Consider the following 113,520-nt stretch of genomic DNA (forward strand, 5'->3'; position numbering starts at 1 on the left):
GGAGCGGGACCGCCCGCAGGCGGGTTCACGACGACAGCCCCGGAAACGAAGAAGACGCCCCCCGAGGGGGCGTCTTCTTCGTAGCAGGAGCGGGGCTTGAACCCGCGACCTCACGATTATGAGTCGTGCGCTCTCACCAGCTGAGCTACCCTGCCGCGACGCGTCCGGAGCCGAGACTCCTTCTGCTGCGAGCCCCGAGTCAGGATTGAACTGACGACCCCTTCCTTACCATGGAAGTGCTCTGCCACTGAGCTATCGGGGCGTATCGCCCGCATACGGGCAACTAGACGAGGATACCAGAGCCGCGGCATCCCGCTGAATCGAGGGAAGCGCTCAGCCGAGCGAATCGCGCCCGGCGTTGGCGCGGAACCATGCGATCGGGTCGATCGGAGTCGTGCCGTTCTTGAGGATCTCGACGTGCGTGTGCGCACCGAACGAGCGACCCGTGTTGCCGGTCCGGCCGAGGAACGTTCCGACCGTCACGTGCTGGCCGACCGACACCTGACGGGAGCCGACCTGCATGTGGGCGTAGCGGCTCGAGATGAGCTGACCGTCGATGATGTGGTCGATGACGACCGTGACGCCGAATGCGCCGCCGCTGTCGGTCGAGATGCGCACGACGCCGTCGGCGATCGCCTGCACGTGCGATCCGTTGCCCGGCACGAAGTCGGCGCCCTGGTGCATCTGGCCGTCGCGCATGCCGAAGCCGAACGTGATGCCGACACCCACCGCGAAGGGCCACTGGATCGCCGCGTTCGGGTCGTTGACGTAGAAGTTCGACGGGTTCGAGATGCCGAGCTCTGAGGCGACCTCCGCGACCGACACCGTCGCGTAGTTCTCGGTCCGGTCGAGAGTCGCGTTCTGGATCTCGGCCGGCGCGACGTACACCTGCATCTCGTCGGGATCGATCTCGACCCCGCTCGCCGCCGTGATGACCCCCGCGGATCGAGCCGTGATGTCGGACGTCACGCCGTTGACGGCCGCGACCGCCTGGGCAGGCGTCGTCATCCCGACCGCCAAGAGGCCGACGATTCCTACGACGCCGATCGAGAAGGATGTCGTGGCGACACGCTTGAGCGCGCCGACGCGACCGGCTCGCGACCGACGGGGGGCGACGTGCGCGGCAGCGACGGGCTCGGGACCCTCGGCGTCGACGGCGTCTTCGGATGCCTCCGCCTCGGCCGCCTCGGCCTGAACAGGCGTCTCGCCCGTGAAGGAGAAGAGCCGGGCTGCGGCCTCGAACGCATCGACATCGGATGCCGCGGCCGGCGTCTGCTCCCTCGCCGCGCCCTCGACGAGCTGTTCGGCCTCGTCGATCGCGAGCTCGGAGTCTGCGGGCTCGATCAGCTCGAAGTCCTCGGCGGAGTCCCGCACGGGGTCCATCGCGGGCGCGACCACGACGGGCGCTGAGGTCTCCGCGGCGGGTGCGACCGCGGGGATGACGTCGATGACCGGGTTCGGCTCGTCCACGACGTCGTCCAGGAGAGGAGGCGCCTCTACGACGGGCATGTCCGCGACGGGCGCATGCGACTCGGTGGGCGACGCAGCCATGACGGGTGCGTGCGCGGCGACCGGGGCATCCGCGACGACCGGGGCTTGCGCGGCGACCGGGGCATCCGCGACGACCGGGGCTTGCGCGGCGACCGGGGCATCCGCGATGACCGGCTGCTGCCCCGTCGCGGCACGCTGCGCACGGGCGGCTCGGCGGCTCGGTCGCGGAGCGGCGGGGGTCACGGCGGAGGTCACCGCGGGCCGAGCATCCGCCGACGCGGCAGGACCGGACGTCGAGGTCGGGACCCCACCCTGGTCTCTCACCGCTGCCGCCTGCGCCGCGAGGATCACGACGTCCTGCGCGATCGGCGGCACGGCGGCCGGCGGGCTGTGCCGAGCCTCGGTGGACTCATCCGCACCAGGCATACGAGCCCCGGCGAGCGCCGAGGTCGCGGCATCCGGAGCCGGAGCCGGACGTCCCCAGACGACGGCAGGACGTGCCGGAGCACCCTCGCTCGACCGTCGGCGCAGCTCCGCGCGCGAGCCCGTCGGCTCCGTCGACGCCGCGCTGTGCGCGGCGGAGGAGCGGCTCGACCGGCGCGTGGGCGCACCGTCAGCCTGGGGGGCATCAAACGTCAAGACGCAGGGGGGCTCTCAGTCGTGTCGCGTCGGGTCGCGACGGTCGGGCATGAATCTATGATCACCCGCGCCTTTCGGGCGGCGAAGGTAACGAACGGGTAAACACTACCCCCGGATTCCTGAGAGTTCTCGCAGACGCGGGATCCTTCCCCGATATATCAGCCGGGTCATGCCACGGCCGCCGCGAGCAGCTCGTCGAACAGCCCGTGCCCGGCGGCGACCGTCATGGCATTGCCTGGCCGTCCGCCTGGGAGGCCCCCCACCAGTCCGCCTGCCTCGCGGACGAGAAGGGCGCCGGCCGCGTGATCCCACGGCTGCAGCCCCCGCTCGAAGTAGCCGTCGAGGCGCCCGGCCGCGACGAAGGCGAGGTCGAGGGATGCCGCGCCGATCCGGCGGATGTCGCGCGCCATCGGCATGACCCGCGCGATGCGCGCGAGGTCTCCTGCGTGCGTCGCGGGGTCGTATCCGAAGCCCGTCGCGAGCAGCGCGCCCGCGGCCGTCGGCTCCGGGTTGACGGCGAGCGCGCGGTCTCCGAGCCATGCCCCGCCGCCCTTCGCCGCGTGGAAGAGCTCGCCGATCGCAGCGTTGAAGACGACGCCGGCGACGGCATCCCATTCCTGCGGATCGGCCCCGCCGACGACGGCTGCGATGCTGACGGCGTACGTAGGGATGCCGTACGCGTAGTTGACGGTGCCGTCGATGGGGTCGACGACCCACGTGACACCGCTCGTGCCGAGCTCTGCGCCGGACTCCTCTCCGAGGAACCCGTCGTCGGGGCGTGCCGCCGCGAGCCGTGCGCGGATGAGCGCTTCGACCTCGCGATCGGCCTGCGTCACGATGTCCGCGATGGCGGACTTCGTCGCCGCGATCTCGACGCCCTCCGTCCGTCGACGTCGGGCCAGCTCGCCCGCCTCCTGCGCGATCTCGATTGCCAGAGCCTTCAGTTCCTGTGCGAGCGCCACGCGTCCACGCTATCGCCCGTCGCGCCGGTCCCGCCCGGGTTAGCGTGGGCGTGTGAGCTCCGGCATCCCCTCCCCCGTGTACGACGTCGCCATCGTGGGCGGCGGGCACAACGCGCTCGTCGCCGCGGCCTACCTCGCGAAGGCGGGAAGGCGCGTCGTCGTGCTCGAGCGCCTTCCCCATCTCGGCGGCGCGGCGGTCTCGGAGAAGCCGTGGGCCGGCGTCGACGCGCGACTCTCGCGGTACTCCTACCTCGTGAGCCTCCTCCCCCGCACGATCATCGACGACCTGGGCCTGCGCATCCGGCTCACCCGCCGCCGGTACTCCTCCTACACCCCCGATCCGGCCGATCCCGCGCGCGGAATCCTCGTCGACACGCGGGATGCCGCAGCCACCGCGGCATCCTTCCTCCGCGCGACGGGCGACCCGCTCGAGGCCGCGCGATTCGCGGCGTTCTACGACCGCATCTCACCCGTCGCGCGGCTCCTCTTCCCCACGACGACCGAGCCGCTGCGCCGACGGTCGGACGTGCGCGCGAGGCTCGACGACGATGCGCTGTGGGACGAGCTCGTCGAGCGTCCCCTCGGCGGCATGCTGCGGTCCGCACTCGCGACCGACCTCGCTCGCGGCATCGCCTTGACGGACGGGCTCATCGGCACGTTCGCGTCGTCCGACGACGAGAGCCTCCGGCAGAACCGCTGCTTCCTGTACCACGTGATCGGCGGCGGCACAGGCGACTGGGACGTCCCGGTCGGCGGCATGGGTCGCGTGTCGGCGGAGCTCGAACGCGCGGCACGGGATGCCGGCGCCCACATGCGCACCGACGCAGACGTGACGGCGATCAGCCCCGACGGCGAGCTCACGGTCGACGGCGCGACGCTCGGCGCGCGACTCGTGCTGAGCGGGGTCGGTCCTGCCGTGCTGGACGCGCTCCTCGATGCGGGCGGGGCGGGCGAGGCCGTCGCAGCTCGCCCCGAGGGCGCGCAGCTGAAGGTCAACATGCTCCTTCGGCGTCTCCCGCGTCTGCGCGACGCGACGGTCGAGCCCGACGCGGCGTTCGCGGGGACGTTCCACATCAACGAGACGCTGACCCAGCTCGACGCGGGCTTCGCCCGCGCCGCGGGCGGCGACCTCCCCGATCCGCTTCCCGCCGAGATCTACTGCCATTCGCTCACGGATCCCACGATCCTCGGGCCGGAGCTGCGCGCATCGGGTGCGCAGACGCTCACCCTGTTCGGTCTGCATGTGCCGCATCGGCTCGTGAAGGACAGGGATCAGGATGCCGCGCGCTCCGCGCTGCTCGCAGCCGCCGAGCGCTCGCTCGACTCGGTGCTCGCCGAGCCGATCGCCGACGTCCTCTTCGAAGCGCCGGACGGCACGCCGTGCGTCGAGGCGCGCACGACCGCCGACCTCGAGGAGTCGCTCGGGATGGTCGGCGGGGACATCTTCCACGGCCCGCTGTCCTGGCCGTGGGCGGGGGACGACGAACCCCTCGAGACGCCCGCGGAACGGTGGGGCGTGGCGACCCGGCACGAGCGAGTCCTCATGTGCGGATCGGGCTCGCGCCGCGGTGGCGCCGTGAGCGGTCTCGGCGGCCACAGTGCCGCGATGGCCGCCCTCGAGCTGCTCGGCTGAGCGTCGTTCCGGGCGTGCACCGGCAGAAACGCCGAGAGGCCGCGTGCGGCGGCCTCTCGGGATGTGTCGCGTGCTACTGCTGCGGAGGCAGCGGCGGGGGCGGCGGATACCCCGCGTAACCGGGCGGGACGGGAGGAGCCGGCGGAGCGGCGGGGTCATTCCATGCCGACGGGTCTCCCCAGGGCCGCGGGGTCGCGGCATCCGCCCACTGCTGCGAGGGATCTTCCCACGACTGCGGGGACGGGTCGCCCCACGGCTGCTGCGGAGCCTGCCATCCCTGCTGAGCGGGGTCGACCCACGGCTGCTGCGCCGGATCGGCCGTTCCGTACGGCTGGGTGGGCGCCGGCCACGACTGCGGGTCGGAGCCGGCCCAGCCGGCGTGGTCGGACTGCTCGCCCCACGGCTGCTGTGCGGGGTGCCCCCAGCCCGCGGGCGGCGCCCCGGGGATCGCGACGGGCGCGACGGGTGCGATCGCCTGCGACGTCGACGACGGATACCCCGTGTAGTACGCATTCCAGTCGGGGCTGCCGTCGCCCAGCACGGGAAGAGGCGTCACGCCGTCGGCGTACGTCGGCCACCCCTGAGGTGCTGAGCCGTATGCCGCGCCATATGCGGCGACGGCCTCGCGAGGCCTCCTCGGCGCGAAGAGGGCGTTCACGAGCGGGACGAGCGCCGTGCCGACCGCCGCGAGGATCGCGATCGCCACGACCCAGCGCCAGTACGTGTCGGTGAAGCTGAAGAACTCGTTGAACGCGAGCGGCACCACGAGCATGAACGCGAGAACCACGACCAGCACCGCCGTCGTCACGGTGACGGCGGTCGTGAAGGGCGTGACGTGCCGCTGATAGGCCCGCACGTAGAGGCGGATGTGAAGGAGCGCGAGCTGCAGGATGAGCACGATCATGAGGAACGCCATGAACCGGCCGAACCCGTAGCCGAACCAGCGCTCGGGCATCCAGATCAGGAACGCGCCGATGAGGAGGATGACGACCCAGGTGACCATGCTCGACAGGGCGAACCACGGCGGGCGCCGGGCCGCGAGGTGCGCGTCGAGCAGCGCGACTCCCGCGAACCCGGCCAGGAGCAGGATCGTGAGGAAGGCCCGCCCGATGATGCCGTTCTGCGAGCCGGCCAGCACCCAGACGACGCAGACGATCGCCGCGGCGATGAGCGCGCCGATCGCGACCCAGATCGCGACGCGCAGGAGTCTCGACTCGGATGCCGGCGCCGGCTGCTGGTGATATTGCGCCTCAGTCATGGGCGTTCCTCTCTCGTGGCACGCCCATCCTGACACGCTCCGCCCCGCACGGCGCGAGGGCGCCCGCAGGAGGCGAGGATGCAGCATCCTGCGGCCCTGTGGAGGAGGGGATGCCGCGCCCGCGCCGATCGGCGTACGACCCCGCTGCGTGGCGGCCGCGCTCGACCCGCGGTCCGCGGCGAACGAGGAAGGGCACCCTCGCGGGTGCCCTTCCTCGTTCGGTGGCGAGTGAGGGATTCGAACCCCCGAAGGCTACGCCGGCTGATTTACAGTCAGATCCCTTTGGCCGCTTGGGTAACTCGCCTAATGCGCACCCGCCCGGCTTTTCCAGTCGACCAGAGGCGCGATCAGCAATCCTACCGTCTTGGCGCGGTCATCGAAAAATCGTGCCGCGAGGGCGCTCCGATCACGTCCCGAGCCTGTCGAGATCCATCCCCTCGACCGCAGACGGCAGGCGCAGGAGCGCCCCTTCGAAGCGGCACGTCGCGGCCGCGACGTCCATCGCCCGCTGCAGCACGGCACCCCACGCATCGGCGTCTCGCGGCAGACCCTGCAGAAGCTCGGCGACCGTCGCGGCGAGCGCGGCGTCGCCTGCTCCCATCGTGTCGACGATGCGCCCGGGCAGATCCGAGACGGGTCGTGTCACGACGTCGTCCCCGGTCTCTATCGTCGCGCCGTCGGCGCCCTGCGTCGCGAGGACGGCTCCCGCGCCGAGGTCGATGAGCCGCGCGCGCAGGGCGTCCAGCGGCTCGCCGTAGAGGAGCCGCGCGTCATCCTCGCCGACCTTCACGAGGGCCGCCCCGCCCGCGAGCTCCTCGAACCCGCGCACGAACTCGGCGCGATCGGCGAGCATCCCGGTTCGGGGGTTGGGATCGACGACGAGGGGAGCACGCACCGCCTCGACAGCCTCGGCGAGCTCCCGGGTCTGGGCGATGTCGTCGAAGGGGAAGCAGCTCACGACGACCATCGCGGCATCCGTCATCGCGGTGTGCTCCGCCGCTCCGAACCGGATCCGGCGCGCCTTCGCCGCCTCGTTGAACTCGTACACGGGCTCGCCCCCTCCCGAACGCGTGCTGACCGCTCGCGACGATCCGTACGGGGCCGACGTCGCCACGAGCTCGACGCCGAAGTCGGAGAGGTACTCGCGGATGTGCGCTCCCGCCTCGTCGTCGCCCACCATGGCGATGAGCGTCGCAGGCACGCCCAGACGCGCGAGCCCGACGGCGACGTTGAGCGCGGCTCCGCCGACGAACTCCCTCACGCCCCTGCCGTCGCGCACCTCGTCGATGAGGGCGTCTCCTATGACGACGACCTGCGGCGTCACGCCCTGCCGCCTCTCGCGTCCGCTGCGTCGAGCACGCGTGCGACGAACGTCTCCGTGCGACGGCGCGTTCCATCGATGCGGCGATCCACGCTCGCGCGCACCTCGCTCGGCGCGAGCGGCGCCGCGAGCCGGACGTTCTCGTGGCACGACAGATCGGCGCAGATGTACGTGCCGACGCTGTCGCCGTGGCTGCCCGCGATGCCCGCCTTTCGCGCCGTGAACAGCGCGACCTGGTCCGCGGGCTGCATCGTGTGGCACAGGTTGCACATCGCGGAACGCGCGCGGGACGTGCCCTCGGCGGCGCGCAGCACGATGCCCGTGGCCCGCCCGCCCACTTCGGCGATGAGATACGCGCGGCCTCGGGAGCGCGGATCCCGCCATGCGAGGAAGTCCAGGTGGTCCCAGTCGGTCAGCATGAAATCGGCCGGAAGTGCGACGAGCCGCACGTCATCGTCTCCGGCGTTCACGAATGATGCGCGGACATCGTCCTCGGTCAACGGGCGCATGCGACCTCCTCGCCGTCTGCAGGCCAGTCTACGAACCGTGCGCCGACCGGCACAGGCCCATCCGCCGTCCGCGGGGCGGAGGCGTGAGCCCGAGGGACGGGCCGGATGCCGCGGCATCCGTCGGCTCGTGCGACGCACGCGCCCGCGCCCTCACACGGCAGGAGCCGGGATCGCGACCCCCGGCAGCGTCCACACGGCGAACGCGGGACCCTCGGCCGAGAGGACGGCGGCGCCGTCGGGGGCGGTCGCGAGCATGGCGTCGCCGAAGACGTCGACCCCCTCGGCCGCACGGGGCAGCGACCCTGGGGGCAGCTCGACGTCGGCGTCTCCGCGCGTCGCGAGCACGAGCACGCTCTCGTCCGCGCTCTCGCGCACGAACACGACGGTCTCGTCGTCGACGTGCAGCCAGCGCAGACCTCCCGTGGCGAGGGCGGGATGCGCGCGGCGAAGGCCCACGAGGTCCCGGTACAGCGCGAGGCGCTCGGCCGTCGCAGGCTCGTCCTCCGTGCCCCACGGCATGGGCGTGCGGCTCGACTCGCCGTCGGCCCCCGTGAGCCCGAACTCGTCGCCCGCGAAGACGACGGGAAGGCCCGGGAGCGTCATCGACAGCCCCACGGCGACGGGGATCGTCCCGGGCGCCGCGTTGGTCGCGAAGCGCGCCGTGTCGTGCGTGTCGAGCGGCTGCATGTTGCCCAGCCGCACACGCCACGGGATGCCGGCCGTGAACCGCACGACGGCGTCCACGAACTGCCGCGCCGTGTACCGCGGGATGCCGCCGATCGGCTGCGTGAAGAACCACGGCTCCGTCTCGGTCTCGCCGTCGTACGTCAGATACGGCGTTCCTTCGGGCTCGCTCAGCCATCCCCACACGGGCCGCGTGAACGACGGGTACGTCATGGCGCCGTGCCAGCCGTCCCCCTGCAGGTCGCTCACGGCGTCGTTCGTCGACTCGCCCAGCAGGATCGTGTCGGGGTTGATCTCGAGCATCGTCCGGCGCAGCAGCCGGCGCACGTCGGCGTTGAGGTCGACCGCTCCGAGGCGTCCCGTCATGTTCGCGACGTCGATGCGCCATCCGTCGGTCGAGTACGGCGGCTCGAGCCACTTCGCGACGACGGAGCCGGCGCCTTCGATGAACCGGCGGCGCAGCTCGTGCGAGGCCCAGTTGAACTTGGGCAGGCTCTCGTAGCCGAGCCACGACTCGTACTCCGTGTTGCCGTCGTCGGTGAAGTAGTAGAACTCCTCCTCCGGCGCGCCGGGGTGGCCGTAGGCCGCGAGGAACCACTCGTGCGTGTCGCCGGAGTGATTGCTCGTGAGGTCTCCGATGACCCGGATGCCGCGCTCGTGCGCCGCCTCGACGAGCCGGACGAACGCGTCGTCGCCACCGAGGAGCGGGTCGACGTCGTGGAAGCTCGTCGCGTTGTAGCGGTGGTTGGACTCGGCGGGGAAGACGGGGGTCAGATACAGCAGGTTCACCCCGAGGTCGATCAGGTGGTCGAGCCTCTCACGCACTCCGTCGAGGTCGCCGCCGTAGAACTGCTGCGAGCGGCCCGGGTTGACGGGATCGACGGGGTCGGTCCATTCGGCCGCGATGGCCCAGCCCGGCGTCGGATGCGCATCCGCCTGCGCCGATCGGGCGAAGCGGTCGGGGAAGACCTGGTACATGACGGCGTCGTACAGCCATGCCGGCGGTGCGGGATGCGCGACGAGGGCGAAGTCCTCGGCGTCCAGCGTCTCGATCGTGTGGATGCCGGACTGGTTGAGCCACTCGACGCGGCCGTCGGCATGCTGCAGCACCCAACGGTACCCGTGGCGGGGGTTGTGCACCGTGACGGGCGCCTCCCACCACTCCCAGCCGTCCGCGACGCCGAGGGACGCGGCATCCGTCCACTCGGGCTCGTGGTCGGGGTTCGAGCGCGTGCGCACGGCGACGAGCGGGCCGTACCTCTCGGGCACGCGCAGCCGCACGCGCACCGTCTCGCCCAGCTGCGGAGCGAGATTCGAGACGTACAGAGTCGAGCCGTCGTGATGCGGGAGGAGTGCGCTCATGGTGGAAGTCTCCCAGTCGGGGTCGGGGTCAGGGCAAGCGGGCGAGCGAATGGATCGCGGAGGTCTGCCCGGGGGCGAGGGCGAAGGATGCCGATCCCCCCGCGACCTCGACGGTCTCGTCGTCGGCGCAGCCCGGCGCGGTGTCGGCGACGACGGGCCCGGCCCGCACGACGTCGCAGTACCTGCCGTCCGGGAGGGTCGTCGGCACCGCGAGCCTCTCCTCGTCGGCTCCGGGGTTGACGGCCACGACCGCGCGGCCCTCGCGCTCGAAGCCGTACGCGTCGCCGTCGTCGACGCCGGGGAGCCGGGGGGCGGATGCCGCCACCCGCCGCCACTCGAGCATCCCGCGGATCGCGGTCCACGCGTGGACGCAGGTGCGGTCGCCGTCGGCGAGCGCCGAGACCTCGGCATCCCCGGCCGCGCACACCGGAGCGACGACGCGGCCGTCCGCATCGACGGGGGCTCCCGCGTCGCGGTCGGTGAAGGCATAGCCCGAGTACACGACGGGCGTGCCGAAGTCGTCGGCGAGCATGAGCGCGTTCGCCATGGCGTAGAGGTCGCCGTCGCGGTACGTGACGCCGGCCTCCCCGCGCTCGGTGTCGTGGTTGTCGACGAACACGACGGCACGGTCGGACGGCACGTGCAGGGGACGCTCGCCGGAGAGGTCGGGATCCGTGAGCACCCCCGCGCGCAGCTGCGGCGCGAGGTCGCGCGCGTACGTGAACTCGAACACCTCGCCGAAGGACGTGTACTCCTCGGGTTGGACGGGCTCGCCGCCCCCGCGGATCACCTCGCTCAGGATGCGTGTGCCCGCCGGCAGGCCGCCGACGATCGCGGCGACGTCGGCCGCGGCGATGTGCTTCGCCGCATCGATGCGCACGCCCGCGACGCCGAGCGAGAGCAGATCGTCGAGGTACGCGCCGATGCGCTCGCGCACGGCGGGGCTCGACGTGTCGAGGTCGGCGAGGTTCACGAGCTCGCACGTCTGCACCTGCTCGCGCGAGCCGTAGTCGGCGATGTCGTCGTTCGGCGTGAGCCCGCAGTGGTGGAAGTCCTCGGGGGCGTAGAGGCCCGGGTACGAGTAGTGGTCGTATGCGCTGCCCGCCCAGCCGGTGCCCGCGGCATCCTGACCCGTCATGTGGTTGACGACGGCGTCGGCGATGACGGCGACGCCCGCCTCACGGCAGCGCGCCGTCATGTCGGCGAACTCCGCGCGGGTGCCGAGGCGCGACTCGACGCGGTAGCTGACCGGCTGGTACGACGTCCACCACTCGTCGCCCGTGACGCTCTCCTGCGCGGGAGACACGAGCACCCAGGCGAACCCCGCAGGCCCCAGGTTCTGCTCGCACTCCTGCGCCACCGTCGTCCACGGCAGCTGGAACAGCTGCACTCCTACGTCGGGCGGCCCGACCTCCACCGTGCCGATCGTCGCGCTGCATCCGCCGAGCGCGAGGGATGCCGCGAGCGCACCCGCGGCCGCGAGGGCGAGGCGGCGGATCGGGCGCGGCATCCGGCTACTTGACGGCACCCGCCGTCAGCCCGCCGGCGATGTACCGCTGGATGCTGAGGAACAGCGCCATCGGCAGGATCGCCGCGAGCACGGCGCCGGCGCTGAACACGCTCCAGTTCTGCTGCGTCTGGCTCGAGACGAACTGGTAGAGGCCCACCGCGAGAGTCTGACGCGAGGGGTCGATCAGCAGCACGCTCGCGATGACGAACTCGCCGAAGGTCGCGAGGAAGGAGAGCAGGCCGACGACCGCGAGGATGGGGGCGACCAGGCGCAGGATGATCGTGAAGAAGATCCGCGCGTGCCCCGCGCCGTCGATCTTTGCCGCCTCGTCGATCGAGGCGGGCACCGTGTTGAAGAACCCGTACATGAGATACGTGTTCACACCGAGGGCGCCGCCCAGATAGACCATGATCAGGCCGATCTGCGTGTTGATGCCGAGCGCGGGGAAGATGTCGGCGATGGCCGACATGAGGAGGAAGATCGCGACGAAGGCCAGCAGCTGCGGGAACATCTGAACGAGCAGCAGCGTGAGCAGCCCGAACCTGCGCCCCGTGAACCTCATGCGCGAGAAGGAGTACGCCGCGAGTGCGCCGAGGAACACGGTGCCGAGCGCCGTGGCAACCCCGATCACGAGAGAGTTCACCCACCACGCGGCATACGGCTGGCTCGGATTCTGGAACAGCTCGACGTAGCTGTCGAGGCTCAGCGTGCGGAACAGTCCGTTCGCCGTGAGGAGCGTGCCGCCGGGATTGAGCGACGCCGACAGCACGTACAGCAGCGGGAACCCGGCGAAGACCAGCATGACGATGCCGACGAGGTGGCGCCATCCGGTCTCGCGGAAGTACTTGCGGAAGGGACGGCGTGGTGCCGGCGCGCCGGGGTCTCCCCCGCTCACGTGCGTGCTCGCGTCGAATCCGTCGACCGTCGCCTCGCCGAACATCACGGCGCTCCCGCGGGTGTCTCGGCTCCGGGCGTCCTCCGGGACGCCGCCGGGGACGATGGGCTCTTGAAGGCTCATGTCAGTTCAGCTCCTCGAGGACCTTGGTCTGGCGGAAGGCGATGTACGAGATCGTCGCCACGAGCAGGAAGATGATGATCGAGAACGCGCTCGCAAGACCGAAGTCGCGCTGGCCGCCGATGAAGGCCACCTTGTACACCATCGAGATCAGGATGTCGGTCTGCCCGACGTTGATCGGCGCATCCGTGAAGCGCGGGCCGCCGCCGGTCAGCATGTAGATCAGGTTGAAGTTGTTGAAGTTGAACGCGAACGACGAGATCAGCAGCGGTGCGACGGCCACCAGCAGCAGCGGGAACTTGATGAGGCGGAACTGCTGCCAGATGCTGGCCCCGTCGACGCGCGACGCCTCCATGATGTCGTCGGGGATCGACTGGAGCGCGCCGGTCGTCACGAGGAACATGTAGGGGAAGCCGAGCCACAGGTTGACCAGCAGGATCGCGATCTTCGCGAGGAAGGGATCCTGCAGCCACGGGATCGACGCCCCGCCGAGCAGCACCTCGTTGATGAAGCCGAAGTCCTGGTTGAACATGCCCGCCCACACGAGTGCCGAGAGGAACCCGGGGAACGCGTACGGCAGGATCATGATCACGCGGTAGTACTTCCTGCTTCTCATGCGCGGATCGTTGAACACGATCGCGAGGAACAGGCCGAGGATGAACGTGGTCGCGACGGACAGGACCGCGAAGGCGAAGGTCCACACCGTCACGTACAGGAACGGACCGCGGATGTCGGGGTTCGTGAACGCCCGCACGAAGTTGTCGAAGCCGACGGGGACGACCCAGCCGGGAAGCAGCTGAGTGCCGTCGTCGGCGGTGAAGGCGCCTGTGCCGAGGTCGCGGTACACGACGCCCGTCGCGGTGTCGGTCATCGTGTCGGCGCCCGGGTCCCACTCGAGGGTCGAGGTGAACAGGTAGGCGTTGGAGCCGTCCGTCGTGCGCAGCGTTCCGTCGTTGAGGTCGTCCGAGATCGGCACGGTCAGCGACGAGATGGCGGACTGGTTCGCGACGATCTGGCCGAAGTCCAGCGTCGTGAAGCCGGGAGCGCCGGTCGCCGTGGCGCCGTCGACCGGCTCGAGCGGCTGCTCCTGGCCGCCCACGACGAAGTCGCCCGTCTCGGGATCGGTCGTGAGGAGGAAGAACTCGCCGTTCTGCTCCAGGATCGAGACGGGGTACGCGGGCGAGTCCGGCACGCGCGTCTGCGCCTGGAGGAGCAGCGCGCTGACGGCGTCGTCCTTGTCGGAGTTGTGCCCCGAGCCGTAGTTCGTGAACGCGATGTAGATCGTGTAGAGGACGACGAAGATCTGGAAGATCAGGAGGAAGACGATTCCCGGGGTCAGATACTTCGCCGGCAGGAGCCCCGGCTTGAGGTACACGACGTTGACGGCGATGACGCCGACCGCGATCAGGAGCGGCACGAGCCACTGGCCGTCCTGGACGAGCAGGAGGATGGCGAAGATCGCGGCGGCGTCGATGACCGCGAGCGAGACGATCTTGACGAGCCAGACCTTCCAACCCGCGGAGGCGGCCTCGGCGTAGGCGAGCGCGCGTCTGCCGCGTCGTGACTGGGCGATCGTCTCCGGCGCGGACCTCTCGGTCTCGAGCGTGGGTCCCGTCATCGTTGACGCTCCTGTCTAGGGGTCTCGTCGTGAGTGAGGCTAGTAGGGAAGAGGGGCGCCGGATAGGCGCCGGTCGCGAAGGGGCGACGCCGCAGCGGCGCCGCCCCTTCGCGGATGGATCAGCCGTCGATCTTGGCCTGGATGTCGGCCGCCATCTTCGTCCAGGTGGCGACCGGGTCGGCGCCCTTGATGATCGCGGCCTCCGCGACGCCCCAGAACTCCCACACGCTGCCCATCTCAGGGATGCTCGGCTGCGGCACGCCGTTGGTGCCGACCTCGCCGAAGCCCTGGATGATCGGGTCGGACGACGCCTTCTCGTACGCCTCCGTGTTGGCCGGGGGACGGTCGCCTGCCTCGTACAGCGCGTACTGCACGTCGGGGGTGGCGAGGTAGTTCACGAGGAACTCGTTGGCCAGGAGCGTGTTCGTCGACTTGGCGCTGAGGTAGAAGCCCTGCACGCCCACGAACGGCGCGGCCGTCTCGCCGCCGGCCGAAGGGATCGGGTCGATCGCGATGTTGATCCCCTTGGCCTCGGCGTCGGCGACGTTCCAGGGACCCGTCAGGATGAAGGGCGACTCACCCGAGTTGAACGCCTCCTTGGAGAGGTCCTGCGTCAGGTTGAGGTTGATCGTGCCTGCCGCGCCCTGCGCGCCCAGCCACGTGGCGAAGTTCTGGCCCGCCTCGTCGCCGATCGTGAGCTGCGTTCCGTCGAACGAGCCGTCCGCGTTCTGCGCGAAGACCGAGTTGCCGAACGACGTCTGGAACGGATACAGGTGGTAGGGGTCGGCGTTGGCCGGGTCGAGGCCGACGACGAAGGGGTACTTCGTGCCGGCGGCCGTGCCCTTGGCGATCATGTCGTCGAAGGATGTCGGCGCCTCGGACACGAGGTCGGCGTTGCGCATGAGCGCGATGTTCTCCGTCGCGTACGGCAGGCCGTAGACCTGGCCGTTGAGCGTGAACGCCTGTACGGCGACGTCGCGGAAGTCCGCGGCCTTGTCGCCGAGCTCGATCGGGGCGACGAGGCCGTCCTGCACGAAGGCGCCGAGCCAGTCGTGCGCGCCGATCGTGATGTCGGGGCCCTTGCCGGTGGGGACCTGTGCGGTGAAGTCGTCGCGGATCTTCGCGTTGTCCTTGATGACGAGGTTGACGTCGACGCCCTTCTCCTCCTCGAACTGCGCGACGACGTCCTTGAGCGCCTTGGCACGGTTGTCGTCGACCCAGACCGTGAGCGTGCCGGCGGATCCCGTATCGGTCGGGGTGCTCGAACCGCCGCCTGCGCAGCCCGCGAGCGCGAGCATGCTGCCCGCGATGAGCGCGGTCAGGCCGACGGCGCCCTTCTTGTTCACCTTCATCGGTGTGCCTCTCTCAAGTGCGATGTGGAGGGTCCGACCTTCGGGGCCGGTGAGTCACCGTGAAGGCCGTTCTTCCGCTCACAGAATCCTGCAAGCGCTTACATTGTTACCACGCATCACCACGGATGCAATACCTGGCGCCGAAGATCGAGACATTTCCGTGACCTGGACGCACGTGAGCACGGGGAGCGTCGGGGTGAGATCTGCAAGCGCTTGCAGGCGCGGTCGGATGCGGCATCCCGCGTCTCCCGTGGAACGTCGCAGCGGCGCGGCTAGACTCGCGGTCATGGCAGATTCCTCCTTCGACATCGTCAGCAAGGTCGACCACCAGGAGGCCGACAACGCGCTCAACCAGGCCCGCAAGGAGGTCGAGCAGCGCTACGACTTCAAGGGGACGGGCGCCTCCATCGAGTGGAGCGGCGAGCAGATCCTCATCAAGGCGAACAGCGAGGAGCGCGCGAAGGCCGTCCTCGACGTGTTCCAGACCAAGCTCATCAAGCGCGGCATCTCGCTCAAGAGCCTCGAGACAGGAGAGCCCGCCGCGAGCGGCAAGGAGTTCCGCCTCGTCTCGTCGATCAAGGACGGCATCTCACAGGAGAACGCGAAGAAGATCGGCAAGATCATCCGCGACGAGGCGCCGAAGTCGGTCAAGTCGCAGATCCAGGGCGACGAGCTGCGCGTGCAGTCCAAGAGCCGCGACGACCTGCAGGAGGTCATCCGCATCCTGAAGGCCGCCGATCTCGACGTCGACCTGCAGTTCGTCAACTACCGGTAGCGGGGCTCTTCGCGGTCGGCGTCGGAATCCGCGAGGGCCGGCACCGGGTCTTCATGATCGGGCCCGTCGACGACGAGGGAGACGACCGTCGGCTCGCCCTCGACCTGTTCGACGCCTCCGGCTCCGCGGAGAAGACGCTGCGCGCCGACAGGGGCGGGTACACGGGCATCCCGGCCGCATGCGGGCGAGAACGCCGCGCGCTTCTTCGTGCGTCACCTCTGCCGGCCGTCGACGATCGAATCGGACCGGGATGATCGGGTGGAGCCTGCCGCCGTCGGCGAGCCTTGATGTCGAAGGGAGCACCGTGATCGCGACACTGAACCAGATCGTCGACGTCGTAGAGGACCATCTCACCGCCGACATCGACATCGCCGCCCTCGCTCGAGGTGCCGGGACGACCGAGTACCACGTGCGCCGGATGTTCTCGGCGCTGGCGGGGATGCCGCTGTCGGAGTACGTCCGGCGGCGGCGCATGACCGTCGCGGCATCCGACGTGCTCGGAGAAGAAGCCCTTCTCGACATCGCGGTGCGCTACGGGTACGGCTCGACAGAGGCGTTCGGCCGTGCGTTCCGGGCCGTGCACGGCGTGAGCCCGGGTGACGTTCGCCGGCACGGCGGCCCCCTTCGCACTCAACCGCAGCTCAGGTTCCGCCTGACCGTCGAAGGGAACACGACCATGGACACCCGCATCGCAGAGCGACCGGCATTCCGACTCATCGGCCACGCCGCCCGCGTGCCGCTCCTCCACGAAGGGGTCAACCCGCACATCCAGGCGCACATCGCCTCTCTGCCTGCGGCAGAGCACGCCCGGCTGAAGGCGCTCAGCGACACGGAGCCGGGAGGCATCCTCCAGGTCATGGACGACGGCGACCCCGACTACACGGAAGGGAGCGAGCTGACGTACCTGCACGGCGTCGCCGTCGGCGAGCGCACGCCGGTGCCCGACGACTTCGATGCGATCGAGGTCTCGGCCGGCTCCTGGGCCGTGTTCCGCACGAGCGGCGCCCACCCCGCGGCGCTGCAGTCGACCTGGGCCGCGACGGCGAGCGACTGGTTCCCGTCGAATCCCTGGCGGCTGCGGCCCGGTCCCTCGATCGTGGCCGTGCTCGACCGCTCGCCCGACTTCGGCACGGCGACCTGCGAGCTGTGGCTGCCCGTCGAACGCGCCTGACGAGGAGACGGACGCGTCGCGTGACCGCCGTCGAGCCACGGGGAACCCGCCCGGAGAGCTCGGGGGTCAGCACGCGTTCGCCGCGACTGCCTCGACCCAGGCGCGCTTGCGGGGTCAGCACGCGTTCGCCGCGACTGCCTCGATCCCGGCGCCCTCGCGGGGTCAGCGCGCGTTCGCCGCGACTGCCTCGATCCAGGCGCGCAGCACGTCGTAGGCCTCGGCCCGCGGCTCGGGGCGAGAGAGGAAGACGTCGTGGATCGCGCCGTCGATCCGGGCGACGGTCACGAGCCGGCCGATGCGGGTCGCGGCGCGCGCGATGTCGTCGACGGCGAGCACCGAGTCGGACGAGGTCATGTCGTCCGACCAGGTCACGGGCATCGTCGAGCGCGTCGACAGGAGCACGAGCGCAGGGCATCCGACGTCGATGCCGGCCGAGACGCGGCGGTGGCCCGCGAGGATCGCGGCGAGCCAGCCGGGGTGGGTCGGGAAGCCGCGCTCGGGCCGCCACTGGTCGTGATACCCCGGCACGGGCAGCGAGCCGATCTCGACCTGCGCGCGGGTGTAGAACCCGAGGTCGACCGCCGGGTGCGGCCCGAGCGGATCGAACCGCGCCCTCATCCCGACGAGGGGCGCGAGCGCCTGCCGCCCGATCGCACCGAGCTGCAGCTCGAGCCACGGGCTGTTCAGCACGAGCGCCGACGCGACGCCGGGATGCCGCGCCGCCCACAGCGCGAGCGTGAGCCCGCCCGTCGAGTGGCCGAGGAGCACGAGCCGGCGAGAGGATGCGGCATCCGGGGCGTGTCCCATGACCGCGAGCGCCACGGCGATGTCGTCGTCGTAGTCGTCGAGGCTCCCGACGTATCCGGGCGTCTGGCCCTCGCGAAGGCTCCGGCCGTACTTGCGCAGATCGAGCGCGTAGAAGTCCGCGCCGAGGCCGTTCCAGAACCTCGCGAGCCCGGTCTGGAAGAAGTAGTCCGACCAGCCGTGAACGTACAGCACGTCGACGTCGGGGAGCGGCCGCGCGAGGCGGCCGATCCACGACGGGATGCTGCGCACGAGCGTCGCGACGACCTCGCCCTCGGCATCCGGTGCCAGCTCGAGCGTCTGCTGCTCGAACGGCTCTCCCAGCAGATCGGGGGTCCAGCCGTCGCTCATCCGCCCGCACCGGGCCGGCCGGCGATGTCCTGCCTGCGCGCGCAGCTCATGCGCTCAGCCTAGATGCGGGCGCGGGGTCACTCGCCGCGCGAGATCCTCACCATCTCGTCGCGAGGCACGACCTTGACACGGGCGCGGCCGTGCGGCTCTCCGAGGGAGATCTCGTGCTCGTCGAGACGGTGCCAGCCCTCGAGATCGGTCCAGGCGACGCCGCGCGACGCGAGGAGCGCGGGGATCGCCTCGGCCGAAGGGTCTGCCGGCTCCCACCACGACCCCTGGTCGTTGATGACGTGGCTGATCGTCTCCATCGCGTCGGACTTCGTGTGGCCGATGAGGCCGACGGGGCCGCGCTTGATCCATCCCGTCGCGTAGATGCCGGGCACGCGCTCGTTCGACTCGCGCCTGATGACCTGACCCTCGTGATTGGGGATGACGCCGTGGTGCTCGTCGAAGGGCACGCCGGGAAGCGGCGAGCCGAAGTACCCGACGGCGCGATAGAGCGCCTGGATGGGCAGTTCGCGGATCTCGCCCGTGCCGAGCACGCCGCCCTGGCCGTCGGGGCGCGTGCGCTCCCAGCGCAGCGCCGCGACGCGGCCTTCGGCGTCCTTCACGACCTCGAGGGGCTTCGCGTAGAAGTGCAGGTGCAGGCGGCGGGACGCCTCGCCCCCCGCGTTGTTGGCGGAGGGGCGCTTGCGCCACGACTGCAGGATGCGGTCGATCACCATGACCTGCTTGTTGCTCGCGATGGCGTCCTTCGACGCCTCGTCGTAGTCGAAGTCCTCGTCGTACACGACCATGTCGACGTCGCGCAGCTCGCCGAGCTCGCGCAGCTCGAGCGGCGTGAACTTGACCTGCGCGGGACCGCGGCGGCCGAACACGTGCACGTCCGTGACCGGGGACGCCTTGAGCCCTTCGTAGACGTTCGCGGGGATCTCGGTCGGCAGGAGGTCGTCCGCGTGCTTCGCGAGCATGCGGGTGATGTCGAGCGCGACGTTGCCGTTGCCGATCACGGCGACCGACTCGGCCTCCAGCGGCCACTCGCGCGGTACGTCGGGGTGCCCGTCGAACCAGCTCACGAAGTCCGCCGCGCCGTAGCTGCCAACGGCGTCGATGCCGGGGATGTCGAGCCCCGAGTCGCGGATCGCCCCCGTCGAGAAGATGACGGCGTGATAGTGGTGCTTGAGGTCGTCGAGCGTGATGTCGCGGCCGAATCGGACGTTGCCGAAGATGCGGATGTCGCCGCGGTCGAGCACTTCGCGCAGAGCCGTGATGATGCCCTTGATGCGCGGGTGGTCGGGCGCGACGCCATACCGGACGAGGCCGTACGGCGCGGGAAGCTGCTCGAACAGGTCGATCGAGACGTCGAACTTGCGCTCGGCCTTCAGCAGGATGTCGGCCGCGTAGATGCCTGCGGGCCCCGCTCCGACGATGGCGAGTCTGAGCTTGGTCATGGATGGTCCTTTCGAGGCGCAGGCCAGTCGCGTCACGACCGCGCCGTGGTGCGAACAGTCAGCTGGAGCGGTCGGCGACCGCTTGTGCGAAGCGCGTGAGGGCCTCGCGGACGGGTCCGTCCGGAAGCGGGGCGAGCGCCGCGATGGCATCGCTGGACCACGCGTTCGCGAGGTCGAGCGTCGCCTGCGTGGCCCCGTGCTCGCGCAGCTCGGCGAGCGGTCCGTCGAGGATGCCGGCGTCGGCGCCGTCGGAGATGCGGCGCACCCCGGCGTCGATGCGCTCGCGCAGGTCGACGGATGCGGCATCCGTCCGCTGCCCCAGCAGCAGGTACGGCATCGTCGGCACGCCCGCGCGCAGGTCGGTGCCGGGGACCTTGCCCGTCTCGTCGGGATCGGCGGACAGATCGATGACGTCGTCGAGCAGCTGGAAGGCGACGCCCGCCTTCTCGCCGAAGACGACCATGGCCGGCTCGTACGCGGGATCGGCGTTGGAGAAGATGACCCCGGCCTGCGCCGCCGCGGCGATGAGCGAGCCGGTCTTGTCGGAGAGCACCTGCAGGTAGAAGGCGACGGCGTCGTCGCCTTCGTGCGGCCCCACGGTCTCGTGCATCTGGCCCAGCACGAGCCGTTCGAACGTGTCGGCCTGCAGCCGCATGGCGCGGTCGCCGTGGCGGGCCATGATCTGGCTCGCGCGCGAGAAGAGCAGGTCGCCCGTCAGGATCGCGACGCTGTTGCCCCACACGGCGTGCGCGGCGGGAACGCCGCGGCGCCGGTCGGCCTCGTCCATGACGTCGTCGTGGTACAACGATCCGAGATGCGTGAGCTCGAGCGCGGTCGCACCGTCGACGACGGCGTCGCTGATGCCGTCTCCGAGCTGAGAGGTCAGCAGCGCGAGCATGGGACGGATGCGCTTGCCGCCCGCGTCGTACAGATAGCGGCTCGTCGCGTCGGCGAGGGCGTCTGTGACGCGCAGCTCCTTCTCGAGGTTCGCGTCGACGCGGGCGAGCCCCTTCTCGACGGTCGCGAGCAGCCGCCGCGACCTCGGTCCCGCGAAGACGCGGTCGGTGAGGCCCAGCTTCCGCGCGATGCGCGGTCCCGGCGCTGAGGGAGTCACGACGACAAGCCTACCGGGGCGCACTCGCGACCCGCCCGCTCACGCGTTCGGCTTCGTCGCACGGTGCACGGCCACGATGCCGAACGAGAGGTTGCGGTACGCGACATCCGTCCATCCCGCCGCGCGGATGCGCGCCGACAGCGTGCGCTGATCGGGCCAGTCGCGGATCGACTCGTTGAGGTAGTCGTAGGCCTCCGCGTTGGAGCTGACCGCCTTGGCGACGACGGGGAGGACGCGATCGTTGTAGAAGCGGTAGAGCCCGCCGAACGCCCTCGACGGCGGGTGCGAGAACTCGCACACGACCAGGCGCCCGCCCGGCTTCGTGACGCGCAGCAGCTCGCGCAGCGCCTTGTCGGGGTCGTTGACATTGCGCAGCCCGAACGACATCGTGACGGTGTCGAACTCGGCGTCGCCGAACGGAAGAGAGGTCGCATCGGCCTCGGTGAAGGACAGGTTCGGGATGCCGCGGTGCCTGCGTCGCCCCTCCGCGATCATGCCGGGCGAGAAGTCGGCCGCGACCACGTCCGCGCCGCTGCGGGCCAGGCTCACGGAGCTCGCTCCGGTGCCCGCGGCGAGATCGAGGATGCGCTGACCCGGCCGCGGGGCGACCGCCCGTGTCGTCGCGACCCGCCACAGCCTGTCGTTTCCGAGGCTCAGCACCGTGTTCGTGCGGTCGTAGCCCTCGGCGACCTCGTCGAACATGCCGCTCACGCGCGACGGGTCTTTGTGGAGGTCGGCGCGGTTGGGCTCGTGCTCGGTCACTCTGTCGAGTCTAGGCGGGGGCGCCCGTGAGCTCGGCGAGGCGAGCGAACCACCGCCGCGAGGTCGCCTCGTCGAACGGCGGCTCGGATGCCGCGACCCGGCGCTCGAGATCGATCGCGACGGCCTCGAGGCGGTCGACGATCTCGAGCGGGTACCCGAAGTGCACGCGGTGCTCGTCCCACTCGTCGCGGTCCTCGATGTACACGCCGGTGTCGAGCCGGTCGACGACGTCGAGGTCCATGTCGATGCCGGTCGGCTCGGCGCCCTCCCACCGCACGTCCCATGCGAGATCGATGTAGATCGGCGTGTGGTACGGCGCCGCGTTGGCCGTGTAGACCCACTCGCCCGACGGCGGCAGAAGCGTGACGTTGGCGTGTGCGACGTCGAGCTCGCGGCCGGGCCGCGCGCTCGACCACCCGGGGAGCTGCCCGAACCAGTCGCCCCAGGAGTCGGCGCCGAGGTAGACGCATTCGTGCAGCCAATGCGGCGAGCCGTCCCACTTGCGCCAGCGGAACAGGAGGCGCGTACCGGGCGCCGGACGGACGGGTTCGACGGTCACCCTCGCGAGTCTAGGCTTAAGGGATGACCGATCCTCCTCGCCCGCCGCGCCTGGTGGCCGAGACGAGGGAGGTCGACGCGATCGACGATCTCCTGCTCCACACATCGGCGGACACGCCCCTCGCCTGGCTGCGCCGCGGGGACGGGATCGTGGGGCTCGGCAGGCCCGTCCTCTCGATTCCGCGCGGCGGCGACATGCCCGCCGCCCCCGGAGGAACGACGTGGCCGACGCACTCCGAGCTCTGGCGGCTCTTCGCCGGAGCGGCCGAGATCGACGACGACGTGCGCCTGCCGGGCACGGGGCTCGTCGCGTTCGGCGCGTTCACGTTCGACCCCCGTTCCGAGCGCTCGAGCCTTCTGACGGTGCCGCCGCTCATCGTCGGCCGCCGCGACGGACGCTCGTGGGTGACGCGCATCCGCTCGCTCGGCGCCGTCGTCGCCGACGAGAGGCCGGCCTTCGCGTCCACGCCGTACGGCCCGTACTGGTCGGGCACGCTCGGTCCCGGCGCCCTCGACGCCGAGGGGTACGTCGACGCCGTCCGCCAGGGCCTTGCCGCGATCTCGGCCGGCGAACTCGACAAGGTCGTGCTCGCGCGCGACGTCGTGGGGACCGTCCCCGCGGGAGCCGATCTGCGCCGCCTCGCGCGAGCCCTGTCGACCGACTATCCCGACACGTGGACGTTCGCCGTCGACGGGCTCGTCGGCGCGAGTCCCGAGACCCTCGTGACGGTCTCGGACGGGACCGTCACGGCGCGCGTGCTCGCCGGCACGATCCCGCGTGGAACCGACGCGGGCGACGACGTCGCGGCATCCGACACCCTCGCGCACAGCGGCAAGAACCTCGACGAGCACCGCTACGCCGTCCGCAGCGTCGTCGACGCCCTCGCGCCGTTCACGAGCGAGCTGCGCGCCGACACCGAGCCGTTCACGCTCGAGCTTCCGAACCTGTGGCATCTCGCGACGGATGTCGAGGGCGACCTGCTCGACCACGCGTCCGCGCTCGACCTCGTCGCGGCGCTGCATCCCACGGCGGCCGTGGCCGGCACCCCGACGGATGTCGCGATCGAGGTCATCCGCCGCATCGAGCCGTTCGACCGCGGCCGGTACGCAGGGCCCGTCGGCTGGGTCGACGCGAACGGCGACGGCGAGTGGGCCATCGCGCTGCGCTGCGCGCAGATCGGCGCGCCACCCGCCCGGCGGTTCGCAGCGTATTCCGACACGATCCCGGTCACAGCCCACGCGGGCGCCGGGATCGTCGCGGGCAGCGACCCGGATGCCGAACTCATCGAGACGCGAGTGAAGTTCCGCCCGATCGTCGACGCGCTGGCCTGAACCCGCCCGGACCGGCGACGCGATTCTGGGCCGGAGCGTCAGATCGAGCGCTGATACGCCCGGATCGAGCGCACCGCCCACGTGAAGGCGAGGGCCGCGAGGAGCAGGAGACCGCCCAGCTGCCACCAGCCTTCGGCGGGGTACGAGCCCGAGAGCCCGCCCCGGCCGAGCTCGACGGCCCACGTCATGGGGTTCCACCGGGCGACGCCCTGCACCCAGTCGGGCAGGAGCGCTGCGGCGCACCAGGCGATGGGTGACTTGAAGCCGACTGCCAGTTCGATGACGGCTTCTTCGTAGGACTCGACCCAGATGCCGATGATCCGACCGTCCTGGTTCTGCGCTGTCCACCAGGCGCGGCCGGGGCCGGAGGGCCCGTGGCGGTCGTAGGTGGGGATGCCCAGTCTGGTGAGTTCGACGTCGATCGCGGCCCATTCGCGGCGCACGCTCGCGTTGGTCGCTCGGTCGACTGTGCCGGTCTTCTCGATCACGCGCTGTGCGGCAGGCCACAGAGTTGCCAGGTCTACGGTGCTCGTGCTCTCCATCGCTCTCCCCTCCCGTTTCCCCGGCTCGACCCTTGGGGCTCTTGGTCAGCGCCGCTTAGCGGCTCCCCAGTGGGCGACGGATGTCGCCCACTGTTCTTTCAGCGCGCGGTCTCCGTGCCGCGCGTCCCGGCCGGCCGTTAGCGGTCAGCCCGTCACCCGCCCGCGATGTTCGTCGATCGCACGTTCGCGCGGATGCGCTGTCGATGCCGCGAGCTGCGCAATCGCGGCGGCAAGGTGCTATCCGCGGACGGGCAGGAGACTGCCTCGTGAGCAGTCCGGCTACCGCCCACGGTCTGCGGCACCGGGAGCAGCGCGACACGTTCGACCGGCGGACCGGAGGGGCGATCCGCTCTCTACTCGAGCGGTTCCGCCTCCTGAAGCCCGCATCCGGCCTCCCCGGAGGTAGTGAAGGTCATTGTCGCCATGCCGGTCAGCGTGCGAATCTAGCTACGATATGTGTTCGTTTGACCCGCGTTGCGCAGCATGGAATGGTGACACCGTCAGGTCGATTGGGGATGATTGCATGCACGCGGAATTGCGTGAGCCGGATATCACGATCGACGATGCTCCCGGTCTGTACCGAGTCCGAATCTGGACGGCGCCACGGAGTGCTCGCTTGTCCTGGATGGTCGATGATTGGGAACTTGCCGCTGAGGATGTTGAAGGAGCACTAGCGTGGGCCCATCAGGAGGCGGCTGGCCGTCCGTTCGAACTCCTCGTCCGCGCCGCGGGGGGCTCAAACTACTTGCGGTTGTTGGGGGAGCCCGCGGACAACGTGTCAGTGTCCGAGGTGGTCCCGCTCGTGCGCTAGTCGTTGACTAATCTCACAGGTCGCTGATGTGTGCACATGGAAGATACGGTAAGCACTCAGAGAACTCACAGATCAGTACGGCTGAGAAGAGGAGCTTTCTCAGCACTAATCGCAACCCTCGTTCTAGTCTTCGGGAGCGTGTTCGCAGCATCGCCCGCCAACGCAGTTGTCGTCGGGGTATGCACGATAAAGGCCAACAACCCTCACGGATCCACGCACGTCAGCGGAACCATCAATGCCGAAGGCAGCCTGCAGTGCACTATCGGCATGACCGAGATCTACGTGCGTGCCTACCTAGAGAACAGTGTTGGGACGTCTTGGTACGGAAACACAGAATCGTGGTTGGCGACTTCCCCCAACGAGAAGTTCTCCAGCTTCGCCAATACTTCATGCGCGATGGGGCCGGGGTCGTTCCGAACACGTGTCTCATACGCGTTCACGTCCCCGCCGGGGACCAACCCGTCGTACACGGCGAACACGATCTATTCGCCGTGGATCGGAGTGGCGTGCGGCGTTAGCCGTTCGGCGGGACCGACGACGCCGACCGGGGTCTGGACTTCTGAGCAGCCGCTGCCGAAGGGAATCACGTTGACTCCAACTGCTGACGGAGTCGAGATCACTTTCTCAACTGACGAGGTCGCGCGCTAGCTTGTGATGTCCAGGGCCGTGTTCCGAAACAACGTCCCTGGACATCACCCCTAGACAGTGCTAGGGCGCGGTGCGACCGTTGTTGCATGTGGAAGAGCGATGAGCTCGCACGCACGGCTGCTGTCTCGAACGGGATGGTCTGGTTCGGCTTGGCTGTCTTCTTCAGTGGCTTTGCCGCCGAGGCGGCCTACGGCGCGTTCCACGGGCCGTGGTTCCAGATGGTCGGTTGGGCGATCATCGCTCTGGCCGCGTTGGGGTGCGCGGTGATGGGTTCATCGGGGCGCATCGGATGCGAGCGAAGATGAAGGCCCGATCGGCGGGCTAGCGGGCTGACCGGCGGTCGACGGCGGATGCCCAGACCCACGCGCGGTGGGTGGCTCTGTCCTTCATCGTGAACTCGACGCACACGGCGCGGTCGGTCCATGCGACCGCGCGGCCGCAGACGCGGACCGGGGTCTCTGGGAACCTCACCCATGCGTCGACGTCGATCGGGTCGCGCTGCGGCTGCTGCGCGGCCGCGGGATCGGCGCCGAGCTCGTCGGCGGAGAGCGAGATGGGGCGTGCGCGGGTGAGGAACATGTTCAGCGCGTCATCGCTGACATCGGAGCCGTAGCGCGCGTTCCTTCCCACAGCGGGATTCTGTCGGGTGCCCCTGACATCTCCCCCGTGCGGGCATGCGAAGAGGGGGCGAGCTCGGTTCGCCCCTTCTTCTGGGTGTTCAGTTGTCGCGAGGGTTGCGGGAACGCGACCGCGGTCGCGTTCCCGAGATCCGGGCCGATGTGGGAGGCGTCGATGATGCGGCGGTAGACGATGCCGTTCTCGCCCTCGAACGATGCGTCGCGCTCATGCCCGATCACGATCACGGCGTCGCCCTTGCGGAGGGATGCTGCGGCGCCGGCTCCGAGCTCGAACTTCGCCTCGACGGCGTGGGCCAGGGGCTTGAGGCCCTCGACTCGCTCGGTGCCGCGGTACTCGGCGGTGTTCTCGAGGACGGTGAACTTCGTGATGCTCACGCGTCCGGCCTGCTGCGTCTCGGGGTCGGATGCCAGGCCGATCTGGTCGGGTCGGAAGCCGCTCCAGTGGTCCTCGTCGCTGACGACAACCACGGGTGCTTCGGTGCAGCCGAGGTCTTCGACCACGTACTCTCGTGCGGCAGGGTTCTCTCGGATGTCGACTTCGATGAACGGCACGCCCTTGTCCTTGAGCACGCGCTTCGTCCTGGTGCAACGGATGCACTGGGGGCCCGTCGTGTACACGACCGTGCCGCCGCTCGTCGTCGGGCGCCGCGACGGCCGCGCCTGGTCGGGCACGCTCGGTCCCGGTGCCCTCGACGCCGAGGGGTATGTCGCAGCCGTCCGTGCGAGTCTCGCCGCGATCGAAGCCGGCGAGGTCGACAAAGGTCGTGCTCGCACGAGATGTCGTCGGCACGGTGCCCGTGGGCTCCGACCTGCGCCGGCTCGTCCGCGCCCTCGCGACCGACTACCCCGACACGTGGACCTACGCCGTCGACGGCCTCATCGGCGCGAGCCCCGAGACCCTCGTGACGGTCTCGGGCGGCACCGTCACGGCGCGCGTCCTCGCCGGGACGATCCCGCGCGGCACCGACGCAGGCGACGACGTCGCAGCATCCGACACCCTCGCGCACAGCGACGAGAACCTCGACGAGCACCGCTACGCCGTGCGGAGCGTGCTCGACCTCGTCGCGGCGCTGCATCCCACCGCCGCCGTCGCGGGCACGCCGACGGATGCCGCGATCGAGGTCATCCGCCGCATCGAGCCGTTCGACCGCGGCCGCTACGCCGGCCCCGTCGGCTGGGTCGACGCGAACGGCGACGGCGAATGGGCGATCGCGCTGCGCTGCGCGCAGATCGGCGCGCCACCCGCCCGGCGATTCGCGACCTACTCCGACACGATCCCCGTCGTCGCGCACGCGGGCGCCGGGATCGTCGCGGGCAGCGACCCGGATGCCGAACTCATCGAGACGCGAGTGAAGTTCCGCCCGATCGTCGACGCGCTGGCCTGAACCCGCCCGGACCGACGACGCGATTCGGGGCCGGAGCGTCAGATCGAGCGCTGATACGCCCGGATCGAGCGCACCGCCCACGTGAAGGCGAGGGCCGCGAGCAGCACGAGGCCTGCGAGCTGCCACCATCCGTCCGCCGGATACGTCCCGTCGAGTCCCCCGCGCCCGAGCTCGACGGCCCAGGTCATGGGATTCCAGCGGGAGACGTTCTGCACCCACTCGGGCAGGAGCGCCGCCGGCATCATCGTCGTCGACAGGAACGTCGCGGGCAGCACGATGAGCTGCGACAGGCTGATGAGCGCGATCTGGCTGCGGGTCATGAGGGCCACGGCGGTCGAGCAGCAGCAGAAGATCGTCGCGAGCAGCGTCGCGACGCCCAGCGCGACGAGCATGCCTCCGACTCCGCCCGGGTAGCGCGCTCCCGCGAGCCAGCCGATCCCGAGCACGACGAGCGACTGTGCGAGGTTGACGACGAGCTGCTGGATGAGCTGACCGGTGACGATCGCGCTGCGCGAGATCGGCGACGTGAGGTACTGATCCATGACACCCGAGGCGATGTCGTCGATGCAGCCCGTTCCTGCCCATGCCCCCGAGTACAGGACCGTCATCATGAGGATGCCCGGGACGAGGTAGGCGATGTACCCCGCGCCCGCGAACTGCGGCAGCGCGCCGAGCGAGTGGAACACCTGCCCGAACAACAGGATCCAGATGACGGGCTGGATGAGCGACATGACGGGGCCCCATGCCTGCCGCAGCGAGACGAGGAGCCAGCGGCGCAGCACCTGCCCGGTCTGCGTGAACCAGCCCGCGCGGGCGGGCGCCGTGGGAGCGATCGAGATCATGCCGCGACTCCTTCCGTGACGGCGTCCGCCGCAGCGTCGCCGAAGGTGTGGCCGACGAAGTGCAGGTACACGTCGTCGAGGGTGGGGTGGGATGCCGAGACCTGCCCGAAGCGGATGCCTGCGGCATCCAGCGCCGCGATGACGGCGCCGACGGCCGCGGACGCGTCGTCGGCGCGGGCGGCGAGGACGCCGTCGACGCCCGAGGCCTCCACGACCACGTCGCGCAGGCCGGGAACGCGCGTGATCGCCGCGCGCACGGCATCGGAATCGGGCTCGACGAGCGACACGCGCACGGAGTCTCCGTGCAGCGCCGCCTTGAGCTCGTCAGGTGTGCCCTGCACGACGGCACGGCCGCGGTTGACGAGCAGGAGCTCGTCGGCGAGCCGGTCGGCCTCCTCCATGTAGTGCGTCGTCAGCACAACCGTGAGCGCGTCCTCGGCCGAGAGCCGTCGGATCTCCGCCCACATCGCGGCCCGCGCCTCCGGGTCGAGGCCCGTCGTCGGCTCGTCGAGGAAGAGCACACTCGGCCGGTGCACGAGTGCGGCCGCGACATCGAGCCGTCGGCGCATTCCGCCCGAGAACGTCGAGACGGGGCGACGGGATGCCTCGGCCAGGCCGAACTCGCCGAGCAGGCGCTTCGCGGTGGCCGCGGCATCCGACGCTCCGACGCCGCGCAGCCGCGCCGCGATCTCCAGGTTCTCGGTCGCCGTCAGGACCGGGTCGGTGCTCGCGCCCTGCGAGACATAGCCGATCGCGGCACGCACGGCGTCGGGCGCGCGGCGCACGTCGTGGCCCGCGACCGAGGCCGCGCCCGACGTCGGACGGGAGAGGGTCGTGAGGATCTTCGTCGTCGTGGACTTGCCGGCGCCGTTCGGGCCGAGCAGGCCGAACACGCGGCCGGCCGGGACCGTGAAACTCAGGCCGTCGAGGGCGCGGACGGCGGGGCGCCGGCCCCTCCCGGGATAGACCTTGACGAGGTCGTCCGCGGCGATCGCGGGGGTGTTTTCAGGCATGGCGGAGCATCCCTTTCTCTTGCGGGTGGGTGAATGGCGGGTCGGATGCCGCAGCCTCGGTCCCCGAGCGCGTCGAAGGGCCGCCGACAGCGGCGGGAGGTTCAGTCCTTGCGCGCTCCGAAGAGCATCCGGGCGAGGACGATCATCATGACGGCGAAGCCGCCGACGAGCGCGAGGGGAGCCCACCACCAGCCGACCGTGAACCCGAGCACGAGGACGCCCGCGAACGCGAGGATCCAGATGACCGCCGTGTAGATGCCGAAGCGCGCGGCCGTCTCGGGCTCTTGCGCGAAGCGGTTGTTCGCCTCTTCCGCGCGGTGCGCATCGCGGACCCACGCCTTGTGCCGGTTCGTCTGCGACGCCCCGAGGAACGCGAACAGGACGATCGACGCAACGATGCCGAGCGCGGCGAACACGACGCACCACAGAGGCACGGCGGTGAGCGCCACGAGCCCGGCGAACCCCAGCCCGTAGAGGCCGAGGAACGTCGCGAGCGCGTAAGCGCCCGCGCGGGACTCGGGCATCGGATGGTTCGTCGTCGTCTCCTGCGCGAGCGAGTCCCCCACCAGCAGGCCCAGCGCGGTCGACGCGAAGCCCAGCATCCCGATCGAGAACCACGGGCTGATCGGCAGGACGCCTGTCGCGTTGAGCGTCGAGAGCACGAGCCCCGCGACGACGCCGAGAGACCACAGCACGATCCGCACGACGAACCCGGTCTGGGGCCGCACGCGGTGGCGGAGGTATGCGTCCTGGGGGTTCGCGGCGCGGGCGGGCGGCGCATCCCCCAGCAGCTCCCGCACGTCGCCGAGCTCGGAGATCGCGCGGCGCGCGGCATCCGCCGGCGTCACGCCGGAGGCCTCGAGCTCGTCGACCCGCGCGACCAGGTTCGCGCGCACCTCCTCCTTCAGGTCCTGCGCGTCGGGCGTCATCTCGACGCCCGCGAAGGCCTCGTCGAGGAGGCGATGGATGTCGGTGTTCATTGCGATGCGTCCTTCACGTCGAGCAGGGAGTCGATGATGCGCCGGGTCGCGACCCAGGCCGCGACGTTGCCGCGGTAGACGGCGCGGCCGGCGTCGGTGATGCGGTAGTACTTGCGGCGGCCGCCCTGCGTCTCGTCGCCCCAGTAGGACTCGACGAGTCCGTCCTTCTCGAGGCGGCGGTACGCGGCGTAGAGGGTGGCCTCCTTGATCTCGTGGTCGCCGCCGGCCGCGTCGCGGATCGTCTTGTAGATCTCGAAGCCGTACCGGTCGCCGCGGCGGAGCACGCCGAGCACGATCGTGTCGGTGTGGCCGCGCAGCAGGTCGGCGGCGAAGGCATCCTCTTGGGTCACAGCCAGTACTGTATCAGATCAAGTACTCGATGACGCAACCCCCTGAGAGTAGAGTTCCCGCATGTCGTTCGACGGCGTCGCGGCGGAGAGCTACGACAGGTTCATGGGCCGGTACTCGGCGCCGCTCGCCGTGCTCTTCGCCGACTGGGTCGGGATCTCACCGGGCGATCGCGTGCTCGATGTCGGCTGCGGGCCCGGCGCACTGACGTGCGTGCTCGTCCAGCGTGCGGGGGCGGCCTCCGTCGCGGCCGTCGACCCCGCGGAGGCCTTCGTCGCGGCGGTGCGCACGAGGCTCTCCGGCATCGATGCGCGGCAGGCGTACGCCGAGGCGCTTCCCTTCCCCGACGACGCGTTCGACGCGACGCTCGCCGAGCTCGTCGTGCACTTCATGACGGATGCCGCCGCCGGCGTCGCCGAGATGGCGCGCGTGACCCGGCGGGGCGGCGTCGTCGCCGCCTGCGTGTGGGACTTCGAGCACGATCGCGCACCGCACTCGCCCTTCCTCCGCGCGGTGCGGGAGGTGAAGGGCGAGGCCTCCGCCGCACGTCGCGCAGGCACGCGCGGCGGCGACCTCACGAGGCTGCTGACCGGCGCCGGATGCGTCGACGTCGACGAGACCGCGCTGACGGTGAGCGTCGACTACCGCGGATTCGACGAGTGGTGGAGCGTGCACACGCTCGGCATCGGCTCGTCCGCGCAGCAGCTCGACGGACTCGACGCGAACGACGTCGAGCGGGTGCGGGTCCGCGCGCGGGAGATCGTCGGCGACGGTACCCTCACGGTTCCGGGGACGGCGTGGGCCGCGCGAGGACGCGTCTGACGCCGCCCGCGCGGGCCGTCAGGTGGCGGCCAGGCGCTTCTTCTCGACCTCGACGTCGAACGTCGCGGCGGGCCACTGCGGGTCGACGTCCTCGAGCGCCTCGAGCAGGAGCGCCTGCACCGCGAGGCGTGCGTACCACTTCCGGTTCGCGGGAATGACGTGCCACGGCGCGTGGTCGGTCGAGGTGCGCTCGAACACGGTCTGATACGCGTCCATGTACGCGGGCCAGAGCTCGCGCTCGTCGACGTCGCCCGGGTTGTACTTCCAGTGCTTGTCGGGGCGGTCGAGCCGTTCTGCGAGCCGCGCCTTCTGCTCGTCGGGCGAGATGTGCAGCATGACCTTCACGATGCGGGTGCCGGCATCCGTCAGCCGCCTCTCGAAGTCGTTGATCGCGGCGTACCGTCGCTCGATCTCTTCCGCCGCGGCGAGCTTCCGCACCCGACCGATGAGCACGTCCTCGTACTGCGAGCGGTCGAACACCCCGATGAACCCCGGCTCCGGCACGCGTCGCTCGATGCGCCACAGGAAGTCGTGCGCGAGCTCTTCCTCCGTCGGCTTCTTGAACGCCGTGAGCGCGACGCCCTGCGGATCGACGGACCCCACGACGTGCCGGATGATGCCGCCCTTCCCGGCCGAGTCCATCGCCTGCAGGACCAGCAGCACCGAGGCGTCCGTCGCGTCCGTCCGGCTCTGCGCGTACAGGCGCTCCTGCAGCTCGTCGAGCTCGTCGGCACCGGCCTCGAGGTCGACCGCGCCGTGCTTCTTGCCGCCCCCATACCCCGGGGTCGAGTCGGGGTCGACGTCGGCGAGGCGGAACCCGTCACCGACACGGAGGAGGTCTGCGGGGTCGCCCGTCCAGTTCTTCTGGCTCTTCGCGGTCATCTGCCCATCATGGCCGAGGCGCACCCCGAGCGGGAGACCGCGAGGCCGGATGCCGCTCGTCACGCGGTCGTCGGCTCGTCGCGCTGTCGGGGCTCGTCGCGCTGTCGGGGCTCGTCGCGCTGTCGGGGCTCGTCGCGCTGTCGGGGGGCTCGTCGCGCTGTCGGGGGCGGCGCGCGATGCCGTCGCCTCGTCCGCGCGATGCCGTCGCGCCGCTGACGGTGCGGCACCTCGCCCGGCGGCTCACCGCTCGAGCGGGACCTCGATCAGCTGGGGACCCTGGACGGGCGACGTGAGCGCCTGATCGAGCGCCGTGCGGGTCGTCACCCGTCGATACTCCCACCCGTACGCGAGCGCGAGCCGCTCGAACTGCACGCCGTGCGGCGTGTAGAGCACGCGATCCATCGCGGCGGGCCCTGCGACGGCGGCGACCTCGAGCCCGTCGAAGATCGTGCCGCCGCCGTCGTTGCCGACGATCACCTGCAGACGCGGCGTGCGCTCCCCCGGCGCCAGCAGGAGAGCGCCCACGTCGTGCAGGAACGCGAGATCGCCGAGGAGCACGCGCGTGACGCCCGGCCGTCCGCCGGACTGGCTCGCGATCGCGACGCCCGTCGCCGTCGCGATCGTCCCGTCGATCCCCGCGAGCCCCCGGTTGGAGTGCACGGGCACCTTCTTGCCCCCGAGCACGGCGTCGGCGATGCGGACGAGCCGCGACGAGCCGAACACGAGCCTGTCGTGCGGCCACGTCGCACGCCACACCGCGTCGGCGAGCGCTATGCGGTCGAGCGGAGTGCGGATCGCCTCGAGCTCGGCCGCGATCGCACCGAGGCGCTCGCTCGGCACGGCGGAGGCGAGCGCGTCGGCATCAGGTGCGGGAGGCGCGAGATCGACGGATGCCGCACGGGACGCCCTCAGCCACGCGCCGAGCCACTCGCGATCGGCGTCGCCCGACGCGACCGCGATCGTGTCCACGGCGGTCGTCGCGCCGTTGAGGTTGAAGGGCTCGCCCGGCCCGCGCACGGCGAGCACCTCGACGTCGTCCCTCGACAGCAGCGCCGCGATCTCGCGCGAGAGAGTCGGATGGCCCAGCACGACGGCGCGCTCGACCCGCCCGCCGAGCTCGGGGTCGGCGACGATGTCGCGGTAGCCGTGCACGAGGTTGCGCCCGTACCGCGCGCCGCTCACGACCTCCGCCACGAGCGGCCAACCGCCGGCGTGGGCGAGCGTCTCGGCCGCCGGACCCGCGTCGGCGCCGGCGACGACGATCGTCCGCGGGCCGCGCTCCAGGACATGCGGGTCGTCGTCGGGCTCGGTCGGGACGTCGGACTGGCCGATGCCGCCGCCGCCCTGGTAGAGCGCGCCGAACGCCTCCTCGGCGACGGCCTCGGGCTCGGGCGCGGCATCGAGGTCGACCTCCGGCGCGACGTCGAGCTCGGCCGGCGGCATCCCCAGCCACGCGGGCAGCTCTCCCGCGAGCGGCTCGCGGAAGGGCAGGTTGAGGTGCACGGGCCCCGGCGAGCGCATGCCGGCCCCGAGGGCCGCGGCGACGGCATCCGCCGCGAGCGCGCGCAGCATGACGCTCTGCTCGCCGTCGCCCACGGGGTCGGTCGCCTCGGGGACGGGCAGGTCGGCGTCGAGCCGTGTGCTCGGCGAGTACATGCCCGGCTGGCGCGTCGTCTGGTTCGCCCCGACTCCCCGCAGCTCGGGCGGCCGATCGGCCGTCAGCAGCAGCAGCGGGACGCCGGCGTGGTGCGCCTCGAGCGCCGCCGGCAGGAGGTTGGCGGCAGCCGTCCCCGACGTGCAAACGACCGCGGCGGGCAGCCGGGTCTCGCGGGCGATCCCGAGCGCCGTGAACCCCGCGACGCGTTCGTCGATCCGCACGTGCAGCTCGAGCTCGCCGCGCGTCTCGAGCTCGGCCGCCACCAGGGCCAGCGACTGCGAGCGCGATCCGGGGCTCAGCACGACATGCCGGACACCGTGTGCGACGAGCGCGCACAGCAGCGCTGCGGCTGCGTCGGTCGCAGGCGACGGGGCGGAGCGGGGATCGTCCGCGGGTTCGGCCTCCACGACTAGCCGACGGCCCCGCGCTGGCCGCGGGTGTCGTCGTCGTCCGGAAGGTCCGCTCCCCGCACGGGGGGCTCGGGCTTGGGGCCCGCTGCGGGGTTCGCGGGCGGGTTCCACTTCGGGTCGTCGTCCTCGGCGTCGAGCTGGGCGAGCTCCTCCTCGAGACGGCGGATGCGCTCGTCCTGGTCGCTCACGGCGGCGATGCGGCCGAGGAACTCCGGGTCGTCGTCGGGGGCGCGGTGGGCGGTCGCCACGGTCTTGCCGCCGCGTCCGACGGTGAACCAGAGGATGGCGCCCAGCACGGGAAGGAGCACCACCACCGCGATCCAGACAGGCTTGCTCACGGCGCGGTGCCGGGTCGGCGGCTGCGCGGACACGTCGACGATCGCGTAGACCCAGAAGATGAGGGCTACGAAGCCGAGGATCAGCCAGACGCGAACCACGGTTCCATCCTAGGCGCGTGGAGGATGCCCGGACCCTGCCGTGACCGGACCGAGACAGGGGGTGCGCCTACCATGGAGGAGTGAAAGCTCGCTCGGCCCTCGTCTACACGGTGCTGCGGCTGCTCGTCTTCCTCGTGCCGTTCGGGCTGCTCATGCTGCTGGAGATCGGCCGTGAGTTCTACTGGCTGTCCGCGATCTTCTCGGCCCTCATCGGCCTCAGCCTGTCGATCCTCTTCCTGCGCCGGCCTCTCGACGACCTGACGGCAGGGCTCGCGTCGCGGCGCGCGCACGCGCCGGCGACCCAGACCGACGAGGACATCGAGGATGCCGCGTCCGCCGAGGCTCTCGGCGAGGCGCCGGCGGCGCCGGGCGACGGCATCCCCTCGTCGGAGGCACAGCCGTCCGACGCGCAGCCGTCCGACGCGCAGCCGTCCGACGACGCGCGGTCCTGAATCCGCGCGGACCCCCCGGCCCGACTGCCGCGCCGCGCGGAGCGCCCGGCCCGGCCGGCCGCGGATCAGGCCGCGAACGCCCAGAACAGGAACGCGCCGTACGCGACCGACGTCAGCGACGTGAGCGCGAGGGCGACGACGAGCTCCTTGGCCTCGCGGTACGTCCAGACGATGAGGATCGCGCAGGCGCCCGCGATGAGCGCGAGCAGCGTGAGCCACGCGATCGGGTAGAACAGCGCCAGGAGCGCAGCGATCGCGAACGGCGCGATCACGAAGACCGTGAACAGCGCCTGCGTCGCGCGTCTGCCGATCAGCACGGTCAAGGTGCGCTTGCCGGCCGCGCGGTCCTGGTCGATGTCGCGGAGATTGTTCGCGAGCAGCACGGCGCACGCGAGCAGACCCGCCCCGACGGCGCCGAACCACGCCTCCTGGGGGACGTCGAACACCTGCACCCACGTCGTGCCGATCGTGGCCACGAGGCCGAAGAAGACGAAGACGAAGAGCTCGCCCAGACCGAAGTAGCCGTAGGGCCGCCTGCCGCCCGTGTAGAACCACGCCGCGACGATGCACGCGGCGCCGACCAGCAGCATCCACCACTGGCCCGTGCGGATGACGATCGCGAGGCCCGCGAGCGCCGCGATGCCGAAGAACCCGAGCGCGGCCGTCAGCACGGCGCGCGGGCGCACCCTGCGCGATGCCGTCAGCCGTGCGGGGCCGACGCGGTGGTCGTCGGTGCCGCGGATGCCGTCGCTGTAGTCGTTCGCATAGTTGACGCCGATCTGCAGGCCCACGGCGACCACGAGGCACGCGAGCGCGATGACCCAGTGGAACGGCGCGTCGCCGAGGAGGGCGGCACCCGTCCCGATGAGGACCGGCGTCACCGCGAGCGGGAGGGTGCGCAGCCGCGCCGCGCCGATCCAGTCGCCGGCCGTTGCCTTCTCGACGTGCCGGGGATCCCGCGAGACGTGCGCCTTCTGCGGGTTGCCCCGCGGCTGCTGCTTCGCCGAGCCCGTGCCCTTGCGCTTCTTCCTCGTGCTGCCTGCCACGAGTACGAATCCTATGGCCCGCGCCGATGAGCGCCGCACAGCCGTTCGGAGACCCCCTGGCCGCGGCATCCATCGCTCGCAAGAATGACGGCATGCTGACGATCGGGACTGTCGTGCTGACCGTGGAGGACATCGACCGCGCAGGAGCGTTCTGGCGCGCGGCGCTGCGCTATGTCAACCGCAGCGAGCCGTCGGACGACTGGGTCATCCTCGACCCGCCCTACAAGACGAGCTGGGATGCCCCCGGCGCGAGCATCGCCCTGTCGGTGACGGGGTATCCGCAGCACTATCCGCCGCGGATCCACCTCGACCTCTATGCGGAGGACCAGGAGGCCGAGGTGCGGCGGCTGCTCGCCCTCGGGGCGCAGGAGGTCGACTGGCACCAGTATCCGCCGGATGCCGACTGGATCGTGCTCGCCGACACCGAGGGAAACCGCTTCTGCGTCGTCGACACGGGGCCGCGCAGCGCTGCCTGATCCGCTCCGCCCTCACCCACGCGCGGCTCGACGCCCTCGCCGGCGCCCGAGGCATGCGAGCACCCCCGCCGGCGGAGGCGGGCGTGCGGGGTCAGCGCAGCGACGCGACGGCGCGCCGGATCGCCTCGCGGTCGGGCTTGCCCGAGGGCAGCGTCGCGAGCTCGTCGACGAGCACGAGCCGCGCGGGCCGCGCATGCGGGCCGATCTCGGCCGTGACGGCGGCGCGGGCCTCCTCCAGCTGGATCGACTCGCTGCGGCGCAGCGCCTCGCCGCGGCTCGCGACGACGACCGCCGCCTCGCCCCACCTCGCATCGGGCACTCCGATGACGACGGCCGAGGCGAGTCCCGGCACGCCGCGGACGATCCTCTCGACCCGGTCGAGCGAGATGTTGATGCCGCCCGAGACGATGACGTTGTCCAGGCGCCCGCGAACGCGCAGGACGCCGGCGTCGATGAGGCCCGCATCGCCCGTGCGATACCAGCGGCGACCATCGGGATCGCGCAGGAACACGGCATCCGTCAGCTCCACGTCGCCGAGGTATCCGTCCGCGAGCGTCGCACCCGACAGCTGCACCTCTCCGTCGACGATCCGCATGCCGACCCCGTCGAGCGGGAGGCCGTCATAGACGCAGCCGCCGCTCGTCTCGGTCGAGCCGTAGGTGCGGACGACCCGCGCCCCGGCACGCTCCGCGCGCTCGAGCGTCGCCGGCGGAAGCGCCTGCCCGCCGACGAGGATCGCCTCGAAGGAGCGCACGGCGGCTGCGACGGCGGCGTCGTCCTCGGCCGCGTCGAGGATCTTCGTGAGCTGCGCGGGCACGAGCGAGGTGAAGCTGGGGATGCGGCTGCCGCCCGCGCTCGAGGCCATCGTCAGCGCCGCGGCCGCGAAGGCGCGAGGAGTGAACGAGCCGGAGAGGATCGCCGGCTCCCGGTCCGAGACGATCGAGCGGACCAGCACCTGCAGCCCCGCGACATAGCTCGCGGGCAGGGCGAGCAGCCACGCCCCCTCCCCGATGCGCGCCGCGGTCGCGAGCGCCGACGCCGTGAGCGCGTCGCGGCTCAGGATGACGCTCTTCGGGATGCCGGTCGAGCCCGACGTCGTCACGACGACCGCCGTGCCCGCCCGCACCTGCCCGGGCATCTCGCGCACCATGCCGAGGCCGAGCGCGGGTCCTGCGCCGTGGATCGCGGCCTTGAGACCCCGCAGGATGTCGCGCGGGTCGTCGCCGATGACGGGTTCGAGCCTCATGCCTCGGTCTTCTAGTAGTGCCATGGGTACGGCGACCAGTCGGGGTCGCGCTTCTCGAGGAACGAGTCTCGTCCCTCGACGGCCTCGTCGGTGCCGTAGGCCAGGCGTGTCGCCTCACCCGCGAACACCTGCTGGCCCACCAGCCCGTCGTCGACGGCGTTGAACGCGAACTTGAGCATGCGGATCGCGGTCGGCGACTTCGTGAGGATCGTGCGCGCCATCCCGATCGCCTCGCGCTCGAGGTCGGCGTGCGGCACGACGCGATTCACGGCTCCCATCTCGTATGCGCGCTGCGCCGAGTACTCCTCCGCGAGGAAGAACACCTCGCGCGCGAGCTTCTGACCGATCTGCCGCGCGAAGTACGCCGACCCGTAGCCCGCGTCGAACGAGCCGACATCGGCGTCGGTCTGCTTGAAGCGGCCGTGCTCGGCGCTCGCGATCGAGAGGTCGCACACGACGTGCAGCGAATGCCCGCCGCCCGCCGCCCACCCCGGGATCACGGCGATCACGACCTTCGGCATGAAGCGGATGAGCCGCTGGACCTCGAGGATGTGCAGGCGGCCGAGGGATGCCTGGGCGACGGCATCCGGCCCCCCGCCCGCCGGCGCGGCCGGCGTGTCGGCATCCGTCTCCGCGTACTCGTACCCCGACCGTCCGCGGATCCGCTGATCCCCTCCCGAGCAGAACGCCCAGCCGCCGTCCTTGGGGCTCGGGCCGTTGCCTGTCAGGAGCACGACCCCGATGCGGGGGTCCTGGCGCGCGAGGTCGAGCGCGCGGTACAGCTCGTCGACCGTGTGCGGACGGAAGGCGTTGCGCACCTCGGGCCGGTCGAACGCGATGCGCGCGATGCGGCCGTCGAGCGAGACGTGCGACGTGATGTCGGTGTAGGCGTCGGCGCCGGGTGCGGTCAACCAGTCGGACTCGTCGAACAGCTCGGAAACGCTCACCTGCCCAGATTACGCGGGTGATGCGGCAGGCGCCGCGCGAGGCCGAGAGCCTACGCTGGACCGGTGACCTCGAAGCTCCGCGCCCTCGCTCTCGTCGTGCCCGCCGCTCTCGCGATCGCCCTCACAGGGTGCACGGGATCGCCGTCGGGCGCGACCACGCAGCCCACGGCCGATCCTTCCGAGACCGTCACGACCGAGGTCGGTCTCGTCGTGCACACGCCGTGCCACGGCGACGAGGGCGTGACGGTCGTCGTCGACACGGGTTCGCTCGAGGTCGGCAGCGATCCGTCGCAGGTCGCGTGCGTCATCACTGACGAGCCGATCCGCGCCGCAGATGCTCTGCTGTTCGCCCACATCGAGACCCAGGGCACGAAGGACTACCCCGACCAGATCGTGTGCCGCGTCGACGGCGTCCCCTCCGAAGACACCGCGCTCACGGCCGACGACGGCACCGTCGCGTACGAGACGTGCGCCTCGATGCCTCCGGCGTTCGCGTACTGGTCGCTGTGGGTCAGGCCCGCGGGCGGCGAGTGGGGTTACGCGGAGGAGGGCCTCTCGACGCTCGAGCTCGAGCCGGGCGAGAGCCTGCAGCTGCTGTTCGTGCTCAACGACGAGCCCGCCGCCCCCGCGCCGTGACGTTCCGGCCAGGACCCCTGCGTGCCCCGGCGGCCCTCGCCGCCGGGTTCATCGTGGTCCGGGTCGTCTACCGCGTCCTCTTCCACGGCGCCGACGGCGCCGGGCCCGTGCTGCTCGGCTTCCCGCAGCTGAGGCTGCCTTCCCCCTTCGCGCACGTCGTCATGTTCGGCCCCGCGACGCTCGGCGGGCTGTGGGATGCCGCGATGAGCGCGCTTCCGATCGCTCTGACGATCCTGGTCTTCGGGCTGCTCAACGCGCTCTTCGACGTCTCGCGCCTGTTCGCGCGGGCCTCGCATCGCGGCCCGTTCCGCGGCGTCGCACGCGCCCTCGCGATCGCGTGGGCGACGCTTCCCTCGCTCGCCGACGCCGTGCGCTCCGCCCGGTTCGCTCAGCGGCTGCGGGGCGAGCGCGGCGGTCTGCGCCTGCTGTCGCCCATCCTCGAGAGGACGCTCGAACGCTCGACCGCCGTCGCTGCGGCGCTCGAGCTGCGCGGGTTCGCGGGGCGAGCGCTCGAAGGGTCGTGCGAGCGGCCCGTCGCGATGCGGGACGTCTCGCTCGGCCACGGCGGTCGGCCCGTCGTGCGCGTCGACGACCTGTCCCTCGCGACCGGGTCGCTCGTGCTGCTGTCGGGCCAGACGGGGTCGGGCAAGTCGACGCTCCTCCGCGCGCTCGCGGGGCTTCACTCGCACGTCGACGGCGGGTCCGTCGCGGGGTCGCTGCTCGCCGTGGGGCACGACAGGGTCGCCGTTCCACCGCGCGACACCGCCCGGACGATCGGGGTCGTGCTGCAGCATCCGCGGGACGCCTTCGCGACCGACCGGGTCGCCGACGAGATCGGGCTCGCGCTCGAGCTCCGTGGCGTCGCGCCCGTGATCCGAGATGCTCGGGTGCGCGAGGTCGCGGAGCGGGTCGGCATCCTCCCCCTCCTCGATCGGCGGCTGCGCGGTCTGTCGGCGGGCGAGGCGACGCTTGTCGCGATCGCCGCCGCGATCGTCGAGCAGCCGATCCTCCTGCTCGTCGACGAGCCCCTCGCCGACCTCGACGGCGCGTTCCGCGTCCGGATCACGGCCCTGCTCGGCGCCCTCGCGCACGAGGCGGGGATGTGCGTCGTCGTCGCGGAGCACCGCACAGAGGCCTTCGCGGGGCAGGCCGATGCCCGGTTGACGCTCGAAGCGGGGCGGCTGGTCGCCGGGACCGACGGCAGAACTCCACAGATATCGGGCTCGAGGTCCGCGAACAGGGGCCCAACCCGGTTCGACGTGCCGGATCGGTGGAGTTCTGCAGACGCCCCGCGCGTCCTCGCGGTTCGAGGGCTGACGGTCCGGCACGCAGACGCGGTCGCCGTCCGGGATGTCTCGCTCGACCTGGGCGCGGGCGAGATCGTCGCCCTCTCGGGCCCCAACGGCGCGGGCAAGTCGAGCCTTCTCGCCGCGATCGCACTCCCGTCCCGCGATGCTCAGATCGAGGTCGGCGGCGTCCACGTCGAACGGCGGACACGCGCGATCGCGCTCGTCCCCGATGCCTCTGACGACCTGTTCACGTGCGACACGGTCGCAGCCGAGTGCCGTCGCGCCGAGCGTCGAGCCAAACGGGCGGGCGCGGCATCCGCTCGTCTCGCCGGCCTGCTCTCGCTCGACCCGGGCGGCGCGGAGTTCGCCGCGCGGCTCGCGCGGCATCCGCGCGACCTGTCGGTCGGGGAGCGACGCTGCCTCGCGATCGCGCTGCAGACGATCGACGAGCCGCTCGTGCTGCTCGTCGACGAGCCGACGCGCGGGCTCGACGCCGCTGCCGCAGCGCTCGTGGCCGCCGCGCTCGCGCGGCACGCGGCCGAGGGCGGAGCCGTGCTCCTCGCGACGCACGACGCCGACTTCGCGGCGGCGCTCGCCGATCGCATCCTCCCGATGCGTGACGGATGCCTCACCCGCGCGAGCACCCCCACCCGCACCCCCGCCCATGCCCCGCGCACGCCGGACACGCGGAACGCCCCCACCCCCACCCCCGCCCACGACCCGCGCAGGCCGGACACGCACGACGCCCCCACCCGCACCCCCGCCCACGACCCGCGCACGCTGGACGCGGCGGACACGCGCAACGCCCCCACCCCCGCCCCCACCCGCACCCCCACCCGCACTCCGGCCGACGACCCGCGCAGGCCGGACACGCGGAACGCCCCCATCCGCACCCCGGCCGACGCCCCGCGCACGCCGGACACGCGCAACGCCCCCACCCGCACCCCCGCCCATGCCCCGCTCAGGCCGGACACGCACGACGCCCCCACCCCCACCCGCACCCCCGTCCATGCCCCGCGCAGGCCGCATCGCCACCCCGCACATCCGCCTCGACCGGGACGCGCCCGCGCCGCACTGCGCCGCAGCGCGGGGAAAGACGTCGGTGCCCTCGTCGTCGCCAACCTCGCCGCCCTCGCCGCGTTCCTCTGGCCGCTCGTCGCGAGCGCGCTGCCCGCGCAGGCCCATGTCGCCGTGCCCTACGTCGCGCTCGCGCTCGCACCCCTCGCCGTGCTCGTCGTCCTGTCGCTCCTCGACGGCACGGTGCGATCGGCGCACTCGCTCGCCCTTCTCGGAACGCTCGCCGCGATCGGCGCGGCAATCCGCATCGTCGGGACGGGTGTCGGTGGGGTCGAGGCTCTCTTCGTGCTGCTGATCCTCGCGGGGCGCGCGCTCGGCGCACGGTTCGGGCTGCTGCTCGGAGCACTCACGATCGCGCTTTCGGCCGTCGTCGCGGGCGGCATCGGTCCGTGGCTCCCCTTCCAGATGTTCGCGTGCGCGTGGGTCGGCGCAGGGGCGGGGCTGCTCCTCCGCCACGTGTCGCGGTGGGCGGAGATCGCGATGCTCATCGTGTACGGCATCCTCGCCGCCTACGCCTTCGGGCTGATCATGAACATGTGGTTCTGGCCCTTCGCGGTGGGCTACGGCGCGGGCATCTCGTATGTGCCGGGCGGATCGATCGGCGACAACCTCGCGAGCTTCCTCGTCTACTCGCTCGTGGCCTCGACGATCACCTGGGACACCCTCCGCGCCGTGACGACGGTGATCGGCCTCGTCGTCGTGGGGCGGCCTGTGCTCGCCGCGCTGCGTCGCGCGAAGCCCGTCACCGCCGCGACTCCGACCTCGGCCTCGCCTTCGCGCGGCGCCGCAGCGACCGCGCGATCGAGCCGAGCGACCGCGCCGTCGAGCTGAGCGACCGCGCGGTCGGCCTCATCCTTCCACGTGCAGGTCCCGGGGCGTAGCGTCGTGCCCGGAACACGAGGAGGCTCAGGATGCCGCAGGAGACCGCCACGCGAGGCAAGCGCATCGCGCTCGGCGTGGGTGTGGGGGTCGTCGCCGCGCTCGTCGGCTTCTTCTCCTTCGCGCTCCTGCCGTTCGCGTACGTCCTCACGATCCTGGGACTCGCCCTCGCGGCGGTCGGGACGGTCGGCGTCGTCCTCCGGCAGCCCTGGGGTGCGCCCCTTCTCGGCGCGGGTGCCGGTCTCGTCGCGGGCCAGACCGCCTACGTCGTGCTCGGCATCCTGCAGCCTGACGGCCCCGCCTGCGGCGGCACCGGCTGTCCGTAGGCCTTTCCACCCGTTCGCGCCCCGAGATCGGCCACCCCGCGCCGCCCGGTGCCCCGAGATCGGCCACTCCACCGAGCCCGCGTGCAACCCGAGATCGGTCGCTCCGTCCGGGTCGCGTGCGCCGGGCGGGATGCCGCATCCCGACGAGCCGATCGATGACGCGGCGGCGATCAGACCGAGAAGTACTTCGCCTCGGGGTGGTGGAACACGAACGCGTCCGTCGACTGCTCGGGGTGCAGCTGCAGCTCGTCGCTGAGCTCGACGCCCATCCGCTCGGGGCGCAGGAGCTCGACGACCTTGCGCCGGTCCTCCATGTCGGGGCACGCGGGGTAGCCGAGCGAGAAGCGCGCGCCGCGGTACTCGAGCTTGAACAGGCCCGCCGTCTCGGTCGGATCCTCGTCCGCGAAACCCAGCTCGGAGCGGATCCTCGCGTGCCAGAACTCGGCGAGCGCTTCCGTGAGCTGCATCACGAGGCCGTTGAGCTCGTAGTAGTCGCGATAGTGATCGCCCGCGAACAGCTCAGCCGTCACCTCGTCGATGTGCGCGCCGGCCGTCACGAGCTGCACGGGGAGCACGTCGACCTGGCGGGAGTCGCGCGAACGCACGAAGTCCGCCAAGCAGAGGTGCCGATCGCGGCGCTGGCGGGGGAAGCGGAAACGCAGGCGCTCCATGCCGAGTGCGCGGCGCGCGCCCTCGACGGGCTCAGGGAGCGACGCGCCCGGAGCGGGAAGCGAGAGCGACCCGCCGTCCGGCGCGAGCAGCCCCGGCGTGCCGAGGATGCCCGACGGGTCGTCGCCGTGATGGAGCACGACGACGTCATCCCCCTCCGAGACGACGGGGAAGTATCCGTACGCGATCGAGGCGTCGAGCATCCCCTCCCCGAGGATGCGGTCGAGCCAGTACCGCAGCCGCGGCCGCCCCTCGCTCTCCACGAGCTCTTCGTACGACGGTCCGTCGGAGCCGCGGCCAGGCTTGAGTCCCCACTGGCCCATGAAGGTCGCCCGCTCGTCGAGGTAGGCGGCGAAGTCGGCGAGCGCGACGCCGCGCACGATCCGCGTTCCCCAGAACGGCGGTGACGGCACCGGATTGTCGGATGCCGCATCCGACCGCGCCGGCATCGCGTCGGGCTCGGTCAGGGTGAGTCGCGACCCCTCGCGGTGGATGCGCTTCTTCAAGGCGGGAAGACCCACGGAGTCCGGGTCGGCGCCGCGCGCGACGCGTACGAGCGGCTCCATGAGCGCGAGCCCCTCGAAGGCGTCCTTCGCGTACCGGACCTCTCCGTCGAAGAGGCCCGCGAGGTCGTCTTCGACGTAGGCGCGCGTCAGCGCCGCACCGCCGAGGATGACGGGCCAGCGCTTCGCGAGGCCCCGAGCCTGCAGCTCCTGAAGGTTCTCCTTCATGACGACGGTCGACTTGACGAGCAGTCCCGACATGCCGATGACGTCCGCATCGTGCTCCTCGGCAGCGGCGATGATGTCGGCGATCGGCTGCTTGATGCCGAGGTTGACGACGTCGTACCCGTTGTTGGTCAGGATGATGTCGACGAGGTTCTTGCCGATGTCGTGCACGTCGCCGCGGACCGTCGCCAGCACGATGCGACCCTTGCCCGAGGCATCCGACTTCTCCATGTGGGGTTCGAGCGATGCCACGGCCGCCTTCATGACCTCGGCGGACTGCAGCACGAACGGCAGCTGCATCTCTCCCGCCCCGAACCGCTCGCCGACCACCTTCATGCCGTGAAGGAGGTGGTCGTTGATGATGCCGAGCGCCGTCATGCCCTCCGAGCGCGCGAGGTCGAGGTCGGCCTCCAGGCCCTTCGCGTCGCCGTCGATGATGCGGCGCTCGAGCCTCTGGCCCGTCGGCAGCGCCGCGAGCTCGGCGGCGCGCTGATCGCGCAGCGCCGCCGTGTCGACGCCCGCGAACAGGTCGAGCATGACGGCGAGCGGGTCGTACGTCGTGGCGCCGTCGGCGTCGTACTCGCGGCGGTCCCACATGAGGTCGAGCGCGACCTTGCGCTGCTCGTCCGAGATCGAGGCGAGGGGCACGATCTTGGCGGCGTCGATGATGCCCGACGAGAGCCCCGCCTCGACGGCCTCGTGCAGGAACACGGAGTTCACGACGATCCGCGCGGCCGGATTGAGGCCGAAAGAGACGTTCGAGACGCCGAGCGTCGTGTGGATGCCGGGGTACGCGGCCGTGAGACGACGGATGGCCTCGATCGTCTCGATCGCGTCGCGCCGTGTCTCCTCCTGACCCGTCGCGATGGGGAACGTCAGGCAGTCGACGACGATGTCCGACACGCGCATCCCCCACTCGCCGACGAGCGAGTCGATCAGCCGCGAGGCGATGCGCACCTTGTCGTCCGCCGTGCGTGCCTGGCCGTGCTCGTCGATCGTGAGCGCGACGACGGCCGTGCCGTGCTCCTTCACGAGCGGCATGATCCGCCCGAACCGCGAGGTCGGCCCGTCGCCGTCCTCGAAGTTGACGGAGTTGACGACGGGACGCCCCCCGATGAGCTCGAGGCCCGCGCGGATGACGGCGGGCTCGGTCGAGTCGATGACGAGCGGGAGAGTGGATGCCGAGGCCAGGCGCGAGACGATCTCGCGCACATCGGCGACTCCGTCTCGGCCGACGTAGTCGACGCACACGTCGAGCAGGTGCGCTCCGACGCGGATCTGGCTGCGCGCGATCTCGACGCAGTCGTCGAAGCGCCCGTCGAGCATCGCCTCGCGGAACGCCTTCGAGCCGTTCGCGTTGGTGCGCTCGCCGATCGCGAGGTACGAGGCATCCTGATCGAACGACACGTGCTGGTAGAGGGATGCCACACCCGGCTCGGGCTCGACGACCGGCATCGGGCTCCCCACGATCCGCGACCGCGAGCGCGACGCCAGCGATACGTACTCCACCGCCGCGTCAGGCGGCAGGTCGTCTCGCATCGCTCGCGACACGACGGGGACTTCGCGCAGCCGCTCGACGACGGCGGCGAGGTGCTCGGGAGTCGTGCCGCAGCATCCGCCGACGAGGCCGACCCCGAACTCGCGCACGAACTGCTCGTGCGCCGTCGCCAGCTCGGCGGGCGTCAGCGGATAGTGCGCGCCGTCGGCGGTCAGGACGGGAAGGCCCGCGTTCGGCATGCACGCGATCGTCACCCCGGAGTGCTTCGAGAGGTGCCGCAGGTGCTCGCTCATCTCGGCGGGGCCCGTCGCGCAGTTGAGCCCGATCGCGTCGACGCCGAGCGGCTCGATCGCCGTCAGCGCCGCGCCGATCTCGCTGCCCATGAGCATCGTCCCCGTGGTCTCGACCGTCACCTCCACGAAGATCGGCAGGCGGATGCCGCGGCTCACGATCGCCTGCCTGCAGCCGTTGACGGCGGCCTTCGTCTGCAGCAGGTCCTGCGAGGTCTCGACGAGCAGAGCGTCGGCCCCGCCGTCGATGAGCCCTTCCGCCTGCTCCGCGAACGTTCGCCTGAGGTGGTCGTACGTCGTGTGTCCGAGGCTCGGCAGCTTCGTGCCGGGGCCGATCGAGCCGAGCACCCACCGCATCCGCCCGTCTCTCTCCTCGGCGGCCTCGACCCGCTCGCGCGCGATGCGTGCGCCCGCCGCGGCGAGCTCGGCGATGCGGTCGTCGATGCCGTAGTCCGAGAGGTTCGACCAGTTGGCGCCGAACGTGTTGGTCTCGATCGCGTCGATCCCGGTCGCGAGGTACTCGTCGTGGATCGCCGCGATCAGGTCGGGACGGCTCACGTTGAGGATCTCGTTGCAGCCCTCGAGCTGCCGATAGTCCTCGAGCGTCGGCTCGTGCCGCTGCAGCATCGTGCCCATCGCGCCGTCGGCGATCACGACGCGCGAGACGAGCGCGTCGAGCAGGGCCTGCGAGCGCTCGGTGCGTGCGATCCCGTCGATGTCGAGGTCGAAGCGGGGGGCACGGGTGGGGGCTGGGCTCACCGCGCGATTCTATCGAGCCGCCTCTCGCGCCCGACCAGGGCAGGGCGCGGCATCCGGAGTCAGCCGTTCTCGGCGTGGCGCCACGCGAGCCGGCGCGTGACGAGATCCCCGTCGTAGTCGGGAGGGAGTGTCGAGACGAGGTATGCGCTCAGCCTGGAGCGGGGCGGGGATGCCGCGATCCCGGCATCCCCGCCCCGCCGCCCGCCGAACGGCGGGCGTCACCGTGCGCGACGCGCCTTGAGGAATCCGTCGACGGAGTCCCAGACCGCGACGCCGACGATGACGAAGCCGACGATCACGGTGAGGACCGTCACGGCCTCGCCGATGTCGGCCCCGACCGACTCGAGGGCCGTGACGAATCCCGGGTTCACGAGCCGCTCGTCCCACAGGAGCCAGAGCGCGGGAAGCGCCACGACGACGTCGAGCACCGTGTTGGCGATCGCGAGGCCCCACGTCCAGCCGCGGCGCGCGTACACCAGGATCGCGAAGACCGCCTCGATCGCCATCGCGACGAACAGCGCCCCGATCCACCACGGCCACAGGCCGGGATCGAGGAAGGAGATCCATTCGCCGCCGAGACACGCGGCGCCGAGGAGGTGGTCCCACAGGATCGCGCCGGCAGCGACCAGCAGGAACACGATGGATGCGATGAGGTCGCCGAAGCCCGTGCCGCGATCGCGCGGCTCGGGCAGCTGGTCGGGTGTCCACGACGACATGCCCATGTCGGGCCGCTTCACGCCGGTGCGCTCGAGGATCGCGAAGACGACGGTCACCCAGAACGCGAGGTGGACGATGACGCCGATCACGACCGAGACGACGGTGCCGACGACCTCGCCGAACGACGCGCCCGCGAGCACCTGGCCGAGCGCGACGCCGAACGCGGCGCACGCCGGGACGATCGCCAGCAGCAGCTTCAGCAGCCGCCGCCAGTCGAGGTAGAACGCGGGGCCGATGAGATGGAGCGGCCGGTCGGCGTACCCGGCTGCGAGCTTCGCGGGGTCGCCGAGCTCGGTCAGCACGGCCCGCTCCGCGGCATCCTGCGGCTGGCCGTCGTCGACGCGGGCGTCGATCTGGTCGGCGATCGATGCGCGCAGCTCGGCGGCGACGTCGTCGCGCTGCTTCTCGGGAACGGCCCGCACGACGGCGAGCACGTAGCGGTCGGTGAGGGTTGTGGTGGCGTTCATGGTCAGTCCTTCTCAGGGAGCGCGTCGATCGCGACGGCGATCGCGCGGAACTCGTCGGTGAGGGCGGCCGCGAGCCGGGATCCGGCCGGGCTCGTGCGGTAGAACTTGCGGGGCCTGGCCTCGTCGGTGTTCCACTCGCTCGTGAGGTGACCCTGCTTCTCGAGTCGGCGAAGCAGGGGGTAGAGCGTGTTGGCGTCGGTGTCGAACCCGCGCGCGCTCAGCTCTTCGAGCAGTCCGTAGCCGTAGCCCGGCTCGCTCAGGAGTTTCAGGCACGCGAGGACGACGGTGCCGCGCCGCAGCTCCTGCAGGTGCGTGTCGAGCGCTTCGTTCTCGGTCATGGATCACACTGTACTGTGTGTCACACACTATAGTCAAGCACACATCGATGGATGCCGAACACTGAGGAGGTCGGGAACGCGCGGTCTGAGAGGATGGCGCCGTGGACCTGCCTGCGCTCTCCGACCTCATCGCGACAGCGCGCGTCGTGACGCTTCCCCTCGCGACGCGCTTCCGCGGCATCGACGTGCGCGAGGCGCTCCTGCTCGAGGGTCCCGAGGGCTGGACGGAGTTCTCCCCCTTCGTCGAGTACGACGACGTCGAGGCCTCGGCATGGCTCGCGGCCGCCATCGACTTCGGATGGATGCCGCAGCCCGCGCCCGTGCGCCGCGAGATCCCCGTCAACGCGACGGTGCCGGCGGTGGACGCGGCATCCGTCGCCCGCGTCCTCGCGCGCTTCGACGGCTGCCGCACGGCGAAGGTCAAGGTCGCCGAGCGCGGTCAGCGCCTCGCCGACGACGTCGCCCGCGTGCGGGCCGTGCGAGCCGCGATGGGACCGGAGGGGCGGATCCGCGTCGACGCCAACGGCGGGTGGAACCTCGACGAGGCCGAGCACGCGCTGCACGCGCTCGCGGAGTTCGACCTCGAGTACGCCGAGCAGCCGTGCGCGACGGTCGACGAGCTCGCGCAGCTGCGGCGGCGCGTCACGCACATGGGCATCCCGATCGCGGCGGACGAGAGCGTGCGCAAGGCGTCCGACCCGCTCGCGGTCGCACGCGCGGGCGCGGCCGACCTCCTCGTCGTGAAGGCGCAGCCGCTCGGAGGCGTGCGCCGCGCGCTCGAGATCGTCGCCGAGGCGGGGCTCCCCGCCGTCGTCTCGAGCGCACTCGACACGTCGGTCGGCCTGTCGATGGGCGTCGCCCTCGCGGCGGCGCTGCCGTCGCTCGAGTTCGACTGCGGCCTGGGGACGGCATCCCTGTTCACGGCGGATGTCGCCGCCCCGCCGCTCGCACCGCGCGGCGGCGTGCTTCCGGTCGGCCGCGTGGCGCCCGATCCGGGCCTGCTCGACGGGCTCGCGGCATCCGCCGGGCGTCGCGACTGGTGGCTCTCGCGGGTGGAGCGCTGTCACGCGCTTCTCTCGGCGGGCGAGCGCTGACGCCAGGTCAGCGCGCCACGGTCACGCGAGGCGGGCTTCGACGCGTCTCGTTCGACCCGTCCGGCCCTCTCGAGGCAGGATGCTGAGCTCGGTCAGCGCGGCTCGATGAGCAGCTGAGCAACCCCCGCGAGCTGCGCGTTGGTGAGTCCGCGGACCTGCTCGTGGTCGAGGCCCGCCATCGTGGCCCGGACGGTCGCGCTCTCCCACACGGTCAGCATGAGGCCTGCCGCCTCCTCGGGCGGGACGCGCAGCGACAGGCCGCCCGCGTCGCCGATGTCGGCGATGATCTGCGCGACGCTGCGTCGCAGCTCGTCGTCCTGCGCGAGGTGCGCTGCAGCGAGCGCGGGGTCGCGCAGAGCGTGGTTGCGGATCTCGCTCATGAGCAGGATGCCGAGCCGGTCGTCGCCCGTCTCGCCGAGCACGAGCTGGACCATCTCGAGGGCGCTCTGGGCCGTGATCTCGACCCCGTCGCGCGCGAGCTCCGCGACGCGCTCCGTCACGACGGCGACGCGCTCGCGCGAGACCCTGCCGGCGAGCTCGAGGAAGAGCTCGTCCTTCGTCGCGAAGTTGGAGTAGAAGGCGCCGCGCGTGAAGCCCGCACGCTCGCAGATGGCCTCGACGGACGCCGCGTCGAGTCCGACCTCGGCGAAGACCTCGGCGGCGGCATCCAGCAGGCGCTGCCGGGTGGCCTCGCGACGGCGCGACGTGGCGATCTCGGCGACCTGCGTATCGGTCATGACTCCTCCTCCCGCCCATCTTCACACCAAAGGCTCAGTTTCTCCGGCTCAGGCACCCCTACGATACATCTGTGTATCGGATACAGCGTCGTATCGAACATCTCTGACGTCGACTCCGGGGGCCGCATGTCCACTCTCCTCTTCTCGCTCGGCCGGTGGTCGTACCGTCATCCGTGGCGTGTGCTCGTCGCCTGGCTCCTGCTGCTCGGCATCGCCGGCGGCAGCGTCGCCCTCTTCGCGAAGGGAACGGACAACGCCTTCTCGATCCCCGGGACCGAGGCCGAGGCGGGCATCCAGCTCCTCGATCGCACGTTCCCCGAGGCGAGCGGCACGAGCGCACAGCTCGTCATCGTCGCGGCGGAGGGCTCCCGCATCGACGAGGCGCCGTACTCCGACGGCATCCGCGACACGATCTCGACCCTCGACGGGCTCGACGGGATCCTCGCCGTCACGAGCCCGTTCGACGAGCTGGTCGACGGTCTCGTCTCGGACGACGACCGCGCCGCGATCATCCGGCTGCAGTTCGACGGCCAGGCCATCGACGTTCCCGACGGCACCAAGACGGCGCTTCAGGATGTCGCCGCAGACCTGCGAGCAGACCTCCCCGGCGGCACGCAGGTCGCGATCGGCGGCGACCTGTTCTCGATGTCCATGCCCGCGCTGTCGCTCATCGAGGCGGCGGGCGTGCTGATCGCGCTGTTCGTCCTCATCGTGACGTTCCGGTCGCTGTCTGTCGCGTTCTTCCCGCTCGCAAGCGCCCTGATCGGAGTCGGGCTCGCGATCGCGCTCATCTTCGTCTCGACCGCGTTCGCGACCATCTCGTCGACGACGCCCATGCTCGCGATCATGCTGGGGCTCGCCGTCGGGATCGACTACGCCCTGTTCATCGTCGCGCGACATCAGGACCAGGCGCGCGCGGGCATGGACCCCGAGGAGTCGGCCGCCCGCGCGACGGGCACGGCGGGCTCCGCCGTCGTGTTCGCGGGGATGACGGTGCTCATCGCCCTCGTCGGGCTCGCGTTCGCGAACATCCCGTTCCTCACGACGATGGGGATCGCGGCGGCCGTCGCCGTGGCCGTGGCCGTGCTCGTCGCCGTGACGCTCACCCCGGCCTTCCTCGGGTTCGCGAAGGGGCGCGTCGCGGGATGGGGGCACGGGCGGGCGCGCGCGGGGGCACGGCTGCGACGTCGGGGGACGTCCGCCGCGGAGGATGCCGCTGCGCCCGCGGAGGATGCGCTCGCGGACGCCGAGCTCGCGGACGCGGAGCCTGCGGAGGCCGAGCCCGCGGACGCCCGCACGCCCGCGAGACGCCCGAACCGCTGGGTCATGCTCGTGACGCGGCATCCCATCGTCACGACGATCGCGGTCGTCGTGGGCCTCGCCGTCATCGCGATCCCGGCCGCGAGCCTGCGCCTCGCCCTGCCCAACGCCGGCGTGCAGCCCGTCGAGAGCGAAGCGCGCCAGGCCTACGACCTCACGGCCGAGCACTTCGGGCCTGGCTCGAACGGTCCGCTCATCATGGCCGGGTCGATCGTCACCTCGACGGACCCGCTCGGCCTCATGGCCGACCTCAAGGCCGAGATCGAGCGGATCCCAGGCGTCAAGGAGGTCGCGCTCGCGACCCCGAACGCGACCATCGACACGGGCCTCATCCAGATCGTCCCCGAGACGGCGCCCGACGACCCCGCGACGGCTCAGCTCGTGCGCGACCTCCGCGCTCAGCACGACAGGCTCCTCGACGAGTACGGCGTCGACCTCAAGGTGACGGGATTCACGGCGGTCGGCATCGACATCTCCGACCGCCTGGGAGCCGCGCTCGTGCCGTTCGGGATCTTCGTCGTCGGTCTGTCGCTCATCCTCCTCATGATCGTGTTCCGATCGATCTGGGTGCCGATCAAGGCGGCGGCCGGGTACCTGCTGTCGGTCGCGGCATCCTTCGGCGTCGTCGCGGCGGTCTTCGAGTGGGGTTGGCTCGCCGACGCCCTGAACGTCACCCGCACGGGCCCGGTCATCAGCTTCATGCCGATCATCCTCATGGGCGTGCTGTTCGGTCTCGCGATGGACTACGAGGTGTTCCTCGTGTCGCGCATGCGCGAGGACTACGTGCACCTGCGGCGCGCCCGCCGCGGCCGCGCCGACCGGGCGACAGCCATCACGGCCGTGCGGACGGGGTTCACGGCATCCGCTCGCGTCGTGACGGCCGCGGCCGTCATCATGTTCGCCGTGTTCGCGGCGTTCGTCCCCGAGGGCGACTCCTCGATCAAGCCCATCGCGCTCGGCCTCGCCGTCGGGATCGCCGTCGACGCCTTCCTCGTGCGCATGACGCTCGTCCCTGCGGTCATGACGCTCCTCGGCGCCAAGGCGTGGTGGATGCCGGCGTGGCTCGACCGCATCCTCCCCCGCTTCGACATCGAGGGCGAGGCCGTCGAGCACGAGCGGGCGCACGCGGACTGGCCCGAGCCGAGCACGACGTCGCCGCTCGTGGGCGAGGGCGTCTCGCTCGTGGTCGACGGCGGGCGCCGCCGCGGCGACGTGTCGCTCTTCGCCGACGCCTCGTTCCGGCTCGAACCGGGAGGGACGCTCCTCGTGACGGGCGACGCCCGGTCGGCCCGTGCGTTCGTGCTCACCGTCGCGGGGCGCGTGGAGCCGACCGCGGGGCTCCTTCGCGTCGCCGGCCATCTGCTGCCCGGCCGCGCAGCGTGGGTGCGCGCGCACGTCGGGGTCGCGCTCCTCGCCGATGCGGCAGACCCCGTCGCGGAGCTGCGGCACGCGCTCGCGGGCCGCGCCCGCCTCGTCGCGATCGACGGGCTCGACGCCCTCTCGGGGGCGGATCGCGACCAGGCGGCCGCCCTCCTGCGCGATGCCGCGGACAGGATCCGCGGCCGGGGCGCCGCGATCACGATCGTGGCGTCCGCCGCCGCCGAGGGCACGGCGCTCGGCATCCTCGCCGAGGCGCACCGCCCCGACGTGACGCCGCTCGCGCTGCGCACCCGATCCGAACTGCCCGCACGACCCGAGGTGAACGCATGACGCTCCCGATCGAACGCTCCCGCACGCGCCGGCCCATCACGTGGCTGACGCTCGTCGGAGTGCTGCTGCTGCCCGCCGTGATCGGCGGGATCCTCGTCGCGGCGCTGTACAACCCCGTCGAGCGCCTCGAAGGCCTCACGGCCGCGATCGTCAACGAGGACGAGCCCGTCACGATCGACGGGCAGTACGCGCCGCTGGGCCGCCAGCTCGCGGCAGGCCTCGTCGAGGGCTCGGACGACGTGCCGAGCAACCTGACGTGGACGATCTCGAACGCCTCCGACGCCGCCGCAGGGCTCGCCGACGGGCGGTACTCGGCCGTCGTGACGATCCCGGAGAACTTCTCCGCCGCAGCGACCTCGACGCGGCCGGGCGAGACGCCCGAGCGCGCGACGATCGGGGTGCAGACCCCGCCCGACAGCCTCATCGTCGACGACGCGATCACGGCGCAGGTGACGCAGGCCGCGGCATCCCTCATGGGACGAGAGCTCTCACGCGTGTACCTCGAGAACGTGTTCCTCGGCTTCACGACCCTGGGCGACCAGCTGGGGCAGGCGGCCGACGGTGCGACGACGTGGGCGGACGGGGCACGGGATGCCGCGACCGGCGCGGTCTCGCTTGCCGATGGCGTGCGGCAGCTGTCGTCCGGCGCGTCCAGGCTCTCCGACGGCGCGGCGGAGCTGTCGTCCGGCGCCTCCGCGCTCTCTTCGGGTGCGGCGCAGTGGGCCTCGGGAGCGGGGATGACCGCCGACGGGCTCGACCGCTGGGCTGCCGGCGCGGGGAAGACGGCCGGAGGCACGCGCGGCCTCGCGGACGGCCTCTCGCAGATGGCCGACCAGGTCGCGCAGCTGCCGGCCGTGCCGCAGGAGATCGTCGATGGCGCCGACATGATCGCCGAGAACAGCGGACAGATCAAGGCGAGCGTCTCGGATGCCGCAGCCCAGCTGTCGCAGCTGTCCGCGCGATGCGACCCGGCCGTGTCGGGCGCGGAGATGTGCGATGGGCTCGCCGCCGTCGCGCAGCAGGCGAACGACGCCCTGCCGACCGTCAACGACGTGCTCGACCAGTCGGGCACGATCGCCCAGCAGGTGTCTGGCCTCGCGCAGTTCGGCCCGCAGCTCACGCAGGGTCTTCGAGACGCGACCGCGGGCGCGACCTCCCTCGCGAACGGCATGGACGAGCTCGCCACGGGCGCAGCCGACACCGCGGGCGGAGCGCGCCGGCTCGCGTCGGGCGCCTCCGGCATCTCCTCGGGCATCGCGAAGCTCGCCTCGGGCGCCTCGACGTGGGCCTCGGGCGCCTCCGCCTGGGCCTCGGGCGCGAACGACGCGGCGACGGGAGCCGACGGCCTCAGCACAGGCCTCGGGCAGCTCGCCGACGGCGCCGACGCGCTCGCGGACGGCCTGCACACGGCATCCGACGCTCTTCCCTCGTACTCGAATGCCGATGCCCGCAGCCTCGCGGACGTCGTCTCGAGCCCCGTCGCGGCGTCGGGCGTCGGCACGACCCTGTTCGGGGCGTCGGCGATCCCGCTGCTGGCGATGCTCGCGCTGTGGTTCGGCGGGCTCGCGACCTTCGTCGCGCTGCGCGCCGTCTCGCAGCGCACGCTGACCTCTCGCGCGCCCTCCGCGCTGCTGGCCCTGCGAGCCCTCGCCCCGGCCGCCGGGATCGGGGCCTTGCAGGGACTTCTCGTCGCGGTCGTCGTGCAGCTCGCGGCGTCGTACGAGTGGGGCTCGTGGGCGGTCTTCGCGGCGGTGTCGATGGTCGCGGGCGTCGCGTTCGCGGCGGTCAACCAGGGGCTCAACGCCGTCTTCAACGGCGCAGGACGCTGGATCTCGGCCCTCGTCGGCGTGCTCGCGGTCGCAACCGGCGTCGTCTCGACGGTCCCCGGGGTGCTCTCCTCGATCGCGGCCGTCCTGCCGACCTCGCCCGCGTACAACGCGATGCTCGCAGGCCTGGGCCCCGCGACCGGGGTGTGGGCAGGGCTCGTCGGGCTGCTCGTGTGGGGACTGCTCGCGTTCGCCGCGACGGTCGTGACGGTCGCTCGCCGCCGCACGGTCTCTGCCCGCGCTCTGCTGACGGCCTCGCCTGCCCCGGTGTAGCCCCCGCGACCCCGCGCTTAGCCGGTCCGCTCAGCTCAGTTCAGTTCTGCTCAGCTCTGCTCAGTCAGTTCAGCTGAGTCAGTTCACGTTCAGTTAAGTTCAGTTCAGCTCAACTCGGCTCTGCTCAGTCAGTTCAGTTCAGTTCAGTTCAGGCCGCTGTAGGCGTGCAGGCCCTTGAAGAACATGTTCACGATCGTGAAGTTGAACATGACGGCCGCGAAGCCGATGATCGACAGCCACGCCGACCGCGAGCCGCGCCAGCCGCGCGTCGCGCGCGCGTGGATGTATCCGGCGTAGAGCACCCAGATGACGAACGTCCAGACTTCCTTCGTGTCGAAGCCCCAGTAGCGGCCCCACGCGTCGTTGGCCCAGATCGATCCCGCGATGAGGGTGAACGTCCAGAAGATGAACCCGATGATCGCGAAGCGGTAGGCGAGCGACTCGAGCGCGTCGGAGCTCGGGAGGGTCCGCAGGATCCGTGCGCCGGCCTTCGGCGCACGCGTCACCGCTCCCGCGCGGTCGAGGCCGGCGGCGGCGGCCCGCGCCTCGCGTCTGGCCTGCATGAGCTGCAGCACCGACAGCCCGAACGCGAGGGCGAACAGCGCCGTCGCGAGCGACGCGACGAAGACGTGGATGACGAGCCACACGCTCTTGAGCGGATCCATGAGCGGCGCGACCTCGACGTAGAAGGTCAGCGTGGCACCACCGAGGAGCAGCACGACGAGGCCCGTGATGAACGAGCCGAGGAAGCGCAGGTCGTAGCGGAACAGCACGAGGAGGTACACCGCGACGATGAGCATCGTGCCCGTGAGCGAGAACTCGTACATGTTCGACCACGGCACCCGGCCGGCGGCGATGCCTCGTGTCACGTCGGCGCCCACGTGGAAGAGGAAGCCCAGCACCGTCAGCGACGTGCCGATCCGCGCCCACACGAGGCGCGGGCGCTTCGACGGCCGAGCGGCGAGCGCGGCGTCCGCGGATGGCTCCGGTGCGCGCAGATCGTCGACCGCAGCGGATGCCGCGACCGCCGCCGTGGTCGTGCCGGCGTATCCGGCGCCCGCCGCGACGAACTCACGGACCTCGGCGTCCTTGACGCCGATCGCGAGCGCCGAGCGCCGAGCGAGGTCGATCGCGTAGGCGATGAAGGCGAGCGCATAGATCGCGATCGCTGTCCACACCAGAAGGATCGAGACCGAGTCGAGCGAGAACGTTCCGGTGGGCATGGCCTCCAGTCTACGCGGGGCAGGATGCCGCACCCCAGCCCGTCGTTCGGCTCGAACGACCCCCCGCCCCCGCGGCCGCTCAGCCGCGCGCTCCGCCGCCCCGGCGGCCCGCCTCAGCCGCGCAGCGCGGCCTCGACCGCGTCGCCGTGCCGCTGCGCGACCTGGTCGACGGCGGCGCGGAGCGTCGGGTCCTCGCCGCGGGCGAGTCCCGCGTACTCGATCCGCAGCGTGTGCCCGTCGGGCGTCGCCTTGACCCACATGCGCCGCCGCGGCACGAACAGGGCCGCGAGCAGGCCGAGCAGCGCCAGCACGGCGAAGGTCAGCACCCACGGGCCTGCGGCATCCCGATGGATCGAGAGCGAGACGAAGCGCTTGACCGATCCCCCGAAGTCGGCGTCGTGCGCGATGGCCGATCCCGCCTCGACGGCGGGTGCATCGCTCGAGACGTCCTCGAACGTGATGGTGCCGAGGCCGTTCGGCAGCTCGGCCCACTGTCCGGGCATCAGCTGGATCGAGTCGACGCCAGAGTCGCCTCCGGCCAGCTGCGTCATCGACGTCGGATCGAGCGTGTAGACCGACCGCGGCGTGCCGTCGTCGATGCCGAGGTCGCCAGAGAACACCCAGAGCGTCAGGACGGGATACGCGAGCGCGGGGTAGATCGACGTGAGCGCGCCCGACTCCAGCTTCTGCGCCGTCGGATAGAAGAAGCCGATGAGGCCCAGCTGCTCCGGCATCCCGTCGGGCACCTTGATGACGCCCTGCGACGTCATGTTGGTGTCCTGCGGCAGGAACGGGACGGCGTCGTCGAACACGACGTCGCCCTCGGCGTTGCGGATCGAGATGTGCGGCGCGTAGCCGTTGCCCATGAGGTACACGCGGTCGCCCGCGATCTCGAGCGGGTGGTTGACGCGCACCTGCCCGGGCTGAGGATCCTCGCCCGCGAACTGCGTCGTGAGGTTCGCGGCGAAGTCGCCCGCCTGGCCCGCGCCCGGCGTGCCGGGCTCCTGGTAGGTGACGTCGAACGAGTCGAGCGTGAGCGAGAACGGCGTGAGACCGTCGGGGTCGACGAAGCGGCCGGGGTTGAAGGACGTGTAGTCGAGCATCGTGTTGACGAAGGTGCGGCCCTCGACGATGACGGTCTGACCCGTGTACGTGAAGCCGCCGCCGACGCCTACGGAGACGAGCACCCCGATGAGCGCCGTGTGGAAGACGAGGTTGCCCGTCTCGCGCGCGTAGCCGCGTTCCGCCGAGACCGAGAGAGCCGATCCGGAGCCGTACCGCTCGATGCGGTAGCCCGCCCTGCGAAGGTGGTCGGCGGCGAGGGAGACGGATGCCGCGGCCGCCGCATCCGGATCCGCACCCGGTGCGAGCTCGACGAGCGACTCGCGGTGGTGGTCGAGCCGCGACAGACGGGCGGGCGTGCGCGGCGGCCGGGCGCGCAGGGCCTTCCAGTGGTGCTTCGTGCGCGGGATGACGCACCCGATGAGCGAGATGAACAGGAGGATGTAGATCGCCGAGAACCACGCCGAGGTGTAGACGTCGAACAGCTGCAGCCTGTCGAGCACGGGCGCGAGGTCGGGATTGTCGACGAAGTACTGCGTGACGCCGTTCGGGTCGGCGGAGCGCTGGGGGACGATCGAGCCGGGCACCGCGGCGATCGCGAGAAGCAGGAGCAGCACGAGGGCCGTCCGCATGGAGGTCAGCTGACGCCATCCCCAGCGCAGCCACCCGATCGGGCCGAGCGCGGGCTGCGCGATCTCGGCGGCGGAGTCGGCGTGGTCGGACGGGCGGAGCGGATCGCCTGCGCCCGCCCCAGGGGCCTCAGAGCGGGAGCGGGACACTCGAGAACACCCCCTGGAGCTGAGCCATGAGCTGAGTCCAGACGCCCGACAGCATGAGCAGGCCGAGGGCGATCAGCAGCGCGCCGCCGACGAGGTTGACGGCGCGGATGTGCCGGCGCAGGAACGTGATCGAGCGGGTCGCCCAGCTGAAGCCGAGCGTGATGAGGACGAACGGGATGCCGAGCCCGAGCGAGTATGCGAGTCCGAGGAGCGCCGCGCGGCCGGGGTCGCCGAGGTTCCACGATACGGAGAAGATCGCCGTGAGGGTCGGGCCGATGCACGGCGTCCAGCCGATGCCGAGCGCGAGCCCCAGCAGCGGTGCGCCGATGAGCCCGAGGTCGCCCTTGAGCTGCAGCCGCGCCGTCCGCTGTGCGAGGCCGAAGACGCCGACGAAGACGAGTCCCATCACGACGATGACGGCGCCCATGACCCGCGTGATGACGTCGGCGTACTCGAGGAAGAACCGGCCTGCCGCCCCGCCCAGCACGTTGACGGCGATGAAGACGACCGAGAACCCGGCGATGAACAGCACGACGCCGAGGAGGAGCCGCGTCTTCGTCGGTGCTTGCGCGGACGCCCGCGCCGCGGCATCCGTCGCCGTCGCGTTCACAGAGTTCGCAGAATCGTCCGCAGCTCGCACGAAAGCGGCGGCATCCTGCGAAGTCGGCGCAACTCTGCGAGATCGAGCAGGCCGAGGTGCGACGGCGCCGCCGATGTAGCCGAGGTATCCGGGAACGAGCGGCAGGACGCACGGCGAGAGGAAGGACAGGAGCCCCGCGAGCAGGGCGAGCGGCAACGCGATCCAGAGCGCCCCCGCCGCCATGACGGCGTCGATACTCATGTGATCGCCCCCTTCGGGCGATCAGCGCGCAGACGCGCGCAGGACGCGTTCCGCGTGTTCACACGATCGCCCCCTTCGGGCGATCGGCGCGCAGACGCGCGCAGGACGCGTGCCGCGTACTCACACGATCGCCCCCTTCGGGCGATCGGCGCGCAGACGCGCGCAGGACGCGTTCCGCGTGCTCACGACGTCTCCGCGAGTAGGTCGCGCACGATCGTCTCGAGGATCGACGCCTCGGGGAGCTGTCCGATGATCCGCGCGGCGACGCGCCCCTGCGGATCGAGCACGAGAGTCGTCGGCGTCGCGTTGATCGGCGTCCGCTCGGCGAACGCGAGCTTGACGGAGCGGTCGTCGACCGTGATGAGGCTCGGATACGTGACGTCGTACGTGTCGGCGAAGGCTGCGGCCGCAGCGGCCGAGTCGCTCGTGTTGACGCCGAGGAACGCGACGTCCTGCCCGTCGAACGACGCGAACGCCTTCTCGAGCTGCGGCGCCTCGGCGCGGCACGGGCCGCACCCGGCGTACCAGAAGTTGACGACCAGCACTCTGCCGGCGAAGTCCTCGCTCGCGACCTGGTCGCCCGCCTCGGTCGTCCCCGCGAACTCGACGCCCTCACCACGGTCGCCGGGCGCGATCTCGACGGTCGTGAAGCCGTCGGCCGCGATGTACCCCTTGTTGTCGCCCGCGCGGTACTGCTCGGCGAGCGGGTCGCTCGTGCACGCCGCGAGGGTCGCCGCGAGGGCCGTCGCGACCGCGAGGGATGCCGTGGCCCGCCCGAGCCGGCCCCGAACGAGGCCCGTGCGACGCGGGCGCGCCATCACACGGCCCCCACGTCCACGGCGCCCGTGGTCGTCGCGGGCTCGGCGTAGCCGACCTCGACCCAGCCGTCGCCGTCGCGCTCGAACGAGGTGACGCTCGAGAGGGCGCACCGGCGTCTGCGCGGATCGTGTTTGAGCGGTTCGCCCGCGACCGCGAGATGCGTGATCCAGATCGGCAGCTGGTGCGAGACGATCACGACGTCGCCGGACTCCGCGCGGTTCCAGGCATCCGCCATGGCGGCATCCATCCGTGCGACGACCTGCGCGTAGGGCTCGCCCCAGCTCGGCCGAGACGGGGCGCGCAGGTGCCGCCAGTTCAGCGGGTTGAGCAGCGCCCTCTTCATGCGCTTGCCCTCGAAGACGTTGGTCGGCTCGATGACGCGCTCGTCGACGAGCGGCTCGATGCCGAGCAGCTGCTCGAAGGGCTCGGCCGATTCGCGCGTGCGCTGCAGCGGCGAGCACACGAGCCCGCCGATGAGCCGGTCGAGGCCGTGGACGTGCTCGGCCGCCTGCCGAGCCATCCTGCGGCCTTCGACGCTCAGGCGATAGTCCGGGAGTCGCCCGTAGAGCACGCGCGCGGGGTTGTGGACCTCCCCGTGGCGCACGAGATGAAGGCGGGCGGCGGGCACGGCGTCCAGTCTACGTGGGCGGCTTCCATGCCCTGGCCGTGAGCCGAATCGTCAGCCCGACGGGACGCCCGCGGCAACGATCGCGAACCCGGGGAAGACTGACGCGCCGCGGCGAGACACATCGGTTGCGCAGGCGTCGTGCAGCGGGTCGCGCTCGGCCCGAACGGCCGGGTGCTCCGCCTCGGCACAGAGGAGCGTGTCTTCAACCGCCACCAGCGCCGTGCGATCGCTCTTCGCGACGGCAACTGCATCATCCCCGGATGCGGCGTCCCGGCGGGGTGGTGCGAGATCCACCACGTGACGGAACACGCCGCCGGCGGACCGACGCACACAGACAACGGCGTGCTTCTCTGCTGGTTCCACCACCGCTTCGTCGACAAGGGTCCGTGGCGCATCCGGATGAATCGCGGTGTCCCCGAAGTCCAGGCACCAGCGTGGTTCGATCGGTCCGGCGGGTGGCGCCCCGTGACGAAGTCCAGGACCCGGATGCTCGATCTGGTCGGGCGGCGGACGTGATGGCGACCTTTTAGCGGCCCTCGCACGTATCCGGCCTTCTCGAGGTGCGAGACGCCCTTGCTGAGAGCCGATCGCGTCAAGCGGCGTCCGGATCGCCCGTCCCGTCCCCTCGCCGTCTCCGCAGCCGAACGACGAGGAACCACAGGCCGGCCGCCACGACGGCCGCGACCACGAGGTACTGCACGACGACGACATACCGCTCGACGACGGGCCACGCCTCGCCGAGGTACCAGCCGGACATCACGAAGATCGTGTTCCAGACGAGGCTCCCGGCCGCAGTCAGCAGGCCGAAGCGCCACAGCGGCATCCGGGTCACGCCTGCGGGGATCGAGATGAGGCTGCGGAAGATCGGGATCATCCGCCCGAAGAACACGGCCTTGCCGCCGTGCCGATGGAACCATGCGACGGTGCGGTCGATGTCGGCCGGATCGACGAGCGGCAGCCTCAGCGCGACGACGCGGAGCCGCGGCATCCCGAGCCAGGCACCGAGTCCGTAGAGCACGAACGCGCCCACGACGGATCCGACGGTCGTCCAGGCGAGCGCTTCGACGAGGGAGAAGGCGCCGCGATACGCCGCGAGCCCCGCCATCGGCAGGATCGCCTCGCTCGGCAGCGGCGGGAACACGTTCTCGAGCGCGATCGCGATCCCCGCGCCCACCGGCCCGATCACGTCCATGAGCGACACGACCCAGTCGAGCAGCGCCACGAGCCATGGCCCGTCCGGGGCATCCGTCACCCGCCTCACGCTAGCGAACACAGGATGCCGCGAGCCAGCCGCAGCGCACCCCTGACAGTCCCTGCCCAGGCTCGCGGCATCCGCCCCCGTAGACTTGTCCCCCGTGAGTGAACGCGTTCTCGTCAAGCAGCTGCAGGCCCGGGAAGACGGCCCCGTTTCGGTGTCGGGATGGGTCGAGACCGTCCGCGACCAGAAGAAGGTGCAGTTCGTCATCCTGCGCGACGAGACCGGCGCCGTGCAGCTCGTCAACCCCGCCACGCGCCCCGACCCGGAGGCGACGGATCAGGATGCCGCGGCCCTCGCCCTGACGGCCCTCATCTCCGCGCTCAGCACCGGCACGTTCCTGACCGTCACGGGCGAGCTCAAGCACGACGAGCGCGTCAAGCTCGGCGGGGTCGAGATCAAGCTCGCGTCGCTCGACATCGCCGCAGCCGCGCTCCCCGAGACGCCCATCGCCGCCGACAGCGGGCTCGACAAGCGCATGGACTGGCGCTTCCTCGACCTCCGCCAGCGCCGCAACAACCTCATCTTCCGCGTGCAGACGACGCTCGAGCACGCGATGCGCACGTACTGGATCGAGCGCGACTACATTGAGGTGCACTCCCCCAAGCTCATGGCGAGCGCGTCGGAGTCCAACGCCGAGCTGTTCTCGCTCGACTACTTCGGCGAGCAGACCGCCTACCTCGCGCAGTCGCCGCAGTTCTTCAAGCAGATGGCGCAGTCGGCCGGTTTCGGCAAGATCTTCGAGATCGGCGACGTCTACCGCGCCGACCCGTCCTTCACGAGCCGCCACGCGACGGAGTTCACGTCGATCGACGCCGAGATCTCATGGATCGAGAGCCACGAGGACGTCGCGACGATGCAGGAGGAGCTCCTCCAGTTCGCGATCCAGGCCGTCAAGGACAAGCACGGCGCCGAGATCGAGGAGCTCTTCGGGCTCGAGATCGCCGTTCCCCGCATCCCGTTCCCGCGCATCCCGCTCGCCGAGGCGCGCGAGATCGTGAAGGCGCGGGGGTACGACATCCCGCGCACGGACGGCGACCTCGACCCCGAGGGCGAGCGCCAGATCTCGGCGCACGTCCTCGAGACGTACGGCCACGAGTTCGTCTTCATCACCGACTACCACCCCGAGATCCGCGCGTTCTACCACATGCGCGACCCCGAGACGGGGCTCACGAAGAGCTACGACCTGCTCTACAAGGGCGTCGAGATCACGACCGGCGCGCAGCGCGAGCACCGCGTCGACGTGCTCGAGGTGCAGGCCCGCGAGAAGGGCCTCGACCCCGCGCATCTCGCGTTCTACTTCGACTTCTTCCGGTACGGCGCCCCGCCGCACGGCGGCTTCGGCATGGGCCTCGCGCGTCTGCTGATGCTGCTGCTGGGCGAGTCGTCGATCCGCGAGGTGACGTTCCTCTTCCGCGGCCCGACGCGGCTCGCGCCGTGACGACCGCCCCGGTCGAGGGTCTGCACAACTTCCGCGACACCGGCGGCATCGCCCTCGCGGCGGGCGGCACGACACGCTCGGGCGTGCTGTTCCGCTCCGACGCGCTGGGCGCGCTGACGCCCGCGGGCCTCGACGCTCTCGCGGCGTCGCCCATCGGGGTCGTCGTCGACTTCCGCATGCCTGCCGAGCAGGCCATGGCCCCCGACCGCATCCCGGCATCTCGGCCCTTCCGCGTCGTGGAGCTCTCGCTTCTCGAAGGCGCCATGTCGAGCCTCGCGGAGGAGATCCTGCGCAGCGGAGCCGCGGCATCCCCCGAGCTGCTCGCGCAGGCGATGGCCCACCTGCCGTCGCTCGGCGACCTCTACATCGGGATGCTGCAGCACGGCGGATCCGCGTTCGCCGAGGTCGCGCGGCTCGTCGCGGCATCCCGCGACGACGAGCCGACCGCCGTCCTCGTGCACTGCACGGCGGGCAAGGACCGCACAGGCGTCGCGACCGCGCTCCTGCTCGAGGCCGCGGGCGCCGAGCGCGCCGCCGTCGTCGCCGACTACGCGGCCTCGGAGGCGAATCTCGCGGGCCCCTGGGCCGACGGGATGCTCGCGATGGTGACGTCGTTCGGCCTGCCGATCACGCCCGAGCTGCGGACCCTGATCACGGGGACCCCCGCAGCCGCGATCGAACAGGCGCTCTCCTGGGTGGATGCCGGGCACGGCGGCGCCGCGGGATACCTGCGAGCGGCAGGTCTGACCTCCGCCGAGCTGAACGCGCTGCGCATCCGGCTCGCGCACTGAGCGCGGGCAGCGGGGAGCGCAGGATGAATCCCCGATCGGGGGGCTCGGCGACTCCGCCCCACTGTGAGACCCCTGTTCGGTCGTCGTCGTCCTCGAGCCGCGGACTCGACGCCGTCTCGTGCGGACGCATGATCCGTGTCCGGCGCCGCATCCCGGCCATCTGGTGCTCATGGACTGTTCACCTGGTCCGGCGTCTGCGGTAACCCGCCCTTCGTACGTTCCTCTCATCCCGACCAATCCGTCCGCGCCCTCGCGCGCCCGGAACACCGAGAGGAACAGCACATGTCCCACACCTCACGCCGCGTCCGGCTGGCGGGCGTCGCGATCGCGGCGGCTGCGGCCCTCACGCTCTCCGGCTGCGCGAGCGGCACGCCCGGCGCCGACGACGGGTCCGGCGTCGACGCGTCGACCGCGACGAGCCTCGCCGACTTCGGCACGCTCGATGACCTCGAGACCGCCGCGAAGGCGGAGGGAAACCTCAACGTCATCGCGCTCCCGCGCGACTGGGCGAACTACGGCGAGATCATCGACGCGTTCAAGGCCAAGTACCCGGAGATCGCGGTCACCGAGCAGTCGCCCGACGTCTCGAGCGCCGACGAGATCAAGGCCGCCGAGTCCAATGCGGGCCTGGACACCGCGCCCGACGTCTTCGACCTCGGGCTCACGGTCGCTCTCCAGAGCACCGACGTGTTCGCGCCGTACAAGGTGCAGACGTGGGACGAGATCCCCGACGAGCTCAAGGAGCCGACGGGCCTGTTCGTCGGCGACTACGGCGGGTACATGTCGATCGGCTACGACTCGTCGAAGTATGATGCGCCCACGACCCTCGACGACCTCCTCGACTCCTCGTACAAGAGCGCCGTCGCGATCAACGGCGACCCCACGCAGGCGGGCGCGGCCTTCGCCGCCGTCGGCCTCGCGACCGTGCAGAGCGGCGGAGACCTCGACGACTTCCAGCCCGGCATCGACTTCTTCTCGGATCTCAACGGGGCCGGAAACCTGCTCAAGGTCAACGTCACCACCGCGACCGTCGCGAGCGGCGAGACCCCCGTCGTCTTCGACTGGGACTACCTCAATGCGACGCACGTCGCCGACAACAAGGACTGGAAGGTCGTCGTCTTCCCGGGCACGGGCTACGCCGGCTACTACAACCAGGCGATCAACAAGGACGCCCCGCACCCCGCGGCCGCCCGCCTGTGGCAGGAGTTCCTCTACAGCGACGAGGTGCAGAACCTGTGGCTCAAGGGCGGCGCCCGGCCCGTCCGCATGGAGGCCATGACGACGGCGGGGACGATCGACGCGGATGCCGCGGCCGCCCTCCCCGAGGCCCCGGACGACACCGTCGTGCCGACCGAGGAGCAGAGCACGAAGGCCGGCGAGCTGCTCGGCAAGGAATGGGCAGCGGCCGTCCAGTGATCGCCGTCGACACCATCGCGGGCCACGACCCTGGCCACGCGACGAACCCCGCAGGGGCGGAGCCGCCCGCTCCGTCCCGGCGGGGCGGCGCCCGCGGCGGCTGGGCGTGGATCGGCCTCCTGCCGTTCACGGCGTACCTCGCCGTGTTCCTCCTCCTGCCGACGATCCTCGCGATCGGCTCGAGTCTGTTCGACGGAGACGGCGCGTTCACGCTCGACAACCTTGCGGCGCTCGGCGACCCCGTCATCCTCAGAACGTTCTGGAACTCGACGTGGGTGTCCCTCCTCACGGCCGTCGTCGGCGCCGTCGTCGGCGCGCTCGTCTGCTACGCACTGCTCGGGGTCGCTGAGACTCACCCCGTGCGCACGAGCGTGGATGCGGCATCCGGTGTCTTCGCGCAGTTCGGCGGCGTGATGCTCGCCTTCATGTGGATCGCGACGATCGGCCTGAACGGGATCGTGCGGGTGCTCCTCCAGGACCTCGGGATCGACATCTTCGCGAACGGCCCGTGGCTCTATGAGCTGCCCGGCCTCATCCTCCCGTACATCTACTTCCAGATCCCGCTCATGGTCATCACCTTCATGCCGGCGCTCGCAGCCCTCAAGCCCCAGTGGTCGGAGGCGAACCTCGCGCTGGGCGGCACGCGCGCGAGCTTCTGGACGCGGATCGGCATCCCCGTCCTCGCCCCCTCGTTCCTCGCAAGCCTCCTGCTCCTGTTCGCGAACGCGTTCTCGTCGTATGCGACGGCCGCCGCCCTCGCGAGCCAGGGCTCGCAGATCGTGCCCCTCCAGATCCGGGCGGCGCTCACGAGCGAGACCGTGCTCGGCCGCGAGAACCTCGCCGGCGCGCTCGCGTTCGGCATGATCGTCGTCGTCGGCGTCGTGATGTGGCTCTACTCGCTCGTCCAGCGGCGCGCCGCGAGGTGGCAGTCGTGAACCGCCTCGGACCCTCTCTCGCGACCCGCTGGATCATCGGCATCCTCGTCGGGCTGTTCTTCGCCGTCCCCCTTCTGGCGACGCTGCTGTTCACCTTCAGCGACAACCGGACCGGCGGTCTCACGCTCGCTCATTGGGCGGGACTGTTCGACCCCGCGCGGGCGAGCACGTACAGCCCCATCTGGGTCGGGCTCGGCAACTCGCTCGTCCTCGCGGTCGTGACCGTCGCGATCGTGCTCTTCGTCCTCGCGCCGACCATGGTGCTCGTCGACCTCCGCTTCCCGAAGCTCCGGCCGATCTTCGAGTTCGTCGTGCTGCTGCCGATCTCGATCCCCGCGATCGTGCTCGTCGTGGGTCTCACGCCGATCTACCTGCAGATCGGCCGCACGCTCGGCACGGGGGCCTGGACCCTCGCGTTCGCGTACGGCATCACGGTGCTCCCGTTCGCGTACCGGTCGATCCAGGCCTCGATGGACGCCGTCGACATGAAGACGCTCTCGGAGGCGGCGCGCTCGCTCGGCTCGGGGTGGTCGACGGTGCTGCTGCGCGTCCTCGCGCCCAACCTCCGCAGCGGGCTGCTCGCGGCATCCCTCATCTCGGTCGCGGTCGTCCTCGGCGAGTTCACGATCGCGTCGCTGCTGAACCGTCAGGTCTTCCAGACCGGCATCCTCGTCGTGAGCAACATCGACGGCTACGCGGCGGCGATGTTCACGCTGCTCGCGCTGCTCTTCGTCTTCATCCTGCTGCTCGTCATCGGCCGCGCGGGGCGCGACCGCTCCGGAAGGACCTCCTCATGACAGACTCTGCCGCCCGCGCCCTGCCGCGAACGAGCGACAACCTCCTCCTGGCCGACGCGGGAGCCGGCACGAGCGTCGAGTTCCGCGGCATCGTGAAGGACTACGGTGCGACCAGGGTCCTGCACGGCCTCGACATCGACATCGCACCCGGAGAGTTCATCTCGCTGCTGGGCCCGTCCGGCTGCGGCAAGACGACGGCGCTGCGGGTGCTCGCGGGGCTCGAGAACGCGACGGGCGGCTCCGTCCTGCTCGGCGGCAAGGACGTCTCGCGCGTTCCCACCAACAAGCGCGACATCGGCATGGTGTTCCAGTCGTACTCGCTCTTCCCCCACCTGCGCGTCATCGACAACACGGCGTTCGGTCTGCGGCGCCGGGGCGTCGGCAAGAACGCCGCCGCGCACCGCGCGGGCGACGCGCTCGAGCTGGTCGGACTCGGCCATCTCGCGGAGCGCTTCCCGCACCAGCTGTCGGGAGGGCAGCAGCAGCGCGTCGCGCTCGCGCGGGCCCTCGTGACCGAGCCGCGTGTCCTGCTCCTGGACGAGCCGCTGTCCGCGCTCGACGCGAAGGTACGGGTGCAGCTGCGCGACGAGATCCGCCGCATCCAGCTGCGCCTGGGCATCACGACGGTGTTCGTGACCCACGACCAGGAGGAGGCCCTCGCCGTCTCGGACCGCATCGCGGTGATGGACGCGGGGCGCATCGACCAGATCGGCACGCCCGAAGACCTCTACCTGCGCCCCGCGACGGCGAACGTCGCGGCCTTCGTCGGGCTCTCCAGTGTCGTGCCAGGGATCGCGGACGGATCGGACGTGCGGGTGTGGGGCATTCCGCTGCCGATCGAGGGCGAGCCCGTCCACGGCGAGGTCGACGTCTTCCTGCGTCCCGAGAACGTGTCGCTGCGCGATGCCTCCGAGCCAGGCGGCGTCCCGGGCGTCGTGCAGGAGTCGACATTCCTCGGCAGCTTCCGGCGCACGCTCGTCCGGACGGACGACGCCACGCTCGTGCGCGTCCAGCACGCCGCGTCGGAGCGTGCCGAGTACGGCGAGGCCGTCACGCTCGCATTCACCGCGCGACCGGTGGCCGTGCGGCAGCGGGCCCAGGAGCAGGGTCGTCCTTCCGCGGGCGGCGCGCGACCGCTAGCGTGACGGTGGCGGGCGACGCACCGCCCGGCGAGCGAATCCGTGTCGTCGCAGCGAACTCGTGAAGGGGGCCCCTGTGGCCGGGAAGTTCGAACTCTGGGTGGACAAGGGCGGCGACTGGCGCTGGAACCTGAAGGCCGGCAACGGACAGGTGATCGCGACGAGTCAGGGCTACGCGTCGAAGGCGAGCGCCGTCAACGGCATCGACTCCGTCAGGACGAACGCCCCGGACGCCGAGGTCGTCGAGATCGAGAAGTAGCGGTCAGCGGGCGACGGCTGCGGCATCCAGCAGGGCGATGCGCAGCCGCTCGGCCGACACCCGCCAGTGCGCGTGCAGCGCGCCCTCGATGAGCACGACCGGGATCTTCTCCCACCACAGGTCGTAGAGGGCGGGGTCGTCGAGGATCGAGGCCTCGTCGACGACGATGTCGTCTGCGACGCGGTCGGGAAGCTCTGCGACGACGGCGTCGACGATCTCGCGCGCCACGTCGCAGAGGTGGCACGCCGGCTTGCCGATGAGGGTGATCGTCGTCACACGACAATCCTACGAGCGGATCCCGACACGGGCTTCGCCGCGGGCCGCCGGAGCGTCAGCTCTCGACGGAGTACCCCGCGGCGACCCACGCGTCCGTGCCGCCCTCGACGTTCGTCGCGTCGAAGCCGCGCTCGGTCAGTGCCGCCACGACGCGGCCCGAACGCCCGCCGAGCGCGCAGATCACGTCGAACGGGCCGTCGGGAAGCTCGTCGAGGTGCTCGCCGATCGTCGACATCGGCAGGTTGACGGCGCCGGGCACGTGGCCCGCCGCATACTCCCACTCCTCGCGCACGTCGAGGAGGGGCGTGCCGGTGCGATCCTTGAGCTCGTGGACGGTGATGCTCTGCATGGAGCTGATCCTTTCGGCGCGGCGCAAACACGAAGCGCCCGTCACACGGACAGGCGCTCGGTGTATGTAGCCGCCTACTTCTTGTTGCGGCGCTGGTGGCGAGTCTTGCGAAGCAGCTTGCGGTGCTTCTTCTTCGCCATGCGCTTGCGGCGCTTCTTGATGACAGAACCCACGGAAAACCTCACTATGTCGGGGTCTGGACGCGGAACGGACCCGCGCCCGGGATCGGGCAGAAACGAAAAATGCCTCGGAGCAGTCTATCAGCCGGGCGACCGCGACCCTGAACGGGTCTCGAATCGCTCAGCCGACGTCGGCGATCGGACGCTGCAGCGCATCGGTCACGGCCGACTCGGGCACGCGATAGCTGCGTCCGAAACGCACGGCCGGCAGCTCGCCCGAGTGCACGAGCCGATACACCGTCATCTTCGAGACGCGCATGATCTCTGCCACCTCGGCGACGGTCAGGAAGCGCACATCCGGCAGCTCCGGCATGACGTCCCCCTCCCAGAATCGCTGAGCACACTCTAGGGGGCGCCGCGACGCGTGTAAACCGGTGTGACTCGTGTGGCCAGTGGGACGGATGCCGCTACGCGCCGCCGCGAAGGCGACCCAGCCTCTCCCGCGCCTCGCGGGCCGCCTGGCGCTGCGCGCGTCGCGCATCGCGCAGGACCTTCTCGGCATCCCGCACCGCCTTGCGGGCCTCGCGGAAGCGGCGGTCGTCCGCGACGTCGGCGTCCTGCGCCTCGACCCACGGGTGGGGCGGCTCGCGCACGCCGTCGGCGAGCGCCGCGATGTACGTCGCGAGCCCGTCGAGGCTGCGCGCGAGACCGAAGGCGAACGGATCGGAGTCGTCGAGGAAGACGCCCGCGTCGATGGCGGCGCGCAGATGCGGGTACGCGTCGGCGCTGATGAGCTCGCGGAACAGGGCGTCCTCGCGCCGCGCGAGATCGGCGGGCGCTCGTCCTTCGTCCCGCTGCGTGCGCTCGTAGTCGGCGATGATGGTGCCGGCCCAGCGGGCATGCCCCGTCACGAGAAGCATCGCGGCGAGGCGTTCCTCCGGGCTCAGGGGCGTGTCGGCCAGGGCGCGCAGCCCTGCGTCCATCCACGCGGCGCTGTTGGGCGTGGCCGGCGCTCCGCTCAGGGGTATCTCGAGCACCCACGGATGCTCGAGATAGCGCTGCACCTGGCCGTGATAGAGCGCCTCGAGCTGTGCGCGCCAGCCGCTCTCGGTCTCCTCCCCCGGCGGCAGGCCCGTCGCCTCCTCCTGCATGAGCAGGATGAGATCGTCCTTCGCCGTGACGTACCGGTACAGCGACATCGGCGTGTAGCCGAGCCTGGCGGCCACGGCCGCCATCGACACGGCGGAGAGCCCGTCCTTGTCGGCGAGCTCGATCGCCGCCTCCACGATGCGCTCGACGCTCATCTCGCGCTTCGGGCCGCGCTGCGGATTGGCCGCGACGCCCCACGCGAGGGCGATCCCTCGAGGAAGCTCTGGGTCCGCGTTCTTGTCCGCCATGCGGCCAGCCTAGATTGTGTACGTCATAAACAGTGTGGTATCGTCATAAACAGTTTACGTCATACACACGTCGTACACACGACCCGGGTCACACACACGAACCAGGAGACGCCGATGCCGCACGCCATCGCCGTCCGGGGGCTGCGCAAGTCCTTCGGAAGGCAGACCGTCCTCGACGGCCTCGATCTCGAGGTCGCTGCGGGCGAGATCTTCGCCCTCCTCGGCCCCAACGGGGCGGGGAAGACGACCACCATCAACGTCCTCACGACGCTCGCCCGCCCGGACTCGGGCACCGCGACCGTCGCGGGCGTCGACGTCGCACGCCGCCCGGACGAGGTCAAGCGGCGCATCAGCCTCACGGGCCAGTCCGCCGCCGTCGACGACGTCCTGACGGGATTCGAGAACCTCGACATGCTCGGCCGTCTCTCCGGGCTGCCGGCACGCGCCTCGCGCGTCCGCGCCGGCGAGCTGCTCGAGCGCTTCCAGCTGACGGATGCCGCATCCCGCCGCGTCCGCACGTACTCCGGCGGAATGCGCCGGAGGCTCGACCTCGCCCTGAGCTTCGTGGTCGCGCCGGAGGTGCTCTTCCTCGACGAGCCGACGACGGGCCTCGACACCCGCAGCCGCCGCGAGCTGTGGGACGTCATCCGCTCCCTCGCCGAGTCGGGCACGACCGTGTTCCTGACGACCCAGTACCTCGAAGAGGCCGACCAGCTCGCCGATCGCATCGCCGTGCTCGACGGCGGCCGCGTCGTGGCGACCGGCACCGCCGCCCAGCTGAAGGCGCGGATCGGCGGCGACACGGTCGAGCTGCACGACCCGCACGGCGAGCTCGTCCGCGAGGTGCCGACCGACGGCAGCGTCTCGGGCCTGCGCCGCGCGCTGGACGTCCTCGACGAGTCCGGAGCGCACGGCGTCGTGACGCTGCGCCGTCCGAGCCTCGACGACGTGTTCCTCGCGCTGACGTCAACCGACGGACGCGGCACGACCGACCCCGCGCCGAGCGCGGCATCCCCCGTGAAGGAGATCGCATGACCACGGCAGCCCTCACCCCCGCAGTCTCCGCGGATCGCAGCGCGCGCCCGGTCGTGCGCGGCCTCACGGCGGAGACCGTGTTCGTCAAGCGGAGCCTCCTGCACTCGGTGCGCGACGTCGAGTCGCTGCTCATGGCGATCCTGCTCCCCGTCTTCCTCATGCTCCTGTTCACGTTCGTCTTCGGCGGTGCGATCGATCCGACCGGCGGCTACGTCGACTTCGTCGTGCCCGGCATCATCCTGCTGTGCGCGGGATTCGGCGCGTCCTCCACCGCCGTCTCGGTCGCCAACGACATGAAGACGGGCATCATCGACCGCTTCCGCACGATGCCGCTGCGCGCGAGCGCTGTTCTCACCGGCCACGTCGTCGCGAGCCTCGCGCGCAACCTCGTCGCGACCGGCGTCGTCATCGGAGTCGCACTCCTCGTCGGCTTCCGCCCCTCGGCCGACACTTGGGAGTGGATCGCCGCGCTCGGCGTCATCGCTCTGTACATCCTCACGATCACCTACCTGTTCGCCGCGATCGGCCTGGCCGCGTCGAGCCCGGAGGGCGCGAGCGGCTACGGGTTCGTGATCCTGTTCGTCCCGTACCTGTCGAGCGCCTTCGTGCCCGTCGAGACGATGCCCGGATGGCTTCAGCCGATCGCGCAGTTCTCTCCCGTCACGCCCATCATCGACACGATCCGGGCCCTGCTCACGGGCGGGACGGTCGGCTACGAGCCGCTGTGGGCGATCGTGTGGTGCGTCGGCATCCTCGCGGCCTCGGTCGTGTGGGGAGCGTGGCTGTTCCGCCGCAAGGCGGGGCGCCGCTGAGGCCCGCCCGACATCGAGGGGCCCCCGCTGCGCTCAGCGCGGGGGCCCCTCGCTGCACGCGTCAGCGGACGGGACGGTCGCGGAAGGGCTTGAGCGCGCTCTCGAGCGCGTGCTTCGCAGATGCTGCGGCCCGCCCGACGGCATCGGCCGTGCGCACGGCCGAGTCCGGGAGCGAGGGGGATGCCGCGGCGAGCGCGGCGGAGGCATCCGTCTCGTCGACGAGGAACGGGACGAGCCAGTCGTCGATGACGTCGAGCGGCTCGGGCGACAGGCTGTAGTAGCGGTGCTGCCCTTCCTCGCGCACCGAGACGAGGTCGGCTTCGCGCAGCACTTTGAGGTGCTTCGACACGGTGGGCTGGCTGACTCCGAGCTCTGCCACGATGTGCGAGACGCTCGTGCCCCGCTCGCCTGTCCCCGAGCGATCGAGAAGGAACTGCAGGATGTCGCGCCTCGTTCCGTCCGCGATCACGTCGAAGATGTCCGCCATGTGCTCAGAGTAGTCGGGCGCCCGCCGGAGTACCATGCAGGAAGTCTCGGAGCGAAGGGGGGCGGCGCATGGCGGCCGATCCCTTCAGCCGTACACCGCGTCGACGGTTCCTCGCCCGCCTCGGACAGGCCTGGGACGAGGTGCGGGCGCTCACGACCGCTTCGCCCGCCCGCTTCGCCGTGCTCGTCTTCGTGATCCTGATCCTGCTGTTCACGGCGCTGTTCTCGCTTCCCGCCGCCTCCGCCGACGGGCACGGCACGCCGCTCGCCGACGCCCTCTTCACGGCCGTCTCGACGATCTGCGTGACGGGCCTGTCGACCGTCGACATGTACGCGCACTGGTCGCCGTTCGGGCACGTGCTCACCTACATCGGCGTCAACGTCGGCGCGCTCGGCGTCCTGACGCTGGCCTCGATCCTGGGCCTGGTGATCTCGAAGCGCCTCGGCCTGCGGGCCAAGCTCATCGCGGCGGGCGACTCCAACCCGCTGCGCGCGCACGGAGGGCCTGTCAACGAAGGCCAGACCGTGCGCCTCGGCGAGGTGGGCCAGCTGCTCGCGACGGTCGCGCTGTCGACCCTCGTGATCGAGGCGGCGCTCGCGATCCTGCTCTACCCGTCGCTGCTGTGGGCCGGCGTGAACCCGCTCGTGGCGCTGTGGGAGGCGCCGTACTACGCGGCGATGGCCTTCACGAACACGGGCTTCGCCCCCAACGAAGGAGGACTCGTCCCGTTCGCGGACGACTACTTCCTCCTCACCGTGCTCATGGCCGGCGTCTTCCTCGGCTCGATCGGCTTCCCCGTCATCTTCACGCTGTGGCGCCACCAGTGGCACGTGCGGCACTGGTCGCTGCATGCGAAGCTCACGATCATCACGACCATCCTGCTGTTCGTCGTGGGCGCGGGCGTCTTCCTGCTCCTCGAGCACAGCAACCCCAAGACCTTCGGGAGCATGGATGCCTGGGACACGACGTTCCAGTCGTTCTTCCTGTCGGCAATGACCAGGTCGGGCGGGTTCTCGGTCGTGGACATGGGCGACTTCTACGGCTCCTCGCTCGTCGTGGGGTCGATGCTCATGTTCGTCGGCGGCGGCTCCGCGTCGACGGCGGGCGGCATCAAGGTCACGACGCTCGCCGTCCTCGCGCTCGCCGTCATCTCGGAGGCGAAGGGCCGGCCGTCGGTGCAGGCGTTCGGCCGCCGCATCCCGAGCGATGTGCAACGCGTCGCCCTCTCCGTCGTCGCCTGGGGAGCGACGATCGTCGCGCTCTCGACGATCACGATCACCCAGATCACGGGCGCGCATGTCGAGGACGTGCTCTTCGACGTCATCTCCGGGTTCGCGACGGTCGGCCTGTCGACGGGCCTCACGGCACGGCTCCCCGATCCCGCGATCTACGTGATGGCTCTGACCATGTTCATGGGCCGCGTTGGTACAGTGACTCTCGCCGCGGCCGTGGCCGCGACATCCCGTTCGCAGCTGTACTCGCTGCCGGTGGAAAGGCCGATCGTTGGTTGAGCAGATCCGGGGCGATGCCCCCGTCCTCGTCATCGGACTCGGGCGCTTCGGCGCCGCGTGCGCCGGCGAGCTCGACCGGCTCGACCGCGAGGTGCTCGCGATCGACGAGAACCTCGAGCTCGTGCAGAAGTGGTCGGAGCGCGTGACGCACACGGTGCAGGCCGACGCGAAGAACATGGACGCGCTCAAGCAGATCGGCGCGCAGGACTTCCAGGTCGCGGTCGTCGCGGTCGGCTCGTCGATCGAGGCGTCCGTCCTGATCACGGCGAACCTCGTCGACCTCAAGGTGCCGCAGATCTGGGCGAAGGCCGTCTCGCAATCGCACGGCAAGATCCTCGCGCGCGTCGGTGCGAACCACGTCATCTACCCGGAGCGCGAGGCCGGCGAGCGGGTCGCGCACCTCGTGAGCGGGCGGATGCTGGACTTCATCCGCTTCGACGACGACTTCGCCCTCGCGAAGCTGTATCCCCCGAAGTTCATCCGCGGGGTCGGCCTGAACGAGTCGGGCGTGCGCACGAAGTACAACGTGACGGTCGTCGGCGTGAAGAGCCCGGGCAAGCCGTTCCGCTACGCCGAGGCCGACACGATCGTGACGAACCACGACCTCATCATCGTGTCGGGGACGAACGGCGACATCGAGCGCTTCGCGGCGCTCGACAGGTAGCGGGGTCGGTCACGCGACCCCGCTCGGCTCGCGATCCTGCTTACTTGCGATCCGGCGACCTGGCGACCCTGCGACCTTGCGATCCTGCGAGGACGACCAGACGGCTCTGCCCGCCTGGCTCGTCGCCCAGCAGATCTGCGACACAGGAACCGTCGCCTGCACGGTCGACCCGAGCGGCAACCCTCTAGACCTCGGCCACGAGACCCGCCTGTTCACCGCGAGACAGCGCATCGCCCTCGCCGCCCGCGACGGCGGCTGCCGTTGGCGAGGCTGCGACCGCGCCGCGTCCCACTGCGAGGCACACCATATCGACCCGCACGCCCAGGGCGGCCGCACCGACATCGACCGCGGCATCCTGCTCTGCCGCTGGCATCACAGGGAGCTCCACCACGGCGGCTGGCGCATCATTCGACAAGGCAAGGGCGAGTTCGTGCTGCATCCACCCCCCGGCAGAGGCGACCCGATCGTGCTCACGCCACGGCTCGCTCTCCGCTGCGCGTGGGCCGATCTCGCCCCGCCCCCCAAGCGCTTCCGCCCCGGGGCCTGAGCGGTCTCCACGACCCGCCCGGCATCGCCGGCGCGATCCGGGACGCGTCCGGCCTCTCCACATCGATGTCGAGGATGTGGCTCGAAATCGATGATGAGGCCGGGGTGACTCGGCGACGATGCGCTGCAGCGCTCGATTCGTATCGTCGATCGGTCGATGACGCGCCGCCGCCCACGTGGCGGTCGTCTGCCGCAGCGGAGTCGAGGAGCGCTCGAGCAGGTCAACGTCGCCGAAGGCCGCTGGAGGTTGCCCGTTCCGACCCGACGCCTCGCTCATCGCCTGGCTGCCCGCCGCCGTCGCGGGCGTCGTCGGCGCCGTCGCGCTCGCGTATCTGCAGCGGCTGCTCGGGGCCGATCGCAGAACTCCACTGATTCCGCAGGACGACGACGATGCGGCAACCCCAGAGCCGCGCGCCGCGGTAGATCCGTGGAGTTCTGCAGGCCCGGTCGACCGCCGCCGCTTCTTCGCCTGGACGGGCGCGGCGGCGGGCGCGCGGCGGCACCTGAGGTGCCCATCCCGCACGCGACGTGCGCCGTCGGGGGTCTGGCGGCGCCACGAGCCTGCGCGCAGCATGTGCGCCGTCACACCGATCGCCGCGCTCATCTGGCGACCGTGAGACCTGCCTCGTCCTCTGCAGCACCAGAAGCGTGGAAGTCGGAGCACGCCCCACGTCATGTCGCCGGCGTCAGCGGCCTCCTGGCCCGCGACAGCTAGCCGCGTCCGGGGTTCGGAGAGTCCGGCTCGATGTCGGTGCGGAACTCGCCCGTGATCGCATCGACGGCCGCCCCGACGGTCGGCGCGAACCGATCAGGCCCGAAGCGCTCGCCGAGTCCGTAGCGGCGCAGCTGGTCCTTCACAGGTCCCTTCATCTCGGCGATCACGAGCCGGATGCCGCGAGCGGCGAGCGTGTCGTCGAGCTCGACGAGCTCGTCGACGGCGGTCGTGTCGATATCGGTGATGGGCTCGGCGGCGAGGATCACGGTGTGCACGTCGCGGGGCGCCGCGGCCACGACCGAGCGCACGTAGTCGTCGAACAGTCCGCCGTTCGCGAAGAAGAGGGGCGCGTCGAACCGGACGATGACGGCTCCCGGCACGCGCTCGCCCTCGGGATGGCGCGAGAGGTCGTGGTATCCCCGCACGCCCGCGACGCGGCCGAGCTCCGCGCGGTACGGCCGCCAGGCCTGGTTCACGAACGCGACGAGCGACAGGGCGATCGCCACGAGGATGCCCTCGAGAACCCCCCACAGCACGACGCCCAGGAACGCCGCGATCGAGAGCACGCCGTCGACGGCCGACATCCGGATGAGACGCAGCGTGCCCGGCACGTCGATGAGGCTCGCCGCGGCCACGATGACGACCGCCGCGAGCGTCGCCGACGGCAGGTACGCCGTCACGCCCGGCGCGAGCAGCATGAACGCGAGCACGAGCAGCGCGCCGACGACTCCCGTCAGCTGCGTGCGGGCGCCGGCCTGCTCGGCGACGGGTGTGCGGGAGGACGAACCCGAGATCGGGAAGCCGCCCAGGAGCCCGGATGCCGCGTTGCTGATGCCGATCGCCGCCATCTCCCGGCTGCCGCTCACGCTGCGACCGTGCCGCGCCGCGAACGTGCGCGAGAGCACTCCGGTGTCGGCGAACGCGATGAGCGCGATGCCGAGAGCGGGGCCCGCGAGAGCCGCGACATCGCTCCACGCGAGGCCGCCGAGCGCCGGCGCCGGAAGCCCCTGAGGCAGTGCGCCCACCACGGGGACGTCGTCGGCGAGGCCCGCGAGCCACGCGACGAGCATCGACCCTGCGACGGCTGCGAGCACTCCGGGGACGCGAGAGCGCACGAGCCGGAACACGACGATCACGGCCAGGCTCGCGGCGCCGAACGCGACGGCGATCAGATCGGTCTCCGAGAGGCTCGTCGAGATCGTGACGACATCGACCACGGGGCGCCGGCTCTCGATGCCGAAGCCGAGCAGCTTCGGCGTCTGGGAGATGAGGACGACGACGGCGATGCCGTTCAGGTAGCCGACGCGGATGGGCTTGGAGAGCAGGTCGGTGACGAATCCGAGCCTGAGCACGCCCGCGAGGACGAGCACGAGGCCGACCATGATCGCGAGCAGCCCCGCGAGCGCGACGGCCCTCGCGGGGTCTCCCATCGCGAGCGGCACGACCGCCGCGGCGATGATGGGCGCGAGCGCCGAGTCGGGGCCTAGCACGAGGATGCGGCTCGGCCCCACGATCGCGTAGATCAGCAGCGGCACGATCGTGGCGTACAGCCCCGTGACGGGCGGGAGGCCTGCCGCCTCCGCGTAGCCCATGCCCGCCGGGATGAGCAGCGCCGTCAGCACGACCCCGGCCTTGAGGTCGTCGCGCAGCCACGCACGCTCGTACGAGCGCACCGTCGCGACCCCGGCGAGCCAGCTCATGCGGTCACCTTAGCGCCGGCGGCACACACGGATGCCGGGCTCAGCGCCGGACACGCACGCGGCTGCCGGGCTCAGCCCCGCACATGCAGCAGGATGCCGGGCTCAGCGTGGGACACGCAGGAGGATGCCGGGCTCAGCGCCGCACACGCACGCGGATGCCGGGCTCAGCGCCGGACACCCACGCGGATGCCGGGCTCAGCGCCGCACACGCAGGAGGATGCCGGGCTCAGCGCCGCACACGCACGAGGACGCCAGGCCCACACACACACACGGACACCAGACCCACTGCCGCACACGCGCACGCACGCCAGGCCCACCGCCGGGCATCCGCGGCCTCGGGCCGTCGCGCACGCTGTGCGGGCGGGCGGGCGGGCGGGCGAAGCGGAGGGGATCGTCAGGCGCCGGCAGCGAGCTCCCGCGCACGGGCGAGCGCGGCATCCGTCGCCGACTCGAACACGACGTCGAGGCGCGCCGCGTGCAGCACGGAGATCGCGCGCTCGGTCGTTCCTCCGGGGCTCGTGACGCGGCGACGCAGCTCGGCGGGGTCCTCCCCCGTCGCGTCGAGGAGCGCTGCCGCCCCGATGAAGGTCTGCTCGGCCATGAGACGCGCCTCCGGCTCGGAGAAGCCCTTGCCGATCGCCGCCTTCGTGAGCTCCTCGATCAGCAGGAAGACGTAGGCGGGACCCGATCCCGAGATCGTCGAGAGCGCGTCGATCTTCGACTCGGGCAGCTCGATGACCGCGCCGCACGTCTCGAACAGGGCTCGGGCGATCGCGACGTCCGCGGCGGTGGCCGTCGAGCCGGCGGCCAGGCCCGTGACGGCCTTGCCGACGACCGCGGGTGTGTTCGGCATAGAGCGCAGCACAGGGATGCCGGGACCGAGGATCCCCTCGAACGTCGCGATCGTGACCCCCGCCGCGAGGCTCACGACGATCGTCCCGGGGCGCAGCGCAGACGCGATCTCGCGCAGGAGGTCGGGCACCATCGCCGGCTTGACGCCGACGAGGACGACACCCGCGGCGCCCGCGGCATCCGTGTTCCCCGTCGGGTGCGTCTCCAGCGCGATGCTCGTCACGTCGCGCAGCTGCGCGAGCTCGGCGGCCTTCGCGGCCGTGCGGTTCGTCGCCGTCACGCCGTCGACGGCGAGACCGGAGCGGACGAGCCCCTGCAGGATCGCCCCGCCCATCGAGCCGGCTCCGAGGATCGCGACGGGGGGCAGGGACGTGGTGGCGGGCATGCCGCCATACTACGAGCGTCCCTCCGGACGTCCAGGACACGCGACTCCGCCGCCGTCGTCGGCGGCATGTCCTGGACACTCGGCCGAGATCGGGGTTGGCTGTACGACGAGCCCGGGAGGTCGGCCATGGTGGACGTGAACGCTCAGCTCGACGCGGTGACCCGCGAGCTGTGGACGGAGGACCTCGACGGCGAGGACTCGCGCGTGCAGACGCTCGCACAGGTGCATCCGCGTCCCATCGACGATGTGTGGGATGCCGTGACCGCCGCCGAGCGCATCCCGCGCTGGTTCCTGCCCGTATCGGGGGAGCTGAGGCTCGGCGGGCGCTATCAGCTCGCCGGCAACGCGGGCGGCGAGATCCTCGAGTGCGCGCCGCCCGCAGGCGGGGTCGCCCACTTCCGCGCGACGTGGGAGTTCGGCGGCGGCACGTCGTGGGTCGAGGTGGCCCTGAGATCGACCGGGGCCGGCACGCGCTTCGAACTGACGCACATCGCGCGGGTCGACGACGTTCCCGCCGAGTTCTGGGACGCATACGGGCCGGGGGCGACGGGGGTCGGCTGGGACCAGGCCGTGCTCGGGCTCGCGCTGCACCTCGCGGGCGACGCGAGCATCCCTCCCGACGCCGCCGAGGCATGGATGGTCAGCGACGAGGGCAAGGCGTTCGCGCGCGCGTCGGCGGATGCCTGGGCGGCGGCGGACGTCGCATCGGGGACGGATGCCGCGGCCGCCGCGCGCGCCGCCGACGCGACGTTCGCGTTCTACACGGGCCAGACTCGGGGCATGTGATCCCGGCGACCTGAAAGTCCGTTCAGGTCATCTCGGGGCGAGGGCTATAGTCGAGATCGGCGGGGGTGAGGGAGCCTCCGCGACGGACCCCGAAGGACGTGTCATGACCCTCTTCGACGGCATCACGAGCCGTGTGATCGAGACCCCTCGCCTCACCGTCAACGTCCTCGAGCGGGCGGGTGACGACCCCGCGACATCTCCCGACAAGACGGTCGTGCTCATCCACGGGAACGCGTCGTCGTCGCTGTTCTGGCAGGAGCTCATGCAGGACCTCCCGGGCGAGCTGCGCGTCCTCGCGATGGACCTGCGCGGATACGGCGGGACCGAGCACGCGCCGATCGATGCGACGCGAGGGCTCGGCGACTTCAGCGACGATGTGCGTGCGACGCTCGCCGAGCTCGGCATCCCGTCCGCGCACCTCGTCGGCTGGTCGATGGGCGCGGGCGTCGTGCTGCAGTACGCGCTCGAGCATGCGGCGCTCAGCCTCACGCTCGAGTCGCCCGTCTCGCCGTACGGGTTCGGCGGAACACGGCGCGACGGCACGCGCCTCACCGACGACGATGCGGGCACGGGCGGCGGCACCGCGAACCTCGACTTCGTCGCACGCCTCGCCGCGGGCGACACGACGGACGAGGCGCCGACGTCGCCGCGCAGCGTCTTCCGCTCCGGATACGTCGCACCCGGGTACACGACCGCCCACGAGGACGTCTGGGTCGAGTCGATGCTCTCGACGTCGACGGCGGCGGGGAACTATCCCGGCGACAGCGTCCCGAGCGAGAACTGGCCGGGTTTCGCCGCAGGCACGGTCGGCGTGCTCAACACGATGGCTCCCGGGCACTTCGACGTGTCGGGCATCGTCGATCTCGCGCTCAAGCCGCCGATCCTGTGGGTGCACGGCGCGCTGGATCCCATCGTCTCCGACGCGTCGTTCTACGACTACAACCACCTCGGCTCGCTCGGCATCGTGCCCGGCTGGCCCGGTGCCGACGTCGCCCCCGCTCAGGAGATGGTCTCGCAGACGCGCGACGTGCTCGACGCCTACGCCGCGGCGGGCGGCGAGGTGACCGAGCTCCTCCTCGAAGACACGGGCCACACCCCGCACATCGAGCGTCCCGCCGAGTTCCGCCAGGCGCTGCTCTCGGTCATCGGGTACGTCGGACACCGGCAGGATCCCGCCCCTCCGACCGAGACGATCATCCTCCGCGCCTCCGACTGACAGCGGGATCCGGATGCCGCAGCCCGCCGCCGTGGGCGGCCGGTGCGCGGCATCCCTAAGATCGAGGCTATGAGTGCATCCGGCGGCGGCAGAGCGATCATCGCGGCGTTCCTGGCGAACATGGGCATCGCCCTCGCGAAGTTCATCGCGTGGTTCATCTCGGGCTCCGCGTCGATGCTCGCGGAGGCCATCCACTCGGTCGCCGACTCGGGCAACCAGCTCCTCCTGCTGCTCGGCGGGCGTCGTTCGCGCCGCACGGCCGACTCGGAGCATCCCTTCGGGTACGGGCGCGAGCGCTACGTCTACGCGTTCGTGGTGTCGATCATCCTCTTCTCGGTCGGCGGCCTGTTCTCGATCTACGAGGGCGTCGAGAAGCTCACGAACCCGCACGAGCTGACGAACTTCTGGATCCCGATCATCGTGCTCGTCGTCGCGATCGGGCTCGAGTCGTTCTCGCTGCGCACGGCGGTCAAGGAGTCGAACCACCTCCGCAAGAAGGGCGAGACGTGGATCGCGTTCGTGCGGCACGCGAAGGCGCCCGAGCTGCCCGTCGTCCTGCTGGAGGACATCGCGGCGCTCACGGGCCTCGTCTTCGCCCTGTTCGGCGTCGGCATGACCGCGATCACGCACGAGCCCATCTGGGACGCCATCGGCACGCTCATGATCGGCACTCTGCTGATCCTCGTGGCGGTCACCCTCGGCGTGGAGACGAAGAGCCTGCTCGTCGGCGAGGGAGCGAACGACGCCGACCACGAGGCGATCGTCTCGGCGATCGAGTCCGGAGCCGAGATCGAGAAGCTCATCCACATCAAGACGCTCTACCTCGGACCCGACGAGCTCCTCGTCGCCGCGAAGCTGGGCTTCCCGTACGACAAGCCGCTCGGCGAGGTCGCAGCCGACATCGATGCGATCGAGCAGCGCGTGCGCGCGGCGGTCCCCACCGCGAGGGTCATCTACTTCGAGCCCGACATCTACAGGCCCGACGGGCCCCTCCCGCCGACCGAGACCATCGTCCTCAAGTCGTCCGACTGAGGGCGAGAGCTGCTGTGGAGTACTGCGTCTTCGTCGAGCCGCAGCTCGGCGCGAGCTACGACGACCAGCTGACGTTCGCACGCGCCGCGGAGCGGCTCGGCTTCGACGGCTTCTTCCGCTCGGATCACTTCGACCGTCCCGGCGGCTCTCCCGCACTCCCAGGCCCGACAGACTCGTGGACGACTCTCGCGGGGCTCGCGCGGGAGACCTCGCGCATCCGCCTGGGAACCCTCGTCTCGTCCATGACGTTCCGCCACCCGGGCGTGCTCGCCGTCGAGGCGGCGCAGGTCGACGCGATGTCCGGCGGTCGCGTCGAGCTCGGCCTCGGCGCGGGCTGGATGGCGCAGGAGCACCGGGCCTACGGCATCCCGTTCCCCGAGAAGCGGTTCGGGATGCTGGAGGAGCAGCTCGCGATCATCACGGGGCTGTGGCGGACCCCCGCCGACGAGAGGTTCTCGTTCGAGGGCGCGCACTACCGGCTCGAGGACTCCCCCGCCCTCCCGAAGCCCGTGCAGGAGCGCGTGCCCGTCATCGTGGGCGGCGGCGGCCCTCGCCGCACGCCCGAGCTGGCGGCGCGCTACGCGACCGAGTTCAACCTCGGATTCCCCTCCCTCGCGCAGATCCCCGAGCGCCTCGAGAACCTCCGCGCGGCGTGCGACCGCGTCGGACGCAACCCCGGCTCGCTCACGCTGTCGCTCGCCATGACGACCGTCGCGGGCGGCGACGATGACACGCTCCGGCGCCGTGCGGCCCACGTCGGCCGCACGCTCGAGGAGGTGCGCGACGGCGTGAACATCGTCGGCGGCGCGGACGAGATCGCCGAGCGGATCGACGCCTACGCGTCCTTCGGCATCCGTCGCGTGTACTTCCAGCTCCTGGACCTCCAGGATGCCGAGCACGTCGAGTTCCTGGGCGCGGAGGTGCTCCCGCACCTGCCGCGGTGAGCGCCGCGCGCCGTCATCGGCGTGCGTCGAAGAACTCCTGGAGGAGAGCGGATGCCTCGGCCGCCCGGGCTCCCGCGACGACCTCGGCGCGATACGGCAGGCGACGGTCGCGCACGACGTCGTACATCGAGCCCGCCGCGCCCGCCTTCTCATCCCACGCGCCGAACACGAGCCTCGAGACCCGCGCCTGCAGGAGCGCACCCGCGCACATGAGGCACGGCTCGAGCGTCACGACGAGCGTGCAGCCCTCGAGGTTCCACCTGCCCAGCGCCTCCGCCGCCGCGCGGAGCGCCACGACCTCGGCGTGCGCCGTCGGATCGTGCGAGAGCTCGCGGAGGTTGCGGCCCTCGCCGACGATCGCGCCCGCGGCGTCCGTCACGACCGCGCCGACGGGGATGTCGCCGCCGGCCGCCGCCTCGACGGCGAGCTCCAGCGCGCGGGTCATCGCCGCGGCATCCCGATCGTCGATGTTCACAGCGTCGACATTACGGGTCGGGAGCCGCGCATAGACTCGATGAGGAGGAGGACGAGATGACCCACTTGCGCGTCGACATAGACAGGATGCGATCCGTCGGCCTCGATCTGGGCCGCATCGGCGGCGAGTTCGAGAACGCCTCGGCCACGAGCGACGGCGCGGCCGCACACGCGGGCCACGATGGCCTCGCCGACACGATCCGCTCGTTCGCCCGCTCCTGGGACGACACCCGCGAGACCATGGTCGGCGGCATCCAAGGGCTCGGCGAAGCCGCGACGACGATCGCCGATGCGTTCACGCAGACCGATTCCGACCTCGCGCGCGCCCTCACCGATCCCGCGCCCGCCCCCGCCCGCCCCGTGAATCGGGGCATGGAGTGAGGCCGGCCGACTGGTCGGCGGCGGGATTCGCCTCCGACCCGCTTCCGGGCGACCCGGCGGCGCTGCGAAACGGAGGGACGGAGTACGTGTCCATCGCGGACTCGATCAACACCACCGCCCGCCGCCTGCGCTCCCTCGGCATCGACGGGCAGCAGTCCGAGGCGGTCTTCGCGCTCGCCGACTCCGCCGGGACCGTCGCCGACGACATCGCCAAGGCCGAGGCGCGCTACCGCGAGACGGGCCACGCGCTCATCGACTACGCCGCGGCGCTCGATGCCGCCCAGTCCGAGTCGCTCGACGCTCTCCACACGGCGCAGAACGCGCGTGAGGCGGCCGACGAGGCCGCGCACGCGCAGCACCGCTACCTCTCCCTGTCGTACGGCGAAGCAGACCCGTCGACGGCTCTGCGGTACACGATGCTCAGCCAGGACGCCGGAGCCGATGCGGCGATGGCGCAGTCACGCGTCGCCGACGCCCGCGCCCGCATCCACGAGGCCCAGACCGCGCGCGACCGTGCCGCAGAGGCCGCCCGCGACCGCATCGAGAATACGACGGCGCACGACGGTCTCAAGGACTCGTGGTGGGACAACTGGGGCAAGGACGCGCTGAGCGTCGTGACGGATGTCGCGGGGTGGGTCGCGAGCGTCGCGGGCGTGCTGGCGCTCGTCGTGTCGTGGATCCCCGTCGTCGGACAGGTGCTGGCCGCGGCCCTCCTGCTCGTGGCGGGCATCGCCGCCGTCGTCAACGCGATCGGCAACGTCGTGCTCGCCTCGACGGGAGAGCGCGGCTGGACCGAGGCGATCATCAGCATCGCGGGGGCCGCGCTGTCGGTCATCGGACTGGGCGCCGCCGCGCGCGTCGTCGGGTCTGCGGCATCCGCCGCCCGCATCAACGCGCTCGCCCGCATCCAGTCCGGGTGGGCAGGCGAGGCGCTCACGGTGCGGCAGGCACTGCGCATCCGCCCGTCGGCGATGCGCGAGGCCGAGCAGCTGTGGCGAGCACCCGTCGCGGGGCCGTCGAACGGGGACGACGCCTTCCGGCTGTGGGGAGGCGGCTCGGGATCGGGCGGCGGCTCGTGGTCGGGAGCCGACCCGACGCGGCTCGCCTACCCGCGCGAGAGCCTGGGCCTTCCCGACGTCAACACGATGGAGAACCTCTCGATCGGCACCATCACGGATGCGAGCCAGGTGCAGCACGTCCGGCACGCCCTCCCGCTCGACGGCATGCCCGGCGGCGGACCCGAATGGGTGTTCCGCGGCGGAGACCCCCTCGATCCGGCCATCGGACGGGTCGTGGACTCGACGATCCCCTTCTCGGTGCCGTGACATGACGCGACTCCGTGACCGCGAGTTCCCCCACCGCCTGGCGATCGCCGCCGCCGACGAGACGTGGCAGTCGGCCGACGTCGCATCGACCGACCCCGTCCCCGGCGATGGACCCTTCAGCGGGTTCCTGCGACGTGAGGACGCCGAGGGCGTGCGCTACGCGTACTTCGGCGGGAGGACCGCCTGGGTCCAGGACTCCGGGCGCGTGACGGAGGGCTATCTCTTCGAGGTGTCGCCCGACCTCCGATCCGCCCCGCGAGGCTATCCGTCGAACGGGCGCACCTTCCGCGCACGGGGCGAGGCGATCGCGACCGACTCCCCGGAGCTTCTGCCCACGCTCTCGAAGGCCTATCGCTCATGACGGCCCGCGAGCTGCGGCGGAGCGCTCCCCGGCGCGCTCCGCGATCCGACGGGGGAAGCCGATGACCGACCTGCCCGCGCCGGAGCCCCTGAGCGTCGCCCCCTCGACGGACGTCGGCTCGGAGCGGCTCGCTGCGGCCCTCGCGGCCGCCGACGTCCCCGGGATCGGCCGCGCGCTGCGGCACGACTACGTCATCGTCCCGCTCATGCGGGGGGCGGAGGGCGAGACGCAGACGCGCGTCATCGCCGCGGACGATCCGGAGGGCGAGCGCCGCTGGGAGCTGTGCCTGTTCTCGTCGACGCAGGCGTTCAGCGACTTCCTCGCGGGCGACGCCCAGCGGGAGTTCGCGATCCGCTCGGGTGCGTCGCTCACGCCGATGCTCGAGCAGTACCGCACGCTCCTGCGGCGGGTCGTGTTCGACCCCGCCGGCCCGCATCCCGTGCGCGCCTCCGTCGAGGACGTCCTGGCGACGCTCGAGGCGACCGAGTCCGACGACGCCGTCGCGTGGATCACCTCGCCGGACGGCAGGCCCGAGTTCGGGCTTCGTCCGGGCGAGCGGGTCGTGGGGCTCGACCTCATGCTCGGCGACGACTGGGCGACGATCGACCTCGGCGATCCGGAGCGGCTGAAGAAGGATGTCGCGGCGCTCGTGAAGGCGCAGCTGCGCGGCATCCCTCAGGCGCCCGTCCTGCGCGGCCAGCTGACATCGTGGCTCACGACGACCGGCCGCCGAGCCGCTGCCGCGGGCGGACGCTCGCTCGCGTTCCTCACGCGTCGCACCGAGACCGCCGCCGCGGCCGTCTCGGTCGCGCAGTTCTGGCAGGACCTGGGGGTCGAGGGCCCGCATCTGGACGACCAGGCCGCACGGCTGAGCTCGAACCTCGAAGGCGCCGAGCTCGTGCGAGCCGAGACGGCGGCGGGACCGTTCCTGCGTCACACCCGGCGCACGATGGGGCCGCCCGAGCTCGGAGGGCCGCCCGTCTTCGTCATCGACTACTGGCTCGAGTTCCCCGATCGTCGCGGCCTCTGCCTCGTGAGCTTCTCGACGCCGCACGGCGACGCGCTCGACGCGATCCGCCGGCTCGCCGACAACGTCGTGCTCGCCGCGTCGTGGGAACTCGCGCCCGGTGCCGAGGCATCCGGCCGCTAACCTGAGCGTATGCGCCTCCACGTCGCGGACCACCCGCTCATCACGCACAAGCTCACGGTCCTGCGGGATGAGCGCACCCCGTCGCCCGTCTTCCGCCAGCTCACGGAGGAGCTCGTGACGTTGCTCGCCTACGAGGCGACACGGTCGGTGCACGTCTCGCCCGTCGAGATCCGCACACCCGTCACGACGACGACGGGCGTGCGCATCGGCGAGCCGCGACCGCTCGTCGTGCCGATCCTGCGCGCGGGCCTCGGAATGCTCGAAGGCATGGTCAAGCTCCTCCCCACGGCCGAGGTCGGGTTCCTCGGCATGGCCCGCAACGAGGTCACCCTCGAGCCCACGACGTATGCGGAGCGTCTTCCCGAAGACCTCAGCGACCGGCAGTGTTTCGTGCTCGACCCGATGCTCGCGACGGGCGGATCGCTCGGCGCCGCGATCGAGTTCCTCTTCGCGCGCGGCGCGCAGGACGTGACGGCGATCTGCATCCTCGGGGCGCCCGAGGGCGTCGCGGCGATCGAGAAGCAGGTCGGCGATCGCGAGGTGCACCTCGTGCTGGGCGCGCTCGACGAGCGGCTCAACGAGAAGGGCTACATCGTGCCGGGCCTGGGCGACGCCGGCGACCGCCTGTACGGGACGGTCTGACGGCTCTCCCTGAGGGCGACGGATGCCGCGGCCTCCCGCATGCGGCGAAGACGGGCGCTCGCGCTCACCGCTCGCCGCTGCGGCGGACGGATCGGGCACGGCGCGACGGCGACAGCCTCCGCCCGCGCTCGCGTGCGAACACGGCGGAACCGCGGCCAGAGCAGGCGTCACGCCACCGCGACGGCCTCCGGCATCCGCTCGCTCCATGAGCACGGCGGAGCCACGGGCATCACGCGACCGCCGACAGACCCCGCCCGCGCTCGCGTGCGAACACGGCGGAACCGCGGCCAGAGCAGGCGTCACGCGACGGCGACGGCCTCCGGCATCCGCTCGCTCCATGAGCGCGGCGGAGCCACGGGCATCACACGACCGCCGACAGACCCCGCCCGCGCTCGCCTGCGAACACGGCGGAACCGCGGCCGGATCAGGCGTCACGCGACGGCGACAGCCTCCGGCATCCGCTCACGCGTCGCGACGGGGCCCGTCGACGGGCCCTGGACGACGACTGCGACGGGCGTCACGGCCCGGCCGTTGAAGGACGACCCGGCCGCGATCGTGTACGCGCCCATCGCGGGGCTCGCGAGCAGGTCGCCGACGGCGAGCTCGGGCAGCAGCACTTCGCGCGCGACGACGTCGGCCGAGTCGCAGGTCGGCCCGGCGAGCGTCGCCCACCGGCGCGACTCACTGTCTGCGGCCGTCTGGCCGAGCTCGCGAAGGGCGTAGACGAGCGGGCGCACGTCGTCCGCCGTGACGCTCGAGTATGCGCCGTGCACGCCGTCATCGAGGTGGTACCAGCGGCCGTCGGCGCGCTCGGCGATGCCGACGACGCTCGTCACGAGCGCCATGGCCTCGGCCGCGAGGATCCGTCCCGGCTCGGCGATGATCCGCAGGCGACGCGCATGCGGGGCGAGCAGCGGCTCGATGACGGCTCCAAACTCCTCGATCGAGCAGACGTCCGTGTCGTACGCCACAGGAAAGCCCCCGCCGATGTCGAGGATCTCGAACCGGATGCCGAGCTCGTCCTCGAGGTGCCGCATGAGTGTCAGGGCGTCGGCGACGGCGTCGGCGAGGCGCTCGGGGTCGTCGAGCCGGCCCGTGTGGAAGCTGAAGCCCGCGACGCGCACGCCGAGCTCCCGCGCGCGGGCGACGAGCCGGCCCGCCGCGAACGGTCCGACTCCGAACTTCGCCGACGCGTCGGAGCCGCCCTGCGGGCTGCGGAACGACAGGCGCACGAGCACGCGGACGTCGGGCGCGGCATCCCGGAACTTCTCGAGCTCCGTCTCGCTGTCGACGACGAACGTGCGCACGCCCGCTGCGAGCGCGTCGGCGATCTCGGCGGGCTTCCTGACGGGATGCGTGTGGATGAGGCGTCCCGCTGCGACGCCGTGCCGGCGCACGAGGGCCAGCTCGTCGCCCGACGCCACGTCGAAGCCGCACCCCTCCTCGGCGAGCACGTCGACGACCGCGCTGTGCGGCAGCGCCGTGACGGCGTAGTGGAAGCGGACGGAGGGGAGCGCCGCGCTGAGTCGACGGTACTGCGCCCTCACGCGCTCGGGATCGAGCAGGAGGAGCGGCGTTCCGTGGAGCGCGAGGGCCGCCTGAGCAGAGTCGGTCGCCAGCAGCGCGCACAGCTCCGTGCGCCGGCGCTCCCGCAGCGACCGGATGGCGCGAAGACCGCGGCGCGTCGCGGAGATCACGGCCCCCGCTCCCCTGCGACGCGGCTCCCGCGGAGCCGGGTGCGGCGCGCTCGCGAGAACGACCCCGCCGACGCCGCGAAGACGACATCGGCGACGAGCTTGCCCGCGAGGAGCCCCCAGACGGGGTCCGAGAGGAGCCATACGCCGAGCAGGAGCGCGACGGGCCGCACGAGGAGCCGGTCGACCGCCACCGCGGTGCCGACGTGCGTACCCAGGATGCGCGCCGTGCGGTCGTCGGCGCGATGTCCGCGCGCCGACGCGTTCGGCTGGTCGAGGATGATCGTGAGCGCGAGGACGACCGTGAAGCCGATGCTCTCGCCGGCGAGCGCCGCGAGCGCGATCACGACGGGGCTCGAGGTCCAGAAGGTCGCACCGACGCCTGCGAGCACGAGTGCGGCCGTTCCGACGACCTGCGCGGGCAGATACCGGCAGATCCAGACCGCGGGACCGAGCCCGTCGGTCGGACCGGACGCGCCGTAGGCGCGGTAGGTGCCGCGGGCGCCGCGGGCGCCGTAGGCGCGGTAGGCGCCGTCAGCCAGGACGTCGAGCTCCTCGATCGTGCTCATAGTGCATCCCCCTCACCGATGCAAGAGAAGGAGGGATGCCGCGTGATACCGCGGACGTTCGCGTGGGCGGCCAGAGCGACGGGCGAGGTCTGCGCCCGCCGCTCTGGCCAGCCGCCGCGAACTCCGTCCGGACACCCCATGCGGGGATCCCAGCCGCCGCGCCGACGCGACCGGGCCGCGACCGGTCGGTCGAACGGGCCCGACCGTCACGCTCACGCGTGCTGGGCGGCGACCCGCAACCCCGATTCGGGCACTCCCTCAGCCGTCGCAGCGACGAGCCTCGCGAACCCGCTCAGCCGTGCGACGCCCTCCGGCGTACGAGGCAGGTCGTCGAGCAGGCCCGGCGAGTACACGACGTACGCCGTGTGCATCGCGCGGGAGATGGCGACGTTGAGGCGATTGCGCAGCAGGAGGAACTCGAGGCCCCTCGGGGCATCCCTCCCGCTCGATGCGGCCAGCGACACGATCGCGACGGCCGCCTCCTGGCCCTGGAATTTGTCGACCGTCCCCACCCGCACGTCCGCGAACCCGGCGTCCGCGAGGGCATCCTCGACGATAACCTGCTGCGCGTTGTACGGCGTCACGACGATGACATCGCCCTGATCGAGCGGCCGCGGCGCGCACGGACTCGTGAGACCCGCGTCATCCGTCGCGATGTCGTGCCACGCCCGGCCGAGCAGGTCGCGCACGATCGCCACGACCGCGGCGGCCTCTTCCGGCGACTGGGTCGCGTTGCCGCGATGCCGGACCTGTACGGGAACGAGACCCGGGGCGATGCCGTCGAGCCGGCGGAGCGCCGTCGACGTGTGCGAAGCGAGCTCGCCGCCGTACGACAACGTCGAGACGGTCTGCGCGACGGCAGGGTGCATGCGCCACGTGCGCGCCAGGAAGTACCCCATCTCGGGCGGGACCACGTCGGCCCCGTCCATGACCCATCCGAGAGCAGACGTGTCGACGGGCTCGGGATGCGTGCCCTGACTCACCTGCGGCAGCTGCTGCGGATCTCCGAGGAGGAGCAGCCGGGAAGCCGCGAGCGAGACGGCGATCGTCGACGCGAGCGAGAACTGGCCCGCCTCGTCGATGACGAGGAGATCGAGGCTCTCGCGCGGGACGCGTCCCTCATGGGCGAAGTCCCACGCCGTGCCTCCGACGACGTAGCCCTCCGGATGCTCCTCGGCGAACGCGGGAACCCCGTCCTTCGAGATGACGGTGAACACAGGCACCTCGGTCGAACGCGCCTTGAGAGCCTTCGCGATCTGCACGGGGGGCACGCCCGCCGCCACGATCCGCTCGAGCATGTGCTCGACGACGGCATGGGACTGGGCGACGACGCCCACCCTGAACCCGTGCTCGCGCACGAGCTTCGCGACGACGTGGGATCCGACGTACGTCTTGCCCGTCCCAGGAGGCCCCTGCACGGCGAGATAGCTGCGATCGAGGTCGAGCAGAGAGCGCACGATGGCGTCGATGTCGTCGCCGTCGCGCGCGGCGAGTCGCCCGGAGCGCGTGCGCGGGGCGCGGCGGAGCAGGATGTCGGAGGCCGGCCCCGCGGGGAACTCGGGCGACGCCGAGATGACCGAGTCCGCCCACGCGTCGATGGCGGCCTGCTGCCTGCCTGCGCTCGGCGGCGCGGCGGGCGTCAGCACGAGCGGCAGCTCGGACCACGTGACGCCGTCGACCGCCGTCTCTTCGACGACGGCGCCGTCGTCGAGCACCTCGACGACCGTGACGGAGCGGAAGGAGTGGATCCACCGGGGCGACGCCTCGAACGGGTACGGGGCGGGCAGCTCGTAGAGGGCGAACGGGTTGGACCCCTCGCTCAGGCGCGTGCCCGGCGCGACCTCGCCGTGCAGCTCGATGCGGCGCCGCTCGCCTCCGCGACCGGACTCGGCGAAGTGCCAGTCCTCGACGACGCGACTGCGCGCGGGATCTGTCACGACGACGTCACGCACCTCGTCCCACACCGAGAGCGGTTCGCGCAGACGCAGGAAGTGGGACGCCCAGAAGGTCTTGGCCTCACGCGGGTAGTAGTCGATCGCGGCGGATCCGAGCCGCAGCGCCATGGCCTGCGCGGACTCGTCGGGGAGCTCACGCGCGAGGGCCGACAGAGCGAGCGCCCGCGCCGACGGCTCGTACGCGCGCTCGTCGGGCTCGGGCTCGCGCGACGGCAGGAGCCCCGCCTCGCGAGCGCGCTCGACGAGCCAGTCCCGCAAGCGACGGGTCGAGACGCAGTCGTAGCGGTTGTAGTCCGCGAGATCGTCGAGGATCGCCCGTCCGCCCTCGGCGTCGCCGCCCTCTTCGAGCGCGCGGGCCTGCACGTACTTGACGATCGAGTCGTCGCCTCTCTGCACGTCGCTCGTGCGCACGTCGGCGCCCATGTAGAGCGGTTCGAGCTTCTTGATCGAGTACGAGCGCGACCCGACCCGCAGCGCGCGCCGCACGATCGGATACAGGTCGACGAACACTCCGTCGCGCAGCAGCCGATCGATGTCGGCTTCGCGCGTGCCGTGCCGGGCGGCCATCGCGAGCAGGTGCGAGGGCTCGTACGGGGCGTAGTGGTAGATGTGCATGCCGGGATGCTGCAGCCTGCGCAGATTCACGATGTCGACGAACGCCTCGAGCGCCGCGCGCTCCTGCGCGAAGTCGTGCGCCCACAGCGCCGTGTACCGCTCGTCCGTGTCGACCCACCCGAAGAGGTAGTCGATGCCCCAGTCGACACGGGCCCCGAGCTGCGGTGTCTCGGTGTAGAGCGGATCTCCCTCGAAGTCGAAGAAGATGTCGCCGAGGTCGGGCCGAGGCAGCGCGCCGATCGCCTTGGGGGCGACGACTTCGTAGGTCGGCACGGCGGGCGCGGCATCCGCCGGCGTGTCGTCGCCCGTCGACGGGACGCCCAGTCCCGCGGGGCTCGACAGCTGAAGGCGCGCCTGCGTCCGCAGACTCGCGAAGACGTCGGCGTTCATGCCTGCCGGAGGCGCCGATGCGACGGCGAGACCGTCGATCGTCTCGATGCCCGCAGCACGGAGCCGATGCCGCTGCACGGGCCGCACGCCCGCGACGAGCAGCAGGTCGCGGGATGCCACGACCTCGGCGTCGCACGTCGCACACCGCCCGCAGGCCACGACTGCGAGGTCTCCACGCTCATCGCCCCACGCGATGGCCCGGCCCGCCGCACGCAGATCGAGCCGCCGGTCGGCGGCGAGCGCACGCAGTCGCGCACGCCTCAGCTCGAACACGGGCAGGAGGTCGTCGACCGCGTGCGTGCTCACGGTGCCGTCGCCGAGGAGCAGCTCGACACGGTCTGAACGAGGCACCCCCAGCCGATCGAGCTGATCGACGTATGCTGCGAGCTGCATGAGCGCGGTCACGCGCGCGTGGCGCGCGAGCTTCGTGTCCTGCACGATCCAGCGACCGTGCTCGTCGCGCACGAGGAAGTCGGCGAAGCCGACGAACTCGGCGGTCGCGAACGTCGCCTGATACACGACGGCGGCGTCCGATGCGAGGGCGGCGTTCGTCGCCGCGACCGACGCCGCGAGGGCTGCGGCATCCGCCGACGAGGTCTCGGGAAGCTCGACGACCTGATCGCCGAACTCAGCGCGGTACCGCTCGAGCACGCGCTTCTCGTGCGCGTATCCGAGCGTGCCCGCGCGCATGAGCGTGGGATCGTCGGGCTCGATGACGGCCGGCACGCGCCCGAGCTTCGCGTCGATCGCGCGCAGCCACGCGAACTCGCACTCCGCGGCCGCCTTGAGGTCGCTCGCGCTCCATACGAGCCTCGGCTCGCCCCCGTCGTCGATGATCCGCATGATCCCCTTCCCCTCCACGACGATAGCCGTCACCCCCGACACCCCTCGCTCTCCCCATTCCTCTCCCGCTTCCTCTCCCGCTCCCGTCCCGCGCCCCTTCCCGCTCCCCGCTCCCACTGCCCAGGCTCCCCGCGGCGGACTCGCCGGGTACCCCGGACACCGCGGACCCGGAAGGACCGCCGGCGCGCGGCGGACTGGCGGCGTACGCCGGTCGCCGCCGGCTCGGCGTCGGAGCGCCGGGAGCCGTGGGGATCCGGCGGGAGTGCCAGACTGGGAGCCATGACGACGAGCCTCCCGTTCGAGAGCGCGTACCGCCACGGCTTCGCGCGGGTCGCGGCCTGCACGATCCCGATCGCGATCGCCGACCCCGCCACGAACGCCGAGACCGTGCTCGCGTCGGCGCGCGAGTGCAGCGACCAGGCCGTCGCCGTCGCGGTCTTCCCCGAGCTGTGCCTGTCGGGGTATGCCATCGACGACCTCGTGATGCAGGATGCCGTGCTCGACGCCGTCGAGGCCGCCATCGTTCGCCTGGTCGAGGCATCCGAGGATCTCTTCCCCGTGCTCGTCGTCGGCGCGCCGCTGCGCCATCGCAACCGCCTGTACAACTGCGCCGTCGTGATCCACCGCGGCGAGCTGCTCGGCGTCGCGCCGAAGTCGTACCTGCCGACCTATCGCGAGTTCTACGAGCGCCGGTGGTACGCGCCCGGCGACGACCGGTCCGGCGAGGACATCCGCGTCGCGCACCTCGAGGCGCCGTTCGGGCCCGACCTGCTCTTCGAGGCCCTCGACGTCCCTGGTCTCGTGGTGCACGCCGAGGTGTGCGAGGACGTGTGGGTGCCGATCCCGCCGTCGTCGAGCGCCGCCCTCGCGGGCGCGACCGTGCTGCTCAACCTCAGCGGCAGCCCCATCACGATCGCGCGGGCCGACGATCGCAGGACGCTGTGCCACTCGCAGTCGCTCCGTTGCCTCGCCGCGTACGCGTATGCCGCGGCGGGCATGGGCGAGTCGACGAACGACGTCTCGTGGGACGGCCAGACCATGATCTACGAGGGCGGCTCGCTCCTGGCCGAGACGGAGCGCTTCCCCGACGGTGCGCGCCGCAGCGTCGCCGACGTCGATCTCGATCGGCTGCGTCAGGATCGCCTCCGCCAGGGCACCTTCGACGACAACCGGCGCACCCACGGCGAGTACTTCCGCACGGTGCACTTCCAGCTCGACCCGCCCGCCTCCGACATCGGGCTGGTCCGTGCGCTCGACCGCTTCCCGTTCGTTCCCGACGACCCCGCACGGCTCGCCCTGGACTGCTACGAGGCGTTCAACATCCAGGTGTCGGGGCTCGTGCAGCGCATGGAGGCGATCGGCCGACCCAAGCCCGTCATCGGCGTGAGCGGGGGTCTGGACTCCACCCACGCGCTCCTGGTCGTGGCGCGAGCGATGGACCGGCTCGGGATGCCGCGCAGCGACATCCTCGCCTACACGATGCCCGGCTTCGCGACCTCCGAGCACACGAAGTCGAACGCCATCGCGCTCGCGGAGGCGGTAGGCGCGTCGATCGAGACGATCGACATCCGGCCCCTTGCGACAGAGATGCTCGAGCGGCTCGGGCATCCGTTCGCCGACGGCGAGCCCGTGCACGACATCACGTTCGAGAACGTGCAGGCGGGGCTGCGCACCGACTACCTGTTCCGCCTCGCGAACCACCACGGCGGCTTCGTCGTCGGCACGTCCGACCTGTCAGAGCTCGCTCTCGGCTGGGCGACTTACGGGGTCGGCGATCAGATGAGCCACTACGCCGTCAACACGGGCGTGCCGAAGACCCTCATCCAGCACGTCATCCGCTGGGTCGTCTCGCACGAGGGCGAGGGCTCGACCGACCTCTCCGACGACGCGAAGCGCGTCCTGCAGTCGGTGCTCGACACCGAGATCAGCCCCGAGCTCGTGCCCGCGGGCCAGGACGGCAGGCTGCAGTCGACGGAGGACCGCATCGGACCGTACGCGCTGCACGACTTCACGCTCTTCCACATCCTTCGCTACGGGTTCCGCCCGTCGAAGATCGCGTTCCTCGCCGAGCACGCGTGGCGCGATCAGGATGCCGGCGCCTGGCCGCCCGGCTTCCCCCACGAGGATCGCTACGCGTACGACCTGCCGACCGTCGCGAAGTGGCTGCAGGTGTTCCTGCGGCGCTACTTCGCGTTCGCCCAGTTCAAGCGCTCTGCGATCCCGAACGGGCCCAAGGTGTCGCCCGCCGGATCTCTCTCGCCGCGCGGCGACTGGCGAGCCCCCTCGGACGGAAACGCGCGAGCGTGGCTGGCCGAGCTGAAGGCGGCGCTCCCCGAGCTCCTCGAGGAGTAGACCCGTCAGGCCTCGGGCTCGTGATACGCGAGCGTGATGACCCAGCCGTCGCGCGAGAGGTCGAGGATCCGGTAGTAGATCGGCCGATCCGGCACCCACCCCTTCGTGAGGCCCGTGTCGAGCCGCACGTGATCGGGCTTGACGCGGACGCCGCGACCGTCCGCCTCGCGCACCGCCTGCACGCGCGTCCAATGCGCCGTGAGGGACAGGATGTTGTCCTCGTCGAACAGGTGCGATCCGCGCTTCATGTCTCCCAGCGTCACATCGTCGGGATGGAGATCGCGCAGGTCGAGGCCGAAGTGGGTTCCCGGCTCGGCGACGGCGCAGACGGTCGCGCCCCGGAAGCTCGCGGTGCGGATGACGACGGGCAGCTCGTCCTCCTCGATGCGCGCGAACAGCTGCGTGTGGAACCCGAACTGGGCGGGCGACTCGCGCTCGACGACGATCGACTTCTCCTCCCTGCCGAGCCGCGCCGACAGGATCTGCTTCGCGAGGATGCGCTTGCGGTCGTGCTCGCTCAGCTTGGGATCCCACCCCAGGCGCGCGCCGATGCCAGCGGGTGTGTCGAGGACGACGGACTGCATCTCTTCATCATGGCCAATCCCGGTCGCAGGCGGAATGGGCGCGCCGCCGCGCGGCATCCGGGAGTGGAAGACTGAGGATATGGCCAGGCGCGCGACCGTCGTCGGCAGCGGGCCCAACGGGCTCGCGGCCGCCGTCGCCCTCGCGCGCGCGGGGCTCGAGGTGCGCATCCTCGAAGCGGCATCGACGGTCGGCGGCGGCGTCCGCACCGCCGAGCTCACTCTGCCGGGTTTCCATCACGACGTGTGCTCCGCCGTGCACCCCGCTGCCCTGTCATCACCGTTCTTCCGCGCCTTCGGCCTGCGCGACCGCATCCCCTGGATCATCCCCGAGACGTCGTACGCGCAGCCGCTCGCGCATGGCCGCGCCGCGATCGCGTGGCGCGACATCGAGCGGACGGCCGACGCGCTCGGCCCGGACGCCCGCGCGTGGCGCGCCGTCGTGCGTCCGCTCAGCTCGCACCTCGACGACGTCGTCGAGTTCACGGGCAACCAGCTGCTGCGGATGCCGCGGCATCCCGTCACCGTCACCCGCTTCGGGCTGCGCGCCCTGCAGATCGGCCTCGGCATCCCGACGTTCGAGACGGAGGAGGCGAACGCGCTCATGACGGGCGTGCTGGCGCACGCCAACACCGCCCTGCCGTCGGTCGGGGCCGCGGCATCCGGTCTCTTCCTCGCGGCGCACGGGCATGCGGGCGACGGCTGGGCGTATCCGCGCGGCGGCGCGCAGCGCATCGCCGACGCCCTCGCGGACGATCTGCGCGCGCACGGCGGCGAGATCGAGACCGGGCACCGCGTCGACTCGCTCGCGTCGCTCGACTGGGGCGACCCCGAGGCGGGCGATCTGCTCCTGCTCGACGCCTCGCCGCGGCTGCTGCTGACCCACCCCGCGATCCCCGGACGCTATGCGAGGGCGATCGACCGCTATCGCTACGGCGCGGCCGCCTCGAAGGTCGACTTCGCCCTCGACGGGCCCGTCCCGTGGGCGAACGCGGACGTCGCGCTCTCGCCCACCGTGCACGTGGGCGGAACGCGCGCGGAGGTCGAGGCGAGCGAGAACGCCGTCGCGGCCGGACGCGTGAGCGAGCGGCCGTACGTCCTCGCCGTGCAGCCGTCGGTGCTCGACGACTCGCGTGCGCCGGAGGGGCGATCGGTCCTCTGGACGTACATCCACGTCCCTGCCGGCTCCACGATCGACGCGACGGAGCTCGTGACCCGGCAGATCGAGCGGTTCGCTCCGGGCTTCCGCGACCGCATCCTCGCGTCGCACTCGATGACGGCGGCCGAGCGCTCCGCCTACAACCCCGCCGACATCGGCGGCGACATCCTGGGCGGCGCCTTCACGATGCTGCAGGCCGTCAAGCGTCCCGTCGTGTCGCGCACACCGTGGCGGACGCCGCTGCGAGGCGTCTACCTCGCCTCGGCCTCGACGCCACCGGGTCCCGGGATCACGGGGATGCCCGGGTGGCTCGCGGCCCGCCGGGCGCTCGCCGACACGGCGGGCGTTCCCGTCGAGCTCGAGGACCTGTTCGGGTGACGTCGTGGACGGGTTCGCGGCCGTCGACTTCGAGTTCGCGCGGCAGGTGCTGCAGCGGGGGATCGCGGCGCTCTACGTCGTCGCGTTCGCCTCGAGCCTGAACCAGTTCCGGCCTCTTCTCGGCGAGCAGGGACTCCTCCCCGCGCCGCGTCTGCTCGCGTGGGCGCGTTCGTCCGGGTCGCGACGGCGGATGCTGCATCCCACACTGTTCGCTCGGCTCGCCTACACGGACCGTCGGCTCGTGATCCTGTGCTGGGCCGGCATCGGCGTCGGCGTGCTGCTCGTCGCCGGGATCCCGCAGCTCGCGCCGCCGTGGGTGCCGCTCGTGTGCTTCCTCGCCCTGTGGGGCGGGTACATGTCGATCGTCGCCATCGGGCAGACCTTCTACGGCTTCGGCTGGGAGATGCTGCTGCTCGAGACGGGGTTCCTCGCCGCCTTCCTCGGGTCCGATGGCGAGCCGCCCGCGACCGCCGTGATCGTGCTGTTCTGGTGGCTGCTGTTCCGGCTCGAGTTCGGCGCCGGGATGATCAAGATCCGCGGCGGTCGCGAGTGGCGCGACCTCACGGCGCTCACCTACCACCACGAGACGCAGCCCATGCCGGGGCCGCTGAGCCGGCAGGCGCATCTCCTCCCTCGCTGGTTCCACCGGCTCGAGGCGGTCGGCAACCACTTCGCGCAGCTCGTCGTGCCCTGGTTCCTGTTCGCACCGCTGCTCGGGCTGTGGATCGCGGGGCCGTGGCCCGCGATCGTGGGCGCGGCCGCGGCATCCGTCGTCGTCGCGACCCAGACGTGGCTCGTGCTCACCGGCAACTTCGCCTGGCTCAACGCGGCGACGATCGTCCTCGCGTTCTCGGCGATCGGGATCCCCGGGATCGGCGCGGTGTCCGCAGCGCCCGCGAGCGATGCGCCGTGGATCGTCGACGGCATCCCCCTGTACTGGGTCGTCGTGACGTCGGTCGTGGCCGTCGCGTACGCCGCCATCAGCTGGCCCGCCGCGCGCAACCTCGCGGCACACCGGCAGCTCATGAACGCGAGCTTCAACCGGTGGCAGCTCGCGAACGCCTACGGCGCCTTCGGAACCGTCACCAAGACGCGGGTCGAGTACGTCGTCGAGGGCACGCTCGACGACGATCCGGATGCCGCGACCTGGCTCGAGTACGGATTCAAGGGCAAGCCGGGCGACGTGCGCCGCATCCCCCGCCAGGTCGCGCCCTATCATCTGCGGCTCGACTGGCTCATGTGGTTCCTGCCGCTCGGGCGTTCGCTCGACGACTGGTTCACGACGTTCCTCCTGCGGCTGCTGGAAGCGGATGCCGCGACCCTGCGCCTGCTCGCCCTGGATCCGTTCGCGGGAGAGCGTCCGCGATGGGTGCGGGTCGTGTCGTACCGGTACCGCTTCTCGACCCACGCGGAGTTCCGCGAGCTGCGGGTGCGCTGGGTGCGCGACCGGCGGCGCGTGCTCGTCGCGCCGATCTCCGTGCGGGGATCGACGTCCTGAGCGGTCCGCGTTCACAGGGCGACCTGGGAGAATGACCGGGTGAGACTCCTCGTCGCGGCCCTCGAGGCCGAGCTCGTCGCCTTCCCCGCCGAGCTCCCCGGCTTCGACCGTCTCGTGACCGGTCCCGGCAAGCTGCAGGGTGCGTTCGCCCTCACGCGCGCGCTCGAGGCGAAGCCGTACGAGGAGATCCTCGTCGTCGGCACGGCGGGCGCGATCGATGAGCGGCTCGAGGCGGCCGTGCACGAGATCGGCGCCGCGATCCAGCACGACGTCACCGACATCGACGGCATCGTCGGCCAGCACGTGTCGCTCCCCGCGGAGATCCGGCTCGGCCGCCCGGGCGTCACGATCGCGACGGGCGACCACTTCGTCGACGACGCGGATGCCGTCGCGCTCATCCGATCGCTCGGCGGAGGCCTCGTCGACATGGAGACGTACGCGTACGCGTGGGTCGCGCAGCAGTTCGGCATCCCGATCCGCGTGCTCAAGGCCGTGTCGGACCGGGCCCAGGACGACGCCATCACGGACTGGCGGGCTGCCGTCGCGGCCTGCAGCGCACAGCTGCGCGACGTCGTGCGCAGCGAGTACGGCGTCTGAGCCGGGATCCTCTCCCGTTCACGGTCGAGGACTCGCGTGGAGCGCGAGCCGCCGCAGCACGGGGCGGGTCGGTCGTCGGAGCCGCGGCGGGTCAGTCGTCGGCGTCGCGGCGGGCGAACAGCATCCGCAGCACGAGGAACACGATCAGCGCGACGATCGCGACCATTCCGAGACGCGCGATGAACCAGACGACCTGGAAGATCGCGTTGACGAGGAACCACGCGATGACGACCGCGACGACGACGCCCACGACCGTCCACACCGTGCTCTTGCCCACAGGTCCAGCCTAGGGCGCGTCGATCGTGGCATGCGCTGAGGACGGACTCAGACGCGGGCGCCCGCGTCCTGCCTGATGACGCTCGGCCCCTGCGGCGTCGCCTCGACGTGAAGTCGAGCGGGCAGCTGCTCCTTCATGGCCTCGACGTGGCTGATGAGACCGACCGTGCGCCCGCCCTGTCGCAGCTCGTCGAGCGTTCGCATCGCGAGATCCAGCGTCTCGGCGTCGAGCGACCCGAAGCCCTCATCGATGAAGAGGGTATCCAGACGCACGCCGCCCGCGCGCTGCGTCACGACCTGCGCGAGGCCGAGCGCGAGCGCGAGCGACGCGAGGAACGTCTCGCCGCCCGACAGCGACTGCGGCTGCCGCGTCTGCCCCGTGTACGCGTCGAGCACGACGAGCCCGAGCCCCGAGGCGACGCGTCGGGCCCCCACGGCGTCGGTGTGCTGGAGCCGGTACCTTCCGTCGGACATCGCGTCGAGGCGCAGATTCGCCATAGCGACGATCTCTTCCAGCTCGGCCGCGAGCACGAACGTCTCGAGGTCCATGCGGCTGTCTGTGCGTCCGGCGACGGCGTTCGCGAGTCCCGCGATCACCTCGTAGTCGCGAAGGCCTTCGGCCGAGGCCGCGTGCACGTCTGCGGCGCGGGCGGCGGCATCGGCCAGCTGCGTCGCCACCTCGCGGTCGCGAGCCGCCGTCGCGACGGCGTCGTTCCAGGCCGCACGAGCCGCGGCGGCTGCCGCGGACGCCTCGGCCAGGTCGACAGGCTCGTCGGGGACGCCGGCGAGATCGGTCTCGAGCAGGAGGAGTCGCTCGCGCTCGCGCGAGAGCGCGACGTCGTGCGCATGGATGCCGTCGGCGAGCGCGTCTTGCGCTGCCGATGCGAGAAGCGCGGCGGATGCCTCGGCCGCGTCGGCGAACGGCGATCTCACGAGTCTCGCGTCGCGGTCGGCCTCGGCGGCCGCGGCGGCGGCGGCGAGCCGGCTGCTCTCCTCGGCGGCGTCGGCGAGCGCGCGGGCGCGCTCACGGCGGGCGCGCGCCTCGGCGACGCGGTCGGCGACGGCGGCGTGCGACCCGCGCGCCGCATCGACGGCCTCGTGCGCGGCGGTCGACTCCTGGGCGCGTGCGGCGTGCTCCTGCAGGGCCTCGGCGAGCTGCGACGTCAGGGCATCCTTCTCGGCGGCGGCGGCGGCATCGGCCGCACGCAGCTCGGCGAGCTCGCGCTTGAGCCGCGAGATGGCGTCGGCCGCCTCGACGGCCGCGCGAGCACGAGCCTCGGCTTCGGCATGCAGCGTCTCGAGCTGCTCGAGCTCGACGCCGCCCGCACGCGCCGCGGCCGTCTGGTGCGCGCTGCGCGCCTCGCGCGCTCGTTCGGAGGCGTCGGCCACCGCGCGGTCGGCAGCCTTCACGGCGGCCTCCGCAGCGGAGATCGCCTCGTCGGTCACAGGCTCGTCCGCGGGCGCAGCGGGGTGCGGATGCTCGATCGAGCCGCACACGGCGCACGGCTCGCCATCGGTGAGGACCCCGGCCAGCTCGCCCGCGTAGCCGTCGAGCCGGCGCTGGAGGAGCGTGCGCACGACGGACGAGGCCCTGTCGCGGTCGGCGGCGGCCGCGAGGTGTGCCGAGTCGGCGGCGTGCGCGAGAGGAGCGAGCCTCGCGGCCTCGCGTCCCGCGGCGAGTCGCTGCGCGGCGGAGTCGCGGGCGGCGTTCGCGGGGCCGACGGGCGGCGCGGCGGCTTCGGCGGCTGCCAGCTCTGGATCGAGCACGCCGACACGGGCCGCTCGTGCGGACGCGGCATCCGCGAGGGCGGAGATCGCGCCCTCGAGGGAGGCCGCTCGTTGCGCGGCGCCGTCGCGGGCGCTCTCGAGCGCCGGCAGCGACCGCTCGAGCTCGGCTGCCCGTGCCCAGAGCGCGAGGTCGCCCGCGATCCGGTCGACGATCGTGCGCAGCTGCGCGGGCGCGGCATCCGGCTCTCCTGCCGAGGTCCACACCTCGCGAGCCTCGCGCTCGACATCGGCCGCGCTGGCAGCGGCGATGCGGGCCCGGGCCGCCGACTCGACGGGAGCCCGCAGCGCCTCGGCCGCGCGAGCGCGCGTGAGACGGACCCGGTCGTCGGCGACGGCCGGGTCGCGCTCGACGAGAGCCGCGAGAGTCGCACGCGAGGCGAGGCGCTCCCGCTGCTTCTCGTGCAGCGCGCTGCGCGCACCGAAGGCGCTCAGCGCGGCGTCGTGCGCGGCCTCCGACTCCGCAGCGCGCCGGGCGGACTCGTCGGCCCGGTATCGTGCGCGCGGCACGGCGCGTTCGATCGCGGCGAGGCGCTCGGCCCCGGAGACGGCGGCATCCTCGGCCGAGGCGGAGCCGGCGGCGAGGTCGTTGTCCGTCACGATCGTCTCGGCGTGCGCCAAGAGCGCCTGCAGCGTGGCCGCGCTGGCCTCGACCGCATGCTGCGCCTCGCGGCGGCGAAGCTCGAACCCCTGCTCGTACTCCTCGTATCGTCGAGAGCCGAAGAGCGTGCGCAGCAGCGCCTGGCGGTTCTCGTTCTTGGCGAGAAGGAACTCGGAGAACCGGTTCTGGGCGAGCAGGATGACCTGCTGGAACTGGTCGCGGTTCAGTCCGACGACCTCGTCGAGCAGATCGGCGGCCTCGCGATGCCGCGCCGCCCGCGGGACCCACTCGCCCGCGACGAACTCCTCGATCAGCACTGTCGCCTTGGCGGTCGTCGTGCCGGCCCCGCGCGCCCTGGGGCGCTCGTGCTCGGGAGTGCGCGTCACGCGCCAGCGCCGCTGGGCGGTCGAGAACTCGAGGCGCGCGACGGTCGGCTCGTTCGGCGCTGCGTGGTGGCTGCGAAGCCCCCGGTCGCCGCCGTCGTACCGCGGCGCCGTGCCGTAGAGGCTGAAGCACACGCCGTCGAGGATGCTGGACTTGCCGGCGCCGGTGCGCCCTGAGATGAGGAACAGCCCGTCGGCGTCGAACGCGTCGAAGTCGACCGTCTGGCGCTCGCGGAAAGGACCGAAGCCCTCGAGCTCGAGGCGATGCAGCTTCACGCGGGCACCTCCTCCGACGACTTCTCGCCCGTGCCCGCTCCGCCTGCGTGCTCGGCCAGCAGGCCGCGGATCAGCTCGCTCTCGGCTTCCGTCGCGCCCACGCCGTTGCGCACGTGCACGAGGAACGCCTCGATGAGCTCGCGATCGCTCTTCGCCTCGTGCACGCGCTCGGCGTACGTCAGCCCGTCGGCCTCACGCACGACGTCCGGCGCATGCACGACCGTCGCGCAGTGCGGGAACCTCTCCTGCAGACGCCGCATCGGGTCGCGCTGAGGCGCGGCATCCGTATATCGAGCGCTCACCCATGCGTCCTCGACCTCGGCGAAGCGCTCGTCGGCGAGAAGCTCTTCGAGCGAGCCTGAGACCCTCGCAAGCCTGCGCGGGACGGGGAGCGCGAGCCACTCCACGCCTGCGAGACCGCGGGCGTCGAGCTCCACGAGCCACGAGCCACGAGGCTTGTCGGCCTCGCCGAAGCTGTAGTGCAGGGGGGCGCCCGAGTACCGGATGCGTTCTCCGAGGTCGTTGCGCCCGTGGATGTGCCCCAGCGCGACATAGTCGGGGCCGTCGAAGGCCGAGAGCGGCACGACGTCGAGCCCGCCCTGCTGGATGTCGCGTTCGACGCCCTGAGTGGGCGCGACGCCCGCGGCGAAGCAGTGCGAGATCGCCACCGACCGACCGCCCCGCGCCGCGAGGTCGGTGCGCACGAGGCCCATCGCATGCTCGACGGCCTGCCGCTGGGTGCGCAGCTCGACCCCCGGCCACACGTGGCGCACGAGTGCGGGCTCGAGATACGGGATGCCGTAGAAGTGGACGGGGCCGTGCACGTCGTCGATCGTGACGGGGGTGCCGACCGTCAGCGGATCGGTCACGACGTCGATGCCGTCGCGCAGCAGCGCGGACTGGAACCCGAGCCGCGCGCTCGAGTCGTGGTTGCCGCTCGTGACGACCACGTGCGCGCCGGCGTCGCAGAGGGCTCGGAGCGCGTCGGACAGGAGCGAATAGCACGCGGCAGCGGGCACGGCCGAGTCGAAGACGTCGCCCGCGACGACGACGACGTCGACACTCCGCTCGCGGACCTGCTGAGCGAGGACCTCGAGCACTCCGCGCAGCGCCTCGAGCGTGGAGTGCCCGTGGAACGACCGGCCGATGTGCCAGTCCGAGGTGTGCAGGATCCGCATGGCCCCACGGTATGCGAGTCCTCGGACAAACCGTCGCGGCCGTGCGGAGCGTCCGGAGATGCGCCGGGGGCGGGACCCTCGTCCGCATCGATCCCGCCCCTCGACCGGTCCGGATGCCGCCCCGCGACCGGTCCGGATGCCGCCCCTCGACCGGTGCAGGTGCCGCCCCGCGATCGGTGCGGGATGCCGCCCCCCGAGCGGGCGCGGATGCCACGATGGACGGATGCAGCCCCTGGAGGTCGTCGCCGCCGTCATCGAGGACGCCGGCGAGTACCTCGCATGCCGCCGCGGGCCCGGCAGGGCCGCCGCGGGCAGGTGGGAGTTCCCCGGGGGCAAGATCGAGCCCGGAGAGACGGCTCGGCAGGCGCTCGTGCGCGAGGTGGCGGAAGAGCTCGGGGTCGGCATCCGCGTCACGGGCCATCTCACGACGGACGACACCGGCGGGATCAGGCTCGTGTGCCTCATGGCCGAGCTGGACGGTGAACGGCCGACCGCGAGCACGGACCACGACGCGCTCGAGTGGGTGCCCCGGGAGCGGCTTGCGGGGCTGGACTGGGCGGATGCCGATCTGCCGGCCGTGCGGCTGCTGGCCCGTCCACGATGAGCGAACCCGGAAGACGGGACGCGGCGCCGGCAGCCGCGGGAAGACCTCTACTCGTCCTCCACGCGGATGAGCCGGAACTCGTGCCTGCGCAGGATCCGCAGCAGGATCCGCCTGAAGCCGCCGAACGCGCGGAGCCCGGCATCCCGGTCGAGATTCTCCACGGAGACGATGCGGTGCATCCGACCGCGATGGCCGATCTCTCCGCCCGCCGCCACGATGTTGCGGTACCAGTTCACGTCCGCGCCGTAGGTGAGCTCCGCGACGAACCCGTCGGGCACCCGCGCCAGGACGAGCGGCGTCTCGAACGTTCTGCCGGACCTGCGGCCGACGTGCCGCACGAAGGAGAACGGCCCCCGGCCGCGCTTGGCCGCCGCGAGCGTGCGCGGGTTGAGCGTGCGGCCCAGGAGGGCGAGCCAGCGCTTCTTGAGGCTCACGCGTTCTCAGATCCGGGAGGCAATCGTGGGGCCATGCGGCCATTCTCCCGCAGGTGCCCCGCCGTGATCCCGTAGCCTCGCTACGTGACCGCAGAGAGCGCCCGGGTGTCGACGTTCGAGCACGCCGGCGCGACCCTCGTCGTCGAGGAGCACGGCGCCGGTCCTCGCAGCATCGTGCTGCTGCACGGCATCGGCATGGGCCGCACCGTCTTCGGCGACCTCGTCGCGATCCTGCGCGACGACTACCGCACGCTCGCGATCGACCTGCCGGGCTACGGCGCCGCCCCCGAGCCGCCGCGAACGCCGACGATCGAGCGCACCGCCGACCTCGTCGCTGCCCTGCTGCGCGAGAGGGCGCTCGGCGACGTGACGCTCGTCGGGCACTCGATGGGCAGTCAGGTGGCCGCGGAGGTCGCGGTGCGGCATCCGTCGCTCGTCGACAGGCTCGTGCTGGCGGCGCCCACCGTCAACGCGGACGAGCGGTCGGCGGCCCGCCAGATCCTCCGTCTCGCCCAGGATCTCGCGATCGAGAGCCCTCGGGTCGTCGCGCGGGGCGCACGGGAGTACCTCCGCGCCGGACCGAACCTGCGCCGGAAGATGCGGGCGATCCTCCTCCACCGACCCGAGCTCGCCTACCCTCGCGTCGCGGCGCCGACCCTCGTGCTGCGCGGAGCGCTCGACTACGTGTCGCCGCAGGCGTGGTGCGAGGCGGTGGCATCGCTCCTGCCCGACGGCAGGCTCGTCGAGATCGAGGGTCACGGGCACGAGACGATGATCCGGGATGCCGCGCCCGCCGCCGCCGCGATCCGCGAGTTCGTCGAGAGCACCTGACGAGGCGGGATCGGCCCTGGCGTTGCGGGGCCGGCGCTGCACGGTCCCATCGACGATCGAGCGGCCGTCTCCGCCGTGCCACTCACGGTCGGATTCCTGCCATCACGCCGCGGGCGTGCAATGTCGGAACCCCTCCGTAGGTTCGATACATCGGAACCTACGGAGGACACGATGTTGGACATCATCTACGCAGCCGAAACGCAGTTCCGTCTCGACTCCGCTCAGCTCGACCGCGACATCGCGCGCCGCGTCGCGATCCGCGACCGCTTCGCGAGCGAAGCCGACGACGTCAGTGCGCGCCGTGCGCCTGCGCGCGCGGCGCGCACCTGGCCGCGACCCATCGGACTGGCGCACGCCGAGCCGGTGTGCGCGTGATCGGCTAGGCGTCGCCCGTCGCGACCTGGCGGGCGAGGTCGGCGATCTCGCCGTCGTCGAGATCGAGGCCGGCGTCGCGCAGGCGCTGGCCGAGCACCTCGGCGATCCGCTCGACAGGCTCGGTGCCGACGTCGGCTCGCGTCTGCACGACGATCCCGGCGATCTTGTCGACATCGCTCGCCGAATGCTGATCCATGATGGGACCGGAGCCGTCCGCGGTGCTCGCGGGCGGCTCCGTCTCGTCAGCGGCACGGGCGCCGGAACCCGCGTCGGCATCGGTGTCCAGCACGCCGATCCCGGTCGCGGTGTGCGTGGGCTCGGGCGCCGCGGGAGCGGGCCCGGGGGCCTCGACGGATGCCGCGGCATCCCGTTCACGGGTCTCGGTGTCGTCGATCCCCTCCCACCCTCCCGGTGGGGTCGCGTCGATGACGCCTTCAGGGAGCGTTCGGTCGTTCTCCATGGCGGGCTCCTCTCGTCCGCCGCCAGTGTGCAGCCGCTCCAGGGCGTCCGACACCGGGTTGACAGGAGGTGCGATCGGTGGTCCGCGCTACGCGGAGCGGCGCTCGTGCAGGATGCCCGCGCGGTGGTCCGCGCTACGCGGAGCGGCGCTCGTGCAGGATGCCCGCCCGAGCGGGGTGCGCCGCGAACCAGTCGGCGACGTACCAGCACACCGGGATGACCTCGCGGTCGCCTGCGGCCTCGAGGTGCGCGACGGCCCGGTCGACGAGCTCGGCCGCGTAGCCGTGCCCGCGGAACGTCGGAACCGTGTAGGCGCGCGTGATCGCGACGGTGCGGCCGTCGTCGCGGTAGTCGAGCACGCTGACGAGATCGTCGCCGCGGCGGAGCGTGAAGCGCGAAGCGTCGGGTTCGTGGGTGAAGTCGAGGAATGCCACCCCGACAGGGTACGCCCGCTCCGCCGGCGTTCAGGCGACACGCGGCGCGTGCTCGGCGATCGTGCAGGATCGGCCGTGCGGGCCGCGTCGCATCGCCGCGCGGCCGGGGTTCACCGGGGCAGGACGTGCGTCGCCGCGAGGTCGCGGAACCACAGGGCGCTGTGCTTGGGCGTGCGCTCGAGCGTGTCGAAGTCGACCCGGACGATCCCGAACCGCTTCGCGTAGCCGTACCCCCACTCGAAGTTGTCCAGGAGCGACCACACGAAGTATCCGCGGAGGTCGACGCCCGCCTCGATCGCGCGGTGGGCCGCCGTGAGATGCCGTCGCAGGTAGTCGACGCGCTCCGGGTCGGACACCGATCCGTCCGCCGCGACGACGTCGTCGAAAGCGGCGCCGTTCTCGGTGATCATGAGCGGCTGGTCGGGGAACTCGTCATGCAGGCCCGTGAGCAGCTCGTACAGCCCGTCCGGCGCGATGTTCCACCCCATCGCGGTGTAGGGACCCGGCTGTTCGACGAACTCGACGACCCCGTCGCTGCCCGGCCACGCCGTTCCCCCCGCGACGAGCTTGTGCCCGTCGTTGTGCTGCATCGGCGTCTCGCCGTCCCACGGCCGCACCGTCGCCGTCGAGTAGTAGTTGACGCCGAGGACGTCGATCGGCTGCCGGATCGTCGCGAGGTCGTCGTCCTGCACGAACGACCAGTCGGTGACGGATGCCGTGTCCTCCAGGAGATCTGCGGGGTACTCGCCCTTGAGCATCGGCCCCGTGAACGCGCGGTTCGCGAGGGCGTCGATGCGCCGCATCGCGTCGGCCGCGGCATCCCCCGCTCCGCGCAGCACATGGAAGTTGAGCGTCACGGAGTACTCCGGCGCTCCGGTCGAGGTCGCCCGGAGCGCTCGCAGAGCGCGACCGTGCGCGAGGTTGAGGTGATGCACGGCCGCGAGTGCGGCGGCGGGCTCATGCCTTCCAGGTGCATGGCCGCCCTGTCCGTAGCCGAGGTACGCCGAGCACCACGGCTCGTTGAGCGTCGTCCAGGTGTGCACGCGGTCGCCCAGCGCGGCTCCGACGATCGCGGCGTACTCCTCGAAGGCGTCCGTCGTCGCGCGGGCCGGCCAGCCGCCGGCGTCCTCGAGCGGCTGAGGCAGATCCCAGTGGTACAGCGTCGCGACGGGCTCGATGCCGCGGGCGAGCAGTCCGTCGACGAGCCGCGAGTAGAAGTCGAGTCCCGCCTGGTTCACGGCCCCGCGTCCCGTCGGAACGACCCGCGGCCACGCGATCGAGAACCGGTACGCGTCGAGCCCCAGCTCCTGCATGAGGTCGAGGTCGGACTCCCACCGGTGATAGTGGTCGCATGCGACATCTCCCGTGTCGCCGTTCCACACCTTGCCGGGGGTCCTGCTGAACGTGTCCCAGATCGACGGCAGCCGTCCCTCCTGCGCGGCCGCGCCCTCCACCTGATACGCCGCCGTCGCGGAGCCGAACGTGAACCCGGGTGGGAAGACCAGCCCCGCATCGCGGTAGTCGGCGGATCCCTGGACGATGTCGGACGGCATGGCCTTCACTCTCTCATCGGATCCGGCGCAGCGACAGGAGAGGCGGGATGCGGCATCCTGAGCAATCTGTCACATTTCGTCACGCACAGGATGCCGCGGCCGGGCGATTTGACCCATGGCGACTTCCTCCGTCATAATCGCGGACATGACTGACAACGCGCGTTCTCTGTCCGCCCGGGAGGCGAACGGGACTGCCGGCATGATGATGGCCGGCCGCGTCGTCATGTGTTGTCGAATGTGCCACTAGCACGGTGACCACCGCCGGACTCCCGCGCAGCTCTGCGTCCTGAGCTCAGTCGAAGGACACTGCGCCCCCGAGTCCCCGGGCACGGAACCGACACGCCACCCACCGCGTGCGCTCCCGATGCCTCTCACCCGGCCCTTCGACTCATCGGGGCCACGCGTCGCAGCACCCTTTTCCGGCACCGGCCGGACTCCCGCAAGGACCTCCATCATCATGTCGAACACCGCCCTCCTCGACCGCCCCTCTCCCGTCGTCCGCCACCTCCGCGCGGTGACGGCCCCCATCCCCACGACCGAGCCGCCCGCACCGGCCGAGCCGCAGCGCAGCCTCCCGGCGGGCACCGCGCCGCGCGGGTTCGCGCTCTACGTCGGCCTCGACGAGGCGAAGGCCGCGGCATCCGGCGTCAGCCTGGGCGTTCTCGTCGACGCCCTCCGTCGCACGATCGCCGAGCTCGCGCCCTCGGCCGAGACCTACGCGACCGTCGCGCTCGCACCCGTCGGATCGGGTGGCCGTGACGTCGACGTCGTCCGGCTCGCGCTGCACGAGCCGTCTGCCGTCGCCCGCACGAAGCAGGAGGAGGTCGCCGACGACGAGCGGCTTCCCGGCGGCGTCGTCGTCGACATCTCCCGCAAGCGCGTGCTGATCGACGGCGCGTCGGCCTCCTTCACGTTCAAGGAGTTCGAGCTGCTGCAGTATCTCGTCCTCCGCGAGGGCCGCACGATCGAGCGCACCGAGCTCGTGTCGTCGCTGTGGAGCCAGGGCGACCTCGACGCTCCGGGTGAGCGCACGATCGACGTGCACGTGCGGCGCCTGCGCGCGAAGCTCGGCCGCTACGAGGACATCGTCCGCACGGTGCGCGGCGTCGGCTACCGCTTCGACCGCCACGCCGACGTCGTGATCCGCTACGGCCACGGCACGCCCTCGCCCGACCGCTTCTGACCGGCCCCGCCCGGCGCGTGAGCAGCCGTCTGCACGGGCGGGCGGAACACGCGGCGGCATCCGGTCCCCCGTGTCGTCCGCAGACCGTCGCCGACGGCACGGCACGGCATGGGCCGGCGCACGTCGACCGGCGGATGTCGCGCAGACGACGTAGGGTGACGGCATGACCACGTCGCTCGCCCGCCTCCCCCGCGAGCGGGACGCAGCGACGCGGCGCGCGCGCGATCCCCGGCCCGATCACGGCCGTCCGATCGAGACCGAGTACCGGCCGAGGCATCCGCTCGCTCTTCGGGCCACCGTGCTGTATCAGCGACGCGGCGGGGCGGACCCCACCATGACGATCGACGGCGCCGTCATCTGGCGCGCGTCGCGCACTCCCGACGGCATCGCGACGCTCGCCCTCCGCGAGACCGCTCCCGGCACGATCCGAGGCGCCGCCTGGGGTCCCGGCGCCGCGTGGGCGCTCGCGCAGCTGCCCGCACTGTGCGGCGCCGACGACGATCCCGAGGGCTTCGACCCCGGCGAGAACCGACTCGTCGCCGAGGCGCATCGCCGCAATCCCGGACTGCGGCTGAGCCGCACCGACCTCGTGTTCGACGCGCTCGCGAGCGCGATCTTCGAGCAGAAGGTCACAGGCATGCAGGCCTTCGGCGCGTGGCGGCGCATCGTGACCTGGTGCGGCGAGCGAGCGCCGGGCCCCACGCCGCGGCCGATGTTCGCCCCGCCGTCGATCGACGGCTGGCGCCGCATCCCGTCATGGACGTGGCATCGCGCGGGACTCGAGCCGCCGCAGGCCCGCACGGTCGCCGAGGCCGCGCAGCGCGGCGACGCGCTCGTCCGGGCGCTGGAGAACGCGCCCGGCGACGCCGACCGGATCCTCACGAGTCTGCGAGGCATCGGGCCGTGGACGAGCGCCGAGATGCGCATCCGCGCGTTCGGCGATCCGGATGCCGTGAGCGTCGGCGACTATCACCTCGCGCACGAGGTCGGGTTCGCGCTCGCGGGCTCACGGACGGACGACGACGGCATGCTCGAGCTCCTCGCCCCGTGGAAGGGCCATCGCCAGCGGGTCGTCCGGCTCATCGGAGCGAGCGGCGTGCGCGAGCCGCGACGGGGCCCGCGGATGCATCCGGAGGATCACCGCGCCCGCTGACGATCGCGAGCGTCGAGGCGCGGCCCGGCCGTCCGGGCATCCGTCAGTGCGCCTGAAGCACGGCCCAGGAGATGAGGCTGTCGAGGCGGCGCACGTCGGCGCCCTTGCCCAGCTTGACCTTGATGTGTCCCGCGCGCGTCCATAGCTCGATCTCGGAGTTCCAGTCGAGCACGCCTGCGTTCTCGGACGACCACATGTTGATCGTCGAGTAGGGCAGCGAGTAGATCTCGACCTTCCTGCCCGTCATGCCCTGCGCGTCGCGCACGATGAGGCGCTTCGTCGTGAAGATCGCGGCGTCGCGGAAGGTCTTGAAGGCGGCGACCGGCTGCTCCCCTTCGGTGAGCAGGGGCATGACGTCGGCGGGGATCGGGATCTCCTGCTGGAGCGTCCAGTTCATGAGGAGTGCGGCTTCCATGACACCATCCTCCCATTGTGGTCTGACCATAGACTGGATGCCGCGACGCATGGAGGACGGGGATCGGCCCACGGCGAACAGCGTTGCGGAATGTCGGAGGCCCGGAGAACACTGGCGCCATGTCCAGTCTCAACCCCTACCTCTCCTTCCAGAACAACGCCCGCGAGGCGATGGAGTACTACCGTTCCGTCTTCGGAGGCGATCTGCAGGTCTCCACGTTCGGCGAGTTCCCCGGCATGACGCAGGTCCCTGCCGAGAACGATCTCGTCATGCACTCCCAGCTCACGACACCCGACGGCTTCGTCCTCATGGGCTCCGACACCCCCACCGGCATGTCGTACACGCCGCCCGCCGGCGTCTCGGTCTCGGTCAGCGGCGACGACGAGGCGAAACTCCAGGGCTTCTGGGACGCGCTCGCGGAGGGCGGGACGACCGTCATGCCCTTCGAGGTCCCGCCGTGGGGCGGCCGGTTCGGCATGCTCACCGACAGGTTCGGCATCGACTGGATGGTCGCGTAC

At 71.6% G+C, this 113,520-nt stretch carries 107 protein-coding genes, 3 tRNA genes and 1 pseudogene (1 of these 111 only partly in view); 48 read left to right on the forward strand and 63 right to left on the reverse strand.

What is annotated here, in order from left to right:
* Positions 1–81: 81 nt before the first annotated feature.
* From FHS08_RS02935 to FHS08_RS02950, 4 genes are all read right to left on the reverse strand, one after another.
* A tRNA-Met gene (locus tag FHS08_RS02935) sits at positions 82–155 on the reverse strand.
* 35 nt (positions 156–190) lie between these two features.
* Positions 191–262, reverse strand: a tRNA-Thr gene (locus FHS08_RS02940).
* 71 nt (positions 263–333) lie between these two features.
* A complete protein-coding gene (locus FHS08_RS17065; protein WP_167035308.1) occupies positions 334–1,917 on the reverse strand; it encodes a M23 family metallopeptidase in 1,584 nt (527 codons plus the stop codon).
* 380 nt (positions 1,918–2,297) lie between these two features.
* Complete coding sequence (locus tag FHS08_RS02950; protein ID WP_167035310.1) at positions 2,298–3,092, reverse strand: inositol monophosphatase family protein; 795 nt, start codon at positions 3,090–3,092, stop codon at positions 2,298–2,300.
* A gap of 52 nt (positions 3,093–3,144) precedes the next feature.
* Between FHS08_RS02950 and FHS08_RS02955 the strand changes: the two genes are divergently transcribed.
* Complete coding sequence (locus tag FHS08_RS02955) at positions 3,145–4,725, forward strand: NAD(P)-binding protein (RefSeq protein WP_170283210.1); 1,581 nt, start codon at positions 3,145–3,147, stop codon at positions 4,723–4,725.
* Positions 4,726–4,798: 73 nt separating this feature from the next.
* Here the strand turns inward: FHS08_RS02955 and FHS08_RS02960 are convergent, their stop codons facing one another.
* The 9 genes from FHS08_RS02960 to FHS08_RS03000 form a co-directional block, all read right to left on the reverse strand.
* A complete protein-coding gene (locus tag FHS08_RS02960; protein WP_167035312.1) occupies positions 4,799–5,983 on the reverse strand; it encodes a chromosomal replication initiator protein DnaA in 1,185 nt (394 codons plus the stop codon).
* A gap of 222 nt (positions 5,984–6,205) precedes the next feature.
* Positions 6,206–6,287: transfer RNA gene (locus FHS08_RS02965), tRNA-Tyr, on the reverse strand.
* Between the two features lie 102 nt (positions 6,288–6,389).
* Positions 6,390–7,307 (reverse strand): PfkB family carbohydrate kinase, encoded by a 918-nt coding sequence (locus FHS08_RS02970; protein WP_167035314.1) that lies wholly within the window; start codon positions 7,305–7,307, stop codon positions 6,390–6,392.
* Positions 7,304–7,813: an FBP domain-containing protein gene (locus tag FHS08_RS02975; protein ID WP_167035316.1), complete on the reverse strand. Its 510-nt coding sequence runs from the start codon at positions 7,811–7,813 to the stop codon at positions 7,304–7,306. The genes FHS08_RS02970 and FHS08_RS02975 overlap by 4 nt, the downstream gene beginning before the upstream one ends.
* A gap of 150 nt (positions 7,814–7,963) precedes the next feature.
* Entirely contained in the window at positions 7,964–9,859 is a 1,896-nt protein-coding gene (locus tag FHS08_RS02980) for a glycoside hydrolase family 13 protein (RefSeq protein WP_167035318.1), read from the reverse strand.
* Positions 9,860–9,887: 28 nt separating this feature from the next.
* A complete protein-coding gene (locus FHS08_RS02985; protein WP_167035320.1) occupies positions 9,888–11,369 on the reverse strand; it encodes an alpha-amylase in 1,482 nt (493 codons plus the stop codon).
* A gap of 4 nt (positions 11,370–11,373) precedes the next feature.
* Positions 11,374–12,309 carry a sugar ABC transporter permease gene (locus tag FHS08_RS02990; protein WP_167039553.1) on the reverse strand — a complete coding sequence of 312 codons (936 nt, stop codon included), beginning with the start codon at positions 12,307–12,309 and terminating at the stop codon, positions 11,374–11,376.
* 79 nt (positions 12,310–12,388) lie between these two features.
* Positions 12,389–14,002 carry an ABC transporter permease subunit gene (locus FHS08_RS02995; RefSeq protein ID WP_167035322.1) on the reverse strand — a complete coding sequence of 538 codons (1,614 nt, stop codon included), beginning with the start codon at positions 14,000–14,002 and terminating at the stop codon, positions 12,389–12,391.
* A 119-nt stretch (positions 14,003–14,121) separates the two neighbouring features.
* Positions 14,122–15,354: a sugar ABC transporter substrate-binding protein gene (locus FHS08_RS03000; RefSeq protein WP_167035324.1), complete on the reverse strand. Its 1,233-nt coding sequence runs from the start codon at positions 15,352–15,354 to the stop codon at positions 14,122–14,124.
* 286 nt (positions 15,355–15,640) lie between these two features.
* Between FHS08_RS03000 and FHS08_RS03005 the strand changes: the two genes are divergently transcribed.
* Genes FHS08_RS03005 through FHS08_RS03015 form a run of 3 tightly spaced genes read left to right on the forward strand, consistent with a single transcriptional unit; the run spans position 15,641 to position 17,300 of the window.
* Positions 15,641–16,129, forward strand: a complete 489-nt coding sequence (locus tag FHS08_RS03005; protein WP_167035326.1) for a YajQ family cyclic di-GMP-binding protein — start codon at positions 15,641–15,643, stop codon at positions 16,127–16,129.
* A gap of 53 nt (positions 16,130–16,182) precedes the next feature.
* Positions 16,183–16,383: a hypothetical protein gene (locus FHS08_RS03010; RefSeq protein WP_243847206.1), complete on the forward strand. Its 201-nt coding sequence runs from the start codon at positions 16,183–16,185 to the stop codon at positions 16,381–16,383.
* A gap of 50 nt (positions 16,384–16,433) precedes the next feature.
* Positions 16,434–17,300 carry a GyrI-like domain-containing protein gene (locus FHS08_RS03015; protein WP_167035328.1) on the forward strand — a complete coding sequence of 289 codons (867 nt, stop codon included), beginning with the start codon at positions 16,434–16,436 and terminating at the stop codon, positions 17,298–17,300.
* A gap of 162 nt (positions 17,301–17,462) precedes the next feature.
* Here the strand turns inward: FHS08_RS03015 and FHS08_RS03020 are convergent, their stop codons facing one another.
* The 5 genes from FHS08_RS03020 to FHS08_RS03040 all read right to left on the reverse strand — a co-directional run bounded on the left by FHS08_RS03020 (position 17,463) and on the right by FHS08_RS03040 (position 22,341).
* Entirely contained in the window at positions 17,463–18,455 is a 993-nt protein-coding gene (locus tag FHS08_RS03020) for an alpha/beta hydrolase (protein ID WP_167035330.1), read from the reverse strand.
* Between the two features lie 77 nt (positions 18,456–18,532).
* Positions 18,533–19,906 (reverse strand): FAD-dependent oxidoreductase, encoded by a 1,374-nt coding sequence (locus FHS08_RS03025; protein WP_167035332.1) that lies wholly within the window; start codon positions 19,904–19,906, stop codon positions 18,533–18,535.
* 58 nt (positions 19,907–19,964) lie between these two features.
* Entirely contained in the window at positions 19,965–21,020 is a 1,056-nt protein-coding gene (locus tag FHS08_RS03030; protein WP_167035334.1) for a polyprenyl synthetase family protein, read from the reverse strand.
* 39 nt (positions 21,021–21,059) lie between these two features.
* Positions 21,060–21,782 (reverse strand): demethylmenaquinone methyltransferase, encoded by a 723-nt coding sequence (locus FHS08_RS03035; RefSeq protein ID WP_167035336.1) that lies wholly within the window; start codon positions 21,780–21,782, stop codon positions 21,060–21,062.
* A gap of 10 nt (positions 21,783–21,792) precedes the next feature.
* A complete protein-coding gene (locus tag FHS08_RS03040; RefSeq protein ID WP_167035338.1) occupies positions 21,793–22,341 on the reverse strand; it encodes a DUF402 domain-containing protein in 549 nt (182 codons plus the stop codon).
* A 23-nt stretch (positions 22,342–22,364) separates the two neighbouring features.
* Between FHS08_RS03040 and FHS08_RS03045 the strand changes: the two genes are divergently transcribed.
* Positions 22,365–23,672 (forward strand): isochorismate synthase, encoded by a 1,308-nt coding sequence (locus FHS08_RS03045; RefSeq protein WP_167035340.1) that lies wholly within the window; start codon positions 22,365–22,367, stop codon positions 23,670–23,672.
* A 38-nt stretch (positions 23,673–23,710) separates the two neighbouring features.
* Here the strand turns inward: FHS08_RS03045 and FHS08_RS16590 are convergent, their stop codons facing one another.
* The gene (locus FHS08_RS16590; protein ID WP_208382191.1) at positions 23,711–24,214 is read right to left on the reverse strand and encodes a hypothetical protein; all 504 of its coding nucleotides are present in this window, start codon (positions 24,212–24,214) and stop codon (positions 23,711–23,713) included.
* Positions 24,215–25,759: 1,545 nt separating this feature from the next.
* Between FHS08_RS16590 and FHS08_RS03055 the strand changes: the two genes are divergently transcribed.
* Positions 25,760–25,978: a hypothetical protein gene (locus tag FHS08_RS03055; RefSeq protein ID WP_167035342.1), complete on the forward strand. Its 219-nt coding sequence runs from the start codon at positions 25,760–25,762 to the stop codon at positions 25,976–25,978.
* 16 nt (positions 25,979–25,994) lie between these two features.
* Here FHS08_RS03055 and FHS08_RS03060 read toward each other — a convergent pair whose 3' ends face one another.
* Both FHS08_RS03060 and FHS08_RS17335 read right to left on the reverse strand, forming a co-directional pair.
* Entirely contained in the window at positions 25,995–26,303 is a 309-nt protein-coding gene (locus tag FHS08_RS03060; RefSeq protein ID WP_167034294.1) for a hypothetical protein, read from the reverse strand.
* Entirely contained in the window at positions 26,255–26,983 is a 729-nt protein-coding gene (locus FHS08_RS17335; RefSeq protein ID WP_424960786.1) for a glutaredoxin domain-containing protein, read from the reverse strand. The genes FHS08_RS03060 and FHS08_RS17335 overlap by 49 nt, the downstream gene beginning before the upstream one ends.
* Between FHS08_RS17335 and FHS08_RS03070 the strand changes: the two are divergent.
* Positions 26,934–27,696, forward strand: a pseudogene (locus tag FHS08_RS03070) (isochorismate synthase); the annotation flags it as partial. The gene FHS08_RS17335 and the pseudogene FHS08_RS03070 sit on opposite strands and share 50 nt — an antisense overlap.
* A 38-nt stretch (positions 27,697–27,734) precedes the next feature.
* On the opposite strand, the gene FHS08_RS03075 reads toward FHS08_RS03070, so the two are convergent.
* From FHS08_RS03075 to FHS08_RS03090, 4 genes are all read right to left on the reverse strand, one after another.
* Entirely contained in the window at positions 27,735–28,538 is an 804-nt protein-coding gene (locus FHS08_RS03075) for an ABC transporter permease (RefSeq protein WP_167035346.1), read from the reverse strand.
* Positions 28,535–29,551, reverse strand: a complete 1,017-nt coding sequence (locus FHS08_RS03080) for an ABC transporter ATP-binding protein (protein WP_167035348.1) — start codon at positions 29,549–29,551, stop codon at positions 28,535–28,537. The genes FHS08_RS03075 and FHS08_RS03080 overlap by 4 nt, the downstream gene beginning before the upstream one ends.
* 101 nt (positions 29,552–29,652) lie before the next feature.
* Entirely contained in the window at positions 29,653–30,531 is an 879-nt protein-coding gene (locus FHS08_RS03085; RefSeq protein WP_167035350.1) for a permease prefix domain 1-containing protein, read from the reverse strand.
* A complete protein-coding gene (locus FHS08_RS03090) occupies positions 30,528–30,881 on the reverse strand; it encodes a helix-turn-helix transcriptional regulator (RefSeq protein WP_167035352.1) in 354 nt (117 codons plus the stop codon). The genes FHS08_RS03085 and FHS08_RS03090 overlap by 4 nt, the downstream gene beginning before the upstream one ends.
* A gap of 61 nt (positions 30,882–30,942) precedes the next feature.
* Here FHS08_RS03090 and FHS08_RS03095 point away from each other — a divergent pair, with 61 nt between their 5' ends.
* On the forward strand, positions 30,943–31,701 hold the full coding sequence (locus FHS08_RS03095) for a class I SAM-dependent methyltransferase (protein ID WP_167035354.1): 759 nt from the start codon (positions 30,943–30,945) through the stop codon (positions 31,699–31,701).
* Positions 31,702–31,719: 18 nt separating this feature from the next.
* Here FHS08_RS03095 and FHS08_RS03100 read toward each other — a convergent pair whose 3' ends face one another.
* From FHS08_RS03100 to FHS08_RS03110, 3 genes are all read right to left on the reverse strand, one after another.
* On the reverse strand, positions 31,720–32,583 hold the full coding sequence (locus FHS08_RS03100; RefSeq protein ID WP_167035356.1) for a polyphosphate kinase 2 family protein: 864 nt from the start codon (positions 32,581–32,583) through the stop codon (positions 31,720–31,722).
* 240 nt (positions 32,584–32,823) lie between these two features.
* Positions 32,824–34,647, reverse strand: coding sequence for a 2-succinyl-5-enolpyruvyl-6-hydroxy-3-cyclohexene-1-carboxylic-acid synthase (menD, locus tag FHS08_RS03105; RefSeq protein ID WP_167035358.1), 1,824 nt, complete (start codon positions 34,645–34,647; stop codon positions 32,824–32,826).
* Between the two features lie 2 nt (positions 34,648–34,649).
* The gene (locus FHS08_RS03110; protein ID WP_167035360.1) at positions 34,650–35,087 is read right to left on the reverse strand and encodes a PLDc N-terminal domain-containing protein; all 438 of its coding nucleotides are present in this window, start codon (positions 35,085–35,087) and stop codon (positions 34,650–34,652) included.
* Positions 35,088–35,167: 80 nt separating this feature from the next.
* Here FHS08_RS03110 and FHS08_RS03115 point away from each other — a divergent pair, with 80 nt between their 5' ends.
* A complete protein-coding gene (locus tag FHS08_RS03115) occupies positions 35,168–35,539 on the forward strand; it encodes a DUF4229 domain-containing protein (protein WP_167035362.1) in 372 nt (123 codons plus the stop codon).
* A gap of 65 nt (positions 35,540–35,604) precedes the next feature.
* On the opposite strand, the gene FHS08_RS03120 is transcribed toward FHS08_RS03115, so the two are convergent.
* Positions 35,605–36,585, reverse strand: coding sequence for a 1,4-dihydroxy-2-naphthoate polyprenyltransferase (locus FHS08_RS03120; RefSeq protein ID WP_170283208.1), 981 nt, complete (start codon positions 36,583–36,585; stop codon positions 35,605–35,607).
* Between the two features lie 92 nt (positions 36,586–36,677).
* Here FHS08_RS03120 and FHS08_RS03125 point away from each other — a divergent pair, with 92 nt between their 5' ends.
* Positions 36,678–37,061 carry a VOC family protein gene (locus tag FHS08_RS03125; protein ID WP_167035366.1) on the forward strand — a complete coding sequence of 128 codons (384 nt, stop codon included), beginning with the start codon at positions 36,678–36,680 and terminating at the stop codon, positions 37,059–37,061.
* A gap of 91 nt (positions 37,062–37,152) precedes the next feature.
* On the opposite strand, the gene FHS08_RS03130 is transcribed toward FHS08_RS03125, so the two are convergent.
* Positions 37,153–38,307: an AMP-binding protein gene (locus FHS08_RS03130; protein ID WP_167035368.1), complete on the reverse strand. Its 1,155-nt coding sequence runs from the start codon at positions 38,305–38,307 to the stop codon at positions 37,153–37,155.
* An 11-nt stretch (positions 38,308–38,318) separates the two neighbouring features.
* Entirely contained in the window at positions 38,319–39,254 is a 936-nt protein-coding gene (locus FHS08_RS03135) for a 1,4-dihydroxy-2-naphthoyl-CoA synthase (protein ID WP_167035370.1), read from the reverse strand.
* Between the two features lie 63 nt (positions 39,255–39,317).
* Here FHS08_RS03135 and FHS08_RS03140 point away from each other — a divergent pair, with 63 nt between their 5' ends.
* The 3 genes from FHS08_RS03140 to FHS08_RS03150 all read left to right on the forward strand — a co-directional run bounded on the left by FHS08_RS03140 (position 39,318) and on the right by FHS08_RS03150 (position 43,461).
* Positions 39,318–39,890 carry a hypothetical protein gene (locus FHS08_RS03140; RefSeq protein WP_167035372.1) on the forward strand — a complete coding sequence of 191 codons (573 nt, stop codon included), beginning with the start codon at positions 39,318–39,320 and terminating at the stop codon, positions 39,888–39,890.
* Between the two features lie 53 nt (positions 39,891–39,943).
* Positions 39,944–43,087: an ATP-binding cassette domain-containing protein gene (locus FHS08_RS03145; protein ID WP_341800294.1), complete on the forward strand. Its 3,144-nt coding sequence runs from the start codon at positions 39,944–39,946 to the stop codon at positions 43,085–43,087.
* Between the two features lie 80 nt (positions 43,088–43,167).
* On the forward strand, positions 43,168–43,461 hold the full coding sequence (locus FHS08_RS03150) for a hypothetical protein (RefSeq protein WP_167035374.1): 294 nt from the start codon (positions 43,168–43,170) through the stop codon (positions 43,459–43,461).
* A 170-nt stretch (positions 43,462–43,631) separates the two neighbouring features.
* Here the strand turns inward: FHS08_RS03150 and FHS08_RS03155 are convergent, their stop codons facing one another.
* From FHS08_RS03155 to FHS08_RS03165, 3 genes are all read right to left on the reverse strand, one after another.
* Positions 43,632–47,405, reverse strand: coding sequence for a homocysteine S-methyltransferase family protein (locus FHS08_RS03155; protein WP_167035376.1), 3,774 nt, complete (start codon positions 47,403–47,405; stop codon positions 43,632–43,634).
* A 218-nt stretch (positions 47,406–47,623) separates the two neighbouring features.
* Positions 47,624–48,589 carry a permease prefix domain 1-containing protein gene (locus FHS08_RS03160; protein WP_167035378.1) on the reverse strand — a complete coding sequence of 322 codons (966 nt, stop codon included), beginning with the start codon at positions 48,587–48,589 and terminating at the stop codon, positions 47,624–47,626.
* A 2-nt stretch (positions 48,590–48,591) separates the two neighbouring features.
* Positions 48,592–48,927 (reverse strand): PadR family transcriptional regulator, encoded by a 336-nt coding sequence (locus FHS08_RS03165; protein ID WP_167035380.1) that lies wholly within the window; start codon positions 48,925–48,927, stop codon positions 48,592–48,594.
* Between the two features lie 101 nt (positions 48,928–49,028).
* Here FHS08_RS03165 and FHS08_RS03170 point away from each other — a divergent pair, with 101 nt between their 5' ends.
* Positions 49,029–50,021, forward strand: a complete 993-nt coding sequence (locus FHS08_RS03170; RefSeq protein WP_167035382.1) for an o-succinylbenzoate synthase — start codon at positions 49,029–49,031, stop codon at positions 50,019–50,021.
* A 92-nt stretch (positions 50,022–50,113) separates the two neighbouring features.
* Here FHS08_RS03170 and FHS08_RS03175 read toward each other — a convergent pair whose 3' ends face one another.
* Complete coding sequence (locus FHS08_RS03175) at positions 50,114–50,758, reverse strand: TetR/AcrR family transcriptional regulator (RefSeq protein ID WP_167035383.1); 645 nt, start codon at positions 50,756–50,758, stop codon at positions 50,114–50,116.
* 126 nt (positions 50,759–50,884) lie between these two features.
* On the opposite strand from FHS08_RS03175, the gene FHS08_RS03180 reads away from it, so the two are divergent.
* Together FHS08_RS03180 and FHS08_RS03185 are read left to right on the forward strand one after the other, a co-directional pair.
* A complete protein-coding gene (locus FHS08_RS03180) occupies positions 50,885–53,788 on the forward strand; it encodes an MMPL family transporter (RefSeq protein WP_167035385.1) in 2,904 nt (967 codons plus the stop codon).
* Positions 53,785–55,887, forward strand: a complete 2,103-nt coding sequence (locus FHS08_RS03185) for a YhgE/Pip family protein (protein ID WP_167035387.1) — start codon at positions 53,785–53,787, stop codon at positions 55,885–55,887. The genes FHS08_RS03180 and FHS08_RS03185 overlap by 4 nt, the downstream gene beginning before the upstream one ends.
* Before the next feature lie 143 nt (positions 55,888–56,030).
* Here the strand turns inward: FHS08_RS03185 and ccsB are convergent, their stop codons facing one another.
* The 7 genes from ccsB to FHS08_RS03220 all read right to left on the reverse strand — a co-directional run bounded on the left by ccsB (position 56,031) and on the right by FHS08_RS03220 (position 62,431).
* Positions 56,031–57,110: a c-type cytochrome biogenesis protein CcsB gene (ccsB, locus tag FHS08_RS03190; RefSeq protein WP_167035389.1), complete on the reverse strand. Its 1,080-nt coding sequence runs from the start codon at positions 57,108–57,110 to the stop codon at positions 56,031–56,033.
* A 113-nt stretch (positions 57,111–57,223) separates the two neighbouring features.
* Positions 57,224–58,951: a cytochrome c biogenesis ResB family protein gene (gene resB / locus FHS08_RS03195; protein ID WP_167035391.1), complete on the reverse strand. Its 1,728-nt coding sequence runs from the start codon at positions 58,949–58,951 to the stop codon at positions 57,224–57,226.
* The gene (locus tag FHS08_RS03200) at positions 58,932–59,792 is read right to left on the reverse strand and encodes a cytochrome c biogenesis CcdA family protein (protein ID WP_167035393.1); all 861 of its coding nucleotides are present in this window, start codon (positions 59,790–59,792) and stop codon (positions 58,932–58,934) included. Before FHS08_RS03200 ends, resB begins: the two co-directional genes overlap by 20 nt.
* Before the next feature lie 182 nt (positions 59,793–59,974).
* A complete protein-coding gene (locus FHS08_RS03205) occupies positions 59,975–60,610 on the reverse strand; it encodes a TlpA family protein disulfide reductase (protein WP_167035395.1) in 636 nt (211 codons plus the stop codon).
* Positions 60,610–61,239: a histidine phosphatase family protein gene (locus FHS08_RS03210; RefSeq protein WP_167035397.1), complete on the reverse strand. Its 630-nt coding sequence runs from the start codon at positions 61,237–61,239 to the stop codon at positions 60,610–60,612. Before FHS08_RS03210 ends, FHS08_RS03205 begins: the two co-directional genes overlap by 1 nt.
* A gap of 51 nt (positions 61,240–61,290) precedes the next feature.
* Positions 61,291–61,602 (reverse strand): hypothetical protein, encoded by a 312-nt coding sequence (locus FHS08_RS03215; protein ID WP_167035398.1) that lies wholly within the window; start codon positions 61,600–61,602, stop codon positions 61,291–61,293.
* Positions 61,603–61,831: 229 nt separating this feature from the next.
* Entirely contained in the window at positions 61,832–62,431 is a 600-nt protein-coding gene (locus FHS08_RS03220; protein WP_170283262.1) for a DedA family protein, read from the reverse strand.
* Between the two features lie 163 nt (positions 62,432–62,594).
* Here FHS08_RS03220 and aspS point away from each other — a divergent pair, with 163 nt between their 5' ends.
* From aspS to FHS08_RS03255, 7 genes are all read left to right on the forward strand, one after another.
* Positions 62,595–63,935: an aspartate--tRNA(Asn) ligase gene (gene aspS, locus FHS08_RS03225; protein ID WP_167035402.1), complete on the forward strand. Its 1,341-nt coding sequence runs from the start codon at positions 62,595–62,597 to the stop codon at positions 63,933–63,935.
* Complete coding sequence (locus tag FHS08_RS03230) at positions 63,932–64,726, forward strand: tyrosine-protein phosphatase (RefSeq protein WP_167035404.1); 795 nt, start codon at positions 63,932–63,934, stop codon at positions 64,724–64,726. The genes aspS and FHS08_RS03230 overlap by 4 nt, the downstream gene beginning before the upstream one ends.
* A 282-nt stretch (positions 64,727–65,008) precedes the next feature.
* Positions 65,009–66,142: an ABC transporter substrate-binding protein gene (locus FHS08_RS03235; protein ID WP_167035405.1), complete on the forward strand. Its 1,134-nt coding sequence runs from the start codon at positions 65,009–65,011 to the stop codon at positions 66,140–66,142.
* Entirely contained in the window at positions 66,142–67,077 is a 936-nt protein-coding gene (locus FHS08_RS03240; protein WP_424960802.1) for an ABC transporter permease, read from the forward strand. The genes FHS08_RS03235 and FHS08_RS03240 overlap by 1 nt, the downstream gene beginning before the upstream one ends.
* The gene (locus tag FHS08_RS03245; protein ID WP_167035407.1) at positions 67,074–67,874 is read left to right on the forward strand and encodes an ABC transporter permease subunit; all 801 of its coding nucleotides are present in this window, start codon (positions 67,074–67,076) and stop codon (positions 67,872–67,874) included. Before FHS08_RS03240 ends, FHS08_RS03245 begins: the two co-directional genes overlap by 4 nt.
* Positions 67,871–69,019: an ABC transporter ATP-binding protein gene (locus tag FHS08_RS03250; RefSeq protein ID WP_167035410.1), complete on the forward strand. Its 1,149-nt coding sequence runs from the start codon at positions 67,871–67,873 to the stop codon at positions 69,017–69,019. Before FHS08_RS03245 ends, FHS08_RS03250 begins: the two co-directional genes overlap by 4 nt.
* Positions 69,020–69,089: 70 nt before the next feature.
* Positions 69,090–69,272, forward strand: coding sequence for a DUF1508 domain-containing protein (locus FHS08_RS03255; RefSeq protein WP_167035412.1), 183 nt, complete (start codon positions 69,090–69,092; stop codon positions 69,270–69,272).
* Positions 69,273–69,275: 3 nt separating this feature from the next.
* Here FHS08_RS03255 and FHS08_RS03260 read toward each other — a convergent pair whose 3' ends face one another.
* The 5 genes from FHS08_RS03260 to FHS08_RS03280 all read right to left on the reverse strand — a co-directional run bounded on the left by FHS08_RS03260 (position 69,276) and on the right by FHS08_RS03280 (position 71,413).
* Positions 69,276–69,548, reverse strand: coding sequence for a glutaredoxin family protein (locus tag FHS08_RS03260; RefSeq protein WP_167035414.1), 273 nt, complete (start codon positions 69,546–69,548; stop codon positions 69,276–69,278).
* A gap of 55 nt (positions 69,549–69,603) precedes the next feature.
* Positions 69,604–69,897 carry a rhodanese-like domain-containing protein gene (locus FHS08_RS03265; RefSeq protein ID WP_167035416.1) on the reverse strand — a complete coding sequence of 98 codons (294 nt, stop codon included), beginning with the start codon at positions 69,895–69,897 and terminating at the stop codon, positions 69,604–69,606.
* A gap of 74 nt (positions 69,898–69,971) precedes the next feature.
* Entirely contained in the window at positions 69,972–70,070 is a 99-nt protein-coding gene (locus tag FHS08_RS16735) for a 30S ribosomal protein bS22 (protein ID WP_003792170.1), read from the reverse strand.
* A gap of 127 nt (positions 70,071–70,197) precedes the next feature.
* Complete coding sequence (locus FHS08_RS03275; protein WP_167035418.1) at positions 70,198–70,389, reverse strand: helix-turn-helix domain-containing protein; 192 nt, start codon at positions 70,387–70,389, stop codon at positions 70,198–70,200.
* A gap of 94 nt (positions 70,390–70,483) precedes the next feature.
* Positions 70,484–71,413, reverse strand: a complete 930-nt coding sequence (locus FHS08_RS03280; protein WP_167035420.1) for a TetR/AcrR family transcriptional regulator — start codon at positions 71,411–71,413, stop codon at positions 70,484–70,486.
* 114 nt (positions 71,414–71,527) lie between these two features.
* Here FHS08_RS03280 and FHS08_RS03285 point away from each other — a divergent pair, with 114 nt between their 5' ends.
* Both FHS08_RS03285 and FHS08_RS03290 read left to right on the forward strand, forming a co-directional pair.
* Entirely contained in the window at positions 71,528–72,448 is a 921-nt protein-coding gene (locus tag FHS08_RS03285; RefSeq protein ID WP_167035422.1) for an ATP-binding cassette domain-containing protein, read from the forward strand.
* Positions 72,445–73,260 (forward strand): ABC transporter permease, encoded by an 816-nt coding sequence (locus FHS08_RS03290; RefSeq protein ID WP_167035424.1) that lies wholly within the window; start codon positions 72,445–72,447, stop codon positions 73,258–73,260. The genes FHS08_RS03285 and FHS08_RS03290 overlap by 4 nt, the downstream gene beginning before the upstream one ends.
* A gap of 61 nt (positions 73,261–73,321) precedes the next feature.
* On the opposite strand, the gene FHS08_RS03295 is transcribed toward FHS08_RS03290, so the two are convergent.
* Positions 73,322–73,747 (reverse strand): ArsR/SmtB family transcription factor, encoded by a 426-nt coding sequence (locus FHS08_RS03295; RefSeq protein WP_167035426.1) that lies wholly within the window; start codon positions 73,745–73,747, stop codon positions 73,322–73,324.
* A 68-nt stretch (positions 73,748–73,815) separates the two neighbouring features.
* Between FHS08_RS03295 and FHS08_RS03300 the strand changes: the two genes are divergently transcribed.
* The 4 genes from FHS08_RS03300 (at position 73,816) to FHS08_RS03315 (ending at position 77,085) form a co-directional block, all read left to right on the forward strand.
* Positions 73,816–75,258, forward strand: coding sequence for a TrkH family potassium uptake protein (locus FHS08_RS03300; protein WP_167035428.1), 1,443 nt, complete (start codon positions 73,816–73,818; stop codon positions 75,256–75,258).
* A complete protein-coding gene (locus FHS08_RS03305; protein ID WP_167035430.1) occupies positions 75,251–75,922 on the forward strand; it encodes a potassium channel family protein in 672 nt (223 codons plus the stop codon). Before FHS08_RS03300 ends, FHS08_RS03305 begins: the two co-directional genes overlap by 8 nt.
* Positions 75,923–75,998: 76 nt before the next feature.
* Positions 75,999–76,469, forward strand: coding sequence for an HNH endonuclease signature motif containing protein (locus tag FHS08_RS03310; protein ID WP_208382193.1), 471 nt, complete (start codon positions 75,999–76,001; stop codon positions 76,467–76,469).
* A gap of 175 nt (positions 76,470–76,644) precedes the next feature.
* The gene (locus FHS08_RS03315) at positions 76,645–77,085 is read left to right on the forward strand and encodes a hypothetical protein (RefSeq protein WP_167035432.1); all 441 of its coding nucleotides are present in this window, start codon (positions 76,645–76,647) and stop codon (positions 77,083–77,085) included.
* 94 nt (positions 77,086–77,179) lie between these two features.
* Here the strand turns inward: FHS08_RS03315 and FHS08_RS03320 are convergent, their stop codons facing one another.
* Complete coding sequence (locus tag FHS08_RS03320; RefSeq protein WP_167035434.1) at positions 77,180–78,883, reverse strand: SulP family inorganic anion transporter; 1,704 nt, start codon at positions 78,881–78,883, stop codon at positions 77,180–77,182.
* A gap of 394 nt (positions 78,884–79,277) precedes the next feature.
* Positions 79,278–80,120, reverse strand: coding sequence for a pyrroline-5-carboxylate reductase (gene proC / locus FHS08_RS03325; protein WP_167035436.1), 843 nt, complete (start codon positions 80,118–80,120; stop codon positions 79,278–79,280).
* Positions 80,121–80,246: 126 nt separating this feature from the next.
* Here proC and FHS08_RS03330 point away from each other — a divergent pair, with 126 nt between their 5' ends.
* The 4 genes from FHS08_RS03330 (at position 80,247) to FHS08_RS03345 (ending at position 84,098) form a co-directional block, all read left to right on the forward strand.
* Entirely contained in the window at positions 80,247–80,906 is a 660-nt protein-coding gene (locus tag FHS08_RS03330; RefSeq protein WP_167035438.1) for an SRPBCC family protein, read from the forward strand.
* A 103-nt stretch (positions 80,907–81,009) separates the two neighbouring features.
* Entirely contained in the window at positions 81,010–82,122 is a 1,113-nt protein-coding gene (locus FHS08_RS03335; RefSeq protein WP_167035440.1) for an alpha/beta hydrolase, read from the forward strand.
* A 69-nt stretch (positions 82,123–82,191) separates the two neighbouring features.
* Positions 82,192–83,154, forward strand: coding sequence for a cation diffusion facilitator family transporter (locus FHS08_RS03340; protein ID WP_167035442.1), 963 nt, complete (start codon positions 82,192–82,194; stop codon positions 83,152–83,154).
* 14 nt (positions 83,155–83,168) lie between these two features.
* Entirely contained in the window at positions 83,169–84,098 is a 930-nt protein-coding gene (locus tag FHS08_RS03345) for a TIGR03560 family F420-dependent LLM class oxidoreductase (protein WP_167035444.1), read from the forward strand.
* A 13-nt stretch (positions 84,099–84,111) separates the two neighbouring features.
* Here the strand turns inward: FHS08_RS03345 and FHS08_RS03350 are convergent, their stop codons facing one another.
* Positions 84,112–84,543 carry a nucleoside deaminase gene (locus FHS08_RS03350; RefSeq protein ID WP_167039562.1) on the reverse strand — a complete coding sequence of 144 codons (432 nt, stop codon included), beginning with the start codon at positions 84,541–84,543 and terminating at the stop codon, positions 84,112–84,114.
* A gap of 86 nt (positions 84,544–84,629) precedes the next feature.
* Between FHS08_RS03350 and FHS08_RS03355 the strand changes: the two genes are divergently transcribed.
* From FHS08_RS03355 to upp, 5 genes are all read left to right on the forward strand, one after another.
* Positions 84,630–84,953 carry a type VII secretion target gene (locus tag FHS08_RS03355; RefSeq protein WP_167035446.1) on the forward strand — a complete coding sequence of 108 codons (324 nt, stop codon included), beginning with the start codon at positions 84,630–84,632 and terminating at the stop codon, positions 84,951–84,953.
* A complete protein-coding gene (locus tag FHS08_RS03360) occupies positions 84,950–86,278 on the forward strand; it encodes a hypothetical protein (RefSeq protein WP_167035448.1) in 1,329 nt (442 codons plus the stop codon). Before FHS08_RS03355 ends, FHS08_RS03360 begins: the two co-directional genes overlap by 4 nt.
* Position 86,279: 1 nt before the next feature.
* The gene (locus tag FHS08_RS03365) at positions 86,280–86,639 is read left to right on the forward strand and encodes a hypothetical protein (protein ID WP_167035449.1); all 360 of its coding nucleotides are present in this window, start codon (positions 86,280–86,282) and stop codon (positions 86,637–86,639) included.
* 61 nt (positions 86,640–86,700) lie between these two features.
* Complete coding sequence (locus tag FHS08_RS03370; protein ID WP_167035451.1) at positions 86,701–87,789, forward strand: hypothetical protein; 1,089 nt, start codon at positions 86,701–86,703, stop codon at positions 87,787–87,789.
* Positions 87,790–87,798: 9 nt separating this feature from the next.
* Positions 87,799–88,431, forward strand: coding sequence for a uracil phosphoribosyltransferase (upp, locus tag FHS08_RS03375; protein WP_167035453.1), 633 nt, complete (start codon positions 87,799–87,801; stop codon positions 88,429–88,431).
* A 431-nt stretch (positions 88,432–88,862) separates the two neighbouring features.
* On the opposite strand, the gene FHS08_RS03380 is transcribed toward upp, so the two are convergent.
* From FHS08_RS03380 to FHS08_RS03385, 3 genes are all read right to left on the reverse strand, one after another.
* Positions 88,863–90,128 carry a type III PLP-dependent enzyme gene (locus tag FHS08_RS03380; protein WP_341800295.1) on the reverse strand — a complete coding sequence of 422 codons (1,266 nt, stop codon included), beginning with the start codon at positions 90,126–90,128 and terminating at the stop codon, positions 88,863–88,865.
* Positions 90,125–90,694, reverse strand: coding sequence for a hypothetical protein (locus tag FHS08_RS16740; protein WP_243847209.1), 570 nt, complete (start codon positions 90,692–90,694; stop codon positions 90,125–90,127). Before FHS08_RS16740 ends, FHS08_RS03380 begins: the two co-directional genes overlap by 4 nt.
* Before the next feature lie 212 nt (positions 90,695–90,906).
* The gene (locus FHS08_RS03385) at positions 90,907–94,497 is read right to left on the reverse strand and encodes a TM0106 family RecB-like putative nuclease (RefSeq protein ID WP_167039564.1); all 3,591 of its coding nucleotides are present in this window, start codon (positions 94,495–94,497) and stop codon (positions 90,907–90,909) included.
* Between the two features lie 279 nt (positions 94,498–94,776).
* Here FHS08_RS03385 and FHS08_RS03390 point away from each other — a divergent pair, with 279 nt between their 5' ends.
* Positions 94,777–96,849 carry an NAD(+) synthase gene (locus FHS08_RS03390; protein WP_167035457.1) on the forward strand — a complete coding sequence of 691 codons (2,073 nt, stop codon included), beginning with the start codon at positions 94,777–94,779 and terminating at the stop codon, positions 96,847–96,849.
* Positions 96,850–96,854: 5 nt separating this feature from the next.
* Here the strand turns inward: FHS08_RS03390 and FHS08_RS03395 are convergent, their stop codons facing one another.
* Positions 96,855–97,433: a hypothetical protein gene (locus FHS08_RS03395; RefSeq protein WP_167035459.1), complete on the reverse strand. Its 579-nt coding sequence runs from the start codon at positions 97,431–97,433 to the stop codon at positions 96,855–96,857.
* Positions 97,434–97,512: 79 nt separating this feature from the next.
* Here FHS08_RS03395 and FHS08_RS03400 point away from each other — a divergent pair, with 79 nt between their 5' ends.
* Genes FHS08_RS03400 through FHS08_RS03410 form a run of 3 tightly spaced genes read left to right on the forward strand, consistent with a single transcriptional unit; the run spans position 97,513 to position 101,062 of the window.
* On the forward strand, positions 97,513–98,967 hold the full coding sequence (locus FHS08_RS03400; RefSeq protein WP_167035461.1) for a phytoene desaturase family protein: 1,455 nt from the start codon (positions 97,513–97,515) through the stop codon (positions 98,965–98,967).
* A gap of 4 nt (positions 98,968–98,971) precedes the next feature.
* Positions 98,972–100,465: a lipase maturation factor family protein gene (locus FHS08_RS03405; RefSeq protein ID WP_167035463.1), complete on the forward strand. Its 1,494-nt coding sequence runs from the start codon at positions 98,972–98,974 to the stop codon at positions 100,463–100,465.
* A 39-nt stretch (positions 100,466–100,504) separates the two neighbouring features.
* Complete coding sequence (locus FHS08_RS03410) at positions 100,505–101,062, forward strand: phosphorylase family protein (protein WP_167035465.1); 558 nt, start codon at positions 100,505–100,507, stop codon at positions 101,060–101,062.
* Between the two features lie 91 nt (positions 101,063–101,153).
* Here the strand turns inward: FHS08_RS03410 and FHS08_RS03415 are convergent, their stop codons facing one another.
* The 3 genes from FHS08_RS03415 to FHS08_RS03425 are packed head-to-tail and all read right to left on the reverse strand — an operon-like array spanning position 101,154 to position 105,561.
* Positions 101,154–101,339, reverse strand: a complete 186-nt coding sequence (locus FHS08_RS03415; RefSeq protein ID WP_167035467.1) for a hypothetical protein — start codon at positions 101,337–101,339, stop codon at positions 101,154–101,156.
* A 47-nt stretch (positions 101,340–101,386) separates the two neighbouring features.
* The gene (locus tag FHS08_RS03420; RefSeq protein WP_167035469.1) at positions 101,387–104,383 is read right to left on the reverse strand and encodes an AAA family ATPase; all 2,997 of its coding nucleotides are present in this window, start codon (positions 104,381–104,383) and stop codon (positions 101,387–101,389) included.
* Entirely contained in the window at positions 104,380–105,561 is a 1,182-nt protein-coding gene (locus FHS08_RS03425; RefSeq protein ID WP_167035471.1) for an exonuclease SbcCD subunit D, read from the reverse strand. Before FHS08_RS03425 ends, FHS08_RS03420 begins: the two co-directional genes overlap by 4 nt.
* Positions 105,562–105,784: 223 nt before the next feature.
* On the opposite strand from FHS08_RS03425, the gene FHS08_RS03430 reads away from it, so the two are divergent.
* Positions 105,785–106,165 carry a (deoxy)nucleoside triphosphate pyrophosphohydrolase gene (locus FHS08_RS03430; protein ID WP_167035473.1) on the forward strand — a complete coding sequence of 127 codons (381 nt, stop codon included), beginning with the start codon at positions 105,785–105,787 and terminating at the stop codon, positions 106,163–106,165.
* Positions 106,166–106,212: 47 nt separating this feature from the next.
* Here the strand turns inward: FHS08_RS03430 and FHS08_RS03435 are convergent, their stop codons facing one another.
* Positions 106,213–106,599: a PNPOx family protein gene (locus tag FHS08_RS03435; protein WP_167035475.1), complete on the reverse strand. Its 387-nt coding sequence runs from the start codon at positions 106,597–106,599 to the stop codon at positions 106,213–106,215.
* A gap of 84 nt (positions 106,600–106,683) precedes the next feature.
* On the opposite strand from FHS08_RS03435, the gene FHS08_RS03440 reads away from it, so the two are divergent.
* Both FHS08_RS03440 and FHS08_RS03445 read left to right on the forward strand, forming a co-directional pair.
* Positions 106,684–107,430, forward strand: a complete 747-nt coding sequence (locus FHS08_RS03440) for an alpha/beta fold hydrolase (RefSeq protein ID WP_341800296.1) — start codon at positions 106,684–106,686, stop codon at positions 107,428–107,430.
* A gap of 171 nt (positions 107,431–107,601) precedes the next feature.
* Positions 107,602–107,805: a hypothetical protein gene (locus FHS08_RS03445; RefSeq protein ID WP_167035477.1), complete on the forward strand. Its 204-nt coding sequence runs from the start codon at positions 107,602–107,604 to the stop codon at positions 107,803–107,805.
* A gap of 4 nt (positions 107,806–107,809) precedes the next feature.
* Here FHS08_RS03445 and FHS08_RS03450 read toward each other — a convergent pair whose 3' ends face one another.
* The 3 genes from FHS08_RS03450 to FHS08_RS03460 form a co-directional block, all read right to left on the reverse strand.
* A complete protein-coding gene (locus tag FHS08_RS03450) occupies positions 107,810–108,265 on the reverse strand; it encodes a hypothetical protein (RefSeq protein ID WP_167034296.1) in 456 nt (151 codons plus the stop codon).
* A gap of 133 nt (positions 108,266–108,398) precedes the next feature.
* A complete protein-coding gene (locus FHS08_RS03455; protein WP_167035479.1) occupies positions 108,399–108,698 on the reverse strand; it encodes a GNAT family N-acetyltransferase in 300 nt (99 codons plus the stop codon).
* A gap of 110 nt (positions 108,699–108,808) precedes the next feature.
* Positions 108,809–110,251: a glycoside hydrolase family 1 protein gene (locus FHS08_RS03460; protein WP_167035481.1), complete on the reverse strand. Its 1,443-nt coding sequence runs from the start codon at positions 110,249–110,251 to the stop codon at positions 108,809–108,811.
* Between the two features lie 457 nt (positions 110,252–110,708).
* Here FHS08_RS03460 and FHS08_RS03465 point away from each other — a divergent pair, with 457 nt between their 5' ends.
* Both FHS08_RS03465 and FHS08_RS03470 read left to right on the forward strand, forming a co-directional pair.
* Complete coding sequence (locus tag FHS08_RS03465; RefSeq protein ID WP_167035483.1) at positions 110,709–111,434, forward strand: winged helix-turn-helix domain-containing protein; 726 nt, start codon at positions 110,709–110,711, stop codon at positions 111,432–111,434.
* A gap of 163 nt (positions 111,435–111,597) precedes the next feature.
* The gene (locus FHS08_RS03470) at positions 111,598–112,587 is read left to right on the forward strand and encodes a DNA-3-methyladenine glycosylase family protein (protein WP_170283293.1); all 990 of its coding nucleotides are present in this window, start codon (positions 111,598–111,600) and stop codon (positions 112,585–112,587) included.
* A gap of 43 nt (positions 112,588–112,630) precedes the next feature.
* On the opposite strand, the gene FHS08_RS03475 is transcribed toward FHS08_RS03470, so the two are convergent.
* The gene (locus FHS08_RS03475; RefSeq protein WP_167035485.1) at positions 112,631–113,002 is read right to left on the reverse strand and encodes a PH domain-containing protein; all 372 of its coding nucleotides are present in this window, start codon (positions 113,000–113,002) and stop codon (positions 112,631–112,633) included.
* Between the two features lie 119 nt (positions 113,003–113,121).
* Here FHS08_RS03475 and FHS08_RS03480 point away from each other — a divergent pair, with 119 nt between their 5' ends.
* Positions 113,122–113,520: the 5' portion of a VOC family protein gene (locus FHS08_RS03480; RefSeq protein WP_167035487.1), read on the forward strand. 18 nt of this gene lie beyond the right edge of the window; 399 of the gene's 417 nt are visible here — the first part of the coding sequence; the start codon lies at positions 113,122–113,124; its stop codon lies beyond the right edge, outside the window.

This window comes from Microbacterium ulmi, from assembly GCF_011759705.1.
GTDB classification, from domain to species: domain Bacteria; phylum Actinomycetota; class Actinomycetes; order Actinomycetales; family Microbacteriaceae; genus Microbacterium; species Microbacterium ulmi.

Coding starts and splice junctions, on each gene's coding strand:
- FHS08_RS03025 (WP_167035332.1), bottom strand. CDS start 19,906: ATGACCAAGCTCAGACTCGCCATCGTCGGAGCGGGGCCCGCAGGCATC.
- FHS08_RS03045 (WP_167035340.1), top strand. CDS start 22,365: ATGACCGATCCTCCTCGCCCGCCGCGCCTGGTGGCCGAGACGAGGGAG.
- FHS08_RS03185 (WP_167035387.1), top strand. CDS start 53,785: ATGACGCTCCCGATCGAACGCTCCCGCACGCGCCGGCCCATCACGTGG.
- FHS08_RS03470 (WP_170283293.1), top strand. CDS start 111,598: ATGACCACGTCGCTCGCCCGCCTCCCCCGCGAGCGGGACGCAGCGACG.
- FHS08_RS03340 (WP_167035442.1), top strand. CDS start 82,192: ATGAGTGCATCCGGCGGCGGCAGAGCGATCATCGCGGCGTTCCTGGCG.
- FHS08_RS03445 (WP_167035477.1), top strand. CDS start 107,602: ATGTTGGACATCATCTACGCAGCCGAAACGCAGTTCCGTCTCGACTCC.
- upp (WP_167035453.1), top strand. CDS start 87,799: ATGCGCCTCCACGTCGCGGACCACCCGCTCATCACGCACAAGCTCACG.
- FHS08_RS16590 (WP_208382191.1), bottom strand. CDS start 24,214: ATGGAGAGCACGAGCACCGTAGACCTGGCAACTCTGTGGCCTGCCGCA.
- FHS08_RS02975 (WP_167035316.1), bottom strand. CDS start 7,813: ATGCGCCCGTTGACCGAGGACGATGTCCGCGCATCATTCGTGAACGCC.
- FHS08_RS03055 (WP_167035342.1), top strand. CDS start 25,760: ATGTGGAAGAGCGATGAGCTCGCACGCACGGCTGCTGTCTCGAACGGG.
- FHS08_RS03365 (WP_167035449.1), top strand. CDS start 86,280: ATGACGCGACTCCGTGACCGCGAGTTCCCCCACCGCCTGGCGATCGCC.
- FHS08_RS03130 (WP_167035368.1), bottom strand. CDS start 38,307: ATGAGGCTCGAACCCGTCATCGGCGACGACCCGCGCGACATCCTGCGG.
- FHS08_RS03295 (WP_167035426.1), bottom strand. CDS start 73,747: ATGGCGGACATCTTCGACGTGATCGCGGACGGAACGAGGCGCGACATC.
- FHS08_RS03150 (WP_167035374.1), top strand. CDS start 43,168: ATGCCGCAGGAGACCGCCACGCGAGGCAAGCGCATCGCGCTCGGCGTG.
- FHS08_RS03330 (WP_167035438.1), top strand. CDS start 80,247: ATGGTGGACGTGAACGCTCAGCTCGACGCGGTGACCCGCGAGCTGTGG.
- FHS08_RS03200 (WP_167035393.1), bottom strand. CDS start 59,792: ATGAGTATCGACGCCGTCATGGCGGCGGGGGCGCTCTGGATCGCGTTG.
- FHS08_RS03290 (WP_167035424.1), top strand. CDS start 72,445: ATGACCACGGCAGCCCTCACCCCCGCAGTCTCCGCGGATCGCAGCGCG.
- FHS08_RS03465 (WP_167035483.1), top strand. CDS start 110,709: ATGTCGAACACCGCCCTCCTCGACCGCCCCTCTCCCGTCGTCCGCCAC.
- FHS08_RS03235 (WP_167035405.1), top strand. CDS start 65,009: ATGTCCCACACCTCACGCCGCGTCCGGCTGGCGGGCGTCGCGATCGCG.
- FHS08_RS03430 (WP_167035473.1), top strand. CDS start 105,785: ATGCAGCCCCTGGAGGTCGTCGCCGCCGTCATCGAGGACGCCGGCGAG.
- FHS08_RS03250 (WP_167035410.1), top strand. CDS start 67,871: ATGACAGACTCTGCCGCCCGCGCCCTGCCGCGAACGAGCGACAACCTC.
- FHS08_RS03280 (WP_167035420.1), bottom strand. CDS start 71,413: ATGGCGGACAAGAACGCGGACCCAGAGCTTCCTCGAGGGATCGCCCTC.
- FHS08_RS16740 (WP_243847209.1), bottom strand. CDS start 90,694: ATGAGCACGATCGAGGAGCTCGACGTCCTGGCTGACGGCGCCTACCGC.
- FHS08_RS03180 (WP_167035385.1), top strand. CDS start 50,885: ATGTCCACTCTCCTCTTCTCGCTCGGCCGGTGGTCGTACCGTCATCCG.
- FHS08_RS03075 (WP_167035346.1), bottom strand. CDS start 28,538: ATGATCTCGATCGCTCCCACGGCGCCCGCCCGCGCGGGCTGGTTCACG.
- FHS08_RS02990 (WP_167039553.1), bottom strand. CDS start 12,309: ATGTTCGGCGAGGCGACGGTCGACGGATTCGACGCGAGCACGCACGTG.
- FHS08_RS03275 (WP_167035418.1), bottom strand. CDS start 70,389: ATGCCGGAGCTGCCGGATGTGCGCTTCCTGACCGTCGCCGAGGTGGCA.
- FHS08_RS03460 (WP_167035481.1), bottom strand. CDS start 110,251: ATGCCGTCCGACATCGTCCAGGGATCCGCCGACTACCGCGATGCGGGG.
- FHS08_RS03385 (WP_167039564.1), bottom strand. CDS start 94,497: ATGCGGATCATCGACGACGGGGGCGAGCCGAGGCTCGTATGGAGCGCG.
- FHS08_RS03265 (WP_167035416.1), bottom strand. CDS start 69,897: ATGCAGAGCATCACCGTCCACGAGCTCAAGGATCGCACCGGCACGCCC.
- proC (WP_167035436.1), bottom strand. CDS start 80,120: ATGCCCGCCACCACGTCCCTGCCCCCCGTCGCGATCCTCGGAGCCGGC.
- FHS08_RS03395 (WP_167035459.1), bottom strand. CDS start 97,433: ATGCAGTCCGTCGTCCTCGACACACCCGCTGGCATCGGCGCGCGCCTG.
- FHS08_RS02985 (WP_167035320.1), bottom strand. CDS start 11,369: ATGCCGCGCCCGATCCGCCGCCTCGCCCTCGCGGCCGCGGGTGCGCTC.
- FHS08_RS03300 (WP_167035428.1), top strand. CDS start 73,816: ATGGCGGCCGATCCCTTCAGCCGTACACCGCGTCGACGGTTCCTCGCC.
- FHS08_RS03160 (WP_167035378.1), bottom strand. CDS start 48,589: ATGAACGCCACCACAACCCTCACCGACCGCTACGTGCTCGCCGTCGTG.
- FHS08_RS03355 (WP_167035446.1), top strand. CDS start 84,630: ATGACCCACTTGCGCGTCGACATAGACAGGATGCGATCCGTCGGCCTC.
- FHS08_RS03285 (WP_167035422.1), top strand. CDS start 71,528: ATGCCGCACGCCATCGCCGTCCGGGGGCTGCGCAAGTCCTTCGGAAGG.
- FHS08_RS02980 (WP_167035318.1), bottom strand. CDS start 9,859: ATGAGCGCACTCCTCCCGCATCACGACGGCTCGACTCTGTACGTCTCG.
- FHS08_RS03175 (WP_167035383.1), bottom strand. CDS start 50,758: ATGACCGATACGCAGGTCGCCGAGATCGCCACGTCGCGCCGTCGCGAG.
- FHS08_RS03475 (WP_167035485.1), bottom strand. CDS start 113,002: ATGGAAGCCGCACTCCTCATGAACTGGACGCTCCAGCAGGAGATCCCG.
- FHS08_RS03390 (WP_167035457.1), top strand. CDS start 94,777: ATGACGACGAGCCTCCCGTTCGAGAGCGCGTACCGCCACGGCTTCGCG.
- FHS08_RS03205 (WP_167035395.1), bottom strand. CDS start 60,610: ATGGCGCGCCCGCGTCGCACGGGCCTCGTTCGGGGCCGGCTCGGGCGG.
- FHS08_RS03010 (WP_243847206.1), top strand. CDS start 16,183: ATGATCGGGCCCGTCGACGACGAGGGAGACGACCGTCGGCTCGCCCTC.
- FHS08_RS03350 (WP_167039562.1), bottom strand. CDS start 84,543: ATGACCCGCGCGCTGGAGCTCGCCGTCGAGGCGGCGGCCGGCGGCGAC.
- FHS08_RS03100 (WP_167035356.1), bottom strand. CDS start 32,583: ATGACCGCGAAGAGCCAGAAGAACTGGACGGGCGACCCCGCAGACCTC.
- FHS08_RS03370 (WP_167035451.1), top strand. CDS start 86,701: ATGACCGACCTGCCCGCGCCGGAGCCCCTGAGCGTCGCCCCCTCGACG.
- FHS08_RS03020 (WP_167035330.1), bottom strand. CDS start 18,455: ATGAGCGACGGCTGGACCCCCGATCTGCTGGGAGAGCCGTTCGAGCAG.
- FHS08_RS03220 (WP_170283262.1), bottom strand. CDS start 62,431: ATGGACGTGATCGGGCCGGTGGGCGCGGGGATCGCGATCGCGCTCGAG.
- FHS08_RS03095 (WP_167035354.1), top strand. CDS start 30,943: ATGTCGTTCGACGGCGTCGCGGCGGAGAGCTACGACAGGTTCATGGGC.
- FHS08_RS03125 (WP_167035366.1), top strand. CDS start 36,678: ATGCTGACGATCGGGACTGTCGTGCTGACCGTGGAGGACATCGACCGC.
- FHS08_RS03085 (WP_167035350.1), bottom strand. CDS start 30,531: ATGAACACCGACATCCATCGCCTCCTCGACGAGGCCTTCGCGGGCGTC.
- FHS08_RS03335 (WP_167035440.1), top strand. CDS start 81,010: ATGACCCTCTTCGACGGCATCACGAGCCGTGTGATCGAGACCCCTCGC.
- FHS08_RS03400 (WP_167035461.1), top strand. CDS start 97,513: ATGGCCAGGCGCGCGACCGTCGTCGGCAGCGGGCCCAACGGGCTCGCG.
- FHS08_RS03165 (WP_167035380.1), bottom strand. CDS start 48,927: ATGACCGAGAACGAAGCGCTCGACACGCACCTGCAGGAGCTGCGGCGC.
- FHS08_RS17065 (WP_167035308.1), bottom strand. CDS start 1,917: ATGCCTGGTGCGGATGAGTCCACCGAGGCTCGGCACAGCCCGCCGGCC.
- FHS08_RS03080 (WP_167035348.1), bottom strand. CDS start 29,551: ATGCCTGAAAACACCCCCGCGATCGCCGCGGACGACCTCGTCAAGGTC.
- FHS08_RS03450 (WP_167034296.1), bottom strand. CDS start 108,265: ATGGAGAACGACCGAACGCTCCCTGAAGGCGTCATCGACGCGACCCCA.
- FHS08_RS02995 (WP_167035322.1), bottom strand. CDS start 14,002: ATGACGGGACCCACGCTCGAGACCGAGAGGTCCGCGCCGGAGACGATC.
- FHS08_RS03005 (WP_167035326.1), top strand. CDS start 15,641: ATGGCAGATTCCTCCTTCGACATCGTCAGCAAGGTCGACCACCAGGAG.
- FHS08_RS02960 (WP_167035312.1), bottom strand. CDS start 5,983: ATGACTGAGGCGCAATATCACCAGCAGCCGGCGCCGGCATCCGAGTCG.
- FHS08_RS03425 (WP_167035471.1), bottom strand. CDS start 105,561: ATGCGGATCCTGCACACCTCGGACTGGCACATCGGCCGGTCGTTCCAC.
- FHS08_RS03320 (WP_167035434.1), bottom strand. CDS start 78,883: ATGAGCTGGCTCGCCGGGGTCGCGACGGTGCGCTCGTACGAGCGTGCG.
- ccsB (WP_167035389.1), bottom strand. CDS start 57,110: ATGCCCACCGGAACGTTCTCGCTCGACTCGGTCTCGATCCTTCTGGTG.
- FHS08_RS03000 (WP_167035324.1), bottom strand. CDS start 15,354: ATGAAGGTGAACAAGAAGGGCGCCGTCGGCCTGACCGCGCTCATCGCG.